Below are 113,913 nucleotides of genomic sequence, written 5' to 3' on the forward strand. Positions count from 1 at the left end.
AGGACAGCCTGCGGGTGAATAATTCTCTCTATGTCAGCTACATCGTGTGGGACGACATGCAGAATGGCGCGCGCCTCGCGGTGTCGGAATTTACCCTCGATATCGTCAATAGCCGCCTGGTTTACAAGCGCGACATCTTTATCAGTAATCCCGCCATTAAAGAGCCTTTTCTGGGCATGCAGGCGGGCGGCAAGCTGGCACTGGGGGAGAGCGACGAGATCGTCTATCTGGCGATTGGCGATTTCGGCAAACCGCAAGGCGTGCAGGATACGTCTACCTCGCTCGGCAAGCTGATGAAGATCAATACCAAGTCCGGCACGGTGAGCCTGTATGCCTCCGGCCTGCGCTCGCCTTCCGGTGGCTTGTATTTTGACCATGAAGCCGGTGATTTATGGGAAACCGAACACGGCCCGCGCGGTGGCGATGAAATCAACCTGATACGCGAAGGCTCCAACTATGGCTGGCCGCTGGTGAGCTATGGCACCATGTATGAGCGCGATGGCAATGGCGATTATTACGGCAACAGCTATAACGGCCACGAAGGCTACGAAAAGCCCATCTTTACCTTTGTGCCCTCCATAGGCGTGGGCTCCATCGCGCGCTATCCCAAGTCTGGCCGCAATGCCTACTGGGAAAACAGCTTTTTTGTCGCAGGCATGGCGACCACCACGCTGTACCACATGAAAAAAGAAGGGCACCGCCTGGTGTATGCCGAACCGGTGTTGAGCGGGTATCGCATACGCGTGGTGAAGATTGATGCCGATGGCCGCTTTTACCTCAAGACAGACCACAACCAGTTACTGATGTCGGAATAAGCCGTCGCGTCCACACGGGCGCTGCGGCGGTCAGGATCACGACGCTGGCAACAAGCGGCCGCCATCGCGCAACAGGGCTTCCATCTCTTCAAATGGCCGCGGGCGACTCAGCAGATATCCTTGCACCTCGTCGCATCCATTCTCCAGCAAAAAGGCATATTGATCTGCGGATTCCACACCTTCGGCAATCACCTGTATCTCCAGACTATGGGCCAGGGCGATGATGGAGCGCGCAATAATGGCATCGTTATACGTGGTGGTGATGTCATTGATGAAGGATTTGTCTATCTTCAGCCGATTGATGGGCAGGCGCTTGAGGTAAGACAGGCTGGAATAGCCCGTGCCAAAATCATCCAATGACAATTGCACCCCGAGGTCGCTGATCCGGTTCAAGGTGATGATGGATTCCTCGATGTTGTGCATCAGCATGCTCTCGGTAATCTCCAGCTCCAGGCATTGCGGGTCCAGGCCGGAATGCTGCAGCGTTTTTTCTATGCAGTGCACCAGATCCTTTTGTTCCAGCTGTCGCACGGAGAGATTCACCGCCACCCGGATAGGCGGGTAGCCTGCCAGCTGCAATTGGCGATTCTGATGCGCGGCGGTTTCCATGACCCAGATGCCGATTGGCACAATCAGACCATCATCCTCTGATAGCGGAATGAACTGCAGCGGCGGGATCATGCCCAGCTTGGGGTGCTGCCAGCGTATCAGGGCTTCCATGCCGATGATCTGGCTGTTGCGCATGCAGACCTGCGGCTGGTAATGCAGCACCAGTTGCTGGTTTTCCAGCGCGTGCCACAAATCGTTTTCCAGCGACAGCCGGTGGCCCAGCTCGGCATTCATTTCCTTGGCATAAAAGCGGAAATTATTGCTGCCACTGGCTTTGGCCTGATACATCGCGCTATCGGCATTCGAGAGCAGCGTATCGGCATTGCGGCCGTCATGCGGGAAGTTGGCCAGCCCGATACTGCAGGTGACGGTGAGCTGCCTGCCGGTAATGATGAACGGGTTGATGATGGTGTTGCGTATGCGTTGCACCACGGTATGGATGCTTTCATCCAGCGACTGGCTGGTGAGCAGCAGGACAAATTCATCGCCACCCAGCCGCGCCACGGTATCGCCATCGCGCAGGCAGGATTGCAGGCGCTGCCCGAGGAGGCGTATCAACTCATCGCCCGCGCTGTGGCCCATACTGTCGTTCACGCGCTTGAAGTTATCAATGTCGATAAACGCCACGCTAAACGTCCAGTTATGCCGCCGTGCTTCGCTGATGGCCTGCTGCATGCGTTCCTTCAGCAGGTTGCGGTTGGCCAGCCCGGTCAGCGTATCGTAATTCGCCTGCCGTTCCAGCGCTTCCTGATATTGCCGGATCTCGGTGATATCTTTTTGCACACCGACAAAATAGCGCGGCTCGCCGCCATGGGGGTCAGGCACCGGCGCAACATACAGCTCGTTCCAGAACAGGCTGCCATCCTTGCGGTAATTGCGCAGGATGGCATAACCGGGACAACGCTCGCGTATCGCCGTGCGTATCTTTTCCAGCTCGGGTTGTTCGCGGTCATGCCCCTGCAAAAAGCGGCAATTGCGGCCGACGGCTTCCTGCGAGGAATAGCCTGTCACCAGCTCAAACGCCCGGTTCACATAGATCAGCGGCATGGCCGATTGCGTCACATCCACGATCAGGATGGGCGTGGCACTGGCTTCAATCGCATGGTTACGCAACAGCAGCGCTTCTTCCGCCTTGCGTTGCTCGGTAATGTCGATGCCGATGCCACCGATGTGATTGAAATTGCCATCCATGTCCTGCACGGGGAAGGTGGTGAGCAGCCACAGCTTGACATCATCTGCCAGCGGAAACTGGCGGACATGCTGTATGGCTTCACCCTGGGCTAGCGTCTGTTGTTCGGCCGCGCGCATTTCCTGCGCAAGCTGGGGTGGAAACAGCATGGTGTCGTGCTTGCCTATGATCTCCTCATGCGGCAATTGCAGGGCATCCACCGTGCTGGCATTGGCAAAAATATACTGACCCTGCTGATCCTTGATGAACGCAATCGCCGGCAGATTTTGCATGAACACACGGAACAGGCGGTTGCTGTTTTCAAGCTCGCGCTCCATGCGCTTGTGCATGAGCTTTTCTTCTGCGCGCTCCAGCGCCGAGGTCACCGCACTGGGTAGTCTGCTCAGATTGTTCTTGATGATGTAATCGGCGGCGCCATTTTTCAGGGAGTGGATGGCGGTTTCTTCGCCTATGGTGCCGGAAACAAAGATGAAGGGGATTTCCGGCGCCAATTCTCGCGCAATGTGCAGCGCTGACATGCCGTCAAACTGCGGCAGGGAGTAGTCGGAAAGAATGAGTTGGGGGTGGTAATCCTGAATCTGGTCGCGAAAATCCTGCTCGGTTTCTACCCGCATGAATTCGCACGTCATCCCGGCGCGCTTCAGCTCGCGCAGCGAGAGCTCGGCATCAGTCGGACTATCCTCCACCATCAGGATACGCAACATTTGGTTCCCCCTCTTGCCCGGACTCTGTGGCCCAGGCATGTTTTCAAGCGCTTACTGGTATTGCGGGATCTTGTTCAATATTGCCCAGTAGCAACCCACTTTGGACACTTCCTCCACAAACTGGTCAAACTCCACCGGTTTGACCAGATAACTGTTCACGCCCAGCTCATAGCTTTTGACGATATCGCGTTCCTCAGCGCTGGACGTCAGCATCACCACCGGGATCATGCGTGTTTGTTCGGATTTCTTGATCTGCTGCAATACTTCGATGCCATCTACCCTGGGCATTTTCAGGTCCAGCAGTATCAGCTTGGGTGAGTGCTTGACGCGATGTTCAAATGCCCCTTGCCGGAATACATAATCCAGTGCTTCCTGCCCGTCTTTCAGCCACAGTATTTCATTGGTCAGGCCGATTTTCTTGAGGGCGCGTCGGGTCATTTCGGCGTCGGTCTCGCTATCTTCGACCAGCAGGATCTGTACTTGTTGCAAATCATCCATGATGAGGTTCCTTCCAGGGTAAGCTGAATCCAAACACACTACCTTCGCCTAAGGTACTTTTGCCCCAGACCTGACCGCCGTGCCGCACGATAATGCGCTGCACTATGGCAAGCCCCACGCCGGTTCCGGGAAATTCATCGGCGTTATGCAAACGCTGAAAGACGCCAAACAATTTGTTGTAATACCGCATGTCAAAGCCAACACCGTTATCTTCGATTTCGTAAGTCACCATGTCGCGGTTGTGGGTGGAGCGCACAATCACCCTGGGTTCCGGCTTGGTTTTGCTGTACTTCACCGCATTGGAAAGCAGGTTGATGAGCACCTGCCGGATCAAGGCCCGGTCTGCATGCACCGTCAGCAGCTGCTGCAATTCCAGCTGGGTGTTGTGCGCCATCTGATCCGCCGTCACCTCCTGCCACACTTCGTTGATGAGAGGCGACATATTGATTGGTTCTGCTTCAATCTGCTTGCGGCCCGAGCGGGCAAATTGCAGCAGGTCGTCAATCAGTTGACCCATTTTCCGGCTATTGGTGCGCACCACCGACAGCAAGCGCAGGCCTTCTGCATCCAGCTTGTCGCTATAGTCTTCCTCAAACATGCGCGAGTAACCGTCAATCGCGCGCAAGGGCGCCCGCAAGTCATGCGAGACGGAGTAGCTGAAACTCTCCAGCTCGCGGTTGGTGATTTCCAGCTGCGAAGCGGTGGCCTCGGCTTTGCGTTGTGCCTGTGCCCGGCTCCTGATTTCCTTGATCAATAGCCAGAAGCTCAAGAGCAGCATGCTGGCCGCCAGCATGTTGCCTACCAGTATCCATTCGCGGGTGGAAGTTGCCTCGTCTTCCAGGGCTTTGAGCCGCTGCCGGAGCAGGGCCTGCTCGGTGTTGAGGATGCTCATGGCCTGAATCCGGATGTCCTGCATGATCTCTTTGCCTTTATCCAGCATGCCAAGAAAGATCGGGTCTGTTGCCAGGCGTGCACTTTCGCGCTGTGTATGAATAATGGTGTGTATGGAGTTGATCTTGTCCTGTACGCGGGCATTGAATGCTGCTACCTGACGTTGCTGCACCGGGTTGTCGGCGGTTAGCATTTGCAGTTTTTTCATGTCTGCAGGCAGTTTCTGGGCGGCTTGTTCATACAGCCGGAAAAAATGCATGTCATTGGTCAGCAGGTAGCCGCGTTCGCTGGATTCGGCTTCCTTGATGTCCGCCGTGACCTTATCCAGCTGTATCAGCACGGTGTAGGTATGGTCTACCCAGCGTGAGCTGATCACAAAATGTTCGGTGCGGGTGTAGGACAGATAGGCGATACTCGCCAGCAGGATCATGGCGGCGATCATGCCGATCAGGGTGAGCAACTGCTTGATTACCGGATTCATGTCAAAACAATCTCCCTGCAATGAGGTAACGCTGTTTCTAATGCGGTAAAGCCAATTGTAAAGATTTGTTACAAGCGCCATAGTAGCCAACTTGCGGCCTGCGTGCTACCCATAAAAATAATGGCAGCAAATAGCCTGGCTACTTCCGGCACGATGGCAGGGGTACAGGCAGACCGGGGCCTCCTGCAAAACCTGCGGTATTACAGGAGGTATCGGCTGCCATCCTGAATACTGTTGGGTATGTCTTTATTTTTTAATAAAAAAATAAACGGCCTTGTGACGCAGACTTCATTTGCCAGTGCCCCCTGAATTTGGTAGATTTGCCGCATGTTGCGCCGTCCATTCAAATCCATGTCTGTTGTCATCGTGCTCTGGCTTGCCCTGTTGCAAGTTTTTGCGCCGTTCATTCATGGGCATCTGGAATTGAATGCAGAAGATCAGGGCCACGGCCTGCACATGCATGCGGTGGATATTGATGTGCCGGAGATGCATAGCGCCGCTGACCATGTCAGCATGGGCCATGCCGCCCTGCATACCGTGACCGTGGAGCATGGCCTCAAGAATGATCAGGATCTCCTGATCCAGGCGCCGATGATGGCGCTGGTGTTCCTCTTGCTGCTGGCATTGCCTGCCATTCAGCGTCTTTTCCCGCCTGTGTTTGGCAAGCATGCCCGTCGATCACAGGTTTATTCGCCTTATCTTTCCCGAGCGCCCCCTGTCGCCTGAGTTATTGCTTTGAACGCAGCGACCGCTGCGCCAGATGATAGCTTCAGGAGAATGACATGTACCAGAAACGCCTGTTTGGGCGTGCTTTCCTATGCATTTTCTGCATGGGAAGCAGCTTGGTTGCCCCTATTGTGCAGGCCGCGCCTTTGGCCGCGGATGCCGGGCATACCGAAATCCAGCATACCGATATTGTCGACCCCGATGCGGCCTTGAGCCTGCATGACGTGGTCGAAAAAGCGTATGCCCGTAACCCCACCCAGCCGATATTGGCAGCCCGCATGGCCGAAGTGCGCGCGCGCCGCACCGTGGCAACATCGTTTCTGCCACAGGCACCTGCCGTTGGCATGAGCGCGCAGAACGACGCCGTCGGCAGTGGCCGCGGTGAGCGCGACTGGCAGGCAGAGCTTGAGTTGCCAGTCTGGCTGCAGGGCCAGCGCAATGCCCGCAAACATGTGGCCGATGCTGCCGATGAAGACCTCGCTGCCAGCCGCGACAGCCTCAAGTTGCAGGTGGCAGGCTATGTGCGCGAGGCCATCTGGGACATCCGCATGAATGCCAATGCCCTGGAGCTGGCCGACCTGCGCTTGAACACCGCCATGGCGCTGGAGCACGATGTGCAGCGGCGCTTTGAGGCGGGCGAACTCGCCAAGACCGACCTCATGCTGGCGCAGAACGAGCGCATCATTGCCGAGACTGGCCGCTTGCGCGCCGAGGCCGAGCTCATGCATGCGCGGCATCGTTACATCATACTCACCGGCTTGCACACCATGCCGCAGCAGCTGGATGAAGCGCAGTCTGCGCAGGAAGATTACAGCGAGCAGCATCCCTACTACCGCGAAGCCATGTCACGGCTGGGCCTCACCCAGCAGGCGCGCGAGCTGGCCCGGCTGGAGCGGCGTGAAAATCCGCAAGTGATCCTGAATGCCCGCAGCCAGCGCGGCCCGTTTGAAAACGCCTTTAACGACAGCATAGGCCTCAAGCTGCGCATCCCGCTCGATAGCCCGGTACGCGCGGCCCCCATTGAGGCTGCCGCCGAGATGGAAGTCGGCCGCGCCCAGAGTGCCCGCGACAGCCTGATCTATCAACTCGAAACCGCCATGCACGAAGCCGAGCACAACCTCACGGTTAGCCGGGCCGAGCTGGAGATGGTCACGCGGCAGCAGGCGCTGGCCCAGGAAAACCTGCGCCTTGCCAACAAGGCATTCCAGCTCGGCGAGACCGATCTGGTCGGCCTCATGCGCATACAGGCGCTGGCCTACGAGGCCGAGCGCGCACTCACTACCCGGCGCATACAGCTGCAATGGGACATTGCCCGATATAACCAGGCGGTTGGAGTATTACCATGAAGAACACTATTAAGAACACCATGAAACAGACCATGTGGATATGCACCCTGATGCTGGGCTTGTTGCCCAGCCAGTGGGCGCAAGCGGCGGATATCGCCTTTACCGAAACACAACAAAACACGCTGGGCATCCGCGTCGCCGCCCTGGGGCGTAATACCCCCGTCAGCAGCCATCGCCTGCCTGCCGAAATCATGATTCCCATCGGGCAGGAGCGCATGGTCTCCGCCCCGCAATCCGGCCTGGTGGATACCCTGTATGTGGCCGCGGGTGAGGATGTCAAAGCCGGGCAGCCGCTGGCGCATATCAGCAGCCCCGAGCTGATCGCCCTGCAGCGCGATTACCTGCAGGCACTCACGCAATATCGCCTGGCGCAAAACAACCTCAAGCGCGATCAGGAGCTTTATCAGGATGGCATTATCGCCAAGCGCCGTTTCCAGACCACGCAAAGCGGGCAGGAAGAACTGAGCGCGCTGCTTAACCAGCGCAAGCAGGCCTTGCAGCTGGCAGGCATGGGCGCAGGTGGGATTGCCCAGCTGGAAAAGTCCGGCCGCATGACGAGTGGCATCACGCTCACCGCCCCGGCCGCCGGGCAGGTGCTGGAGCAACTCGCCGCCGTTGGCCAGCGCGTGGATCTGTCGGCGCCGATATACCGTATCGGCCGCCTGCATCCGCTCTGGCTGGAGATCAGCGCGCCTTTGGAAGTGCTGCCCTATGTCAGTGTTGGCATGCCGGTGAGCGTGCCCAAGTACGGCGCCAGCGGCAAGCTGATCCACATCGTGCGCAGCGTGAACAAGAACGACCAGACGGTGCATTTGCGCGCCACCATTACCACTGGCACAGAGAAACTGGCCCCCGGCCAGTTTGTGGAGGCGGAAATTGGCGGGCTGGGTACCAGCACGCATTTCAGCGTGCCGCGCCCGGCCATTGCCCGCCATGATGGCAAGACCTATGTGTTTGTAAAAACCGCGCAGGGCTTCCGCGCCATGCCGGTGGAAGTGGTATCCGAGCAATTTGAAGAAGTCGTCATCAATGGCGACTTCACCGGCAAGGAGCAAGTTGCCGTCAGCGGGCAAGCCGCCATCAAGGGGCGCTGGCTGGGACTGGGAGCTGAGTGATGCTGGCAGCCCTGATCCGCTTATCCCTGACCCAGCGCGTATTGATGCTGGTCCTTACCGCCATGCTCTCCTTTGCCGGGGTGCAGGCGTTTCAACAACTGCCGATTGATGCCTTTCCGGATGTCTCATCCACCCAGGTGAAGATCATCATGAAGGCGCCGGGCATGACGCCTGAAGAGGTGGAAGCCCGTATCACCGCGCCGATTGAAGTGGAAATGCTGGGCTTGCCCAGGCAGACCATGCTGCGCTCGGTGGCGAAGTACGCGCTCACCGATATCACCATCGACTTTGCCGAGGGCACCGATATCTACTGGGCGCGCCAGCAGGTCAATGAGCGGCTGAGCGCCGTGCTGCCCAATCTGCCGCCAGATGCGTCGGGTGGCGTGGCGCCCATGACCACGCCGCTGGGCGAGATGTTCATGTTCACGGTGGAAGCGCCCCATCTCAGCCTGGCAGAGCGCCGCAGTCTGCTCGACTGGGTGATACGGCCGCAGCTGCGCACGGTGCAGGGCGTGGCGGATGTGAATTCGCTGGGTGGCCTGGTGCGCAGTTTCGAGATTATTCCCGATAACTCGCGCATGTATGCGCGCGGTGTGACGCTCGATGCGCTGCAAAATGCCCTGATCGAAAACAACAACAACGACGGTGCTGGTCGCCTGAATGATGGCGAGGAATCGTTGCTGGTGCGCGCCGAAGGCCGCCTCAAGACGCTGGAAGACGTGCAGAACACCGTGATCCGCACCGAAGACGGCATTCCGGTGCGGGTGGCCGACGTCGCCGCCATCCAGCTAGGCGCATTGACCCGCTATGGCGCGGTGACCAGCAACGCCAGGGAAGAAGTGGTCGAAGGCCTGGTGCTGGGCTTGCGCGGCGCCAATGCACGCCAGGTGGTGAGCGGCATCAAGGCCAAGCTGGCCGAGATGCAGCCGACCTTGCCCAAGGGCGTCAGCATTCATGTGTTTTATGACCGCAGCAGCCTGGTCGACAGGGCGGTGTACACCGTGTCCAAGGCGCTGGTGGAAGCCATTGTGCTGGTGCTGGTGTTGCTGCTGCTGTTCCTCGGCAATCTGCGGGCCGCGCTTACCGTGGCGCTGATCCTGCCGCTGGCGGCTTTATCCACGTTTTTGCTCATGCAGGAGTTTGGCCTCTCGGCCAATCTCATGAGTCTGGGCGGGCTGTCTATCGCCATCGGCATGCTGGTGGATGCCGCCGTGGTGGTGGTGGAAAACATCGCCTCGCATCTGGCCGATAACAAGCGTGGCGCCGGCTTGCCACGTCTGCATCTCATCTACCGTGCGGTGCGCGAAGTCAGCGTGCCGGTGGCGGCGGGCGTGCTTATTATCATCACGGTATTCCTGCCATTGCTGACGCTGGAAGGGCTCGAAGGCAAGCTGTTTCGCCCGGTGGCGATGACCATTGTGTTTGCGCTTTCCGCCTCGCTGCTGCTGTCGCTGACGGTGATTCCGGTGCTGGCGTCTTTTCTGCTGCGCAAGATGCCCCACGGAGAACCCTGGGTGGTGCGCAAAGCGCTGGCGCTGTATGAGCCGGCGCTGAGGTGGGCGCTTGCTCACGGCCGAGCCCTTGTCATTGCTGCGTTTGTTGCCTTGGGGCTGACAGTGGTGGTGTATCTGCAGATAGGCAAGATTTTCATGCCGACGCTGGATGAAGGCGACATTATTGTCGGTGTGGAAAAGCTGCCCTCGATCAATTTGCAGCAAAGTCTGACCACCGACATGAATGTGCAGCGCGCCATTTTGCAGAATGTGCCGGAGGTGAAGGAAATCTATTCGCGCACCGGGGCCGATGAGCTGGGGCTGGACCCCATGGGCCTGAACCAGACCGATAACTTCCTCATCCTCAAGCCGCAATCCGAATGGCGCCAGCCGGATAAGGCTGCCCTGATCAACGACCTGCGCAAGGTCATGGAAGAGCTGCCCGGCCTGGCCTACAGCTTCACCCAGCCGATTGATATGCGCGTGAATGAAATGATCCTCGGCGTGCGCGGCGATCTCGCCATCAAGATTTTTGGCAATGATCTGGATGTGCTGGACCAGAAAGCGCAGCAACTGGTGCATATCCTGCAGGGCATCCCCGGCAGCCAGGATGTCTACACCCCGCAAAACAGCGGTGTGCAATACATGCGCATTGCCATTGATAGGCTGGCGGCAGGGCGCATGGGCTTCAACATGACCGAGATCGAATCCATCCTGCGGGCGCAGCTCGAAGGCAAGGTGCTCTCCGTGGTGCAGGAAGGCCAGCGCCGCACGCCCTTGCTGGTGCGCGGTGGCGAGAGCCTGCGCCAGTCCGCCGCTGACTTTGGCAACCTGATGCTGACATTGCCCAATGGCCGCAACATTCCGCTATCTGCCGTCGCCAAGCTGGAGCGGGTGGAAGGCCCGGTGAAGATAGACCGCCAGCGCGGCGCCCGCATGGTGATCGTCACCAGCAATGTGCGTGGTCGCGATCTGGTGGGTTTTGTGGAAGAAGCCAAAGCCCGCGTGCAAAAAGAGGTGCAGCTGCCCGAAGGCTACTCCATGACCTGGGGCGGCCAGTTTGAAAACCAGCAGCGGGCCGCCGCGCGGCTGGCGATTGTGGTGCCTGCGGCCATTGCCATGATCTTCCTCATCCTGTTCGCCACCTTCCATTCGGTGCGGCAGGCCACGCTCATTCTGTGCAATATCCCGTTTGCCATGATAGGCGGCGTGTTTGCCTTGTGGCTGTCGGGCGAGTACCTGTCGGTGCCTGCTTCGGTGGGTTTCATTGCATTGCTGGGCATTGCCGTGCTTAATGGGGTAGTGATGATGTCGTATTTCAACCAGTTGCACGCGCAAGGCCTGCCCATGCTGGAGGTAGTGACCGAAGGCGCCAAGCGTCGGCTGCGGCCGGTGCTGATGACGGCCTGCATTGCCGCCTTTGGTCTGCTGCCCTTGCTGTTTGCCACCGGCCCCGGCTCCGAGATTCAACGCCCGCTGGCGATTGTGGTGATCGGCGGCTTGTTTACCTCCACGGTGCTCACGCTCATTCTTCTGCCCATGCTTTACCAGCGCTTTGCGCATGCCAAATAAGGAAAAACAACAATGCAAGAGTCGACGACAACCATGGCTGTGCTGCAAGTAAGCGTACAGCCCGAGCACGAAGAGCAGATGGTGGATTACCTGATCCAGACGCTCCCCGGCGTGCGCTTCAGCAGCCAGATGATCAGCCTGCATGGTCAGCCCGAAGGTGGGCTTTCCCTGCGCGAGCAAGTGCTGGGCACTACGCGGCGCTGCCTCTTTAGCGTGCAGGCCGAGGCTGCCGATCTGCAAGCGCTCGCCGCCGGGCTGGGGCAGGGCGCGGTGTCTTTCCCCGTGGAATACCGCGTGTTGCCGCTGTTGCTGGCCGGGCAATACACGCCTGCTACGCAGCGCGATTAAGCTGGCAGGGTTGATGCTTACAGGCTAAGGTGTCTTATCAATGCCGTGGAGAAAAGCTTATGCCGGATATGAAACAGCGCGCCCTGGATTACCACGCATTACCCACGCCGGGCAAACTCTCGGTGGAGTCGAGCAAGCCCTGCGCCACCGCGGCTGATCTGGCGCTGGCGTATACCCCCGGCGTCGCCGAGCCGGTTAAGGCCATCTATCAGGATCCTGCCGCCGCCTACCGCTACACCAATAAAGGCAATCTGGTGGCGGTGATTACCGATGGCACCGCCGTGCTCGGCCTGGGCAATGTCGGTGCACTCGCGGGCAAGCCGGTGATGGAGGGCAAGGCGGTGTTGTTCAAGCGCTTTGCCAATATTGATGTGTTTGATATTGAAGTCACCGCACCCAGCATCGAAAGCTTTATCGAAACTGTGGTGAACATTGCCCCCACCTTTGGCGGCATCAATCTGGAAGATATCGCCGCCCCGCATTGCTTTCGCATTGAGCGCGAGCTGCGGGCCCGGCTCGATATCCCCGTGTTTCATGATGACCAGCACGGCACGGCGGCGATTATTGCCGGAGCGCTGCTGAATGCGCTGGAGCTGCAAGGCAAAACGCTACCCACGGCCCGCATTGTGTTTCTGGGTGCGGGCGCCGCTGGCATGGCAACCGCCCGGCTGCTCAAAGCCATGGGCGCGCAGGATATTGTGCTGGTGGATATCGCCGGGGTGCTGCACACCGGCCGTGACGACATCAGCGAATACGGCCGCGACCTGCTGCGCGAGACTTCAGCCCGCACGCTGGCCGATGTGATGCCGGGTGCCGATGTGTTTATCGGTGTATCCGCCGCCAATGCGCTGCCGCCAGACCTGCTCAAGCTGATGGCGCCCAGGCCCGTGGTATTTGCCCTGGCAAACCCCGACCCGGAAATTCTGCCTGCCACCGCCATGGCCGTGCGCGACGATCTGATCATGGCCACCGGCCGTTCTGATTTCCCCAACCAGGTGAATAACGCGCTGTGTTTTCCCTATCTGTTTCGCGGCGCGCTGGATGCCAAGGCACGTCAGATCACCACCGGCATGCAGGTAGCCGCCGCCCATGCGCTGGCAGCACTGGCGCGTGAAGAGGTGCCGCAGGCGGTGCTCGATGCCTATGCCATTAGCGAGCTGCACTTTGGCCGCGATTACATTATTCCCAAGCCATTTGACCCGCGATTGCTGGAGAAAGTAGCAGGCGCTGTGGCCGAGGCCGCCCGCGCCGAGATGGCTGCGGCGGTTGCGTAAGCCCGCTGATATTTGAACGGAGGCTGGATGTGATGGCAAGCAGGGCGTCTCGCCCCGATGACGCCTAGCTATTCACCAGCTTGAGCGGCGCCCGCAACATGGGCAGCTCCGGCCTGCGTGCGCTGAGGCGGAAAGCGCTCACCGTGGCAAACAGCTGATCCGATTGCTGCAACAGTGACTCCGCAGCTGCCGCCGCTTGCTCCACCAATGCCGCATTCTGCTGCGTCACGCCATCCATCTGGTTCACCGCCATGCGCGCCTGCTGTATGCCCAGGCTCTGCTCGTGCGATGAGGCGGCAATATCGTCCATATATTCACTGGCGCGCTGCACGGCGGTCATCACATCCTGCATGGTGCTGCCCGCCTGCGCGACCAGCGCGCTGCCCTGGTTGGCCTTGCTCACCGAGTCTTCAATCAGCTGGCGTATCTCGGTGGCAGCAGAGGCCGAGCGCTGCGCAAGCGAGCGCACTTCACCCGCCACCACGGCAAAGCCACGGCCTTGCTCGCCCGCGCGTGCGGCTTCCACGGCGGCATTCAGCGCCAAAATATTGGTCTGGAAAGCGATGCCATTAATCACGCCGATGATGTCCTCAATCTTCTGCGCGCTCTGGTTGATCGCCGTCATGGTCGCCACCACATCGTTCACCACAATATCGCCTTGCTTGGCGACGCTGGCAGCGGTTTTCACCAGGCCATTGGCCTCCTGCGCCCGCGCGGCGTTCTGCCGCACGGTGTCGGCCAGCTCGTCCATGTTGGAAGCCGTCTCCTCCAAGGCAGAAGCTTGCGACTCGGTGCGGGCAGATAAATCGGCATTGCCCTGCGCGATCTCCTGCGCGGCTACGTGAATAGTCTCGGCCGAGGTTTTCACCTGCAACATGGGCTGCACCAGTATCTCCAGCGTATTGTTCACGCCCTCGATAATGCGGCGGAAATCGCCCTGATGGCGGCTGGCATCGGCCCGCGTCATGATATTGCCCGCCTTGGCCGCCGCTGCCAGCATCTGTGCATCCTCATTCAGCGCTTGCAGCTTGTGGCGTATGGTGTCCATGGTGTGGTTGATGTAAGCCTGCTGGCCGGGAAAGTTTTCCAGCGGCGCATCAAAATCGCCCTCGCTGAATTGGGCCATGCAGGCCAGAGTTTTGCGGTTGATGGTGATGTGGTTTTCCAGCGTGCGGTTCATGCTCTGCATGATCAGGGCATAGTCGCCCTCAAACGCCTCCGGGTTCAGCATCTGGTCGATCTCGCCACGCGCATGTGCCGCGGCCAGCTGCGAGAGCGAGTCGATCACCGCCTTCAGGTGGGCGCGCACGCCTTCAATATTGTCGTTAATCGAGGCCAGCTGACCGGGGAAGCGCTCCAGCGGCGTATCAAAATTGCCACGGCTGAACGCCTGTATGCAGGCCAGCACCTTGTGGTTGATGGTGAGATGCTGCGCCACCATCGCATTCACACCCTCGGCCACCCGCTGAAAATCGCCCTGGTAATTCGCTGCGGGAATCCGGCTATCCATCTGCCCGGCATCGTGGTCTTGCGCCATGCGCTGCATGTCTGCCATCAGCTGGCGAATGTTGTGCCGCAGCTTTTCTATGCCGGTGTTGATCATCGCCTGCTTGCCAGGGAAGGCCGGCAGCCGCGCATCAAAATCCCCCTCGGCAAAGGCATGCACGCAGGCCATGGATTGCTGCATGAGCTGCACATAATTCAGCAGCATGCGGTTTAGCCCCTCCGCCAGCGCCTGGTATTCGCCGGTGTAAGGCGTGGTATCAATGCGCGCATCCATATCGCCCGCCTCGTGGCGGTCCGAGAGATCGCGCATATCGTGTATCAGCCGCTGCAGCGTGTACGACATATCCCGCATTGAAGCCATCAGGCTCTGCTTGTCATGCGGGGCAATGGTAATCGGCGCCGACAAATCGCCATCGGCAATGCGCCGCGCCATCTCTGCCGCCGCATGCGGCTCGCCGCCCAGCTCGCGCTCCACCGAGCGTATCACCCAATAGCCAATCAGGCTCAGCACAATCAGTAAACCCAGCGTGACAATGCCGCCTATCAGCATGGTGCGCGCAAACGCCGCCTGCGTGGCCGCCACCGCCTGCTGTGCCAGCTGGCTCTTGTAGCTGAAGAGCGCCTTCAGCGCCGCATCCACGCGGTCGGCGTATTCCATGTTATCCATGTACGATTCGCGCGCCTCAAAAAACGAGTTGTCACGCGAAAACTGCAGCGACTCATCAATGCGCGGCAGATAACGCTGCATCGCCTGCTCGGCGTTTTTCAGCAGTGCTGCATCCTGCGGGTCCGCAATCAGGCGGTGGTAATTCGCCAGCCCCGCCTTGAGTTCGGTGATGGATTGCTGAATTTCCTTATCCAGCGTGGATTTTTTGGCCGTGTCGTTATTCAGAATAAACGCCGAAATCTGCAAACGCAGATCCCCAAACAAAGCCTTCTCCCGCCCCAGTCTCTCAAGACTAGGCACCGCATTCAGATTCACCACACTCGCCCCCGCCTGCAACTTGCTCAGGTACGCATACGCCCAGCCCGCAAAGCCCGCCAGGCCGAGATAAGCCGCAAACAGCAAGATCAGCATGCGCTTGTTCACGGTGAGTTTGGGGATATTCATGATGGCGCTCCTAAGTCCCCGCGAGGGGCGGGGAGTGATTCAGATTAGGAGGCTAGTTTGTGGAGGGGGTGTTACAGGTTTGTGACAGCAGGCCAATACATCAAAAATGTGTGCTCAATTTTGGCACTACGACCCTTAGTCTGGATCAGCTTTAGAGGATGGTTGATATAAGTGATTGATATGTTATTGTTTTGTAATTGCCCTCCTGATTTTAAACATTATCATCTGAAAATCCTGTTCAGAGCCTAGAAATAATGCTCGACTCAAGGCAATTCTTTTCAGGAGATAATAAGCCGCCATTGTGATGATGATTGCCAATGAAAAGCGCACTGCTTCGTGGTTCTCACCTAAGTAAATTTTTGATTTGATCAAAACCAATTGATGCAAAAACATAATGATGATCGATGCCTGGCCTATTTGAATGAATAGCTCACGAACGTAATTTATGTGCTCTAGCCACGTGGCAATTTTAATCAGCACCACAATCATGGCGATGGCACTTAAGAATGTGATGAATGGCAGGCCGTATTGGGCGGCTTTCATGTCGTAGGTATTGTCAAAACCCGCCAGTAAAAGGCTGATAGCGGCTCCGGCAACTATAAATGCAGTCCATTCGTAAGGGATTTTATTGGGAATGCGTTTATAAACATGGCCGATAAAGAAAATAGGGGCGGCAGCCAGTACCACATTGATATTCCAAGGCAACCAGATATCATGAAAATAGGCATTTACATAACTGATGCATAGCATCCCTGCGCATAGATAATTAGCGAGCTTGGGCAGTTTAATTAGCAACCAGTTGACCAGCAATTGCGTAGCATAAAGACAGGTGACGAACCAGAAGACACTTTCGATGCCGCGCAGTGCTCTGCCTCCTAACAAGACGCCTGTGGTGATTTCTTTAAATGTTCCGAAGTAGTGGCGATTTTCGTAGATCAGGTTAATCACTGTGGGCAATATATAAATTACGCACAGGAATGTCAGGTAAGGCAATAAAAGATGGATGGCTTTTTTTCTTGCATAGCCTTTCAAATCGGTGGTGGGCTTGAAAAGATAACCACTGATAAAGAAAAAAAGTGGCATGTGAAACAGAAATATAAAGTCTGTAAGAAAAATATCCTTGGGGGTCATATGGCCGATAACGACAAACAATATGCCAATCCCTTTCAGAATATCAATCCAGTTTATCTTCATGGGAGTCTTTCATTTGATTTTACTGATCGAATGCATGTCTCCAAGATTGCTGATCAGTTAACGCTTATGATCTAAAACTTATGCCGAGGGTTAGTATTTAGCCCTCGGCATAGCAGTGAATCCATCAGGCGGGCCTGATTTACACCATAGGTGGATCCGTCTCCCGCGCAAAGCTTCTCGGGCTACCCACTAGCTGTACAAAGTTTTGCAATGCCTCTTCCAGTGCATTCACCGCCAGCAAGGTCGGGTCTGGCGAGCCATCGACCAGGGTTTCCGGGATGCCGGCGGTTTGCAATAGCTGTTGGCTGGCGCCGATGGCGAGCATGGGTTTGCAGTGGCGGTATTGGTCGCGCAGGAATTCCAGGGTTTGGCCGCTGGCGGCGAGGTTTTCGGCGACGAGCTTGCCATCGGGCAGGGCGACGGCGTCGAACAATACGCTGGGCATGGTTTCTATGCTGCCTTCGGCGTCGAGTGCTGCGCCGTTGTCTGCTTTTACCGGGCCTAGCTGCAGGCCGAGCAAGCGGGGCACGCCGCCTTCAGCGAGGATGGCGTCGTAAAGCGTTTGCACGCTGTCACCATCTACACCATCGGCCACGAGTATCGCGACGCGGCGGCCGAGCAGCATGCCATTGCCGGGGAAGTGTTGCTCGGAGAGGGCGGTGGAGGGCGGCGGCACGGGGAAGTCTGTGCTGCTGGCGAGCGGGGCGGCCTCGGGCAGGGCAATGCCTAGCCCGGCGGCGACGCCTGCGGCCAGCTCTTCATCCACATTTACCAGCAATGAGACGACGCGCTCGCGTATGGCCTGGGTTTGCACGCGGGTGAGCTCAAAGCGGAAGGCGTTGATGATGTGCTGCTGCTCGGGCGGGGATTGGCTGATCCAGAATAGCCGCGCTTGCGAATAGTGGTCGGCAAATTTTTCTGGGCGGCCGCGTACTTTGTCTTCAGTGATGGTTTCGGGGAAGCTGGTGAAGCCTTGCATGCCAGCCTGGAATGGGCAGCCGCCCGCCAGGGAGTTGGGCTCATAGGCGACACGGCCACGCGGGATGGACTGGCGGTGCATGCCATCGCGCTGGTTGTTGTGCACGGGCTTGAGCGGGGCGTTAATGGGCAGCTCGTGAAAGTTGACGCCACCGAGGCGGCTGATCTGCGTATCCAGATAAGAGTGGATGCGGCCTTGCAGCAGGGGGTCGTTGCTGAAGTCGATGCCGGGGATGATGTGGGCGGTGCAAAACGCCACTTGCTCGGTTTCGGCAAAGAAGTTGTCGGGGTTGCGGTTCAGCACCATCTTGCCGATGGGGGTGACGGGCACCATTTCTTCGGGGATGAGCTTGGTCGGGTCCAGCACGTCAAAGCTGAATTCCTCGGCCTGGGCTTCGGTGAATACCTGCACGCCCAGCTCCCACTCGGGGTAGGCGCCTGCTTCGATGGCTTCCCACAAATCGCGGCGGTGAAAGTCGGGGTCGGCGCCGCCCAGTTTCACGGCTTCATCCCACACCAGCGAGTGCACGCCAGCGACGGGCGTCCAGTGAAACTTGCAGAACACGGATTCGTTTTTGTCATTCACCAGACGGAAGGTGTGCACGCCAAAGCCCTGCATCATGCGGTAGCTGCGCGGAATGGCGCGGTCGGACATTTGCCACAGCAGCATGTGGGTGGATTCGGGCATCAGCGAAACAAAATCCCAATAGGTATCGTGCGCGCTGGAGGCCTGCGGCATGCCAAAGTGCGGCTCGGGTTTCACCGCGTGGACCAGGTCGGGGAATTTCATTGCATCCTGGATGAAAAACACCGGGATGTTGTTGCCGACCAGATCCCAATTGCCTGCGTCGGTATAAAACTTGACGGCAAAGCCGCGCACATCGCGCGCGGTATCCATGGAGCCACGCTCGCCCGCCACGGTGGAGAAGCGCACAAACACCGGCGTCTGCTTGCCCGCCTCGTTAAACGGCGCGGCTTTGGTGAGGTCGGTGAGTGGTTTGTAATTCTCAAAATAGCCATGGGCAGCGGAGCCACGCGCGTGCACTACGCGCTCGGGGATGCGCTCATGGTCAAAATGCGTGAGCTTCTCACGCAGGATAAAGTCTTCCATCGCCGTCGGTCCGCGCAGACCGATCTTCAGCGAATCCTGATTACTGGCGATATTCACACCCTGATTGGTGGTCAGCATCTGCCCGGCGGAATCTACCCGCACCCGGTCCAGATCGCCCTTCATGCGGTTTTCACCGGCAGGTGCTTTGCCTTCGCCAGTCTTGGGCGATGCTACCGTTTCATTCACCGTGCTGCTGGTAGCCGCAGGCGAATCCGGCAAACTGAATGCCCCGGTGTAAGGGCAACGCGCCGCCTCGCCATACTCATCGGCCTTGGATGGGTTGTGCGGAATCGAAGCCGACAGCTGATCCGTACCCGCGACTTTTTCCACCAGCTTGGCTGGCCCAGCGGCCTTGGGGGTATCCGGCGGCGTGTGCGTGGAAGGGCCCGACACCGTGCCCTGCGCTGCCCCCGTACCAATCGAATTCTTAGCCTTACGTTGAGACGCCATGACAGTTCCTTATGAAGTTGGGAATGCGTTGCCGCAAGAGACCCCGAGCATAGGCGGAACCATCATGCCCTTTCATCGGTAAAGTCCTTAAAGGGGTGTAGGAGGATTTGGTGATGGGTGCGAAAGGTGCGCAGACGGGGGAGAAAGGGGATGCTTGAATGCCTGAGCCGAACGTTATCGGCCAATAGCAGGCGCTCGCAAATGGTGTTAGATTGGACGAATGATCATATTGTGCTGTATGCGTTTTGATTTAATCAGCAAACATAATTAACCTACCCAGTTCAACAATTCTAGAAATCGATTTAAACCAATTCAGGAGAATCCATGGAATCCAACCCAAGAGAGCATTTGGAATTTGTCAGAAACTCAGAAATATCAGATGAGATTTATGACGCTTATTCTTATGAAAATATCGTTGGGAAACTGGTCTATGTCCACGCCACCGATAGCTTTCATTACCATGATTACACCGTGACACCTAACCAATCCCTGGATTTGGCCTCTGCAAATTTGGAAGTTTGTGAAGAAAAAGTGGCGGACTATTACTTAGCGAAGGAATAGCCAGACGCATTGATCTGTCTGAAACCTGCCGGGAAAAGTCAGATGAAAAGTCGGGCGTTTAAACGTGGCCTGATAAGCTAATTCATTGCGAGGCAACAACATGCCAGAAATGACAAAAGGCTAGCATAAGCTAGCCTTTTGTTTGTTTGGTGCGCCCGAAGAGATTCGAACTCCTGACCCCTTGGTTCGTAGCCAAGTACTCTATCCAGCTGAGCTACGGGCGCGTGAGGCGTGCATTATACAAGAAGCAGGATTTTATTCCAGTAAAACTTGATGATGTGCCTTTGAAACTTTGGCGGAGAGCGAGGGATTCGAACCCTCGATACAGGTTTAAGCCCGTATGCTTCCTTAGCAGGGAAGTGCCTTCGACCACTCGGCCAGCTCTCCGCACGAGGGCGTAACAATACTTGATTACGCCCCAAAAATCAACGCTCGTGGCGCTTATCTTTTTAAGCTTCTTCCAGATCAAATGCTTTATGCAGAACGCGGACGGCGAGCTCCATGTATTTTTCGTCAATGACGACGGCGATTTTGATTTCGCTGGTGGAAATCATCTGGATATTGATTCCTTCTTCGGCCAGGGTGCGGAACATCTGGCTGGCGATGCCGACGTGCGAACGCATGCCAACACCAACTACCGATACCTTGGCAATTTTGTCGTCACCCACGATTTCGCGGGCGTTGATGTGCGCTTGTACGCCGCGCAGGATGTCCAGGGCCTTGCTCAGCTCGTTTTTATGAACGGTGAAGGTGAAGTCGGTGGTGCCATCGGCGCTGACGTTCTGGATGATCATGTCGATGTCGATATTGGCATCGGCGATGGGGCCGAGGATCTGGTAGGCGATGCCTGGGCGGTCGGGCACGCCGAGCACGGTCACTTTGGCTTCGTCGCGGTTGAAGGCGATGCCGGAGATGATAGGTTGTTCCATGTTGTCATTTTCCTCAAACGTAATCAGGGTGCCGTCGCCTTCTTCTTCAAAGCTGGACAGCACGCGTAACTTGACCTTGTATTTGCCTGCAAACTCGACCGAGCGAATCTGCAATACCTTGGAGCCCTGGCTGGCGAGTTCCAGCATTTCTTCAAAGGTGATGGATTTGAGCCGGCGGGCTTCGGGGACCACGCGCGGGTCGGTGGTGTAGACGCCATCTACATCGGTGTAGATCTGGCATTCATCGGCCTTGAGCGCAGCGGCAATCGCTACGCCGGTGGTGTCTGAACCGCCACGGCCCAGGGTGGTGATGTTGCCTTGCTCGTCCACGCCCTGGAAGCCAGCAACGACCACGACATAACCTGCATTCAGGTCAGCGCGGATGCGGGATTCATCAATATTCAGGATGCGCGCTTTGGTAAAGGCGCTGTCGGTCACAATGCGCACCTGGCTGCCGGTGTAGCTCTTGGCCTTGAGGCCCAGGTCCATCAGCGCCATGGCGGTGAGGCCGATGGTGACTTGCTCGCCGGTAGAGACCATCACATCCAGCTCGCGTGGGTCTGGTGTGGGCATGATTTCCTTGGCCAGAGCAATCAGGCGATTGGTTTCGCCAGACATGGCCGAAACCACGACCACGACCTGATGACCAAGCGCTTTGTAGCGGGCCACGCGGCTCGCCAGGTTCTTGATCCGCTCTGGGTTGGCGACTGAAGTGCCGCCGTATTTTTGTACGATAAGTGCCATGTGTCTTGTAGCCTAATTAATTAAACTGCAGATGCGCGCCTTTACCGACAGGGCGTGAAGCCTTGTCGATGCGGGAGCTTAATTCAACTTTGCTTTTACCCAGCCTTCAACGCTGCTGAGCGCTTGTGGCAATTGGCTGGCGTCGGTGCCGCCTGCCATTGCCATGTCGGGTTTGCCGCCGCCTTTACCGCCTACTTGCCCGGCGACGAAGTTGACCAGTTCGCCCGCTTTTAGTTTGGCGATCAAGTCAGGCGTTACGCCCGCTGCCAGGCTGACCTTGCCGTCGTTGGCGCTTGCCAGCACGATGGCAGCCGATTTCAGCTTGTCTTTCAGCTTGTCCATTGTCTCGCGCAAGGTGTTGGCGTCTGCGCCTTCCAGCGTGGCTGCCAGCACCTTGATGCCGCCGAGATCCACTGCCTGATTCACCAGATCATCCCCTTGCGAAGAGGCGAGCTTGGATTTGAGACGGGCGAGTTCTTTTTCCAGGGTTTTGACGTTGTCCATCAGCTGGCCCAATTTGGCCGGGACTTCGCTGGCGGGGGCTTTCAGCTCTGCGGCGATCTGACCCAGCAAGGCTTGCTGCTGCTGCATGAGCTTCAGCGCATTTTCGCCCGTGGTGGCCTCCACGCGACGCACGCCTGCGGCCACGCCGCTTTCGCCGGTGATCTTGAACAGGCCGATATCGCCAGTGCGGCTGACATGGGTGCCGCCGCACAGCTCGCGCGAGCTGCCGATATCCAGCACGCGCACTTCATCGCCGTACTTTTCGCCGAACAGCATCATGGCGCCGGTTTTCTGTGCATCCTCAATACCCATCACGCGGGCCTGGGTGGCTTCATTGGCCAGAATTTCGGCATTGACCAGCGCTTCGACCTGGCGGATTTCGTCTTCCGTCATCGGTGCAGTGTGCACGAAGTCAAAGCGGGTTTTTTCGCTATCCACCAGCGAGCCTTTTTGCTGCACGTGGCCGCCCAAAACTTCACGCAGCGCTTTGTGCATGAGGTGGGTGGCGGAGTGGTTGCGCATGGTGGCAGCGCGGGCGCGGGTATTAACGCGGGCTTTCAGGCTGTCGCCTTTGCTGATTTTGCCGGTGGTGACCACGCCATGGTGGCCGAACACGCTGGCTTGTACTTTCTGGGTATCTTCTACGGTAAAGATGCCATCGCTGGCGCGTAGCTCGCCGCTATCGCCCACCTGGCCGCCGGATTCAGCGTAGAACGGTGTGTTGTCCAGCACGACCACGCCAACTTCGCCTTCGCTCAGGCTGTCAACGGCCGCGCCGTCTTTGTACAGCGCCAGCACCAGTGCATCGCTTTCCAGCTTTTCGTAGCCATGGAACTGGGTGGCGGCACCATCGTATTCCAGATTGGCGGACATCTTGAACTTGCCAGCGGCACGTGCCTGATCTTTCTGGCGCGCCATGGCGGCGTCAAAGGCGGCGGCATCCACGGTAACCTCGCGCTCGCGACAAACGTCAGCGGTCAGGTCCAGCGGGAAGCCATAGGTGTCGTGCAGCTTGAAGGCGGTTTCGCCATTGAAGGTCTTGCCACCCTTGGCGGCGATGTCAGCCAGTTCGGTTTCCAGAATCGCCATGCCGTTTTCGATGGTTTCAAAGAAGCGGTCTTCTTCCTGCTTCAGGGTGTCCATCACGCGGGTCTGGTTGCTCACCAGCTCGGGGTAGGCTTCGCCCATTTCGATCACGAGGTCGGGTACCAGCTTGTAGAAGAAGGCAGCCCGCACCCCCAGCTTGTAGCCGTGGCGAATGGCGCGGCGGATGATGCGGCGCAGCACGTAACCGCGGCCTTCATTGCCGGGGATGACACCATCGGCAATCAGGAAGCTGCAGGCGCGGATATGGTCGGCTAATACCTTGAGCGAGGGGCTTTCCAGGTCGGTCGTTTTGGTTTCGCGGGCGGCGGCCTTGATCAGTGCCTGGAAGAGATCAATTTCGTAATTGGCATGCACGCCTTGCAGCACGGCGGAGATACGCTCCAGCCCCATGCCGGTATCCACCGATGGCTTGGGCAAGGGATGCATCACGCCTTGTTCATCGCGGTTAAACTGCATGAACACGTTGTTCCAGATTTCGATGAAGCGGTCGCCGTCTTCTTCCGGGCTGCCGGGAGGGCCGCCCCAGATGTGCGCGCCGTGATCGTAGAAAATCTCGGTACAGGGGCCACAGGGACCAGTGTCGCCCATCATCCAGAAGTTGTCGGAGGCATAGCGCGCGCCTTTGTTATCGCCAATGCGGATAACCTTGTCGGCAGGCACGCCCATTTCTTTGGTCCAGATGTCATAGGCTTCGTCGTCTTCGGCGTAGACCGTAACCAGCAGTTTTTCCTTGGGCAGCTTGTAGACTTCGGTCAACAGTTCCCAGGCATAGGTAATGGCATCGCGCTTGAAGTAATCGCCAAAGCTGAAGTTGCCCAGCATTTCAAAGAAGGTATGGTGGCGGGCGGTGTAGCCGACGTTTTCCAGGTCATTGTGCTTGCCACCTGCGCGTACGCACTTCTGGCTGCTGGCTGCGCGGGTATAGGGGCGCTTGTCAAAACCCAGGAACACATCCTTGAACTGGTTCATGCCCGCATTGGTAAACAGCAGGGTAGGGTCGCCATGCGGTACCAGTGAACTGGATGCCACGACCTGATGCCCCTTGGACGCGAAAAAGTCCAAAAACTGCTGACGTATTTCTTTGCTCTTCATGTTGTGCCTTATGCTTGGCAGCGCAGTGCGCTACCTGTCTTCACTGTCTGTTGTTTCGACCTGATTACCTGCGTTGATCACCCGCTTGATCATGTCCATGCTGAAACCGCGGCTCTGCATGAACCTGGCCTGCTTCGCCCATTCTTCGCGGCTGGCTGGCGGCTGCGCAAATTTCTTGCGATAAATCTGCAGCGCATGGCTGAATTCATCCTGCTTTACCTGCTGCATGGCTTCGGCAATCAGCGTGTCATCCACGCCTTTTTGCTTGAGCTCATGCGCAATGCGCATGCTGCCAAACTTCTGCTGGCGCGCGTGTACCACCTGCTCGGTAAAGCGTTGCTCGGATAACCAGCCACGCTGTTTGAAGTCCTGCAGCAGTTGATCCACGTGCTCTTCCAGCTCATCGTCTGGTATTGCGGGCTGCTCAGGGACATCGGCCTGCGCTACTACATCGGCGTCCGCTGCAAAATCTTCAGCATCTTGCCGGGGGAAACGTCTACTGCCAGGCTGCTGCGGTTTGCGCATCAGCTTGCGCTTCAGTTCCAGCGCTGTATGTTCGCGCCTGGCCAGCAAGGCCAGGGCGCGCTCACGCAGCGCGCTTATGGCTTTACTCTTCGCCGTCGTCATCCGGGGCGACGGTCATGGCGGCACCGGCCAGATTGGAATTGGCGCGGATTTTGGCGTCAATTTCATTGGCAATGTCAGCATGCTCGCGCAGGTATTCGCGGGCATTATCCTTGCCCTGACCAATCTTTTCGCCCTTGTAGCTGTACCAGGCACCGGATTTTTCAACCAGTTTCAGGTTAACGCCCATCTCGATGATTTCGCCTTCGCGCGAAATGCCCTCGCCGTACAGAATATCGAACTCAGCCTGCTTGAATGGAGGCGCAACTTTGTTCTTGACCACTTTGACGCGGGTTTCGGAGCCAATTACTTCGTCACCCTTCTTGATCGCGCCAGTGCGGCGGATATCCAGGCGAACCGATGCGTAAAACTTCAGGGCGTTACCACCGGTGGTGGTTTCGGGGTTGCCGAACATCACACCGATCTTCATGCGGATCTGGTTGATGAAAATCACCAGGGTATTGGTGCGCTTGATGTTGGCAGTCAGCTTGCGCAGCGCTTGCGACATCAGGCGGGCTTGCAGACCCATGTGGGAGTCGCCCATTTCGCCTTCGATTTCGGCTTTGGGTGTCAGTGCAGCCACCGAGTCCACCACCACGATATCCACCGAGCCTGAGCGCACCAGCATGTCGGCGATTTCCAGGGCTTGCTCGCCAGTGTCTGGTTGCGAGATCAGAAGGTCAGAAACGTTAACGCCGAGCTTTTGGGCATATTGTGGGTCGAGTGCGTGTTCGGCATCGATAAAGGCTGCGGTGCCGCCCATTTTTTGCATTTGAGCGATGACAGACAGTGTCAGTGTGGTTTTGCCGGAAGATTCCGGACCGTAAATTTCAATGATGCGGCCGCGAGGCAAGCCGCCAATGCCCAGCGCGATGTCGAGGCCGAGCGAGCCGGTCGATACGGCCTGAATGTCGGCTGCGACATCCGTATCGCCCATGCGCATGATAGAACCTTTGCCGAATTGCTTCTCGATTTGCGAGAGGGCCGCGGCGAGCGCTTTGCTTTTGTTTTCGTCCATGAATCTGCCTTTGTTGGTGTGCCTGATAAAGCCTGTAATTATTTCATAATTCACTACTTAAGGTAAGCAAAGACGCGCATTGCTGTCGCCTTTCCGCTCTTCTGGCTCAAGATAAATGACATGCGTCACTGCCAGCGAACCTCATGCGCAGATTGCGGTCATAGGTACACAACGGTAGGTATAAAAAAATTAAAGTATCGCGTTTTAATGCTGTAAACAGAATTCGGGGCAAACACGTTTTAAGCATGACTTCCACACCATGGAAGTGATGAGGAGATGAACATGAGATTATTCAAACGCTTGCTGCTGGGGCTGACGCTGTCACTGGCTAGCATGGGTGCTGCCCACGCCCACGATTCTTTCAGTATTGGCCTCAACATTGGTGGGCCAGGTTATTACGGCCCGCCGCCCGGGGCTTATTACGCACCCCCTCCAGTGATTTATCGTGCGCCGCCAGTGGTGTATTTTGGCGCACCACCTCCTGTGTACTACCGGCCATATGAGCCTCGGATTTATTACCGGGAATACGATGGTGGCCGCTACCACCATCATGACCGTGGTCGGCATGGTGGCTGGCGCTAAAAAGGGCGGTCTTCGCCCATAAGGTAAAAAAGCGATTGCCTGAAAAGCAGTCGCTTTTTTTATGCCTGATCCTCAGCTGCTTTTAAGCTTGCATGGGTTGCTTGAGCAGCTGTAACAGACCTTCGAAAACAGCTTGCACGGCTTGTGCCCGGATTTGCTGGCGATTGCCACTGAAATGACGGGTAGTGCTGACAATATTACCCGGTGTGGCCCAGGCAAAGCACACCATGCCCACCGGCTTGGCCTGCGTGCCGCCGCCGGGACCGGCAATGCCGGTAATCGCCGCTGCGATATGGGCACGACCGCGATGTAACGCACCGTGGGCCATTTCAATCGCCGTCTGTTCGCTTACCGCGCCATAAGTTTCCAGAGTCGCCGGATTAACCCCCAGCATGCTGATTTTTGCCGCGTTGCTGTAAGTGATGTGCGCGCTCTCAAACCAGGTTGAGCTGCCTGGGATTTCGGTGATCAGGCTGGCGGCCATGCCGCCTGTACAGGACTCCGCCAGCGACAGCAGCAAGCCTTGCTGCTGCAGGGTGTTGCCCAGGCTGCGTGTCAGCTCCAGTAATTCAGTTTTATCCATAAGCCGCCTTGCAAAAAGGCAATGGCATACCCTGCTGCCAGCAAGTCATCCAGCATGACTCCCAGGCCGCCCTTGATATGCCGATCGCTCAGGTTGATGGGGAAGGGTTTCCAGATATCGAATAGACGAAACAGCAGGAAAGCGGCGAGCCATGCCTGCCAGCTGAGTGGCGTGAATTCCAGCACCAGCATGAAAGCCACAATCTCATCCCACACAATGCTGCCATGGTCAGAGGCGCCAAGTGCCTTGCCCGCGATGCCGCAGATATAGATGCCGAGCAGAAACATGCCGGCGAGAACGAGGTAGTGCAGTGGCTCGGCCAGTTGCATCAGGCCGATAAAGCATGGGATGCCAACCAGAGTGCCCCAGGTGCCCGGCGCCTTGCGAGGCAGGCCGCTGCCAAAACCCAGCGCCAGCAAGTGCGCTGGGTGTCGCAGCAGAAAGTGACGGTCTGGCCAGTGGATCAATCTTGGTTCCTGAATGAGGTGCATGATTGGTCATCATAGCGCATTCATCTCAGGTGCTGCCAACCCTGCTCAGCAATATGACATACGCGGCCTTATGCCATAGGGCGTCTTCGCAAAGCCACTATTGCTCCAATCAGCATCATCAGCCATGTACTGAGCTCAGGTACCGCGCTGATGGGTTTGAGCAGAAACAATTCGGATTGCCCTGTAAGCGTGTTGTTCATGATCCCGACTATCCACCCCAGCTCATTGATGTCTGTCGCTTTGCTGAGTATCCAGCCACTCGCCAGAATGGCCGGGTCTACCAGCAGGTTAAGGTCCAGCACCTGACCGGCATGAAAAGAGACCGCACGATCATTCGAATCGCCTACCGCGATCCCGGCTTCATTGATTTTATAGGCATTGCTGTAGTCCGAGCCACCCAAGGCACCTAGATCCAGCATGTTGCCGTTCTCCCATAAGGTGGCATGCAATCCGGCTTCGTATTCCGCCTGGCCGATGACCTGTCCGGCGTTATTGATGTCATTGGCTATACTCTGCCAATACGCCACAATATTGTTATCGACATCCGTAATAACCCGATTGTCCAAGAGTTGCATGCCAGAAGCAGACCACGATATTGCCTGGGTCGCGGGGATCTGTTCATGCGTAATGGCTTGGCCAACCGCAACCCCCATATCGTTAAGACCGTGCAGTGTTGCTCTTCCATAATAGGTGGCAGACCCTAATGTGATGCCTTCTGCCAAGGGGTAGGCAAACTCGTGGTTTTCTCCATACCCGACCCAGTGTCCATGGTTGTTGATGTCCGTCAGGGTGCTTCCCCGAGCTGCGCCATCGTCAATGCCAGTGGGAGTGGTGCCATTCCAGACCACCGCACCCATATACATGCCCGTGGTAGTTGATGAGCCTACGGTTTGCCCGAGATTATTAATGCCAGTGACGTAGGCATAGCCAGGTCCGGAGTCAAATGAGCCAATTGGGTTAAGGTAGCTCCAATTGCCTGACGCACTGCGAACACCATTGCTGACGGCGATTTCCCCCAGGTCGTTGATATATGGGGTGCCGTAGGGATTGATTAAGCTGGCGTTGTAAATCGAGGTGAGGTTGTAACTTGGTGCAGCCTGCAGATTGCTGACGGACGCCAGCAGTCCAATAAGGCCTAGTGCAATTCCAGAAATCACTTTCATGATAAGTCTCCCCGGATAACGCAAGAAACTGATCGTATGCCTGTCTGAAATTTACGGGTATAGCCCTAATGCACTAATCTTGCTCTAAAAGAATATATCAAACACAAGGTGTTGATTTGTTATGGAAATGGAGTCATGCGAAGTGATCAAAGCCTGCTTTTTTGATCTCCAGACGCGTGTTGTCTGCATCGTAAACATCCACACCTGCCTGCGCTCTCGTCTGGCCAATCACGCCCAGGCTCAAGCCTAGCTGCCTGCCTAGCGTGGCAATCTGTTCACGCTTGGCGGATGGCGCGGTAAAGCAGAGCTCATAATCATCACCGCCGCCGAGCACAAAGGATTGCACCGCGTTGTCTGCAATATGCTGGCGGGTGATGGGTGAGAGGGGAATATCGGCAAACCGGATATCCGCCCCCAGCTGCGATGCTTGCAGAATATGGCCGAGATCGGCCAGCAAACCATCGGAAATATCAATGGCGCTGTGAGCTAGCTGGCGCAATGCCAGCCCGAGTGCTGCGCGAGGCTGTGGTTGATGTAGCGCCACGCTGCATTCGGCCAGCGCATCGGCTGTCAGCGGGTAGTGGCCTTGCATGGCGGCGAGTGCCAATGCGGCAGTGCCGAGTGGGCCTGAGACCCAGATGTCATCGCCTGCCTTGGCGCCGCTACGGGTAAGGGCCTGCTGCTGCGGTACGATACCCATGATTTGTACGCTGATGGTGAGCGGGCCGCGCGTGGTGTCACCGCCTATCAGCGATACGCCAAAACGGTCTGCGCAATCAAAAAAGCCGCGACTGAATTCAGCCAGCCAGGCCTCCTTGATCTCTGGCAGGGCGATAGCCAGCGTGGCCCAGCGGGCTTCCGCCCCCATGGCGGCCATGTCCGAGATGTTGACGGCCAGCGATTTCCAGCCTATGCCGTAAGGGGCGGCATCTGCAAAGAAATGCGTGCCCGCGACCAGCATGTCGGCGGATATGGCGAGTTGATGGCCTAAAGGCACGGCGATCAGGGCGGCATCGTCGCCTATGCCCAGCTCGGTGTGCAACTGTGGGCGCGTAAAGTAGCGGGCGATCAGGTCGAATTCAGGTGTCATGCAGCGGGTGTTCAGGCTTGCGGTTTGATGGCGGATTTGGGGCGAAACGCCTTGACGATGCTTTCTCTGGTTTCGATATACGGCGCACCGATCAGGTCCAGGCAATAAGGCACGGCGGCAAAAATGCCGGGCACCACGGTCTTGCCATCGGCGTCTTTCAGGCCTTCCAGAGTTTCCTGTATGGCTTTGGGCTGGCCGGGCAGGTTGATGATCAGACTCTGCTTGCGGATAACGGCTACCTGGCGCGAAAGAATGGCGGTGGGCACAAAATGCAGGCTGATTTGCCGCATCTGCTCGCCGAAGCCCGGCATTTCCTTGTCGGCGATAGCCAGGGTGGCTTCAGGCGTCACATCGCGCAGCGCCGGGCCAGTGCCGCCGGTGGTGAGCACCAGGTCGCAGCCTTCATGGTCGACCAGATCGCGCAGGGTTGCTTCAATCTCGGCTTGCTCATCGGGGATGATGCGTGCCACCGCCTGCCAAGGGGTAAGGAGTACATTGTCCAGCCATGCCTTGAGACTGGGGATGCCTTTGTCTTCATACACGCCAGCGGAGGCGCGATCACTCACGGAAACTAAGCCGACAGTAAGGAATTGTTCTGACATAGTGGTTGTCTACGCAATCGTAATAACAAAATCAAGAATGCCATTATCATAACATCAGCCGACATGTGCTTTCGGCTGAACCTCCGAGGAGAGTCACCATGCATTACATCACGAGCCTGTTGCTAGCCGTTGCGCTGGTGGGCTGTGCCAGCCAGAAGCCGCAACCGGTGCCGGTGGATAATACCCGTGCCAGCAATGGCAACCCCTATACCGAGACCTATGTCAGCCATCCGCAGCCCGCGACGCTGCTGGCACCAGATCCGAATGGCCCCAAGCTCTACCTGGGCGATAAAAAAGAGGACGATTACAAGCGCATGCTGGAGCAGGGCTATGACATGCTGGGCTATTCCAGCTTTGAATCCGGTGACGTGGCGCCAGAGCTGGCGACCCAGCAGGCCAAGCAGGTGAAGGCGGATCTGGTGCTGGTTTATACCCAGCTGACTGGCAGCACGCCTGCCAGCATGAAGTTGCAGCAATTGCGCCAGCAGGCTGCAGCCCAAAAAGCAGCAGCTGCAGAACCGAAAGCGGCAGGCGATGCCCCCGCGCCCGTGGACGAAGCCAAGCAGCGCTATCATTACTTTGCCTCGTACTGGGTAAAGCTGGCCCCGCCATTAATCGGTGTGCATGTGAATGGCCCGGTGGCGCCAGATCAGCCTGGTTTGCCGGTGGTGGCGGTAGTGAAGCAGTCGCCTGCTGACAAGGCCGGGCTGGTGGATGGTGATGTGCTGACCCGTCTGGGGGAAGTCAACCTCGACAAGCCGGAGTCCCTGACCCGCGCCGCCAGGCAGTATGCTGGTAAAACCGTCGAGGTGGATTTCCGCCGCAGCGGCAGCCCGGGCAAAGCCATGATCACCCTGAATCAGCGTCCCCAGTAGTGTTTTCCGTCCGGCACATCCGCTGTGTGCCGGACGTGTTTCGCTTTTTATTCCCATTGGCAGGCACGTTCGTGCATGCTTACAATCCAGCTAACCCCATAACAAAAGCAATAAGCCATGATGGATAAAATCCTCCACGACTACCTGCAACACAAAAGCGAGCCTGTGCGTCTGCTGGCCGATCTGGTGGATCAGATACGGCCGGCACGTGGCGACCACCGCGACCATGCTGCGCATGCCATCCAGGCGCTATGTCATGTGCTGAATCGCGAACCTGTGCTTGCCCAGGCCTTGCATGAAGCCGTGCTGGGCTTGCTGGGCGGCCGTCGCCCGGTCTCGCTGTATGTGGATGCGGGCATTCAGCCCAGCAGCGGATTTTTTACTGAAATGTTCCGGCGCGTGGGCCATAAATTATTGCCGGAAGCCGTAGACCCGCAATATGTGAAAGATGTTTTCGGGCAGATTTTCCGGCGCCGGCAGGATGAGCTGTGGGTCATTGCCGTGCCCGACGAGGTCTGGCTGCAACTGCTGGAAGCCATGCGGTTTGACGAAGCGGATACGCGCCTGCTGGAAGCCTGCAAACGCGGCCTGCTAGATGCCGTGCAGGTACTGTCCTATCGCCTGTCAGCCTCTGGCCTGGAGCCTGAGCTGATACGCAGTCATCCTGAGCTGGAAAACCATGCCTCGCCCTTTATCATCCAGAATGTGGAGCTGGGCAATTTTCTTGAAGCGCCCGAGGATGACAAAAACGACATACGGCATATTCTGGTCATGCTGGATCAGTGCGGTGAAGTGATCGGCAAGATACGACGCAATAGTTCGCAAACCGGGACCAGCATTCATCTGACCTTTTTGCTGCAACGCATGACGCAGCAGATACGCCGCCTGGAGCGCCTGTTACGCATTATTGCCAGCCAGCGCGCCGGGGAGAGCGCGAACCTTGAGTTTGTGCATCTGTTGAAAGAGCTGGTCTCTGCCGAGTGCCACAAAAATGATGTGCGCAAGCACTGGCGCGAGAACATGGAGCTGCTGGCCCTGCGCGTGACCGAAAATGCCAGCCGCACCGGCGAGCATTACATCACCAACAATCGCCGCGAATACTATGGCCTGATGCGCTCGGCCATGGGGGCGGGCATTATCATCGCTTTTATGGCGATGCTGAAGATCATCACCGCGGGCAAACATTATGCCCCGCTGACCGAGGCCATCCTGTTCAGCCTCAATTACGGGCTGGGCTTTGTCATCATTCATATCCTGCACTTTACGGTGGCGACCAAGCAGCCCGCGATGACCGCCGCCGCTATTGCCGCCAGTATTGATGCCAGTGATGGCAAGAGCCGGGAGATGGATAATCTGGTGAATATCATCGCGCAAACCATACGCAGCCAGACCATTGCCATTATCGGCAATGTGTCACTCGCCGTGCCGGTGGCGATGCTGATTGGCTGGGCGATCTATACCCTCACCGGCAGTCATTTTATTCCGCCGGAGAAAGCGCACAAATTGCTGGCGGATATTCACCCCTGGCACAGCGGCGCGCTGATTTACGCCGGTATCGCCGGGGTTTGCCTGTTCCTCTCTGGGCTGATTGCGGGCTATCACGACAATCTTGCGATCTATAACAAGATCCCGCAACGCCTGAAAGCCCTCGGCTGGTTGCGGGTGTTGCTGGGGCCTGCGCGATTGGAACGCGTGGCGAAGTATGTGGAAAACAACCTGGGGGCGCTGGCGGGTAACTTTTACTTCGGTTGCCTGTTGGGCGGCATGTCAGGTCTGGGCGTCTTGCTGGGCCTGCCGATTGATATCCGGCATATTGCCTTTTCATCCGCGTTTGTCGGCTTCTCGTTTACCGCCCTCGATTTCAATATTACCTGGCAACTGGCTGTCATTGCCGCCGTGAGCGTGTTGCTGATCGGCACGGTCAATCTGCTGGTGAGTTTCAGTCTGGCGCTGTATGTGGCGATGAAGTCGCGCAAGGTGAGCTTTGTGCAATGGCGCCGCTTTCTGGTGACCTTGCTCAAGCGCTTGAACAATGAGCCCGGCAAGTTTTTCCTGCCACCGCCAAGGAGTGAGCCGGAGACGGAATCTGGTCATGGGCATTAAGGCCATGTAAAAAAGCCCGCTGGTTCAAGCGGGCTTTTTTTATGCGGCGATGTGGAGCCTGGGTATGCTGGCTCGTCACTCTTCCGCTTCGTCTTCGGGTTCTTCCTCAGGCGCTGCGCCGGGCGCGGTGACTTCACGCAGCAGTTTGAAGAGTTCGCGACTGCTTTTCGGCGGTTTGTTAGCCGCGGCTTCACGGCGGGCATTGCGTATCAGCGTGCGCAACTGCTGGATATCCACCGCCGGGAAATGCGACATGAAGTCTTGCAGCGCGGCTTCTTCTTCGATCAGGCGAGTGCGCCAGCGCTCAAGCTGGTGAAAGTAGGCAGTTTCGGCGTTGTGCTTGCCCTCCCAGCGTTGCAGCTGGTCGATGATGGGGGCGGTATCCACATTGCGCATCAGGCGGCCGATGTATTGCATCTGGCGACGGATCGCGCCATTGGCGGTAATGCGCTTGGCTTCCCGTATCGCATCATTCAGCGCTTCTGGCAGGTCCAGCTTGGCCAGTCTTTCCTTGGGCAGGCCGACCAGCGTCACGCCCAGATCCTGCAGTGCATCCATGGCCGCTTTGCGCTTGGTCTTGCTGAGCGGGCTGTCTTCGATATCCGCCTCGGCGGCGTTGTTTGTCTCATTAGGTTTCATGCTGGGGTATGATAGCAGTTTTTCCCCAAGAGACTTAATGTGAGCGTAACCCACGTTGCCCCAACCACCGGATTCAGTCATACGCTGGATGATCTGCGCGAGATGAGCGCGCGCGTATTGGCACTGGCCAAAAGCGCTGGCGCCAGTGCCGCTGAGGCTGAAGTCAGTTTTGGTGTCGGGCAGAATGTGTCCGTACGCATGGGTGAGACGGAAACCATTGAGTACAACCGCGATAAAGGCATGTCGGTCACCGTGTATTTTGGCCAGCAAAAAGGCCATGCCAGTACCTCGGACCTGAATCCGCAAGCTTTGCAGGATACCGTGGCGGCAGCCTGCAATATCGCCCGCTACACCGCTAAAGACGAGTTTTGTGGTCTGGCTGACGCGGCGCTGATGGCGCGCGACGTGCCGGATCTGGATTTGCATCATCCCTGGACGATTTCGGTGGATGATGCCGTGCGTTTGGCTACCGAATGTGAAGATGCGGCGCGCGCGGTGGATAAGCGTATTACCAATTCGGAAGGCGCTTCTGTCTCTACCTATGAAGGCCTGTTTTCCTATGCCAATAGCCATGGATTTTCCGGTGGCTACCTGAGTTCACGGCACAGCATCAGTTGCTCGGTGATCGCCGAAGAAGCCGATGCCATGCAGCGTGATTACTGGTACAGCACGGCCCGCAACGCAGATTGGCTCGATAGCCCGAAAAACATTGGCCAACTGGCAGGGGAACGCACCGTGCGTCGCCTGGGCTGCCGCCGCATCAAGACCGCCCAGGTGCCGGTGCTGTTTGATGCCTCGCTGGCATCCGGCCTGATTTCACATCTGATCAGTGCTGTTTCTGGCGGCAGTCTGTATCGCAAGTCATCGTTTCTGCTGGATTCTCTCGGCAAGCCGGTGATGTCATCCATTGTGAATATCAGCGAGCAGCCGCATATTCGCGGCGCACTCGCCAGTGCCCCGTTTGATAACGAAGGCGTTGCCACAAAGTCCCGCATGCTGGTGGAAAACGGTGTGCTGCAGGGCTATGTGCTTTCCAGTTATTCCGCGCGCAAATTAGGCATGCAAACCACAGGTAATGCCGGTGGCAACCATAATCTGCTGGTGAGCCAGCAAGGCAAGCCTGCCGAAGATCTGAATGGTTTGCTGCGTCAAATGGGTACCGGTTTGCTGGTGACCGAACTGCTGGGGCACGGCATCAATATGGTGACCGGTGATTACTCACGTGGCGCTGCCGGTTTCTGGGTGGAGAATGGTGTGATTGTTCACCCGGTAGAAGAAATCACCATTGCCGGCAATCTGCGCGATATGTTCATGCAGATTGTGGCCATTGGTAATGATGTGCTGGTGCAGGGCTCCAAGCAGGTTGGCTCTATCCTGATTGAGCAGATGACGGTGGCGGGGGATTAAGCGCAGGGTGCCTGCCCGCAAGCAGGGAAGCAAGTATCCAGATAAACAAAAAGCCCGGCATGCCGGGCTTTTTGCTGGGTCAGATCAGGTCTGACTTATTTCTTGTCGCCATTCACGTTAGGCTGTGGCAGATCATCATCGTCGTCATCGGTTGCGGTGACGTGATCATTGATCTGGTTGGCACGACGTTGCAGGTAGGCATCACGCATGAAGGCGTATGGGTCCAGTGCTGCATCGTCCAGCAAGTCACTCGCTGGCAGATATTGTGAACGCTTGTCGATCAGGTTCAGCAGACGAGCCTGGTTACGTGTGCGTGGATTGTCTACGTAGCTGATCGGATCAAAGGCCACGGTGTCGACGACCAGACCGCCAGTGTCGCGCAGTGTGCTTGGGCCGAGGAAAGGCAGCACCAGATAGGCGCCATTGCCTACACCCCAGTAACCCAAGGTTTGACCGAAGTCTTCAGGGTGACGCTCAATACCGTCTTTGGATGCTACATCAATCAGACCAGCAATACCGAAGGTGCTGTTGATGACGAAGCGGCCAGCTTCGCTCATGGCATTATCAATCTTGAACTGCAACAGATTGTTGATCACGGATACAAAGGTACCCAGGTTGTTGAAGAAGTTGCTTACGCCAGAGCGCACGGGAGATGGCATCACGGCCTTGTATGCCCCTGCGATTGGCTTGATGACGGCTTTGTCAGCGGTGTCATTGAATTTGTAAACGCCACGATTGAGGCCTTCGAGCGGGTCTTTGTTGGCTTGCGAGGCACAGCCTGATAACAGGGAGGCCAAGACGAGGCTGGCAATGACGGCATATGATTTGGTGCGCATGCGTTGTTCCAAACTGTATGATTGATATTATTGCGTTGGACGACCGGCCCAGGCCGGAAACCACATCGGACTTTAACCGACGGCCTGTGCATTGTCCACTTTTTTGCTGTGCTTCACCAGAGATTCAGTTGCGAAAATCTGACACTGGTGACGAGAATGGTCACTGCACGCCGGGTGATGCTTTTTGCTGGTGAGTGCCGCTCATGATTGTCTATTCAAGGAACCTTGTCGCATGTCATTGATGACCATACAACACTACCTGACGCGCGCCCAGCAGCAGCATGCCGGGGCGACCGGTGAACTGACGCTGATACTTAACGATATTGTCACCAGCTGCAAACGCGTGGCACAGGCGGTCAATCAAGGCGCCTTGCTGGGCACCATGGGTGACCTCGGCAGCCAGAATGTACAGGGTGAAGTACAAAAGGCGCTGGATGTGATTTCCAACACGATTTTCCTGGAAAGTAATCAGGCAAGTGGATTGCTGGCTGGCATGGCCTCCGAAGAGATGGACGATCCATACCTGATGCCGGAGGGAGTGCATGGCCGATATTTATTGCTGTTTGATCCCCTGGATGGCTCATCCAATGTGAACGTCAATATTTCAGTGGGCTCCATTTTTTCGGTATTGCGTTGCCCGGAAGGCGTCGTCCAGCCGCAACTGGCAGACTTTTTGCAGCCCGGTGTGCAGCAGGTATGCGCGGGCTATGCCTTGTATGGTTCTTCTACCATGCTGGTGATCACGACGGGGAGTGGGGTGGATGGGTTTACGCTGGATCATGGCACGGGCGAATTCATGCTGACGCATCCGCAAATGCGGATACCTGATGATAGCCGCGAATTTGCGATCAATATGTCCAACCAGCGGCACTGGCCGCCCGCCATCAAGCGCTATGTAGATGAGTGCGTGCAGGGTGCCAGCGGGCCACGCGGTGTGGATTTCAATATGCGCTGGGTGGCCTCCATGGTGGCCGAGGTCCACCGTATTCTGTTGCGCGGCGGTATTTTCATGTACCCCATGGATAATAAAAATGCCGCACAGGGCGGCAGGTTACGGTTGCTTTATGAAGCCAACCCCATGGCGATGCTGGTGGAGCAGGCTGGTGGCTTGGCCAGCACAGGCAGCCAGCGTTTACTGGAGCTTGTGCCGCATGCCTTGCACCAGCGCGTGTCGGTGATTCTGGGCTCGCGCAATGAGGTTGAGCGTGTGCAGGATTATTTCAGCGCCGAGTAACAAAAGCACCGGCGCACGATTTAGTGCTCGGTCTCGTCGTCGTAATCATCCTCGACTTCTTCGTCGTCTTCATCATCATCTAGCAGAGGTTGAATGTCATCCAGATAAAGGCCGCTGCCGCCGTTATAGCTTTCGACTTCTTTGTCGGTAAATTGCAGCACCTCGGTGGCGACATGTTCAGAGAATACCTGTTCAATGTTTTCGAACAGCTCTTCCACAAACTCGCTGAAGGTGGTGTCGGTATCGTTGACTTCATAGGCGTTATCAAAGGCTTGCTGCACCAGTTCGGTAAAACGGTCGGCAATGGCTTCAATGGCGGCTTGATTGTGTGACATAAAGACTCCTGTAGGTTTACGAATGTTGTCTGAATGACTATGGAAAGCGCGCTTTGTTCAGAAGCTTTTGACGCAGCCCATGCTAACATGCGGCATCATCCCGGCACAGGAGTTGTTGTGTGAGCGAAATACTCTCTGCTACCAGCCGTCATGCCACGCAGGTAAGGCGCAAGGTGTTCATGACCGGCCTGCTAGGTGCCCTGGCGGGTTTGTTGTTCGGACTCGATATCGGGGTGATTTCCGGTGCGCTGCCGTTTATTGCCCGCGAGTTTGATGTGCCTGATCAGGTACAAGAGTGGATCGTCAGTTCCATGATGTTTGGCGCCGCCTTCGGCGCATTGGCAGCGGGCTGGTTATCCTATCGACTTGGGCGCAAATATTCCCTGTTGCTGGGCGCATTGCTGTTTGTGGTGGGCTCGTTGTTATGCGCGCTCGCCTGGGGGCCGGTGCCCCTGATACTGGCGCGCGTGCTGCTGGGGCTGGCGGTGGGTATCGCCTCGTTTACCGCGCCTTTGTATTTGTCCGAAATCGCGCCCGGCAAAGTGCGCGGTTCCATGATCTCGCTTTATCAATTAATGATCACGCTCGGCATTCTGCTGGCCTTTCTTTCCAATACCCTCTTCAGTTACAGCGGCGCATGGCGCTGGATGCTGGGCATTATTGCCATCCCGGCCGTGATTCTCTTTTTCGGGGTTTTATTGCTGCCGCGTAGTCCGCGCTGGCTCATGTTGCGCGGGCGTGAAGCGCATGCCCGCCGTATCTTGCAGCAGTTGCGCGTCAATGACACCGAGGTTGAACACGAGCTGGATGAAATCCGCCAGCAGCTCGCGCAAAAACAGCAGGGCTGGGGCTTGTTCTTTGCCAATCGGCACGTGCGCCGGGCCGTGTATCTCGGCATGCTGTTGCAGATCATGCAGCAACTGACCGGCATGAATGTGGTCATGTACTACGCGCCGCGCATTTTTGACCTGGCGGGTTTTAACGATCCGGTGGCCCAGATGTGGGGCACGGTGATTGTGGGGCTGACCAATGTGCTGGCCACTTTTATTGCCATTGCGCTGGTGGACCGCTGGGGCCGCAAACCGGTGCTTTATGTCGGCTTTTTGACCATGGGCCTGGGCATAGGCGTGCTGGGCCTGCTGATGCATATCGGCATTGATAGTCAGGCGCAGCAGATGGCGGCGGTGGCGATGCTGCTGATCTTTATCACTGGCTTTGCCATGTCTGCCGGTCCCCTGGTCTGGGTATTGTGTTCCGAGATACAGCCCTTGCGCGGCCGTGATTTTGGTATTGCCGTGTCCACCTTCACCAACTGGATTGCCAATATGGTGGTTGGTGCGACTTTCCTGACCATGCTGAATGTGCTGGGCAGTGCCCATACCTTCTGGTTCTACGCCGGATGCAATCTGCTGTTTATTTTGCTGACCCTGCTGCTGGTGCCGGAAACGCGTGGCGTATCGCTGGAGCGCATCGAGCGCAATCTCTTCAGTGGCAAGGCCTTGCGCTCGCTGGGCGATTAACGCTCAGGCGCTTGGGTGGCAGAGGCGTTTTTGTAAAGAGCCAGCGCTTTTTCGCGCTGCACGCTGTGCTCTACCACAGGCGCCGGATAATCTTTGCCGATGACCAAGCCCAGACTCTGCTGGCGCAAGGGTGGCATCAACCACGGCGCGTGAATTTCCTTCTCATGGCAGGCTGCCAATTCCGGTACATATTTGCGGATGAATTTGCCCTGCGCATCAAATTTTTCGGATTGCGTGACGGGGTTGAAAATGCGGAACCAGGGCTGGGCATCGCAGCCGGTCGAGGCCGCCCACTGCCAGCCGCCATTATTCGCAGCAAGATCAAAGTCAATCAATCGTTCGGCAAAATAACGTTCGCCCCAGCGCCAGTCGATCAGCAGATCCTTGACCAGAAAGCTGGCGGTGACCATACGCAGACGATTGTGCATATAGCCGGTCTGGTTGAGCTGGCGCATGGCGGCATCCACTAGCGGATAACCGGTGCGGCCTTCGCACCAGGCATCGAACAGTGCCTGCTGGTTGGGGAAGGCAATCGCATCAAATTCCAGCTTGAAAGCCCGGCCAGCGGCTACCTGTGGATGGTGATGCAATACCTGGAAGTAAAAATCACGCCAGATCAGTTCATTCAGCCAGGTTTCTGCCCCCGCATTGTGTTGTTGCCAGGCGGTGCGCGCCAGATGGCGGATGGACACCGTACCAAAGCGCAAATGCACCGATAGATAAGACGGGCCTTTGACCGCAGGAAAATCCCGCGCGTCCTTGTAGCGGGCCATGCGCTCCTGAAATTCCGCAAACAGCTGCTGGCCGCCGGACATGCCGGTGGGTAATTTCATCTCCCCCAGATTGGTGCGGGCAAAGCCCATGGATTCCAGGATCGGCATCTCCGTTTTGTCAGCAGCGGCCAGGTGCTGACGATAGCGATCTACCGGATAGGCTTGCAGATAAAAGTCATTGAGCTTTTTCAGGTGTGAATTTTTGTAGGGGGTGAATACGCCATAAGGTTTGCCTGCCTGCGTCAGCACTTCATCCTGCTCAAAAATCACCTGATCCTTGTACTGATGAAACGCAATATCGTGGCTGGCGAGCTTGGCTGCTACCTCGACATCGCGCGCGACGGCATCAGGCTCATAGTCGCGATTGCTGTAAACCGCGCTGGCCTTGAGTTTAACGGCCAGTGCCGGGATGGCTTCTTTGGCACAGGCATGCAGCACAATAAGATCCCCACCTTGTGATCGCAGTGCCTGTTGCAACTCACGCACGCTTTCCCAGACAAACTCAACCCGGCGGTCGGCGCGGTCTGGCAGGGCATCCAGAATGTCGGTATCAAACACAAAGGCGCAATAGACATGCGTATGCGCTTTCAGGGCATGGAAGAGCGCGGCATGGTCAAAGTCGCGCAAGTCGCGGCGAAACCAGACCAAGGCGTAGGACGAGGTTGTCATAAGGAGAGTGCCCGCTATTCGCGGTGGTAAGGATGATGCTGAATGACTGTCCAGGCGCGATAAAGTTGCTCGGCCAGCAATACGCGCACCATGCCATGAGGCAGGGTGAGCTTGGACAAGCCCCACAACCAGTCGGCACGTGATTTGACGCTGGCATGCAAACCGTCGGCGCCGCCAATGACCAGGGCAATATCCCGCCCGCTGGTCAGCCAGGTTTCCATGCGCGCAGCCAGCTGCACCGTGGTCACTTCCTGCCCGCGCTCATCGAGGGCGATCAGATAGTCCTTGCCCGCCGCTTCCAGAATGCGCTTGGCTTCCGCTTCCTGCACTACCTCGGCATTTTTGCCAGAGGCGCGTTTGTCCGGCTTGATTTCAACAATCTCGACAATTGCTTCGCGCGGCATGCGCTTCAGGTATTCACTGCAGGCTGTTTCAACCCAGTCGGGCATTTTGTGGCCGACCGAGAGAATACGCAGTTTCAAGGGGAAAGACTCAGGCGTTGCTGGCCTGGGAGGCGGAACGACGGCTCTCGGTTTCGCCCCAGAGCTGTTCCAGATTGTAGTAGGCGCGGGCGGTCGGGATCATGATGTGAACGACGATATCGTCCAGATCAACCAGCACCCATTCGCCTTCTTTTTCGCCTTCGGTACCGCGCAGTGGCACGCCTTTTTCGCGCAGCTTTTCACGCACGTTATCGGCAATCGCTTTGGCCTGACGCGTGGAATTGGCGCTGGCGACGATCATGTAGTTGGTCATGGAGGTCAGCTTGCGCACGTCCATCACGGTGATATCAAAGGCTTTGATATCTTCCAGCGCGTCGATGACGGCCAGTTTCATTGCTTCTAGTTCTAACATTCAGGCGGCCTGTGAAGATACTTGTACGGGGATTGCCTGACGCTGGTCCTTGATGCGGTTTTGCGCATCAACATACACCAGCTGGGGCTTGAATTTTTCCAGCTCAACTTCGCTGTACGTGGCATAGGTCGCAATGATCAGCAAATCGCCAGGGCTTGCCTTGCGTGCAGCTGCGCCATTGACCGAGATCACGCCCGAGTTGCGCTCGGCACGAATGGCATAGGTGGTGAAGCGCTCGCCATTGTTGACGTTGTAAATGTCGATCTGCTGGTACTCGCGAATATCGGCGGCGTCGAGCAATGCCTCGTCAATCGCACAGGAGCCCTCATAGTCCAGCTCCGAGTGCGTCACGCGCACACGGTGCAATTTGGATTTGAGCATGGTTCTTTGCATGGTTGGTCTGGGTTTGTTCAATTCGGCCGATCATTATAAGGTAAACAACACGCTGAATAAACGAAGTTTTTAGCGCGGCGCCGACAAACGCGGCCTTTCCCCTCATGATCGCCGCATCATGAATGGCGCGGATGCCGCCTTGCAGGAGGGCTAGGGCTTGCTGCCCAGTTTTTCAGACAGGCCTGCGGATTGCGCGGATATAAATTTTTCCACGCGCCTGGTATAGGGGTTTTCCAGGCCTAGTTGACCATTGATCTCGCCATGGTTGAGATTCTGCTCCAGCACCTCAACGCGCACCCCGAGTTCCTGCGCCCGGCGCTGATAGCCATAGGCCTGTTCGCAGGGGTTGTCCCGGCGCTGGGTGGAGCATACGGCGAGCAGGGGAAGTGACTGCTGGGTGAGCTGCTGCAGCGGGGATGTGGCACGCCAGTAGTTGGCGTCCTTGCCAAAGGCCTGGTCATAAAAACGTGGGTGACGGCGCTGCATGATGGTGGGGACATCCAGTGCGGCGCTATCCAGTGAGATGGTCGCCAGCCAGGGTTTGGCACCGAAGGCGGTAGCGATGGACGGCTGGGATGAAAGCAGGCTCACCAGGTGCGCACCGGCGGAGTGCCCCATCAGGATGAGCTGGCCGGAATCACCTTTCCAGCCGGGCGCTTTTTGCTGGATCACCGAGAGGGCGAGGGCGACATCTTCGGCCTGTGCCAGGGGCGCAGTGTCTGGCAGCATGCGGTAGTTGAGCGAGACGAGGATGATGCCTTTGGGAACCCAGCGGGCTATTTTATTCGTGACTACCTTGCTGTGGGTTTTGTCGCCTATGCGCCAGGCGCCGCCGTGCACCATGACAATGATCGGGGCTTGAGCAGTGGGCGCCTGCGCGGATGGCGGCGGCAGATACACATCCATTTTTTGCAGCTTGTCCGGGCCGTAGGCAATGTCGGCCAGTAGCTTTACGCCTGCAGGAAGCGCTGTGCTGCTGTCCGCGGCATCTTCCTCTTCCATCTCGCTGCTGCGGGCATCGGCGCGCTTGTTGATCAGGTCGCGCAGGGGGCCTGCCTCCGCCATATGGCTGAGCAAGAGCAGACTGCTTAAAACCAATGCCAGCAAACGCATGGTGAGCTCCCGGGTGAGAGGGTTAGCGCGACCAGCCCGCTTTGGCAGCGGCTGGTTGCGATACATCAAGCCTGGTGGCTTGCGTCAAATTCCAGATTGTCGATCAGCCGCGTTTTGCCCAGGCGGGCCGCGGCCAGCGCGACCAGCTGGGTATCCTTGGCGGTAGCAGGCTGCAGGGTAGATGCAGCACGCACCTCAATATAATCAACGATCCAGCCGAGCTGCGTCAAATACTGGCGCGTCTGTTCGCAGATGGCTGGGTAATCATGGTTGCCTTTCTGGATCGCCTGCTTCACCAGCTGCAGAGCGGCATGCAGGCGCTTGGCTTCTTGCCGTTGCGCCGGGCTGAGGTAGCCATTGCGTGAGCTCATGGCCAGGCCATCGGCCTCGCGCACGGTTTCGCCGCCGATGATGCTGATTGGCAGATTGAATTGCTGCACCAGCTCGCGAATGACGCTGAGCTGCTGGTAATCCTTTTTACCGAATATGGCGACTTGCGGCTGTACCAGGTTAAAGAGCTTCATCACCACGGTGGCGACACCGGAAAAATGGCCGGGGCGGCTGGCACCACAGAGGCTGTCGGCGATAGGCGGGGCGCTGATGGTCATGGTTTGCGCGGTGGGGTACATCTCGCTGACCGAGGGCGCGAACACCACATCGGCCCCAGCCGCTTGCAGACGGGCGCAATCCTGCTCCAGCGTGCGCGGGTAGTTATCCAGGTCTTCGTTGGGGCCAAACTGCAGCGGATTGACGAAAATACTGACGACCACACAGTCGCCATGTTGGCGCGCCAGATTGACCAGATGGATGTGCCCATCATGCAGATTGCCCATGGTGGGCACAAAGCTGATGCGGGTTTCGCCAGCGAGGCGGGCGCGGAGTTCGGTAACGCTGTGTAGGATGTCCATAAACGCTCGATGGAGAATGGCCAGGCTTAGTAAGCGTGGGCCACGGAGGGGAATTCGCCGGATTTGACCGCCTGCACGTAACGGCTAACGGCTTCCTGAATGCTGGTGCTTTCCTGCAGAAAATTGCGCACGAAACGCGGCGATTTGAAGCTGGCCGGGTCTTTGTCAGCCGGTCCGGTGTAAATGCCCAGCAGATCCTGAATCACCAGCACCTGCCCGCTACAGTCGACACCCGCGCCTATGCCGATGGTGGGCGCGGCAATGCGACGCGTGATCTCGGCAGCCAGCGCGGCGGGCACCATTTCCATCAATACCAGGCATACACCTGCTGCGCTCATGGCTTCGGCATCCGCCGTGATCTGGCTGGCGCTATCCTCGGTTTTGCCTTGAATCTTGTAGCCACCCAGCTGCTTGACCGATTGCGGGGTGAAGCCCAGATGCGCACACACCGGTATGCCATGCGCGACCAGATGGCGGGCTGTCGCCACCATGTGGCCGCCGCCTTCGATCTTGACGATATGGGCGCCAGCAGCGATCAATTGATGCGCGTTATCAAGCGCTTCCTCGGGGCTAGCTTCATAGCTGCCATATGGCATGTCGGTCATGATCAGGGTGTGGCGGCTACCGGCAGCTACGCTGCGGGTGTGGTAGACCATATCCTGCATGCTCACGCTCAGGGTATCGGTGGCGCCTTGCAATACCATGCCCAGTGAATCGCCGACCAGCAGCACATCCACCCCAGCGGCTTCCATCAGCTTGGCAAAGCTCGCGTCATAGCAGGTCAGCATAGCGATTTTTTCGCCGCGCGCTGCCATGGTCTGTAAATCGTGTACGGTCACGCCTATTCCAGGTTGGGGTTGAAAAACTCGCGACGGCCGCGCATCTGCAAGGTGCGCTCGATCAGCAGGTCCAGCGCGCCTTCGCGCTTGGTGATGTCGAGATTTTCATTATTGACGATGAGCACGGGCGCGGCATCGTACTGGTGGAAAAATTCGCTGTAGGCATCGGCCAGCCGCTTCAGGTATTCGCGCGGAATCTCCTGCTCATAGCTGATATTGCGCTGGTTGACGCGTTCGGCCAGCGCATCGACGGGGGTTTGCAAGTAGATCACCAGATCAGGCGTCGATACCTGCACTTGCAGGTGCTGGTAGATCTGGCGATAGAGCGCAAACTCTTCGTCATCCAGGTTCATGCGGGCAAACAGCGGGTCTTTTTCCAGAAAGAAATCGGCGATGGTGGCTTTGCCAAAGAGGTCGCGCTGGCTCAGGTCGCGGATTTGCTCGCAACGCTGAAATAGAAAGAATAGCTGCGTAGGCAAGGCGTAGCGTGGCGCATCCAGATAAAACCGCGGCAGGAAGGGATTGCTCTCGGCATTTTCCAACAGCAAATTGACGGAGAATTTATCTGCCAGCTTGCGCGCAAGCGTGGTTTTGCCGCTGCCTATCGGGCCTTCGATGACGATATAGGGAAATTTGTCGATCAAACTCATGGTGCTAACCTTCAGCCTTTACTTTGATAACGCCCTGATCGCCGCAAGCTTTAGCCAGCTCGCTGGCCGTGCCGTATTGCCCGATTCTGAGCTCAGGCGCAATCTCGGCCAGCGGCAGCATGACAAAGCCACGTTCATGCATGCGCGGATGCGGCAGCGTCAGCTCGGTGGTCTGCATCTGCACATCTTCATATAGCAGCAGATCGAGGTCCAGCACGCGCGGCGCATTGGGGAAAGGCCGCTCGCGTCCGTACAGGTTTTCCAGTGCCAGCAGGGCGCGCAGCAGGGCAATCGGCGTCAGCGTGGTGTTTACCTCGGCAACCGCGTTGATGAAATCAGGCTGGTTGTCGTAACCCACAGGCGCGGTGCGATAAAGCGATGAAGGGCGAACCACCTGCGTCTCCGGCAAGGTGTTCAGCGCGGTTAGCGCCGAACTCACCTGCGTTTGCGGATCCTTGAGGTTGCTGCCCAGTGCTACAAAGGCGCGACTCATGCCGCTTCAGGTTTGGCCGCCGGTTTTTTGCGTGAACGGCGGCGACGTTTCTTGGGTTCGGCGGTGGCGGGCTGCAGCATGGCGCTGCGCTGTTCGCCATCGGTATTGGCAAAGTCAGTCCACCATTGGCCCAGTTCCATGGGCAACTCGCCTGACTCGCAGCGCAACAGCAGGAAGTCATAAGCGGCACGGTAACGTGGATGCTCCAGCAATGCGTAGGGACGCTTGCCCGAACGTTGCTCAAAGCGCGGCTGCATGCCCCAGATTTCCTTCATGGTGGTGCTGTAGCGCTTGTGTATGGCGAGTTTCTCCGCCTGAATGTCGCACACCTCATGCATGGCGAGATGCAGCGCAGGAATAGGGCGCTCGCCATTGTCCTGATATTGCTGCCAGGCGGTGAGAACCTCATGCCAGAGCAGTGTGGCAAACAGGAAGCTGGGCGACACTGGCTTGTCCTGCAGCACGCGCTCATCGGTATTTTTCAGTGCCAGGGTGACAAAGCGCTCGCCCATGGGCTGTTCCAGTACGACATCGAGCAGCGGCAGCAAGCCATGATGCAGCCCATGCTGACGCAAGGCCTTGACGCTTTCCATGGCATGGCCGGAAAGGAACAGCTTGAGCATTTCATCAAACAGGCGCGAAGCAGGGACTTCCTGCAGTTCGTCAGCCAATTTGGGGATAGGCGCTTCGGTGGCTTTATCCAGCTTGAGGCCGAGCTTGGCCGACAGGCGGATAGCGCGCAGCATGCGCACCGGGTCTTCGCGGTAGCGCGTGACCGGGTCACCTATCATGCGCAGGATGCCTGCCTGGATATCTTCGTAACCTTGGTGAAAGTCCAGCACATCTTCGCTGGATGGATCGTAATACAAGGCGTTGGCGGTAAAGTCGCGCCGCAGGGCATCGTCTTCCTGGCTGCCGAATACGTTATCGCGCAGAATGCGGCCGCTGTCGGCAATCTTGGCATCGCCATCGTCATTCAGGTGGCTGCCGCGGAAGGTGGATACTTCCACCGTTTCATCGCCAAACAGGACATGCACGAGGCGAAAGCGCCGACCAATGATGCGCGAGCGACGGAACACGCGGTTTACCTGCTCGGGCGTGGCATTGGTCGCGACATCAAAATCCTTGGGGCGCTTTTTCAGCAGCAGATCGCGCACGGCGCCGCCGACGATGAATGCCTCAAACCCGGCTTTTTGCAGGCCTTCGGTGGTTTTGATAGCCCCTGTACTCAGCAGTTTGCGGTTGATTTTATGCGTCTTGACCGGAATGCGATTGACGGAACCGCTGGTTTTAGCGGTACGCGTGCCAGCTTTTGGGGAAGAAGGTGAGCCTTTAAAAACGCGTTGCAGCAGTTTTCTGATCATTATGAAGTTTAGCCTGAGGTCCAGAAGCGCTAAATGATGCGATTATAGCCTAAGGTGTTGCGGATATGTTGGCAGCGCAGGCGAATTCCTGCGCGCCGACATGGCCGGAAGGAAGACGGTCAGGAGAGTTTGCTGCTGACCCACATGCCGCCCAGCATGGCAGCGGTGAAAATCAGGGGCTGGGTGTAATCGCTCAGCAGGCTGGCAATGGCTGGGCCGGGGCAGTAGCCAGCCAGCCCCCAGCCAATACCGAACAGCAGACTGCCGCCCAAGAGCTTTTTATCAATATCCTGATTCGTAGGCAGCTGCATGGTATTGCCTAATAAGCTGGTTTTGCGCGATTTGGCATAAGCAAAGGCAAACACGCCGACCAGGATGGCACCGCCCATCACCAGGCCGAGCGAAGGGTCCCAATGGCCGAAAATATCCAGAAAGCCGATGACCTTGGCTGGGTTGGTCATGCCGGAAATGATGAGGCCCAGTCCGAAGATCAGGCCGGAAACAAACGCGGTCAATAAGCGCATGGTGGTTGTCCAGTCAGGGAAGCTTATGCCAGCAGGTGGCGAACGACAGACACAGTGACGATGCCTGCCAGCATGAAGGTAATGGTCGCCGCCAGGGAGCGCAATGACAGCCGCGAAAGGCCGCATACGCCATGCCCGCTGGTGCAGCCCGAAGCCAGGCGTGTGCCTATGCCGACCAGCAAGCCGGCGATGATGAGGCGGGCATGTCCAGCTTCTATCTGGGCTTCCGGCAGTGGGGCTGCCAGGCTATAAAACCATGGCGCCAACACCAGGCCCAATACAAATAGCAGGGACCAGGTGCTTTCCTTGCCCCAGCCTTGCAGCAGGCGGCCCAATATGCCGCTTACCCCGGCAATGCGGCCGTTGAGGAGGATCAGCATGGCGGCGGCCACGCCAATCAGCAAGCCGCCAACAAAGGCGGGGACAGGGGTGAAGTTTGCCCAGGCTATCATGAGGGTTCCTAAATAAAGGGACGGCGGATGGCGGCTATTCTAGGCCAAAGCACGCCATCTGTCCGCACACCTTGTTCATGCTTTTTACAGTGCCCAGCTGTAAGCAACGCCCAGTGAATCCTGGTACATCTTGAGGTTGACGTCGCCACCCCCAAACGCGGCAGGGATGGAGCCGCTACCCTTGATCTCGTTTTCAAAGGCATGGGTATAGCTGAATGACAGCTCGCTGCTATTGGCAAATTTCCAGGTGGCACCGAGGGAGACATGGTCTTCCACCACTGCCGGGGCCAGCGTATTGAACAAGGTCTGGCTGCTGGGGATGGGTTGATTGACATGGTTATACCCGGCGCGCAGGGTCAGTTGTTCGCTGTAGGCATACAGCGCACCCAGCTTGAAGACGGTGGCATCTTTCCAGCCAAAGCCTGCGCCGTTATCCGTGCCTAGTTGCGCGGTAAAGAAGTTGGCGATGCTGGCGCCGACCGCATCGACCTCGCTATAACGTATGCGCTGGATGTCGCCCGCCAGCGTGAGCGCAGGGGTGGCCTTGACGGCAATGCCCACGCCAAAGTTGGCGGGAATATCAAAATCGCCCTGTTCGGCAAACAGGCCTTTGTAGCGATCAAACCTGGTCATGTAGGTGCGTGTCTGGTAATGCGCACCCAGGGTCACCTGGTCGTTGATCTTGCCTTGCCAGCCAAGATGCAGGCCTGCGCCGTAGGAGCTGTCTGCGCCTTTATTGGTGACATGGTCCGGCGATGATGAAAAGGAGCTATTGGCAAAGCTTTGCAGGCCCTTGGCTTCAAAACGCTGATATGCCAGATTGAGGCCGATGCCCACGGATTGGGTCGGACTCAGTTTCCAGGCAATGGTGGGCGTGACGAAGGCCTGAATGAAGTTGACCCCTACCCGGCTGCCGGTGTTGTTAAACAGGGGAAAGCCATTTTTGTAGTCGGTGTTCATGCCGCCATTGCCATACAGGGCGACACCGACGGTGGTGGTGTCACTCAGCTGCTTGCTGTAACCAAACTCCGGGATCAGAAAGTTCTTGGTGTCATTACCGTCGTACTTGCCATTGATGGGAGATGGGCTGCCCTCGATTTCAGCATCGCGTACCGGTCTGAACCAGGTGGCGCCGATGTCCAGGCGATTGCCAATGGCTGCTAGGCCTGCCGGGTTGGCGGCGATGCTCAAGGTGTCTTGCGGCAATGCAATGCCGACGCCGCCCGCGCCTTGTGCCTTGACGCCATAGCCATGGGAAAAATAGCCATCGGTGGCGTGGGCCTGGAGGGGAATGGCTGTGCCCAGAGCCAGCCATAGTAAAGAAGACGAAGAGGCAGACAATGCCTGGAATACCGGATGTGATTTGCTCATGATGATTCCCTGTTGATTGGTGTTATGTGCGGTCGGCTTTGATAGCGCGACTCGAAAAAAAAGAGGCTAGTACTTGCGTACTAGCCTCCAGTGGTCTGGTTGGCCTGGGATTCAGGTCAGGTGTTTAGCTGGTGTGTTTAATTGGGCACATCCAGAAACACGCGGACATTGCGCGGCTGGATATACACCGCTTCACCTTGTTGCAGTGCCAGCTCGCGGAAACGTTCGCGCGTCAGCTCGGCTTCGACGATGCTCTGGTTGTCCTGGCGCTGCAGCTCGATGCGCACCAGTGGGCCGATGGCATTGATATAGTTGACCACGGCGCTGAATGCGGGCTGGGTGCCGCGCTCGCGCAGCACTTCAATATCATGTGGGCGAACAAAGGCATGGGCAGGCGTGTTGTCGGTCTCGTGATGGTCGTCGATATCCAGTGCGAGCGTGTCGATATGCGCCTTGCCGGCATGCACACGGCCATGGAACTGGTTGACGTTGCCCAGGAACTTGTAGACGAAAGGCGAAGCCGGTTTGTCATACACTTCCTGCGGGCTGCCGATCTGCTCGATATTGCCCTGGTTCATGACCACGATACGGTCGGCAACTTCCAGCGCCTCTTCCTGGTCGTGGGTCACAAATACGCTGGTGATGTGCAGTTCGTCATGCAGGCGACGCAACCAGCGACGCAAGTCTTTACGCACCTTGGCATCCAGCGCGCCAAATGGCTCATCCAGCAGCAGTACCTTGGGCTCCACTGCCAGTGCGCGCGCCAGCGCAATACGCTGACGCTGACCGCCAGAGAGCTGCGGTGGATAGCGGCCAGCCAGCCAGTCCAGCTGTACCAGCTCAAGCAGTGCATGCACGCGACGGTGGATTTCTGCCTCGGATGGGCGTGTTTTGCGTGGACGTACGCGCAGGCCGAAGGCCACGTTTTCAAACACGGTCATGTGGCGGAACAGGGCGTAATGCTGGAAAACAAAGCCCACTTCACGTTCGCGCACATCGCGGCTGGTAGCGTCATTGCCATGAAACAGAATGCTGCCTTCATCGGCGGCTTCCAGACCGGCAATAATGCGCAGCAATGTGGTTTTGCCGCAACCGGACGGGCCGAGCAAGGCCACAAGTTCACCCGTAGGAACATCCAGGTTGATGTTGTTCAGGGCATTGAATTTGCCGAAGCGTTTATGGATATTGCGAATTGCGATGCTCATTGCGGCCTCTTTTATTCTTCAGAAGATTGTTCGGTAGTGCGTGCACTGCGGGCGGACTGCCATTCGATGAAGGTTTTCAGGGCGAGGGTGACCAGCGCCAGGAAAGCCAGCAGCGATGCCACGGCAAAAGCGGCAGCGTAGTTGTATTCGTTATAGAGAATCTCGACATGCAGCGGCATGGTGTTGGTCAGGCCGCGGATATGGCCAGAGACCACCGACACCGCGCCAAACTCGCCCATGGCTCGGGCATTGGTCAGGATGACGCCGTACAGCAGGCCCCATTTGATATTGGGCAGGGTCACGCGCCAGAGGATCTGCCAGCCGGAGGCACCCAGGACCAGGGCGGCTTCTTCTTCTTCCTTGCCTTGCGCCTGCATCAGCGGAATCAGCTCGCGCGCCACAAACGGGAAGGTGACGAAAACGGTGGCCAGCACAATGCCGGGGATGGCAAAAATCACTTTGTAATCATGATCGATCAGCCATTCGCCAAACCAGCCTTGCAAGCCAAAGATCAGTACATAGATCAGACCGGCAATCACCGGTGATACGGCAAACGGCAGATCAATCAGCGTGATCAGCACGCTTTTGCCCTTGAAATCGAATTTGGCAATGGCCCAGGCGGCTGCCACACCGAATACCAGATTCAGGGGGACAGAAATGACCGCAGCGATCACGGTGAGCTTGATGGCGGACAGTGCATCGGGCTCGACCAGGGCCGCGATATAGGTTTCAAAGCCCTTGCGCAGGGCTTCGGTAAATACCGCTGCCAGCGGAATGAACAGGAACAGGCTGAGGAACGCCAGTGCAATGGCGATCAATGACCAGCGTATCCACGCCGGTTCAGAGGTGGCGCGGCTGCGGGCAACCTTGGCCTGGTAATGACCGAGATGAGAAACAGTAGATGACATGCGTGCTTGCCTTTGACTTGGTATGTGTTATTCGGCGGATTTGGCGTTACGCTGGCTGCTCCACCATTGCAGGCCATTGATGGCCAGCAACAGGATGAAGGAGATCACCAGCATGACCACGGCAATCGCGGTGGCACCGGTGTAGTCGTATTGCTCAAGCTTGGTGATGATGATCAACGGCGTGATTTCAGACACCATGGGCATATTGCCGGCGATGAAAATCACCGAGCCGTATTCGCCAACGGCGCGGGCGAAGGCCAATGCAAACCCGGTAAGCAGCGCAGGCCATATGGCAGGCAGAATCACCTTGCGGAAGGTTTGCCAACGGTTGGCGCCCAGGCTGGCGGCGGCCTCTTCGGTTTCCGCTTCCAGATCTTCCAGCACGGGTTGCACCGTGCGCACCACAAACGGCAGGCCAATAAAGGTGAGGGCGACGACTACACCCAATGGGGTGAAGGCGACCTTGATGCCATGCGGTTCCAGCAATGAACCTATCCAGCCGTTGCCTGCATAGATCGCTGTCAGCGCAATGCCAGCGACGGCTGTCGGCAGTGCGAAGGGCAGATCGACCAAAGCATCCACCAGGCGTTTGCCGGGGAAGGTGTAGCGCACCAGCACCCAGGCAGTCAGCAGGCCGAATATCGCATTGATGAAGGCGCCGATCAAGGAAGCGCCAAACGTCAGCTTATAGGAAGCCAGCACGCGTGGCGCCGTGACGGTGGTCCAGAATTCGGCAAAGCTGAGTTCGGTGGTTTTAAGGAAGGCTGCTCCCAGCGGGATCAGCACGATCAGGCTCAAATAGAGGATGGTGTACCCGAGGGAGAGGTTGAATCCAGGTAGAACGTGGTGTCTTTTCGCCATTTTTATCGTCGTTGTCTTTGCAATAAGTTTTGCTTTGAATCGGTCGCCAATGTAACAAATCGGCTTATATAATAAAAATACTATGTTTTTATATTGATATAACTAGAATGCGGTAAAAAACGACCGGGGCATGCTTGGCATGCACACCGGTCCAGAGGAGGAGATGTTAATGGTAAAAACGGGCATCAAGCGGCGACGCGAATGGTGGGCTTGAATACCGACACAGGTTGCAGTTCCTTTGCCGTGACTGGCTTGCCCAGGAAGTAACCTTGCAACAGGCTGGCGCCCGATTCAATGGCAATATCAAATTGCGTCTGCGTTTCGATACCCTGAATCACTGGTTGCGCGCCCAGGTCGCTGATGATACCGAGCAGTTTGGGGATGATCTTGCGTACGCGTGGGTTGCGTTCCGCTTCCTGTATCAGCTGGATATCCAGTTTCACGAAATCAGGGGAGAGCGTCCACAAGCGATCCAGATTGGAATGCTTGCTGCCAAAGCCATCAATCGCGATCTTGTAGCCGCGATCGCGGTAGTTTTCCACGGCTTCTACCAGAGGCTTTTCCTGGTCAACCGCACTTTCCTGGATCTCAATCACCACGCGGTTGGTCGGCACCGAATTGCTGTGCAGAATGCGCTCAAACACCTTGCCATGGGCATTTACACTCGCCAGCAGCTTGGTATGCACATTGAGGAACAACAGACCGTTTTCTGCATGCAGCTGGCGGAAATTCAGCACGTGCAAGGTACGGCTGACGCGGTCAAACTTCACCAGCTTGCCTGATTGCTCGGCGTAGTAAAACGCAAAGTGCGGGCTGACTTCCTGTACGCCACCCAGAGAAGGGCGCAGGAAAGCTTCGTGGCCAAACAGGTCGCCTGCTTCACTGTCGTAAATCGGCTGGAAAGCCGTATGCAACTGAATACCCAGGAAGGTATTGCTGAACTCGCCGCGTGACAGCTCATCCAGGCCATAGTCGTCCAGGTCCAGATGCAGCGATTCGCGCAGTTGGGATTTCAGGGTCTCAAGATAACTCAGATCTTGTGGGGGAATACTCATAGTGATGCTCCTTCATTTTGCGTAAATTTGGTCAAAGATGCCGCCATCTGCAAAATGCGTTTTCTGTGCTTTGGCCCAGCCGCCAAATACGTCTTCTACCGTAAAGAGGTCTATCGCCTTGAAGTCGGCCTTATGCTTGGCAGCCACGCTCTCCAGCTTGGGGCGCAGGTAGTGGCGCGCTGCGATTTCCTGACCCTCTTCTGAATAGAGGTAATTCAGGTATGCCTCAGAAACTGCACGGGTATTGCGCTTGTTGACGACTTTGTCGACGACGCTTACCGGATTTTCAGCGAGGATGCTGGATGACGGATACACCACATCAAATTGATCATTACCCAACTCCTTCTTGATCAGGAACACTTCATTTTCAAAGGTCAGCAAGACATCACCAATGCCACGTTGCACAAAGGTCGTGGTGGCGCCACGGCCGCCGGTGTCCAGCACTGGCACGTTACGGAACAGTTTGCCGACAAAGTCCTTGGCTTTGGTTTCGTCTGCGCCATTACGCACGGCGTATCCCCAGGCGGCAAGGTAGCTGTAACGACCATTGCCTGAGGTTTTGGGGTTGGGCACCACCACGGCAATGCCAGGTTTCACCAGGTCATTCCAGTCCTGAATTTTCTTGGGGTTACCCTTGCGCACCAGAAATACCGTGGTGGAGGCCGTTGGGGAGCTGTTATAAGGCAGGCGTTTTTGCCAGTCCTTGGGGATCAGCTTGCCGCGCTCGTACAGAATATCAATGTCATTGCTCTGGTTCATGGTGATGACGTCCGCATCCAGGCCATCGGCCACGGCGCGCGCCTGCTTGCTGGAGCCACCATGAGATTGGTTGATGGTTACCGTCTCACCGGTTTTTTGCTTCCAGTAGCTGGCAAATGCCGGGTTGAAATCCTTATAGAATTCGCGCGTCACATCATAAGAGACATTGAGCAGTGTAGTGTCAGCCCAGGCAGATTGGGAAAACAGCAGGGCGATGAGGGCGATGCGCTTGAACATGCGGACTCCGTGAATGTTGTATTTGGAATGGACGCCATCATAATCAGTCATTGTAATAATGTAAAAGAATATAAAAATATATTTATATTCATAAAATTTATTATAAGCCGTTCAATTTGTCATGAAACAATGCATTTTTTAGCGTAGCTTTACTTCTATAAACCTTGCGGTTTTTTAAATAACTAAATAGAATTAGCTTATAACTGATTGTTATAGCCAGTTGCTGACCGGACAACCGGAAGCCAGTGCGCCTCATGCCGAGGCCGCTGGCTTTTTTGCTTTTTAGGGCCGCCAATTTGGGAATAACGAGATGACCGATGCAGTGGATTTGACAGTTGCCCCAGCGGGTGCTGATTGGGATATTGCCAGTATTGTGGACGCACTTCGCACGGTGCGGCTGAATGCGCTGGAGCATCGCAAGCGCAGGCAAAACCCGCCAAAACTGCCTTCGCGCAAAGCGCTGGAGGCTATTGTCGATGGCCTGGCCGCCGCCTTGTTCCCCAACCGTCTCGGCTTGCCCGATTTGAAAGAAGACGGTCTCGATTATTTTGTCGGCCACACCCTGGATGTCGCATTAAAGGACCTGCACACGCAAATTCGGCTGGAGCTGGCATTTGCGTCTACTCTTGAGTCTGACAAGACGGATGAGGAAGCGCCTTCAGCGCGTGCCATCGTCAGTCAGTTTGCTGCCGCGCTTCCCGGCATTCGCCAAGCCCTGGATACCGATATTCTTGCCGCGTATGAGGGCGATCCCGCAGCGCGCAGTGTCGATGAGGTGCTCGTATGCTATCCCGGCATCACCGCCATCACTCACCATCGTCTTGCCCATCAGCTCTACAAACTGGGTGTACCACTCGTCGCGCGCATGATTGCCGAGATTGCCCATTCACGTACTGGCATTGACATTCATCCTGGCGCCACGATTGGCGACAGTTTCTTCGTGGATCATGGCACCGGAGTGGTAATCGGTGAGACCACCATCATTGGCAATCACGTACGGCTTTATCAGGCTGTTACTTTGGGCGCAAAGCGCTTTCCTGCGGATGAAAGTGGTGTGCTTACCAAAGGCAATGCACGCCATCCAATTGTGGAAGATGACGTCGTCGTTTATGCCGGCGCGACGATACTGGGCCGCATCACCATCGGACGCGGTTCCTCCATCGGTGGCAATGTCTGGCTGACCCACAGCGTGCCACCAGGCAGCAATATCACCCAGGCGCAAATGCGCAGCGGTGTGCTGCCTCTGCCAGAAGGCCAGATGGCCGCCAATGCCATTCCAGGCGCCAATCCCTCTGGGCCTGCCCAATACGGCTAGGCCTGTTATACCCCTTGAAACACTAAACCACACTAGACAGGAGATTTAAATGGCAGATATTCATGAAGGACAAACCGCACTTGGAGATGTAGCGGCCCGTACGCTAGCCAATGCAACCAAAACGGTGCCCATGCTCAGCACGATTACACCGCGCTGGCTGGTGCATTTGCTGCAATGGGTGCCTGTAGAAGCTGGTATCTATCGCGTTAACAAGGCCAAGAATCCGAATGCGATTGAAGTGGATTGTTCCAACAAGGATGAGCGCGAGTTGCCCGCCACCTTTGTTGACTACGAAGAATGGGGCCGTGAGTATGTGCTGAACGCCGTGAATACCGTGGTCGATGTACACACCCGCGTATCCGATCTGTACAGCAGCCCGCACAACCAGATTCGCGAACAGTTGCGCCTGACCATTGAAACAGTCAAAGAGCGTCAGGAAAGCGAACTGATCAACAATGCCGAGTATGGCTTGTTGAACAATGTGGCTGACTCGCAAAAGGTGAAGTCCCGTACTGGCGCTCCAACACCAGATGACCTCGACGAGCTGATCAGCAAGGTATGGAAAGAGCCAGCCTTCTTCCTGGCCCATCCACAAGCAATTGCGGCTTTTGGTCGTGAGTGCACACGTCGTGGCGTGCCTCCACCTACCGTGGCGATGTTTGGCTCGCAGTTCCTGACATGGCGTGGTATTCCGCTGATTCCTTGCGACAAGCTGAAGGTCACCAAGGGCAAAACCAATATTCTGCTGTTGCGCACCGGTGAAAGCCGTCAGGGCGTGGTGGGTCTCTATCAGCCTAATCTGCCGGGTCAGCAAAGCATGGGCCTGTCGGTGCGCTTCATGGGGATCAACCACAAGGCGATTGCTTCCTACCTCGTGTCCCTGTATTGCTCGGTTGCTGTTCTGACCGATGATGCGATTGCCGTGCTGGAGAATGTCAGCGTGGACAACTACTATGACTACAAGTAACTTCAACGATCTTTCGGCCTTTGAGCCGGAAGCCATTCTGGCAGCGTTGCCGGGGGAGCATCCCCGCATGGCGGCGGGCCTGGCAGTTGGCCGGGCCGCATCAGAGTCTGGGCATCTGGATGTGAGCGAACTGGCACGTATTGCCAATGAGCTTTACGCCGAGGGTTTTCCCGCAGGAGCGCCCTTTGGCAGTACGCCAGATGTGTACACCACCACTGCTTTGCCCGATAGCTCAGGCCAGGCAGCTGGGATTCGTACCGGCTCACCAGGCCCTGCTGCTCCAGTGACTTCGCATCCACATGCCTCTTCGGTCGGACTCGAAAGCATTCAGTTAACGTATCCATCCTTGCTGCCGCCGCAGCTGGATATCGCCAGTGCAGCGGCGACAGCGAGTGCTGGGCAATATCAACCTGCACTGGGCGTGCCATTTGGCGGTGATCTGGAGATCAGTCGTTTGCTGGGCAGCGTTGAGATTCCCTATGCGAGCGATCTGCAGGGCTTGCTGTCACCGTCGAGCACGCCTGCATCAGCGGCGAGCGCGCAGCCTGCGGTCAGTCCGTATTACTTTTTGCAGGGTGCATCGGTCAATTCGCTGAATCCCGGCGTGCAGCAGGGCGGCGCTTTTGCACCTTCGGCGCATCCTCCCTTTGATGCGAATCTGGTTCGCAAGGATTTTCCGATTCTGCGTGAGCAGGTGAATGGCCGTCCACTCATCTGGCTGGACAACGCGGCGACCACGCAAAAGCCACAAGTCGTTATCGACCGCCTGGCGTATTTTTACCAGCATGAAAACTCCAATATTCACCGGGCCGCGCATGCGTTGGCTGCGCGCGCTACCGATGCGTATGAGGAGGCGCGCGAAACAGTGCGTCGCTTCATCAACGCACCTTCGGTCAATAATGTGGTGTTTGTGCGCGGGACGACCGAAGCGATTAATCTGGTGGCCAAAACCTGGGGCAAGAAACACCTGCGCGAGGGAGATGAGATCCTGATTTCGCATCTGGAGCACCATGCCAATATCGTGCCCTGGCAGCAGTTATGTCAGGAAACCGGTGCCAGGCTGCGTGTGGCCCCCGTGGATGATAGTGGCCAGGTATTGCTTGATGAATACCAGAAGTTGCTGACTTCACGTACCAAGCTGGTGTCATTTACCCAGGTTTCCAATGCACTGGGTACCGTTACGCCCGCGCGTGAAATGATTCAGATGGCGCATGCCGCTGGCGCAAAAGTCCTGCTGGATGGTGCGCAGTCTGTGTCGCACATGCGTAGCGATGTGACGGCCCTCGATTGTGACTTTTTTGTGTTCTCTGGTCACAAGGTGTTTGGCCCGACGGGCATTGGTGCGCTCTATGGCAAGGCGGATGTACTGGCCGAGATGCCCGCATGGCAAGGTGGCGGCAATATGATTCAGGATGTCACCTTTGAAAAAACCGTGTATCACGAAGCGCCCGCCAAGTTTGAAGCTGGCACGGGCAATATCGCCGATGCGGTGGGCATGGGGGCGGCGCTGCAATATGTAGAGCGTCTGGGTATCGACAACATTGCACGGTATGAGCATGACTTGCTGGTGTATGCCACGGCCGCCATGTGCAAGGTGCCGGGCTTGCGCCTGATTGGTACCGCCCGTGAAAAGGCCAGCGTGTTGTCCTTCAGTTTGCCTGGGTATAAGAGTGAGGAAGTCGGTGCCGCCTTGAACGAAGAGGGCATTGCCGTGCGCTCCGGGCATCATTGCGCTCAGCCTATCCTGCGTCGCTTCGGTGTGGAAACGACGGTGCGACCATCGCTGGCGTTTTACAACACCGCACAGGAAGTCGATGTGATGGTGGATGTATTGCAAAAGCTGGCGCGTACCCGCTAAGCAAGCCTCCCCAGCTGTGCTACTCAAGTAGCAAAACAAATCAAGCAGCAAAACAAAAAGCCGGTGGCGTATTGCCATCGGCTTTTTTTATTTGCTTAATTTAAACGCTGAGATTTATATCTTGGCGATGGAAACTTCGGTGGCTTTGATCAGCGCCAGCACTTCCGTTCCCACTTGCAGATTCAACTCGGTAACTGAACGGGTGGTAATCACCGACGTGACAATGCCGCCAGCCGTTTCTATATCCACTTCGGATAATACTGGTCCAGTGAGAATCTCAACAATGCGTCCCCGTAGCTGGTTGCGCACATTAATGGCTTTGATGGTCATGGGAGCCTCCTTTGCTGCAGTAAAAGACAGTTCTGGGGTATTGCGCTGGGGGTGATCAGGCTGCGATGGCCCAGTGATGTTTGCCGGATGGACATTCGCCCTCCGACAGGTTGTCCAGATTTAGCTTTTCCAATCTGGCCTGCAGAGCAGCGGGACCATTCGGCGTGTAGACAATCCGCACGCCGCGTTTGGCTGCCGTCTGCTTGATTTTGTGGGTAAAGGTGTGGCTGATCCAGTTGGTGACCAGCACAATGAGTTCTGTGTTGTGTGGGATGGTTTTCTTGCCATCGCCGACTTTGCGCCCAGACCAATGGTCGATGCGGGTAATGCCGTGCTGGGCTAGTACTTGTTTAATGCCGTCTATCTGGTCGCCGCCTACTATCAATGCTGTACTCATGGTGAGAGTCTCCTGTTGAAAGGGGCCACCGAATTTTGTCCGGAAGGCCCCTGATGTTGGAAGTGTGTTTACTTCAGGTAAATCTGGTCAAACGTACCGCCGTCAGAAAAGTGCGTTTTCTGCGCTTTTTGCCAACCACCGAATTCACTATCCACCGTTACCAGATTCAGTTTGGGGAAGTTCTTTTCGTACTTCTTGGCTACGGATTCCAGGGTAGGACGGTAGTAGTTCTTGGCCGCAATTTCCTGACCTTCTTCGGTATACAGGTATTGCAGGTAAGCTTCAGCTACTGCACGGGTACCACGCTTGTTGACTACCTTGTCGACCACTGTGACAGGTGGTTCAGCCAGGATGGACAGCGAAGGCACCACGATTTCGAACTTGTCCGGACCGAGTTCCTTTTGTGCCAGGAAGGCTTCGTTTTCCCAGGCCAGCAGGACATCGCCGATGCCTCGTTCAACAAAGGTGGTGGTGGCACCACGTGCACCGGAATCCAGTACCGGCACGTTCTTCAGGATTTTGCCAATGAACTCGCGGGTCTTGGTTTCGTCGTTGTTAAACTTGCGCTGACCATAGGCCCATGCTGCCAGGTAGTTCCAGCGTGCGCCGCCAGAAGTCTTGGGGTTGGGGGTCACGACCGAGATGCCAGGGCGTGCAATGTCATCCCAATCCTTGATGTTTTTCGGATTACCCTTGCGCACCAGGAATACGATGGTGGAGGTGTAAGGCGAGCTGTTGTGTGGCAGGCGTTTTTGCCAATCCTTGGGGATTAGCTTGCCTTTCTCGTACAGCGCATCAATGTCATACGCCAGTGCCAGGGTAGCAACGTCAGCTTCCAGGCCGTCGATGATGGCACGACCTTGTTTGCCAGAGCCGCCATGGGAGGCCTTGATGGTGACGTTGTCACCGGTCTTGGCTTTCCAGTATTTGGCGAATGCGGCGTTGAAGTCCTGATACAGTTCGCGGGTTGGGTCGTAGGACACATTCAGCAGGCTGACATCGGCCGCCGATGCCGCCAGCGGTGCCGCCAGGGCAAGCGCTACTGCAGCGCTACGCAAATGTTGAATAATCGTTTTCATTGATATTTTCCTGTCTCTCAAGTTGTCTGGTTAAAACTGGAACTGCAAACGGCTAAACAGAATGCGCTCGTCTTCACGGTCGCGGATGTTGGCAAAGGTACCAGCACCGCCGTCAAACTTGGTCTGCTCATAGTTGGTTGCCAGACGTACCCACTGGTTGAGGTACCAGTTCACACCAATACCCCAGGTTTTTGCTTCCTTGGCGCTGGTGGTTGGGTTGGCAAAACGGGCAGCCACGCCAGATGCGGCTGTACCGAATGCGCTGCTGTCGATGCTGTTTTCCTGGTAGCGGGCCACCAGCTCCCATGCGCCCCAGCCATCCTTGCCGGTTTCAAATGGGTTCTTCGGCTTGACGCTCTTGAAGGAAGCATCTTCGCCGGTCAGTACCCACGAGGCTGCGATCTGCCAGGCATCATTCTTCAGGGTGTCATGCACAGTATCTGCGGCATTGCGAACTTCCTGGGAAGTGCGGGCGTATTCGGCAATCACACCGAATGGGCCGTAGTAGTAGTAAGCCTGTGGCGAAACACGTACGCGACTACCATCACCCACGGTACCGGTGTTGTAGGTAAAGAAGTTGAGCTGCTGGGATGGAGCCTTGTAGCTGGGCAATGCGCCTGTGGCAGAGTTTGTGTAGGTGCCGGCAATACCGAAGCCCAGACCTTCCAGCACACTATCGCTACCCTTGAATGGGGTAGTGAAAATGCGGGCGGTATAGTCTTTGTCATTGTCAGTGTCGATGCGTGTGTTTTCTTCGCCACCATCCACGGTGCCATTGAAAACGCCTACTGCGTAGCTCACTTTGCTATCCAGTACATCGCCATAAATCGAGGCGCCCAGGCCGCGGTTAGGCAGGAAGTTGTTGCTGACATAACTGCGCTCGATGAACTTGATGTCGCCGCCGCCTTGCAAGCGCTCCAAGCCTACGAACGGCTTGAATTTACCAGCGCGGATTTTGAATGCTGGGTCGAAACGGGCATCGACATAGGCATCAATCACGCGCGAGTTATTGCTGGATGGAGTTGTGGCATTGTTATTCAATGTTTCACCAAACTCAGGGGTAAAGCGGAAATCATATTTGCCAAACAAGGTGCCCTGGAATGTGGGGCGGATACGGCGAGCGGTAAAGCCGTCATCGGCATTTGCGGTATGGTCAGGCTTGTCAAAATGACGGTAATCCAGCTGAATCAAGCCCTTCAGGCTGTATTCAAACTGACCATCGGCAGACTTGATACCGAAGCCATTAGGGCCAGCATTCACTACCGGCGTTTCTTTCTTTTTAGCGGTTGCTTCTTCTGCAGCGATTTCATTTTTACGCTCCAGGACTTTGATCTTTTGATCAAGGTCCAGAATAGTTTGACGCAATGCTTCGATTTCTGGATCGGCAGCGAATGCACTGTGCGTGGCCAGTAAAAGCCCGCTAGCGAGCAGTGCGGAAGTGATCTTGTTGATTTTGAATTGCATGATGAGCCCCTGTAAATTTATTGCTTCCGGCGGTCCGGTCAGGTCATCGATATTTTTAAACTAGATTGCGGCCGCTGCGGTTGCAGTAGGCTTGGACTTTTGCTGTTCATTGCCGAAGCGGACTTTTTCGCGACGCTCGATTTGAGTGACGCGACCATCGTGTACCGTGATCTCTACAGCGCCAAAGCGCAATTGCTCCACGGCACGCAGGATTTCCTGTACGACCTCGGAAGAGAGTGAGGTATTGAACGGTTGGGACATGGCACGTTGCTCCAGCAATATGAATCGAATGCTGCGCACTTTACCAAGCTAATTTAATAATAAAAAATAATTTGTTTTTATAATTTTATAATTTAAAAGAATATTAAACTCAAAATAAAAGCCCAACAGATCTGTTGGGCTTGGCTCTCAATTTTAGTGCTTGATAGGGTATTTATTGGCGGCTGTCGTTCTGCCATAAAACATCAGCGACACCTTGCACCTTGTTGAGGTAGCGGCAGAGTACGAAAAGCAAGTCTGACAGCCGATTCAAATAGCTGCGCGCGACGGGTGTCACTTGTTCGGTGCGAGAAAGCTCCACCACCTCGCGTTCTGCCCGGCGGCAGACCGTGCGCGCCAGATGGCAATACGCGGCAGCGCGCGATCCCCCGGGAAGAATGAATTCCTTGAGTGGACTCAGATGTTCATTAAGCGCGTCCAGTGTGTGCTCCAGATCATCTACACGCTCAGCCTTGACCATGCTGTGGCCAGGGATGCAGAGTTCGCCGCCCAGATCGAACAGGTCATGCTGGATGCGCGTCAGGTGCGAGGCGGTGTCCGCGGGTAGTGACTCTGTCAGCAAGATGCCTATGATGGCATTCAGCTCGTCTACCGTGCCCATGGCATTTACCCGAAGGCTGTCTTTGGCAATGCGTGAGCCATCGCCCAAGCCTGTATCGCCTTCATCGCCGGTACGTGTGTAGATTTTACTAAGTCGATTGCCCATGATGATCTCCTGAAGAAGGCTGAATTGTAGTACGCGGCTGAATGACTGTGTCACGCCTTTGCAAGTTCAGCTACACTGGCGCGATTCATTATTTTTTCACGACTTATTTTACTGTGGTCGCTACCTTATCTTCCGCCGGCCAGGATTCCCCGGTTGGTGTCTTTGATTCCGGCGTTGGCGGTTTGTCGGTGCTTGCCCATATTCGCCAGGCGCTACCGCAGGAGTCGCTGATCTATGCTGCCGACTCCATGCATGCGCCTTATGGCAGCAAATCGCAGGCATTTATTATTGATCGTGCCATCCAGTTGTCGGACTTTCTCATTTCGCGTGGCGCCAAGGCCTTGGTGGTGGCATGCAATACGGCCACGGCTGCGGCCATCAGCGAGCTAAGAAGCCGTTATGCGATCCCGATTATTGGCATGGAGCCCGCGGTTAAGCCAGCTGCTGCTGCCACACGCTCGGGCGTGATCGGCGTGCTTGCGACCAGTGGTACGTTGCAGAGCGCGCAGTTTGCTGCCTTGCTTGAGAGCTACGGCCGTCAGGTGCGGGTGGAAACGCAGGCGTGTGTTGGCCTGGTAGAGTGTATTGAGCGTGGGGAATTGCAAACGGCTGCTACACGGCAATTACTGGAAAAGTATATCCAGCCTTTGCTTGAGGCTGGTGCAGATACCCTGGTGCTTGGGTGTACTCATTATCCTTTTGTGCGACCGTTGATTGAGGAGCTTGCCGGGCCGGAGGTGGCCATTATCGATACCGGAGCGGCAGTCGCGCGGCAGTTGAAGTACCGTCTGCAAGAAGCAGACCTGCTCAAAGATGACTCTTACAAGATGCCTGGCGTAACGGAGTTCTGGAGTAACGCAGATGGGTTATCAGCGCAGTCAGTGACCAGTCTGTTGTGGGGCACACCCTTTGAAGTGATGCCCTTGCCAGCTTAAGTACTGGCCAACATTGTTTTAGTGATGGTGGGCGACAGCTTCGCCCGCTTTCAGCCTGTACTTGGTGCCGCAATAGGGGCACATGGCTTGACCGCTAGCGGTGATGTCAAGAAATACGCGGGGATGGGAACACCATAACGAAACTTCCTTGGTCGGGCAGTGCAGCGGCAGGTCGCTGGCTGTGACTTCAATCTCTTTTGCTTCGTATGCCATGATGTTCCCTTTGTTGCTTTAAACGATGGTGAGCCAGTCCATGTGCTTGGCTGATTTTCCGGTAACCACATCAAAATACATCTTCTGCAGTTGCTCGGTAACCGGGCCGCGTTTGCCCAAGCCAATGGCGCGATTATCCAGCTCGCGAATCGGCGTGACTTCAGCGGCGGTGCCAGTGAAGAACGCTTCGTCAGCGGAGTAGACTTCGTCGCGGGTAATGCGCTTCTCAATTACGGTGTAACCAAGCTCGGCAGCCAGTTGCACGATGGTGTCACGCGTAATGCCTTCCAGCGCACTGGTCAGATCTGGCGTGTAAATCTTGCCATTACGTACGATGAAAATGTTCTCGCCGGAACCTTCGGCAACAAAACCATCCACGTCCAGCAACAGGGCTTCGTCATAGCCGTCAGCGGCGGCTTCCTGATGCGCCAGGATGGAGTTCATGTAGTTGCCATTTGCCTTGGCTTTACACATGGTGATGTTCACATGGTGACGCGAAAAGGACGAGGTCTTGACGCGAATGCCACGCTCAAGGGCTTCTTCACCCATGTAGGCGCCCCATTTCCATGCGGCAACGATCAGGTGTGTAGACAGTGTCTTGGCCGAAATGCCCATGGCTTCAGCACCGTAAAATGCCATCGGGCGCATGTAGGCTGACTCAAGATTATTTTCGCGCACAGCGGCTTTTTGCGCTTCCACAACAGTCGCTTTGTCGAAAGGCATTTTCATGCCCAGAATATGCGCGGAACGAAACAGGCGATCCGTATGTTCTTTCAGGCGGAAAATGGCCGTGCCTTTATCGGTTTTGTATGCGCGCACGCCTTCAAAAACCCCCATCCCATAATGCAATGTGTGGGTTAAAACATGCGTGGTTGCCTCACGCCATGGCACCATTTTGCCGTCATACCAAATTAGACCATCACGGTCAGCCATCGACATCTTCAGTTCTCCATCAATACTAAAGCTATTAAAAGCATCATTGTAATCGCAAGCCCTTGTATTTGAATAGCGGAAATCGGCGCTATGTAGCGGTGTAGCCAAAGATTGACTGATCGGGAATGTGGTGTCTGCCGCTCGAACAGCTAAAGCCGAGCATTATGGTCAAGTATAAACCACTTTTAAAATATGGTTAATACGTGTAAAGTTTAATCCATGTTCTTTTTATGGTCATTTCAAGAGGGGATTATCATGCATAAAAAAATTCTGGTTTCTTTGCTGGCTTTACTGACACCCGTGGCTGCGATGGCCGAGGCGGGTGACTGGGTTGTACGCGCCCGTGCGGTGAATGTCAGCCCAAACGAAGATAGCAAGCTGGGCCGTACTGTAAACGGTATCGGCTTGGGCAATATCATGAGCCCAGGCGCCAAGCTTGAGGTTGATAGCAATACGATTCCTGAACTGGACATCTCTTACTACTTCACCAAGCATATTGCTGCCGAACTGATCCTAGCACTGGGTACACGCCACGATGTGAGTGTTCATGGGGATTCTGCTGGCGTAATTGGCAACCAGAAGCTGGGCTCGGTTAACTTGTTGCCGCCAACTTTGACCGTGCAATGGCACTTCCGGCCTGATCAGACATTTGATCCTTATGTCGGTGCTGGCTTGAATTACACCGCCATGCTGGATCGCAATCTGCAGTTTTCTTCGGGTGCTACCGACGGCACCAAGATCAAGATTGATCGCGATAGCGTAGGGGCAGCGTTGCAGGCGGGCTTTGATATCAACCTGGAAGGTGGCTGGCTGATCAATGCCGATGTCAAATACCTCTGGATTGATACGGATGTGAAAATGCGGAACGGCAATCAGTGGACCAAAATTGACAGTCTCGACATCAACCCATGGGTGGTCGGCATTGGCTTCGGCAAGAAGTTCTAATATAAAAAAACTTCACGCATGACATCAGCGGGGCGGGTGTTGCCTTTAAGTGACGCCCGTCACGATTTGCAAAAGCCTGACGCAAGGGGCCCTATGGGCAAATCTGCACAAGTCTGGAATATGAATGTGTGAAAACTCATGTAGTAAAAAGGGTTTTTATGTTGTTCTGTAAAGCTGTTACAGAATATAATCGCAACTCTTTACTTTAGCGGTTTTTGATCGGGAGACGTAGTAATGGCAACGGCGAGCGTCGCAACTTCTGGCGTCAATGTGAGTGCAGTGAGCGAACAATATAACTACGATGTTATTCGCAAATTCACCATCATGACGTTGGTATGGGGTGCGATAGGTATGTTTGTCGGGGTGTATATCGCCTCGGAACTGGCTTATCCCTTCCTCAATTTTGATATTCCTTACATTACCTTTGGTCGCTTGCGTCCTGTACACACAGGTGCTGTGATTTTCGGCTTTGGCGGTAGCGCGCTGTTTGCTACGTCTTACTATGTGGTTCAGCGTACCTGTCAGGCGCGCCTGTTCAGCGATGGCATGGCGAGCTTTACGTTCTGGGGCTGGCAAGCGATTATCGTCTGTGCTGCACTGGGTAACGTTCTGGGCTATAGCCAGGGCCGTGAATATGCGGAAATGGAATGGCCGATCGACTTGATGATTGAAGTTGTCTGGGTAACCTACCTGATCATCTTCGTTGGCACCCTGATGAAGCGCAAGCAACCTCATATCTACGTTGCCAACTGGTTCTACCTCGCCTTCATCCTGGCAACTGCCTTGCTGCATACCTTTAACAACCTGGCCGTGCCTATCAGCCTGTTCTCCATGAAGTCCTACAGCCTGTTCTCTGGCGCGCAGGATGCCATGACGCAGTGGTGGTACGGTCACAATGCCGTGGGCTTCTTCCTGACGGCTGCTTTCCTTGGCATGATGTACTACTTCGTGCCCAAGCAGGCCGGTCGCCCTGTTTACTCATACCGTCTGTCAGTGCTGCACTTCTGGGCAATCATCTTCCTGTACATGTGGGCCGGTGCGCACCACTTGCACTGGACGGCGATTCCTGACTGGACATCCACGCTGGCTGCCACGTTCTCCATCATGCTGTTGCTGCCATCCTGGGGCGGTATGATCAACGGTATCCTGACGCTGTCCGGTGCCTGGGACAAGCTGCGTACTGACCCTGTGATGCGATTCCTGATTGTGGCGCTGTCGTTCTACGGCATGTCCACCTTCGAAGGTCCGATGATGTCCCTGAAGGATGTAAACGCCCTGTCGCACTACACTGACTGGACCATTGGTCACGTGCACTCCGGTGCTCTGGGCTGGGTAGCCATGATTTCTTTCGGTTCGCTGTACCACCTGGCACCACGCCTGTGGAACACGCCTATGTATAGCCAAAAGCTGATCAACGTTCACTTCTGGCTGGCGACCATCGGTATTCTTCTGTACATCGTTGCCATGTGGATTTCCGGCATCATGCAAGGTCTGATGTGGCGTGCGTTTGATGATTTCGGCAACCTCCAGTATTCCTTCGTGGAATCTGTTGCGGCAGCCCATCCTTTCTATGTCATGCGTGCATTGGGTGGTGCGTTCTTCCTGAGCGGTATGTTGTTGATGTGCTACAACATGTACAAAACCATCCGCAAAGGCAGTACCGAGCAGCAGGTTGAGATCAGCCCAGTGGCTGCTTAATACGGAATAGAGGGTATTGGAGTCAAAATGAAACACGATAATATTGAGCGCAACCTAGGCATCCTGCTGGTACTGACTATGCTGGCTATCAGTGCTGGCGGCCTGGTTGAGATTGTTCCCCTGTTTTTTATCAAGGAAACGGTTGAGAAGGTAGAGGGTGTTCGTCCTTATAGTCCTCTTGAACTGCGTGGCCGCGATATCTATGTGCGTGAAGGCTGCTATTTGTGCCACTCGCAAATGATTCGCCCATTCCGCGATGAAGCGCTGCGTTATGGCCATTATTCGCTGGCTGCAGAGTCCAAGTACGATCACCCGTTCCAATGGGGTTCCAAGCGTACGGGTCCAGATCTGGCCCGCGTTGGCGGCAAGTATTCGAATGACTGGCAAACCCAGCACTTGAATGCGCCTCGCTCGCTGGTGCCACAGTCGGTGATGCCTAACTATCCATGGCTGCTGAAGACCGATCTCGATTACTCCGATATCGAGTTGCGCATGAAAGCCTTGCGTACGACTGGCGTGCCTTACTCTCTCACCCAGGCCGAATACGACCGTAATGTGAAGGAGTTTGGTGAAGACGTTGCCAAGAGCCTGCATATTCCTGATGCTGAAAAGAATCTGGTAGCGCAGGCCCAGCTGGGTAACTACGACACGGATCCTGGCAAGTTGAGTGAAATGGATGCCCTGGTGTCTTACCTTCAGGTGCTGGGTACCATGGTCGACTTCAAGAAATACGACGACGATTACTTCGTTAAATTCCGTTAATAGACTGCAAGAGGCTTCATGATGGAATGGTTGATGTGGTTTACCAAGTTTGAGAATACCAAGCCGGTTTCATTGGTTATTTTCTTTGTCCTGTTCTGCGGGGTCATGGTCTACCTTTACGGTAGCCGTTCCCGCGGCGAGAAGCTGGAAAACTTCAAGAACATTCCTCTGCAAGACGATTAGATTTAATTAGGACGAATCATGAGTCAGGACAAAATCAAGACACCGACCACCACAGGACACGTGTGGGACGACGATCTTCAGGAGCTTACCAATCCATTGCCTAACTGGTGGGTATGGGGTTTCTACATTACGTTTGTATTCACCATTGTGTATTGGCTGTTTTACCCAGCCTGGCCGATTGGTCATACCTACACCAAGGGTATCCCTGGCTGGAACAGCATTACCTACACGGCTACAACAGTGGATGGCAAGGAAGTAGAGAAAACCACGCACTGGAACATGCGCTCCAAGTTCATGCATGAAATGAATGAACAGCAAGCCGAGCAAAAGAAATGGTTCGACAAGGTAGCGGGTGCTTCTTATGAAGACGTATCCAAGGATGCTGACCTGATGCAGTTCGTTAACTCGGCCGGTAAGACCCTGTTTTCGGACAACTGCGCACCATGTCACCAATCTGGTGGTCAGGGTAAAGTCGGATTCTCGCCTAACCTGACCGATGACCACTGGCAATATGGTGGTACCTATGACCAGATTCACACCACGATTGTGGGTGGTCGCCGCGGTTATATGCCTCCTTTCAAGGAAGTCTTGAATGATCAGCAGATCACCCAGTTGGCTAACTATGTATTGAGCCTGTCTGGCGAACCGCATGATGAAACGGCTGCCGCTGCTGGTGCCAATATTTTCAAGGGCGACTCGGCTGCTTGTTACTACTGCCATGGAGCTGATGCCAAGGGTCGTATCGAGCTGGGTTCTGCCAACCTGACCGACAAGATCTGGTTATGGGCCGATGTGCCTGCAGCCAAGGATGCAGCGGCCAAGCTGGATGCCGTTAAGCATGTGATTTCCGGTGGTCTGGACCGTGGTGTAATGCCTAACTGGGATCACCGCCTGAAGCCTGAGCAGATCAAACTGTTGACCGTGTACGTGCACGATAGTCTGGGTGGCGGTAAGTAATACGTTTTACTCCAAGTACCATCTGAACGATGCAACTTAATCAAAGGCTCACGCCCTAATGTGGGCCTTTGTCGTTTTTTAGCGGTAATTCTCAAAGCGAGTCAGAAACAGCCATGGAAGCAAGCAAAGCTAGTCAATCTGCCCTTTACGCCAAGCACATTCCCATTTTCACGCGCTCGGTAAAAGGCAAATACCGCAACTTCAAGACCGCGGTCATGATCGTGGCGTATAGCGTTTATTTCATGCTGCCGTGGATGCCCTGGGAGCGCGCCAGTTCTCCCAGTCAGGCCTTGCTGTTTGACCTGAGCACCCGCCGGTTTTTTATTTTTGACCTGATCGTTTACCCGCAGGATATCTTCTGGCTGGCGATGTTATTGTTCATCGCGGCTGCCTTGCTGTTTTTTGCCACTGGCCTGATAGGCCGTGCCTGGTGCGGTTACTTCTGTTTTCAGACCTTGTGGACTGATCTTTTCATCATGGTTGAAAAGGCCATTCAGGGTGAGCGTCCGGCACGCTTGCGTTTATACAAGCAGCCCTGGAATGCAGAAAAAATCCTCAAGATAGGCTCATCGCATTTCCTGATGCTGCTGATTTCCTTCTGGACGGCATTCACCTTTGCCGCTTACTTCAATTACGCTCCGGATTTTCTGGTCAACCTGTTTACGGGGCATGCCGCAGACGCCGCCTATATCACGGTCGCAGCCTTAACAGTGACGACCTATGTGGCTGCTGGCCTGTTACGTGAAAATATCTGTACGCTGGCTTGCCCGTATGCGCGCTTCCAGGGCGTGATGTATGAGCCCGATACCCTTGCTGTCAGTTACGACGCCAAACGTGGCGAAGGCTTGGCAGGGCGTACGCTGCCGATTGCGGGCTTGAAAACCCGCGAAGAGCGCCAGGCCAAAGGCCATGGCGATTGCATTGATTGTGGCTTCTGCGTGCAGGTGTGCCCCACAGGCATTGATATCCGTAATGGCTTGCAATACCAGTGTATTTCCTGCGGCCTGTGTATTGATGCCTGCAACAACATCATGGATTCCGTTGGCTATCCGAGAGGTCTGATTCGTTATGACTCCGAGAAAAACCTGGCAGATGCAACGCCACATGCTCCGCGTCTGGAGTGGAAACGCCTGAAAGTGCTGGGCTATGCCGTTGCGATCGTGGTGATGACGGGAACGCTTTTTTACAATATCGGCACCCGTACCAATGTCGAAGTGTCTGTACAACAGGTACGGCAACCCATGTTCATCATGTTGTCGGATGGCAGTTTCCGTAACCGCTATCAGATTCATATCGTCAACAAGACCGAGCACGACGAGACATACAAGATCAGTGTCAGCGGAATACCGGCAGATGCGCTGGATATGGGGAATATTCCCCAAGTGCATGTGCGTGCGGGCAAGGATTTGACGGTGAACGCCAAGGTCAATCTTGAGCATGAGCTGGCCGAGCGGACCAAGACATTTAACTTTGTCGTTCAGCCGCAGACGGCCGGTGCTGAAACCATCACTCTTCCTACCAACTTCAACAGTAAGTGAGTTAATCCGTGAATTTGTTTGTCTTGCCGCAGGTGTCCATGACGGAAACCCTGTTTGGCGGGTTGCTACTGGCGGCCCTGTTGTTTTTTGTCAGTCGACGCCTGGGCTTGCCCAATTTCTGGGCGGGCATTCTGAGTGGTGCTTTGCCATTTTTGCTGTATCTGGCCTATAGCCAGCAGCACTGGACTGGCGGAGATGTACTGGCAATCCACTTTGCGGTTTATCTGGCGAATGCGGGGCTACTGATGGTGTTCGGTGGCATGCAGCAGAAAAAGCAGAAGCTGCACTGGGCGCCGCGACTCATCATCGGGTTTTTTATTGGCCTGGTGGTGCTGAATGCCGTGTTGTTATCCATTTCCAGCCGTGGCTTGCCGGATAGCATCAGCAACCTGTTCTTGCCGCACCCGGCCAATGAAACGGTGCATACCGCCTTTCCTGGCCTCATTCCGCATGATCGCAACAAACTTTACGAGCCGCATCTCGCCAGACTTGAGCAGCAGCGTCATCTCGGCTGGAAGATTGGCATTGAGGGCTGGGATACCATGAGAAGCAAGACTCCCTCGACCATTACTCTCAAGCTTGATGATGCCCAAGGCGCTGGCATTGCCGGTGCGGAAGTGACGATGGGCTTGTGGCGGATGGCCAATAGCCGTGATGATCAGAAGTTTACCCTGTCCGAAGTGAGCCCCGGCGTTTATCAGACCACGATGACATTGAATGACTCTGGCCGATGGATACTGGATCTCTATATCCAGCATGGTGAAGATACCTACATCAAGCAGCAAACCCTTTACATCGATGGCGATTAAGCTGCGCGTATGACGGACGTGGTGGATTGCTATCATTGCGGCTTGCCCGTGATGACGGGCGAGCGTTATGCGCTTGATATATTGGGCGCGCGCCGTCGCCTCTGTTGTCACGGTTGCCAGGCGGTGGCGAGTTCGATTGTCGATAATGGACTGGAAGATTATTACCGTTATCGCACCGAACTTCCCAAAACTGCCGAAGAACTGGTTCCCGATGAGCTGCGCAAGCTCGCCCTGTATGATCATCCCGATGTGCAGAAAAGCTTTGTCCATGAGGCAGGCTCTTTAAAAGAAGCGGCTCTCATCATCGAGGGCATTACCTGCGCGGCCTGTATCTGGCTGAATGAGCGCCATCTGCAGCAATTGCCCGGTGTGCAAAGTGTCTCTTTCAACTACGCATCGCAGCGCGCCCGCATCAGCTGGGATGACAGCAAGATTCATCTGAGCGAAATCCTCTCCGAAATCCGCAAGCTGGGCTATCACGCACATCCTTTCAGTGCCCAGCAGCAGGACGAAGTCCGTCAGCAGCAGAGAAAACGGGATTTTCGCCGTTTGGCGGTTGCGGGTCTGTCTGCCGGGCAGGTCATGATGATCGCCGTGGCCTTGTATGCCGGACCTGCACAGGGGCTGGAGCCTGCTACTGCCCAGATTCTGCGGTGGTTCAGTCTGCTGATGAGCGTGCCGGCCATGACCTATGCCGCGTGGCCATTCTATCGCGCTGCCTGGCGCAGTATTGCCAATCGCAGCCCAGGCATGGATGTGCCGATTGTACTGGGGCTGTTGACCGGGTTTGCTGGCAGCATATGGGCCACTTTGCAGGGGCATGGCGTTGTGTATTACGACACCCTGACCATGCTGATTTTCTTTCTGTTATCCACGCGCTATCTGGAACGCAATGCGCGGCTGAAATCCATAGAGGCGGCAGAAAATCTGCTCAGGCTGGCGCCTGCCATGGCGACGCGTTTGCGCGGGCAGGAGCAGGAAATCGTGCCGGTGGTGGAACTGAAAACCGGAGACCATATACTGGCGCGTCCGGGAGAGTCGGTGGCAGCCGATGGCGTGGTGATTGAAGGTGAAAGCAGTGCGGACGAATCTTTGCTGAGTGGTGAAAGCAAGCCGGTTCACAAAACGATGGGTCATACCGTTTACGCGGGTAGCATCAATTATGAGAGCCCGCTCGTCATTGAAGTGACTGGTGTGGGCGAAAACACCATGCTGGCAGGTATTTCCCGCTTGCTGGATCGTGCCCAGGCTGAAAAACCTAGGCTAGCGCATGTAGCCGATCGTGTTGCCGCCTACTTTACAACGGCGCTGCTGCTGGCGGTTATTCTGATTGCCTGGATCTGGTGGCGTATCGACCCTGAGCGTACGCTGGATATCGTGCTGGCGGTGTTGGTGGTGAGCTGCCCTTGCGCGCTTTCACTGGCGGCCCCCGCGGCATTTGCCGCCGCTGGCTCGCATCTGGTGAGTCGCGGGGTTTTGTTCACGCGTGGACATGCGCTGGAAACCCTGGCCCGCGCCACGCATTTTGTCTTCGACAAAACAGGCACGCTGACCATGGGCAAGCCCGTGCTGGTGCATACTCAGTGCTATGCCGATATGGACTCGCAAACTTGCCTGCGCATCGCCGCCAGTCTGGAGAAAAGTTCTGAGCACCCCTTGGCGCGCAGTTTTATTGAGGCGATTCAGGCGCAACCCTTATTCACGGTGACTGACAATGCCAATATTCCCGGGCAGGGTGTGGTGGGTGAGATTGAGGGAGAGCGTTACAGCTTGGGTAATGTGCGCCTTAATCCTGCCGCGGCAGGCATACAACTGCCACTGGATGAATATCCCGCAGGGGCTTCGGTTGTCTGGCTGAGTGGCAGTCGTCAATTGCTGGCCGCCTTTGTACTGGCGGATCAGCCACGTCCTGAGGCGGATCTGCTGATACAGCGCCTGCTCAATCAACGCCTGCGGGTGTCGATATTCAGCGGGGATGCCAAGGCCTCGGTGGATTATTTTGCCGATGAAATGGGCGTGACAGACCGGCGCGCTGAAATGTCGCCGCAAATGAAATTGCAAGCTCTGCAGGCATTGCAGGAGCAAGGCGAGGTGGTGGTCATGGTGGGCGATGGCATTAACGATGCGCCTGTGCTGGCCGGAGCGCAGGTTTCGATCGCCATGGGCAGCGGTACCCAAATGGCCAGAGCCAGCGGAGATATTGTGCTGCTGACAGAACACATGCCGGAAATTGAGCATGCCTTGCAAACCAGTCGGTTCGGCATACAGATCATTCGCCAGAATTTTGCCTGGGCTCTGGCCTACAACCTGGTCGCGTTGCCCTTTGCGGCCAGTGGGTTGCTATCGCCATGGATGGCTGCGATTGGCATGTCCATCAGCTCGCTCATCGTGGTGATCAATGCCTTACGCCTGCGGTAGCTTTGTTAAGGATATGCTTGTTTTATCAGGCGCTTGTCCGGAATTCATCAGGACCCCATCCCTTGCCTGATCTTAGCAGGAATGATTGCTATTGGTGTTATTGTTACAAAATCCATTTATAAACAATAGGATAGTGAATTTTTCCGAGTGCTTTTTTAAGCTTTTTACGTTATCATCCACCCCAATGTCATGCTTTGCATGATGCAAATTTGGAATGGAGGCTGGTATGAAAGGTGATAAAAAAATAGTCGGGATACTGAATGACTTGCTCGCGGGCGAGTTGACTGCGGTCGATCAGTATCTGATTCACGGCGAGATGTATGCGGATTTTGGTTTGCAGCAACTGGCGGATAAAAGCTTGCATGAATCCGAGCATGAGCGCTCCCATGCGCGCGCCATCATTCAGCGCATCCTCTTTCTCGAAGGCAAGCCCAATCTCGAAAAGCGTGACCCGCTGAACATCGGCAAGTCTATTCCCGACATGCTCAAATCCGATCTGGCTCTTGAATACCATGTGGTGGGCTCGCTGAAAAAGGCGATGGCAGAGTGCGAAAAAGCACAGGATTATGTCACGCGCGACATGCTGCTGACCCAACTCGACGATACCGAAATGGACCATGCGTACTGGCTTGAACAGCAATTGCGCCTGATCAATCTGGTCGGTCTGGAAAACTACCTGCAAAGCCAGATGAAGTCATCTGGTGCGGTTTGAGCGTGAAGGAGTAAAAGATGAAGGGTGACAAGAAAGTCGTTGAAATACTGAACAAGGTGCTCAAGAACGAGCTTACCTCCATCAATCAGTATTTCCTGCATGCTCGCATGTTTCGCAACTGGGGTCTGGAAAAGCTGAATGACTACCAGTACAAGCAGTCCATCCGCGTAATGAAGGAAGCCGACAAGGTGATTGAGCGCGTGCTGTTCCTGGAAGGCCTGCCCAACTTGCAGAATCTCGGCAAATTGCTCATTGGCGAAGACGTGGTGGAATGTCTGAACGGTGACCTCAAGTACGAAAAGGACATTCAGCGCCCACTGCTGATTGAAGCGATCGCCCTGTGCGAAGAGGTGCAGGATTATGTCAGCCGCGATTTGCTGCAGGATCTGCTGGAGCACTGCGAGGAAGCGATTGACTGGCTGGAAACCCAGCAAACCCTGATTGCGGATGTCAGCTTGCCGAATTACCTGCAGGCGCATATCGAATCCGATTAATCCGGTCGATGTCGCAGAATAAAAAACCGCAGCCCGTCTGCGGTTTTTTATTGCCCAAATATGTCAGTTACTTGGAACTATATTGACACGCTTTGCTCTATGAATGATAATGGTTCTCAATTTATTTTAACTGATATATAGTCGGCCTAAAATTATATGTATGTATGTGTTTGTCGTGCGGTAACTGAGCGTCAAATTTTTCAAGCAGCCCGTGCCGGGGCAAAAAATCTCAAAGACTTGAAGCGCGAACTGGGCGTTGCTGCCGAGTGCGGCCGTTGTGCGAGCTGCGCCAAGGATTGCCTGCGCGAGGCACATCAAGAGGCCGCGACTGTCGCCAAGATCATTCCTTTGCATGCGCCGGGCTTGGGCTACGCTTAACCTAGCATATCGAGATCTCGTCTTTCGACGGATTACATTACCTTTTTCCATGCAAAACGCCAGCTTCAAGCTGGCGTTTTGCATTCGGCTTCTGAGCCTGTCAAAAATTAAAGCAGGTGCTCCAGTAACTCAGGTCCAAACACTTCCCTGTGCAGGCGATCAGCGCTCACACCTGCATGCAGCAGATACTGGCGTTGCTGCTGCATGAATCCGGCCGGCCCGCACAAGTAAAACTCGCCATCCGTCAGGAACGGCTGCCACGCCGCAGTGGGGCGCACTTCATCGCCTGAAGACAAGGCATTTCCCATTTGGTAAAAGCGCTCGACGATTAAACCGGGCAGTTTGCGTTTTGCCGTCTCTAGTTCGTCTTGCAAAATATGCTGTTCTGTACCGCGATTGCCATGACAGAACAATATCTGGCGCGTGCTGCCGAGGTCGCGCAAGGTATTCAGAATAGAGAGCATAGGGGTGATGCCTATACCTGCTGACAGCAATGCAATAGGCTTTGCGGAAGACAAATCCACCTTAAGGTCGCCAAAGGCTTTGCTGGCGTTAATGAAATCACCTTCCTTGATATGCGTGTGCAGCCAGTTGGATACTGTACCCTCCGGTTTTCCAGTATGTTCGGTCTCGCGTTTTACGCTGATACGCCACCATGGCTGTTGCGGCGAATCCGACAGACTGTATTGGCGCAACTGACGCTTATCCTCATCCAATTGAGCTTCTACCGTGATGTATTGGCCAGGCAAGAATGCTCCGGGGCTCCTGCCATCTTCGGTTTGCAAGTAATAAGACACGATGTCAGCACTTTCCTGCACGCGTCTCACCACCTTGAGTCGGGTGAGTGCACCTGCCTCCGCGCCACTCTGGGCGTAGAGTTTCTTTTCCTCATCAATCAGCAGATTGGCCAGCAGCCAATACGCCTCTCCCCAGGCATCGATCAGCGCGGGAGTGGCGGCATCCCCGAGCACGGTTTTGATAGCGCCCAGCAGGTGTTCGCCAACAATAGGGTAATGTTCAGGCGTTAATCCCACCGCGGCATGCTTGTGCACAATACGGCTCACAACGGGGGCAAGGGCATCGGCATTATCGATATTGGCGGCGTAGGCAAAGACGGCGGCAGCGAGCGATTGCTGCTGCGAGCCATTAGCCTGATTTCCCATATTGAACAGATTGGTTAACTCGGGATGTGCGGCAAACATGCTGCGGTAAAACGTCGTGGTTATGGCAAGGCCATGCTCGCGAAGTACCGGTACGCTGGCGTCAATATAGGGTCTGGCGGTCGCTGAAAGCATCATCACTCCTTATGTTGTATTTAAAATGAAACAATATGGCTATAAAAAAACCGGGATATCCCGGGGTGCTGGTCCATGTACTTATGCCGTCATGGTTTGAAGGTGTTTCTGTTGCAGCCGTACGATAATTTCACTGGTATGTTTGGGGGTGACGTCCGCCAGTGTGTAGGTGTCCAGATGCCGGTAAAAGACATCCAGGCTTTCATCCAGCACACCCTTCAGGCCGCAACTGCCGGCCAAAGGGCAGGCTGGCTGAGCACAATCCACCAGGGATTGTTTTCCTTCCAGGGTGCGCACTACCAATCCCAACGACAGGCTGGCGGGATCCATGCCCAGGCGCAAACCGCCTCCTGGGCCCCGGGTTGCCTGTATCCAGCCGGTCTTGTTGAGGAAAGTCACGACTTTGATAAGGTGGTTGCGCGGCACATTCAACTGCTGGGCCAGCTCGGTAATGGAAACCATGCGCGTATGCGTGCTCTGTGACACATACATGAGTGCTCGCAAGCCAAGATCGGTGAATTTAGTCAGTTGCATGAGCGGCATCATAATATTGTTGCTTTTAAATTGCAACAATTGAATGCCAAGGTATTAATCGATGCGGTGCAGTTGCCGCGAAAGCTGCCGTAACTCAGCTTCGGCATCGCGGTAGCTGGGGAACAACCGTGCGACAATTGCCCAGAAACGGGCAGAGTGGTTCATTTCCTTGAGATGCGCCAATTCATGGGCAATTACATACTGGATAATATGCGGCGGCGCTTGAATTAAGCGCCAGTTCAGCCGGATTTCACCTTTGGAATTGCAACTTCCCCAGCGACTGCGTGCGCTGGACAAGGCAATCGGCGGCATGGGCAGGCCCAGTTTCTGCACCAGCAATTCTGTACGGCGGGTGAAATCGACCAGTGCCTGCTGTTTATACCACTGAGTGACACGGCGCTTAATCATGCTGGTATCGCTGATGTCCGTGAGGCGGACGTCCATGCGGCTGCCATCGCAACTGATCGCACGATTGCGGCTATCTACGGCAAGGTAAAGCGGCAGGCTGTTGCCCAGCAGCCATAGCGTTTCGCCGTTTTGCCAGCTCAGGGCGGGGACTTTGGCGGCGGCTTGCTGCTGAACTTTTTGCTGTATCCAGTCACGTTTGCTGTAAAGCAGGGCTTCAAGTTCGCGCAGGCTGAGTCGCTGCGGAATAGAGACAACCAGGCCCTGCTCGCTGATACGGAGCCCGATGGAGCGCCGCTTGCTGCTGCGCTTCAGTTCATATGGCAAGCGAGTGCCATCCGCCAATGCAAGTTCAGGCATTGCTGGCAGGCAGCTCCGTCATGGCGGATTCTATCCAGGCTTCTACGCGCTGGTTCAGCTCGTCAGGTTTCAAGCCTGCACTGGCAATGGCCGGGCCAATGTGAACAGTAATGGTGCCAGGCTTCTTGAGAAAGGAGTTCTTGGGCCACAGCGTGCCCGCATTGTGCGCAACAGGTACTACATTGCTTTGCGTATGCGTCGCCAGCCAGGCCCCGCCTATATGGTATTTGCCTTTGGTGCCCGGGGCCATGCGCGTGCCCTCGGGGAAAATCACTACCCAGAAGCCTTTTTTGAGCCTGTCCTTGCCCTGGGCTACCATTTGTTTGAGCGCTTCGCGACCGGCCGAGCGGTTGATGGCAATCGGTGACGTCATGGCAAGGCCCCAGCCGAAGAACGGAATCCACAACAGCTCGCGTTTCAGCACCCAGACCTGCGGGGGGAATATCTGCTGAAAGGCCAGCGTTTCCCACGCTGACTGGTGCTTGGCAAGAATGATACTGGGGGTAGTGGGGATGTTTTCCTGACCGATGATGCGATAACGGATGCCACAAGTAACGCGCAGCCACCAGAGCATGCTGCGAGCCCAGCCAGAGATGATCTGATAGCGCCAGATGGGCGGCAATGGGAAGGTCAGGATGGCAATGAAGGCATAGATGGGCGTCAGCAGCCACATGCCCAGGGTATAGAGTAAGGAGCGCAGAACGAGCATTTATTTGTCTTCAGCGATGATGCGTTGAACCGCCTCGGCCAAGTCCGCGCAAATCCAGGTGTTTTCGGGCAGACCGCCGGCTTGCAATGTAGCTTCCCCCTTGCCAGTGCGAACCAGAATGGGTTGGCAGCCGCATGCCACACCGGCTTGCAGGTCACGCAGGGAGTCGCCCACGCAGGCCACACCTTTCAGATCCATGCCAAAGCGACGGCCGATTTCCTCCAGCATGCCCGCTTTGGGCTTGCGGCAATCGCACTTGGCTTCCGCCGCATGCGGGCAATAAAACAAGGCATCAATGCGGCCGCCCAGCTGGCTAAGGCTGCGGTGCATTTTGTCGTGAATGGCATTGAGGGTGGCCATATCAAACAAGCCACGCCCAATGCCGGACTGGTTGGTGGCCAGTGCGACGCGGAATCCGCTCTGGTTCAGCAGCGCAATGGCTTCCAGGCTGCCCGCAATGGGAATCCACTCATTGGGGCTTTTGATGAAGTGAGGGGAGTCATGATTGATGACGCCATCGCGGTCCAGGATCACCAGCTTCATGATCAGCCTGCCAGTCTGGACAGGTCGGCGACGCGGTTCATGGCCTGGTGCAAGCTGGCCAGCAAGCCAAGGCGATTGGCTTTCAGCGCAGGGTCTTCTGCATTCACCATCACACCATCAAAAAACGCGTCTACAGGTGTTCTCAATGCGGCCAATGCCTGTAGCGATGACCGATAATCCCCGGCGGCAAAGGCGGCATCCGCCTGCGGCGTCACGCTGGCCAATGCTTGTGCCAAGGCCTGCTCGGCAGGCTCGACCAGCAGCGCCTGATTGATGCTGGCTTGTACATCACCTTCGGCTTTTTTCAGGATATTGCCGACGCGCTTGTTGGCGGCTGCCAGGCTCTCGGCTTCCGGCAAAGCGGCAAACGCTTTCACCGCTTCCAGGCGCTTTGCAATGTCTGCCAGTTGCTGCGGCTCAAGCGCCAGCACCGCATCCACTTCCTGGGCGCTGTAGCCTTGCTCGCGCAAGCTGCCAGAGAGACGGTCGTAAATAAAGCTGCGCAATGCGGTAGATGCATTTTCCACATCAGCGGCAAAGCAGCCAAAGGTGGTGTTCAGCAGGGTGTCCAGTGTCAGTGGCAGGCTGTTTTCAATCAACAGGCGCACCACGCCGAGCGCATGGCGACGCAAGGCAAAGGGATCTTTATCCCCGCTCGGAATCTGGCCGATGCCAAACATGCCGCACAGCGTTTCCAGTTTGTCCGCCAGTGCCACCACCACGCCTACCTGATTGCGCGGCAATTCATCGCCAGCGAAACGCGGCTTGTAATGGTCTTCAATGGCGTAGGCAACATTATTGTCCAGCCCTTCATGCTGCGCATAGTAGCGCCCCATGATGCCTTGCAACTCAGGGAATTCACCCACCATGTCTGTTACCAGATCGGCCTTGGCGAGGCGCGCAGCCTGCGCGGCCTTGCTTGCCAGTGTGTCACCGCCCAGTTGTTGGCCGATGGCGCTGGCAATGCTGGCAACGCGGGTAGTGCGCTGGCCTTGTGAGCCCAGCTTGTTGTGATAAACCACTTTATCCAGCGAAGCCAGACGGCTTTCCAGGGTTTTCTTGCGATCCTGGTCAAAGAAGAATTTGGCATCGGCCAGGCGTGGACGCACCACGCGCTCATTGCCGCCGATAACGGCGCTGGCATCATCCGGCGAAATATTCGACACGATCAGGAATTTGTTGCTCAGCTGACCATCTGCACTCAGCAGCGGGAAGTACTTCTGGTTGGCTTTCATGGTCAGAATCAGGCATTCCTGCGGTACTTGCAGGAATTCGTCTTCAAACTGGCCGAGCAAGACATTGGGGCGCTCTACCAGTGCGGTCACCTCATCCAGCAAGGCTTCATCCTGGATGGGGGTTAACTGGGGACCGGCCTTGGCGGCAGCGGCCGTCAGCTGGCGAACGATCTCGGCGCGACGCTCAGCAAAGCTGGCAATCACGGCGCCCTCAGTGTGCAGTTGCTCGGCGTAGTGGTCTGCATGACGCAGCGTCACCGGGCTGACCTTGGCTTCAAAGCGGTGGCCTTGCGTGGTGTTGCCAGACTGCAAGCCCAGCGCGCTGACCGGGATGACCTCATTGCCATGCAGCGCTACCAGACCATGGGCGGGGCGCACAAAATTCACACTGGTCCAGCCATCTTGCAACTGGTAGGTCATTACCTTGGGGATAGGCAGCTTGGCAAGTGCTTCGTCCAGCGCTTTTTGCAGGCCTTCGCTCAGCGTGGCGCCAGCGGCGGTGCCTTCCAGAAACAGAATGTCAGCCTTGCCATCATGCTCACGCTTGAGCTGGCTGACAGCGGATTCATCCGCGCCCAGCGCGGTCAGTTTTTTCAGCAGCGCGGGCGTCGCCTTGCCATTTGCATCCAGACCTACCGTGGCAGGCATCAGCTTGTGCGATAGGGATTTATCCGCAGCCTTGGCGACGACGTCGCTGATATGTGCCGCCAGACGACGCGGCGATGCATAGGCGGTGACCTGCGATGTCTCGCTGGTCAGGCCCTGCGATTTCAGCACCTCTAACAGGGTGCTGGAGAATGCCTCGCCCAGTTTGTTAAGGGCCTTGGGTGGGAGTTCTTCTACAAACAATTCAACTAACAGATTCTGCTTCATGCGGCGGCCTTCTTATCCAACTGTGCCAATACTTCATCTGCCCATGCTTTTGGGGCCATAGGGAAGCCAAGGCGGGCGCGGCTATCGAGGTAGCTCGCGGCAACTGAACGGGCGAGATTGCGAATGCGGCCGATATAGGCGGCGCGCTCCGTGACCGAAATCGCCCCGCGCGCATCCAGCAAGTTAAAGGTATGAGCGGCTTTCAGCACTTGCTCGTAGGCAGGCAGCGCCAATTGATGTTCCATCAGGTGTTGCGCCTGTTTTTCGTGGGCATTGAACGCGGTGAACAGGAAATCAGCATCGCTGTGCTCAAAGTTATAAGTCGATTGCTCGACTTCGTTTTGCTTGAATACGTCGCCGTAAGACAAATCGCGGGCACCGTGCAGGCCCTTGGCATATACCAGGTCATACACGTTTTCCACGCCTTGCAGATACATGGCGAGGCGCTCCAGACCATAGGTGATTTCACCAGTGATCGGTTTGCAGTTGATGCCGCCAACTTGCTGGAAGTAGGTGAACTGTGTCACCTCCATCCCATTCAGCCAGACTTCCCAGCCCAGGCCCCAGGCGCCCAGTGTCGGGTTTTCCCAGTCATCTTCCACAAAACGGATGTCGTTTTTCTTCAGATCGAAACCGAGGGCTTCCAGCGAGCCCAGGTAAAGCTCCAGAATATTGTCAGGCGCAGGTTTGAGCACCACTTGAAACTGGTAGTAATGCTGCAGACGGTTCGGGTTCTCACCGTAGCGGCCATCCTTGGGGCGGCGGCTGGGCTGAACATAGGCGGCTTTCCAGGGCTCGGGGCCCAGCGCGCGCAGGAAGGTGGCGGTGTGCGAGGTGCCTGCACCGACTTCCATGTCGTAAGGTTGCAGCAAGGCACAGCCCTGGGCATCCCAGTATTGCTGCAGCTTGAGAATAATCTGTTGAAATGTCAGCATATTTCCATTTCTGAATCTTGGTGAATGATCCGGCAGCCAGCGGGCTGCCAGTCAGTGTTGGCCGGGCCGATTTTCATGGTGTTTTAACGGCTTGCATGCAAGGCAAATAACCGCTAATTCTACTTGGTTTTACGGCCCCACAAAAGAGCGAGACTGCCCGCCAGCAGGATGAGCAAGGGCCAGTTGCCAAAGCGCACATAAGGCGTAGTGCCCACGTAAGCTTGCGCCTCACCTTCAAGTGTTGTGGCGATAAAGTGCGGCGCATGTGCCAGCACTTCGCCCTTGGGGTTGATAATGGCGGTGGCGCCGGTATTGGTACTGCGCAGCATCATGCGTGCCGTTTCTATTGCCCGCATCTGCGAGAACTGCAAATGCTGGTAGGCCGCAATCGATTCGCCATACCAGGCGTCATTGCTGGTATTCACCAGCACGCTGGCCTGTGGCAGCTGGCGGATGATTTCTTCACCAAACACATCTTCGTAGCAGATATTGACGGCCACGCGCTGACCGGCGACCTGCATGGGTTGCTGATCCAGCCCGCCGCGGGCGACATCCGCCAGTGGCATATTGAGCCAGTCGCGGTAGATCCAGCCAAATACCTGCTTCAGGGGAATGAACTCGCCAAATGGCACCAGGTGCGATTTGCGGTAAAACTGGGTATCGGCACTGCCTACGCTCATCATGCTGTTGTAGTACTGCTCGTGCTCGTATTCCACCACCCCGATGAGAATATCGCCGCCATTGGTCTGGGCATGTTGTTTCAGGCCATCAAGGTAGTTTTGCGGGACTTGCTGCAGCAAAACGGATAAGGCGGTTTCCGGCAGGATGATGAGTCTGGCTTGGCTCGCCAGTGCCATATCGTAATACTGGCGCATGCTGCGCAGCACTTCCTCTTCATTCCACTTTTTATCCTGCGATACATTGCCTTGCAGCAAGGCGACACTGACCGGCTCGCCCTCAGGCTGACTCCATTCGATCTGTTTCAAGGCCCAGCCGCAGCCTATCAGTACGGCCATCAGAACGACGCCCATGCGCCTGCGGGCCGGATGCAAGTACACGCTAACCAGCAGGCTGGCAAGCAGCGCTACCACCAGCGATACGCCATACGCGCCGATAATCGGCGCATAACCTGCCAGCGGACTGTCGGGTACTTGCGTGTAACCTATGCTCAGCCAGGGAAAGCCGGTGAATATCCAGCTTCTGACCCATTCTGAAAGTGCCCATAGCAAGGGCAGCGCAATCAGCATTTGGTGCGCAGGTCGACTGCGGGCGAGAGCGGCGACGATTGCCGGGAAAAGTGCCAGGAACGCACAAAGCAGGAAAGTAGCCAGCCCGGCCATCCAGAATGGCATGCCGCCAAAATCGTGCAGGCTGATGTAAATCCAGTAAATGCCAGCGCCAAATAATCCCAGGCCGTAGGTGAATCCCAGCCATGCAGCTTCTCGACGACGTGCCGTGGTGGTCACCAGATAGAAAAATCCGGCAAGCGACAATACGCCAGCCGGATAAACATAAAAGGGAGCAAAGCCGCTGACCGCGATTGCGCCCAGCAGGGCGGCCAGCAGATGTCTGGCCCATAAGGACTTGAATAAGGTAGGCAAAGTCGTGAGTGCAGAGAGATGAAATTGGCTGCCAGTATACCTGATGGCAGACGGCTCCACTGGCAGCCGGAGGCTGAATTATCTGGCGCCGTCTGGTTGACAGGCCACCGCAGCAGCCCCTATATTCGAGTCAAAGCGCAGTTAACAACATCCCTTTTCATATTCACAACAGGAGAAATCACGCATGGCCCTTTTGACAGAATTCAAGAAATTTGCCCTGCGCGGCAATGTAATGGATCTCGCGGTGGGTGTGATCATCGGCGCCGCCTTTGGCAAGATCGTGGACTCGCTGGTGGGCGACCTGATCATGCCAGTGGTGGGCATGTTGGTTGGCAAGCTCGATTTTTCCAATATGTACATCCAGTTATCCGATGCCCCGGCGGGCGTGCCGCAAACCTATGCCGCCCTTAAGGCGGCGGGTGTGCCTTTGCTGGCGTATGGTAATTTCCTCACCGTGGCCCTTAACTTTGTGATTCTGGCGTTTGTGATTTTCCTGCTGGTCAAGCAAATGAACCGCTTCCGCGATCAATTGACGCCAGAAGCACCACCCACACCAGAAGACGTGCTGCTGTTGCGTGAAATTCGTGATTCGCTGAAAAAATAGGCGTCCTGGCGGCGGGTGATTGTTACGACACCCTTGCCATATCCCCATAAACAACAAGCCCCGCAATGCGGGGCTTGTTGTTTGTCATACAGTACGACTTGGAATCAGCGATGAATCCGCCAAAGTTTTCCCGGCGTTCAGATATCCGAATCCGTCGATCTGCCTGGGGCCGGTGCAGGTGAAGCATCTGGGCTGCTCTCGCCATCATGGTTCATGAAGACCACCATGACGACCTTGTCATCCACGATATCCAGTTCAGTGGTCTTGTAATAAGCACCCTTTTCATCGGTATTCAGATAGTGGTAGTGCCACACGGAGGCGATCACCTTGCCATCAGGGTTGGTGATGTCGTCGCGTTTGCTGGGCTCGCCAAACTGTTCCACGATTTTCGATTTATCAATACCCGAGATGCCGGCGACGAACTCTTTTTCCGAAACCGCAATATCGCCGGTGGCTGAATTCGGGGCTTTAGCGTTTGGTACTTGAATATTTGGCGCCTGTGCAGCGCCTGCAATCGATTGCCCGGCAATACCCAGCATCAGTGCCAGTAACAAGGTTTTCATGATGTATCCCCTTAAAAATGTGGTACAGCTTCAAAGGGTATGAGATGTTTTTTTACGCTTGGTTCCATGCATCAATTCCAAGCTTATTCAATAGCTTGGCCTACTCGATTGCACTCTCGGGTTTTGCCTGAATCTCTACCAGCATGGAATGCAGGCGGCGGCTGTCTGCGCGCAAGACGGTGATGTGCAAACCATCAAAGCTGATCTGTTCGCCACGCTTGGGCAGATGGGCAAACTTGCTGACGACCAGACCGCCGATGGTGGAGAATTCTTCGTCGCTGAACTGGGTGCCCAGTGCTTCATTAAAGTCGGCGATTTCGGTCAGCGCCTTGATGCGATAGCGGCCCTGCGCATCGCGAATGATATTGTCCTCGGTTTCATCAAAGTCGTATTCGTCCTCAATGTCGCCGACGATCTGTTCCAGCACGTCTTCAATGGTGACCATGCCTGCCACACCGCCGTACTCATCCACGACGATGGCGATATGGTTGCGATTGCTGCGAAACTCTTTCAGCAGCACATTCAGGCGCTTGGATTCGGGAATGAAAACCGCGGGGCGCAGCATGTCGCGTACATCAAAATCTTCGCCAGCGTAATAACGCAGCAAATCCTTGGCGAGCAGAATGCCGATCACATGGTTCTTGTCGTCATCAATGACCGGAAAGCGCGAGTGCGCGGCTTCAATCACGAAGGGAATAAACTTCTCGGGCGCATCGGTGATGTCAATGACATCCATCTGCGAGCGGGGAATCATGATGTCACGTACCTGCATTTCGGACACTTGCAGCACGCCTTCAATCATGGAAAGGGCATCGGCATCCAGCAGGTTTTTTTCGTAGGCAGAGTGTAGCTGCTCGATCAGTTGTTCACGGTCTTCCGGTTCGCGCAGCAAAAAGTTGCTGATCAGTTCCAGCCATCGTGGTTTGTCGGTTTCGGCCATCTTAGGCGATTGCTTTCTTGGTCAATTCTGTTTTTTCGGCGGCGTAAGGGTCACTGTAGCCGAGTTTTGTGACGATTTCTGTTTCCAGGCCTTCCATCAGCTCGGCCTGCGGCTCGGTTTCATGGTCGTAGCCATGCAGGTGTAGCACGCCATGTACGGTCAAATGGGCGTAGTGCGCTTCAACCGGTTTGCCTTGTTCTGCGGCTTCGCGGGCAACCACTGGTGCGCACAAAATAATATCGCCCATCAGGTGGGGCTCTTCCGTCAGCGGAAAGGTCAGCACGTTGGTGGCGTAATCCTTGCCGCGATAATCGCGGTTGAGCGCGCGGCCTTCTTCTTCATCCACAATTCTTAAAGCAAGTTCCGTGTCAACGCGCAGGGTGGCACGCGCCCATTTGCGAAACAGCTTGTCGGTGGGGATATTGGTAGCCTCGCTAGCCACCTGCACATCCATTGCCAGTCTAGGCATCGGAGCGGCCTCGCCTGTCCGTGTCATGCGGCTGGGCATGGCGCTCGCTATCAAAGGTTTCGTAGGCATTGATGATCTTCTGCACCAGCGGATGGCGCACCACATCCTCAGACAGGAAGTGGGTAAAGGCGATGCCACGCACGTCTTTCAGCACCTGCTTGGCTTCCACCAGGCCGCTCTTCTGGCCGCGCCCAAGGTCGATCTGGGTCACGTCGCCGGTGATCACCGCTTTGGTGCCAAAGCCGATGCGGGTGAGGAACATCTTCATTTGTTCCGGCGTGGTGTTCTGCGCTTCATCCAGAATGATAAAGCTCTGGTTCAGCGTGCGGCCGCGCATGTAAGCCAGTGGCGCGACTTCAATGGCGCCGCGTTCAAACATCTTGTTCACGGTGTCGTAGCCTGCCAGGTCGTACAAGGCGTCATACAGTGGTCGCAGGTAAGGGTCGACTTTCTGCGCCAGATCGCCTGGCAAAAAGCCCAGTCGCTCGCCCGCTTCCACGGCCGGACGCACCAGTACGATGCGCTTCACCCTGTCGCGGGTCATGGCATCAATCGCGCTGGCCACCGCCAGATAGGTTTTGCCCGTACCCGCCGGGCCAATGCCAAAGGTAATGTCAAAGTCCTGAATCTGTTGCAGATAACTGACCTGGCGCGGCGTGCGGCCATGCAGATCCTGACGGCGTGTCATCAGTACCGGCATTTCCTTTTGTACATCTTCTGGCTTCATGCGGTCGATCTCGACCAGCCCCAGCTGTATCTCTTCCAGGCTCACGGGTTTGCTGGCGCGATCATAAAAGTTTTCGATCAGCTGCGCGGCAATGCGCACATTGGTTTGCTCGCCGGAGAAGCGGAAATGCGCGCCGCGGCGTGCGATGCCAACATCCAGGGCATCTTCGATCTGCTTGAGGTTTTCATCCAGCGCGCCACACAGGTTGGCAAGACGCAGATTGTCTTCGGGACTAAGGGTAATTTCCATTATGGGGTAACCGCCCAATGGGCAATAAGTGCATCAGTTAAAAGGGCAGAGAGGCGCTTAAGCAAGGCATTCTCCACGCAAGGTGTGCGGCATGGCCTGGGTGATTTTTACATGGACAAACTGATTAATCAGCTTGGCGTCACCGGGGAAATTGACGATACGGTTGTTATCGGTGCGGCCAGCCAGTTCGCCAGTGTCTTTTTTGGACAGGCTTTCGACCAGCACACGCTGCACGCTGCCGACCATGGATTCGCTCACGGCTTTGCCTTGGGCTTCATTCAGTTCCTGCAGGCGGCTGAGGCGCTCCAGCTTGGTTTCCTCGCTGGTGTCATCCGGCAGATAGGAGGCGGGCGTACCGGGACGTGCGCTGTAGGTAAAGCTGTAGCTGAAGTCAAACCCTACATCCTGCATGAGCTTGAGCGTGGCGGCGAAGTCCTGCTCTGATTCGCCCGGAAACCCCACGATGAAGTCGGAGGTGATGCAGATATCCGGACGCGCACGGCGCAACTTGCGGATGATGGATTTGTACTGCAGCGCGGTGTAATTGCGCTTCATGCCCATCAGCACGCGGTCGGATCCGGCCTGCACCGGCAGGTGCAGATGCGAAACCAGCTTGGGAATGCGCGCGAAGCAGTCAATCAGGGCTTCGCTCATTTCATTGGGGTGCGAGGTGGTAAAGCGTATGCGCTCGATTTGCGGGATTTCGGCAATGTAGTCAATCAGCATGGCGAGGTCCGCCGCCGTGCCATCGGCACTGGTGCTGCGGTAGGCATTGACGTTCTGGCCCAGCAGGGTGATTTCCTTGACGCCTTGTTCCGCCAGCTGGATGGCCTCGACCAGAATATCTTCAAATGGGCGCGAGAATTCCTCACCGCGGGTATATGGCACTACGCAGAAGCTGCAATACTTGTTGCAGCCCTCCATGATGGAAAGAAACGCGGCTGCCCCTTCCACACGTGGCGGTGGCAGATGGTCAAACTTTTCGATTTCGGGGAAGCTGATATCCACTTGCGACAGTCCGCTGCTACGGCGGTTGGCAATCAGTTCCGGCAGGCGATGCAGGGTTTGCGGGCCGAAGACCACATCGACATAAGGCGCGCGGTCGACAATATGCTGGCCTTCCTGGCTGGCGACGCAGCCGCCGACACCGATGACCAGATTCGGGTTTTTTTCCTTGAGCGGAATGAAACGACCCAGGTGGCTGAACACTTTTTCCTGGGCTTTTTCGCGCACGGAGCAGGTGTTCAGCAGGATGACGTCTGCGTCTTCCGGATTATCGGTGGGTTGCATGCCATCGGCCGCATTTAGCATGTCGGCCATGCGCGACGAGTCATACTCGTTCATCTGGCAGCCGAATGTCTTGATGAAAACTTTTTTTGGCGTGTTCATGATTGCGTGTACAACCGCAAGTCAGAGGATGTGCACATGGCCGGCACAAGGGGGGAGAGCTGGAGGTTTCGGTGCAAAATATCTTAAAAAAACAGTACGCTAAGGCTTAATTGTAGCCCAGCCCAAGGCTAAATGCCAATCAAGGTCATGGCGGCAGGCATACACTCAGCTGTTCAGATGGCTGTGTGCCTGTGGGCGTGCTGTCGGGGCAGCGTTTTTCTTGCGGTAAACCACGGCCTGGCCGTCTGGCGTCATCAGGCTGCCCAGGTGGATGCCATACAGGGACTGCAAGGCGGGCAGTGCGTGCAGATCGGCTTTTACCTGGCTTTCCAGTTGACCATTGTTGACTAGCAACAGGCGATCAAACGCATGCAGGGCCTGGTTGATGTCATGCAGGATAGCGAGCAGGGCATGCCCGCGGGCTTCAGCATAGCTTTGCATGCTTTCCAGCAGTTCACCTTGCAAGCCGGGGTCTAGCGCCGCCAGTGGTTCATCCATCATCACCAGCCCTTGTTCTATATCCCATAGTTGCGCAAATATCCGGGCGAGGTGAATGCGGGCCTGCTCGCCGCCGGATAGTTGATCCATCTTGCGTCCCGCCAGATGGGCGGCATGCGCCAGTTGCATGGCGTTGTGCACAATGGTCGTCAGGTGCGGGTCAATCTCCAGTGCCGCACGACCCAGAGACACCACCAGCTCGGTCTGCATGCCAAAGGCGACATGGGTGGTTTGCGCCAGCACAGCGCGCCGACGGCTCATCTCGCGCAGGCTGTAATGGCGGATATCGCGTCCCAGCAGGCTGATGTGGCCGCCTGAATGATGAAGCTCGCGCGATGCCAGCTTGAGCAGGGTGGATTTGCCGGCGCCGCTGGGGCCCAGCACCGCTACACGCTCGCCTGCATGCAAGGTCAGGGTATAAGGGCCAAAGTGATGGCGCCCCAGGCGCAGGCTGGCTGCTTCCATGACCAGGAGTGGCTGGTTGATCAGGTTGATGGTAGCTGGGTTCATCCTATCCGTTCACGTGTTTGATTAAGCAGCATCAGAAAAAATGGCCCGCCAAGCAGGGCGGTAAAGATGCCCACCGGAATTTCAGCAGGTGTTGCCAGTGTCCTTGCCAGCGTATCGGCGATCAGCAATAGCAATCCGCCAAACACGATGGACAAGGGTAAAACCCGTCGCTGGTCTGAACCATGCAAAGTGCGTACCAGATGCGGCGCGATCAGGCTGATAAAGCTGATCATGCCGCACCAGGCCACCGTGGCGCCTACCAGCAACGCGACGATCAAAATGGTACGGGCGCGCAATGTTTCCACTTCTACTCCCACATGCGCTGCCGCCGCTTCTCCCAGCGCCAGTGCGTTCATGGCGCGGGCCAGCCTGCGGATCTGCCATGTGGCCAGCAGCAACATGAGTAGCGCCACACCGACGATGGCCCAGCCCGCGCCAGCCAGTGAACCCAGGGTCCAGAAGCTCAGGCTGCGCAGCTGTTCATCCGTGGATAAATAGGTGCACAGCCCCAGCACCGCTACCGCGATCGCATTCAGGGCAATCCCCGTCAGCAGTAGTCCGGCGATGGAGCCTGGCGTAATCCAGCGCGCCACGCGATCCAGCGTAAAACAGACCAGCAATGCGCCAACAAACGCCGCCAGCGGCAATAACCACGGCCGCAGGCCCGTCGGCCATGTCCAAGGCAAACTGTCCGCAAAAACAATCGTCAAGGCGGCAGCACATGCGGCGCCACTATTCACGCCCAGCAAACCGGGGTCTGCCAGAGGGTTGCGAAACAGGCCCTGTGCCAGCGCACCCGCTACCCCCAGCATGCCGCCCGCCAACAGGGCGAGCAGGGTTCTTGGCAGGCGAAGTTCCCACAGGACATAGCTATTGCCCGTGTTTTCGCCATGCAAGGGAGTCAGCCAATCGCGCCAGCTTATGGGCACAGCGCCTATGGAACTTGCCATGGCAAGCGCCAAGAGGGTGATGGCGAGCAGTAATACAACAGGCCATTGGTTACCCCATTTTGAGCGTGGGGCAAAGCGAAAGGGAGTGCGCATTTCTCAGGCCCGGATCAATCTTTCGGCCCTGTGCCATGCCCGCGCAGGACTAACAGTTGTGCAGCTTGCATCGATTTTCGCTCTATGTTCGTCATGCATATGCATAGAAAAGTTCAGCATCTGTGGCGGGGGTGTGGCCCATGGAGAGCAGGCATGCTCGGTATCTGGGTGGCATAAGTCGCTATTTTGATGTGGTATTTCTGACAAATTCTGGCGGTGTAACTTTTGGATACCGCAGATGAAATATGCATGATTGAAAGCGCCAGTTTTCACCTTATCCTGCCTGCATGGCAGATTGCAGGGAGCGGTCCAGCTCTTTCAGCGCCAGCGGCAAGCGCGGACCAAAGCCGAGCAGCAGCATGGTTTCCATGCTGACGATGCGCTGCTTGCGCCCTGCAGGTGTTTGCGCCAGGCCAGGCAGCTTGAGAATCGCAGCTTTGCTGCCCGCCGCTTTCAGCCCCAGGTCGGTCAGCAGGATGATGTCGGGTTGCGCCGCGATCACCGCTTCCGGCGTCAGAGGCTTGAATCCGGTGAAACCCTGCATGGCATTCCTGGCACCGGCATAGCGCAGCATGGCATCTGCGCTGGTTTCCTGCCCGGCCACCATGATTTGCGACATGGAATGCGAAAGAATAAACAGCACGCGAGGCGACGCCGCTGAATGCGCCTCCACACTTGTGCGCACCCCCTGCCACTCATTGCGCAGGCGCGCTTGCAGCTCACTCGCTTCCGCTACGCGACCCGTGAGTTCGCCCACTTTTTGTATGCGCTGCAGCAAGCCTTCGAATTGATGGTTGGCGGCGAGGATATGCACCGCAATGCCTGCATTTTCCAGCTGCCGCAATACGCTGGATGGCCCGGCATCTTCGGTTGCCAATACCATGGACGGTGCAAGCGCCAGAATACCCTCGGCAGACAGGGTGCGCGCATAACCCACGCTGGGCAGCGCCTGTGCCGCTGGCGGATAAAGCGAGGTGGTGTCTACGCCCGCCAGTTCGGCCGAAGCGCCCAAGGCATAGACAATTTCAGTGAGAGCGCCGCCTACGCATACCAGGCGTCGGTTGGCGGCATACGCCGGCTGCGGTAGCCAGCCGATCGCGGGGAGCACCCCCAGCGCCAGCCACTGTTTCAAGTGTTCCCGCCGGGAGGGCATGGCTGGTTGGTGCGCGATGCTCATGCCGTGCAGGCCTCGGTAATATCGGCAATCAAGGCGCGCCAGGATTCCAGCTCGGGCTTGCCGGGTTTGCGCTCCCCAAACAGCATGGCGATATTTTCGCCTTGCGCATCAAACAATTCGAGCGAGGTGACGATGCCGTCCTCTGTGGTTTTTTTTACCACCCAGGCGTTGGCGATCAGATCCTGCCGCAAATGCAGATTAAAGCCTTCGTCGAGCACATTGATCCAGGGGCCCATCAGCTTGATATTGCTGACCGGGCCGCTATGAATCTGAATGATGCCGGGGTTGCCGACAAACACCATGATGGCCACATTTTCGGCGGCGGCCGCCTGCAAAAGGCGGGTGATGACATCGGGTGTCACGGGGATTGAAAAGCGGGGATCCGCAAGTCGCAAGCCTTGCGTGCGAGTCACCTTGTATTGCTTGAGCAGCCCGAAAAATTCATGCGTGTCCCGCATGGCGGCCCAGTCACGGCGGAATCCGGCAATGTCGATTTCGCTGTCATCCACGGCTGCAGGCGGTAGGCGGGGTGTTTCCACCACCATGTCACCGGATTGATCCTCAGCCCGGAATTGTGCGAGCAGGGATTGGTAAGCCGCCTGCTGACTGGTGGGTTTCAAAAAGATTTTATGCAGCGCAGTACCGGTACTATCAAAAAACTGCAGGCTTTGTTGCAAGCCTTTGCTGGTGTGTTCTTCTACCGCAAAGCCATGGCGCCACTGCTGATAAAACAAGCGCAGGTCTATGCTGCCTGCCAGAACCAGTCCCACTGGGCCCTGATGGCTTACCTTGCGATAAACACCGGATTTTTCATGTACGCAGCTCTCATTGCGGGTCAGCGCCATGACTTCACCCAAGGGTTCAATCGCGGCAATGATCGCGGGGAATTCCGGTCGCAGCCGGGTGGCGTGCATGTCACTATCCGAGCCTATGGCATCCATTCCGCAATGCGCGGCAATCAATTCCCCTTCGCTGATTTCGAGAGTGGCGGCAATTTCTCTGTGGCGTAAGCTGCTTTCGCGCCGCATGCGGCTAAAAGCTTCAATGATGGCGTCCTGCCTGGCGTGCATGGTGTCCTCCGATGAGTCACGGGCTGGCAAGCGCTGGCTGGTGCGAGTATGGCGAGCGATAGTGGCTGCGCCATGGGTTGATGATGCAGGATTATATAATGAGAATGGTTCTTATTACAACAATGCAGCATGGGTGACTTCGCGCGCTAACAAGCCACCCATGCATGTCCTCATGAATGTCTATCCAAGAGCTTTCAAGACGCTTGTGCAGGCCATCTTCTGCAGCGGTAACGGCAAACGCGCAAGAAAAATTGGAACGAGGGAGAATGGCCGCAGTGTAAAATGGCGAGATGGACGCACTCCCAATTTTCATGAATATCCGGCAACAGCGCTGCGTAGTGATAGGCGGCGGAGAGGTTGCCGCCCGCAAGGTGCTTATGCTGCGCAAGGCGGGCGCTGCCGTTGAGGTCTACTCCCCTGAGCTGTATCCTGAATTGCAGACCCTGGCTGAACAGGGCGATATTCTGCACATAGCGGATACGTTTCAACCGCCGCAGCTGGATGGTGCCCGCCTGGTGGTGGCTGCCACCGATGATGAAGACGTCAATCAGGCGGTCTCGCAGGAGGCGCAAGCGCGCAATATTCCGGTCAATGTAGTGGATGCGCCAGCCTTGTGTACCTTCACCATGCCATCGATTGTCGACCGCTCTCCTATTGTGATTGCGATCTCCAGCGGCGGTGCAGCGCCGGTATTGGCCCGCAGCATACGCAGCAAGATCGAAACCATGGTGCCAGCGACATATGGCCGGCTGGCGACGCTCGCCGCGCGCTTTCGCGAGCGGGTGAAGCAGCATTTTCCTACCACCCAGCAACGAAGGATGTTCTGGGAGGAGGTTCTGCAAGGCCCCATCGGTGAACAAGTGCTGGCCGGACAGGAACTCGCAGCCGAGGCTGCGCTGGTGCAAAAGCTAGAACAACCTGCCCGTGCTCCGCGAGGCGAGGTTTATCTGGTCGGTGGGGGCCCTGGCGATCCCGATTTGCTGACGTTTCGGGCGTTGCGCCTGATGCAGCAGGCGGATGTATGCGTGTATGACAAACTGGTGAGCCCGGAAGTCATGGAACTGGTGCGGCGCGACGCCGAACTGGTGTATGTGGGCAAAGCGCGTGATCAGCACACCCTCCCGCAGGAGGAGATCAACGAATTATTGGTACGACTGGCGCAAGAAGGTAAGCGCGTCTTGCGCCTCAAGGGCGGCGATCCCTTTATCTTTGGGCGCGGTGGGGAGGAGATTGAAACCCTGATGGCGCATGGCATTCCATTTCAGGTGGTGCCTGGGGTAACGGCGGCTTCTGGCGTGGCGAGTTATGCCGGTATCCCGCTGACACACCGTGACTTTGCCCAGACCTGCATCTTTACCACCGGACACCTGAAGGACGGTACGGTGGACCTAGACTGGCCGGCACTGGTGCGGCCGCAGCAAACAGTCGTCATTTACATGGGCCTGGCTGCCCTGCCCGAGATATGCCAGCAGCTCATCGCCCATGGCCTTTCCGCAGATACTCCCGCCGCGGTTGTACAGCACGGTACCTTGCCAAGTCAGCGGGTGGTGACAGAAAGTTTGCAGAATCTGGCAGCAAAGGTGGCGGAGGCGCATTTGAAGTCGCCATCCTTGATCGTCATTGGTGGTGTGGTTGGTTTGCGCAGCAAGCTGGCGTGGTTTGAAGGCAGGGCTGACTGAAGTCTGATAGCTGCAGGCGATTGGCAGAGGTGCGTTAATCGCCTTGCATGCGTTTTACGAAGTTAATTTGCCACGTTCTTGACGATAGGCAATATCAGGCGCGCTTCCAGACCGCCTTCCTGGCGGTTGATCAATTCCAGGTGACCTTTGTGCAGGCGGGCGATGCGGTCTGCAATCGCCAGGCCCAGGCCGCTGCCACTCTCATTGCCACGTGCGGTATCCAGACGTTCAAAAGGTCGCAGCAGGCGGCTGATCTGCGATGGAGGAATGCCAGGGCCATTGTCCAGTACGCTCAGTATAATGGTGCCAGCGGTGATTCTGGTCTCCACTGAGACTTCACTGCTGCCATACTTGAAGGCGTTATCAATCAGGTTGCCCAATAGCCGGTGCATGGCAAGGGGACGCAGCGGTATCAGATGTGTGGGTGCCAGTCGCAAGATCATGCGGCGGCCAGCGCGTGTGTGGCGATCGTAAATCGACTTCAGCAGGGCATTGATATCGATCATCTGCGTCGGTTCGCCCTCCACTCCACGCACAAAATCCAGGAACTGGTGGATGATGTTATCCATGTCCGTGATGTCCTGGATCATGCCATTTTTCAGGCTGTCGCCCAGTTCATTCGGCAGCATTTCCACTGACAGGCGCAAACGAGCCAGCGGCGTGCGCAAATCATGCGAAACCCCAGCCAGCAGCAGGGTACGTTCGGAATCCAGCCGGGCCAGGGCCTCCATCATGTCGTTAAAGGCATGGTTCACATCGCTCAGTTCATCCAGGCCATCTTCTGGCAACTTCGGCGGTTGCTCGCCTTTACGCAGACGGTCTGCCGAACGAATAAGCAGGCTGAGCGGCCGATTGATGCGGGCAGCCAGCAAATAGGCCCCCGCCAGTGACAGCAGGATGACCAGCGCGCCCCAGCCCAGCCATTGCCATGGGAAGGGTCTATCCACCTGTATGCGCGGAATAACCACCCAGTAATCGTCCTGCCCAATGGTGAAGCTCACCCACAGGCCTGGGATGCCGAAGTGATTCACCGCCACAATGGTTTCATTGCCCAGCTTTTCCTTGATCTTGGCGGCTATCAGCGCAATTACCGGATCATCCGGCAGTTTTTCGATCTCTTCCAGCAGGTCGGCGGCGTAAATACGTACCCCTTCTTTACCGGATAGCTCGGATAAAAGCGCCAGGCGGCGGTTTTCATGAGCAGCAAGCAGCGATGCACGCGTGAAATTCACGACGGTTACCGCTTGCAGCGCAACCGCTGTGGCGCGTGGTTTGCGCTCGAAGTAATCGAAGATTTTGAGTGAAGCGTACTGGCCGATCACCAGCAGAATGGCAATCAGTAGCATGGCCCTGGCGAGCAGGGTGCGCGGGAATAATCTCAATTGAAATGCAAACAGTCGTGACAAGCAGCGATCAAGGCACGGCCCTGATTAATGCTTGATGGTTTCGCCGTCGGGGATGAATACATAGCCAAAGCCCCACATGGTTTGCAGATAGCGGGGGTGTGTAGGATCTGCTTCAATCAGGCGGCGCAGGCGCGAGACTTGTACGTCAATGCTGCGGTCAAATACATCCAGCTCGCGGCCACGCGCCAGCTGCATGAGACGATCGCGCGACAAGGGTTGGCGCGGGTGATCAACAAACACTTTCAGCAATGCGTATTCGCCGCTGGTAATCGTGATCTGCTCGCCATTTTTGAGCAGGCTGCGGGTGGAAGGGTCAAACACGAATTCGCCAAAGCTGATGGTTTCGGTGCTATTGGCTGGTGCGCCGGGCACAGGACGCTCATTGCGCCGCATGACGGCATTGATACGCGCCAGCAACTCGCGCGGGTTGAAAGGCTTGGGCAAGTAATCATCCGCACCCATTTCCAGCCCGATAATTCGATCTACCTCATCACCTCGGGCGGTCAGCATGATGATGGGCATGGTGCTGCCTGCGGCTCGCAAACGGCGGCAAATGGCCAGGCCGTCTTCGCTGGGCAGCATCAGATCAAGCACCAGCAAATCAATATGTTCGCTACTTAATACGGTATTCATCTCGGTTGAATCAGAGACGGTTTTTACGCTGAAGCCTTGTTCGCTGAGGTAGCGTTGCAGTAGCTCACGCATGCGCAAATCATCGTCAACCATCAGGATTTTTTTTGGATTGGTCTGCATGGCGTTCATAGCAATATGTGGTCTAATGTGGCGAGATTTATTATGTTGAATATTATACGGTTAGGTAGTTGCTGTTGGGGAATATAAATGTGGCGATTGTCACAAATTGTTACATTCAGACGGCACAGTGAAACACTCGATTTACATTCCTGCTTCATTATAATCACGGCTGCAGTGCCAAATAATAATATGCGGAATTCTCAAGCGCACCAACACTCGAAGCAATATGGTTTGCGGAATCAGGCGAGGAGCTATCAAGGCTCCCCCAAGAAGTGGAGAAATGGAACAATGAACGTAGTTGATTTCAATCTTTGTCGGGCGTCTGACTGTCGCTCCTGTCTGGCCTGATTTTCCATCCTATGATGTCTCTTTCATCGGTTTCCCGGTTTGGATGCATGCACGTTGCGATTGCGGCCTGTCTGGTGATTGGCGCTATGGATGTGTTGTACGCCGCTCCCAAGGATGCAAACGATAACGCTGACGATGATGGCCCCAAACCATCCCTGGTCGTGGCCCCCGATAGCAGTGCCCCTGCCAAATCTTTAAACGGCAACATCAGCATTGAAGAAAACATGCGTTTGCGCCGCGATCTCTATGAGTATTCCCGTGCCGTAGATCCCGCCCATATTCAGATTGAAGAACGTCGTCGCGTGATGCATCAACGTCTGCAGGCAAGGTTTGACCAAGCGGACAAGGATAACGATGGCGCCATTTCCCGTATCGAGGCATTTGAGTTGCTGCCACAGATCGCACGTCATTTCAGCCAGGTAGACGCCAATAATGATGGCGTGATTACCATGGAAGAACTGGAGTCTGCGCAGGCAAAAGCCATTGAACGCCAGCAACGTCCTATCCCGGTGGTCAGAGAAGAAGCACAGGTATTGCCCTCCCCGAAGGTAAAGGAAAAAGGCGCCATGGTGAATAGCAGAAAGCGCGCCTTGTAATCCTCATTTCATCTCCCGAATTTTAAATGCCATTTAAATATATGAATTTAAATGGCATTTTTTGTTGGCATTATCCTTGCATACAGTCAGTCAGCAGTACCTGGATAAAGTGGTTTTGTTCAGGATTGATTGATAGTGTAATAAGGAGAATTAATATGGTCGCTACTAGACAATTGGTAATTAGTACATTGCTTATCGGTGTGCTCACCGCCTGCTCAGGCATGAGTACCAAGCAAAAGAACGCTGCTGTCGGGGCTGGTATTGGTGGCGTAGCAGGTGCTGTGCTCACGGGTGGAAGTGCCCTTGGGACAGTGGGCGGCGCCGCCATCGGTGGTGTCATTGGACATGGTGTGGATAGCGCAACAAGCAAGAAGAAATAGGCTGTCGTTTTTTCACATACCCTATCTCATTGACGTGTATGCGTATTTTGATGAGATATAAAACACTGTCGTGAATTGGCGACAAGCAGGGCGGCTGATGTGATGCATCAGCCGCTTTTTTATGTCATCTTGCATGGCAAGGCAATGAACTCTTGCCTTCAACAACTCTCTTTCATCTGTAACCTCGCCATGTGATGGGAATGCTATGACGATAGAAGTGAATATAGCGACCGGCTTTTCGCAGATCAAAGCGCAAGAATGGGATGGCCTGACCGATGGTTCCCCTTTGCTCAGTCACCGTTTTTTCAGCGCCCTGGAAGATACGCTCTGTGTAGGCGAGGGCACAGGCTGGCAATCTTATCCCGTGACGGTGCATGAGCAGGGCAAACTGATAGGCGCTGCGCCGCTTTATCTCAAGCAGCATTCATACGGCGAGTATGTGTTTGACTGGGCCTGGGCCAATGCCTATGAGCAGAATGGCCTTAATTACTATCCCAAATTGCTGGTGGCGATTCCGTTCACGCCCATCAGCGGTCCGCGGCTGCTGAGCCAGCGGCAGGAGGTGCAGCGACTGCTTGCGCGCATAGTGCAGCAGCAGATGGAGCAGAATGCCTTGTCCTCCAGTCATATTCTGTTTCCCGATGCTGCCTCGGCAGAGGCTTTGCAAGCGGAAGGCTGGATGCAGCGCGATGGCGTGCAGTTCCGCTGGGAAAATGACGGGTTTCGCGATTTTCCCGAGTTTATTGCTCAGCTTTCGCATGACAAACGCAAAAAAATCAAACAGGAGCGTAAAAAAATCCTCAGTGCCGGCGTGGTGTGCCGACGCTTGCAAGGCCGGGATATCCAGCCTGCCGATTGGGATTTTTTCTATCAGTGTTACGTCAATACCTACCACGAGCATCGCTCATCGCCTTACCTGACGCGTGCATTTTTTGAGCAGATCGGCCATACCCTGCCTGAACACCTGCTGCTGATCATTGCGGAGCTGGATGGTAAGCCCATTGCCTCGGCGCTTAACCTGTATGACGACGACACGCTGTACGGACGCTATTGGGGGGCGCTGAGCTACATACCCGGCTTGCACTTCGAGCTTTGCTACTATCAGGCGCAAGAGTTCTGCCTGGAGCACAACATCCGGTTTTTTGAGGGCGGCGCGCAGGGGGAACACAAGCTGGCGCGGGGTTTCATGCCACGGCCTACCTGTTCGTTCCACCGCATTGCCAATCCCGAGTTTGAATCTGCGATTCGCCGCTTTGTTGCCATGGAAGCCAGCAATATGCAGCAATATCAGGATGAACTGGAAGAGCGCGCGCCTTATCGCGCCAATTAGGGCGATTGAGCAAGCACGCGACGCTTGACTTTGTGTACGTTCGTACATTATGGTAACGCGTATGGGAAACGACATTGACTACCTGGGGCGCATCCAGGACTACTACGCCGAGCATAAAACGCTGCCATCCTATTCGGTGATTGCGGACATGCTGGGGTTCAAATCAAAAAATGCGGTGACTGCGCTGGTCGCCCGCTTCAAGCTGCAAGGCTTTCTTGATGCCACGGCCGACCGGCGACTCAAGCCCGGCAAGCGCTTTTTCGAGCGTATCTTGGCTGAGAGTACCGTGCAGGCCGGTTTTCCTTCCGCCGCCAGTGGCGATCGCCACGACACCCTCAGCATCGATGACTATCTGATCGAGCGCCCCTCACAAACCGTGCTGATTACGGTCAAGGGCGACTCCATGATTGATGCTGGCATCGTGCCGGATGATGTGGTGATTGTGGAAAAGCGGCAGGTGGCCAATGTGGGCGATATTGTGGTGGCGATTGTGGACAACGAATTTACCCTGAAAACCCTGGGGCGCGAAAAAGGCCAGTTTGTATTGCTGCCCGCCAATAAAGCGTATCCGGTGATTCGTCCGCAAGGCAATCTGGAGATCTTTGGCGTTGTCGTAGGCCAGTTCCGTAAATACGATTAAAGCGGCGCTCCGAGTTGTATTCCGGCGCTATCAAAGCGCCGATTCAAAAAAGCCTGGTCAGACCTGACCAGGCTTTTTGTTGCCTAGGGCCATGCATAACACCTGATGGGAGGCGGCATTGCGGTCGTTGCCAGCCTGCTGGCTACTCCACAATTTCTGTGGATAACTACGCGGATGAATACTGGATAGTGTGCTTAAGTGTCTGGGCGGGCATGGGTATCTCCAGAGTGCTCGAAACGCATGCGTTTGCACGATTCACCCCATCAGGCGCCTGGGGGGCGGCTTCTCCAATCCACGTTACCGTTTGTGCTTTTCGCAGTCCGCCTCGGCAAAGCGTGCCATGAGCGCATCCAGAAAAACACGGGTGCGAGCTGGCATCAGTCGTCGGCCAGGAAAAACGGCCCATGCCGTGACACTGGGCAAATGCCAGTCCTCAAGGATACGTACCAGCTCACCTGCCTTGACGTAAGGCTCGGCAAACGGCTCACCCAGCATGGCAATGCCCAGGCCCGAAATCGCCATGCGTACCAGAATGGCTGGCGAATTGGCGGATACTTTGCCAATGGGCGTGCCTTGCCATTGGGCTTGGTCACGTTTGAGTTGCCATAGCATGGGTTCGCCGCGTCGGGTGAGTAGATGCAGCGCATCATGTTCCATCAGCGCTTCTGGTTCGTGCGGTGTGCCGCGTTTTTTGAGATAAGCCGGTGCGGCATAGAGCCCGGTTTCAAAGGTGGCGATGCGCCGTGCCGCAAGCGATGTGTCGTCTGGCAGATCGCCCATGCGAATCGCCAGGTCAAAGTTTTCACCGATCAGATCCACCCGCCGTGGCGAGATATCCATCTCCAGAGAAATCGCCGGATAGCGCATGGCAAACTCGGCAAGCAAGGCTTGCAGGATATTGATCCCAAAATCGCCCGGCATCGACAGTCGCAGGCGACCGCTAGGTTCTACCTGCCGGTGTTGCGTCAATGCCAGCGTGGCTTCTACCTCCGCCGTTACCTGATGCGCATGCGCCAACACGGCATTGCCAAAGTCGGTCACCGTCAGCTTGCGCGTGGTTCTCAGCAGCAGGCGCTCGCCCAGTTGCGTCTCCAGAGCCGCCATGCGGCGCGACAGGGTAGATTTCGGAATATGCAGCCGGTCCGCCGCGCGGCTGAAGCTTCCTTCATCCACCACGCGGGCAAACAAGAGCAAGTCATTGGCTTCCAGCTTCATTTTATATTTCCATTGATGGAACAATAATATCCATTTTAACGACTTAATCAATTATTTGGGAATATGTAAAGTGTCTCCATCGTCATTTCAACTTAAGCAAGGAGATCATCATGAATATTCTGCAAGTGAATTCCAGCGCCCGTACGGTCGGTTCCCACTCCACGCATCTGGCTAATGCCCTTGTGGAGCGCCTGCTTGCCCAGCATGCCGATGCCACATTGACGGTGCGCGACCTAGGCCGCAACCCACATCCAAACCTGGACGAAAAAGCCCTGCAGGCCTTATTTACGCCAGCTGACCAGCGCAATGCCGAGCAGGCTGCGCGTGTCGCGCTGGATGATGTGCTGATCAGCGAAATTCAGGCTGCCGATGTCATAGTCTTGGGCGTACCCATGTATAACCTGGGGGTGTCAGTGCAACTCAAGAACTGGATTGATGCCATCTCGCGTGCACAGGTAACGTTTCAATATACCGCCAACGGGCCCGAAGGCTTGCTGACCGGCAAGAAGGTATATGTGGTGCTGGCACGCGGTGGTATTTATCGCAACACGCCTGCCGATACCCAAACGCCATACCTGAAAATTGTGCTGGGTTTTCTGGGCATGCATGATGTCGAGTTCATCCATGCCGAAGGCTTGGCCATGGGCCCTGACGCGGAAAAAGCCGCGCTGGATACAGCCTATCGCCAACTGGAAGAACTGGTGCCTGCCTAAGGCATATTTAATCGTATAAAAAGGAGAGCAACCATGAGCACAAGACCTGACGTTGCATTGCAAAACGAAGTCGTGACACAGCCAAGAGCGATTGAACAGATCGTCATCGGCCAAGCCACGTCGGATGGCGCCGGGGTCAAGCTGACACGCGTGCTGACGCAACACCTGCAACGCCGGCTTGACCCTTTCCTGATGCTGGATGCCTTTGGCACCGATCAGCCGGAAGATTACATTGGCGGCTTTCCTGATCACCCCCACCGCGGGTTTGAAACCGTGACCTACATGCTGCAAGGCCGCATGCGCCATCGCGACAGTGCCGGTAATGAAGGTCTGCTCGCCCCTGGCGGTGTGCAATGGATGACCGCGGGCAAAGGCGTCATTCACTCCGAGTTGCCCGAGCAGGAAGAAGGCGCCATGGAAGGCTTCCAGCTTTGGCTCAATCTGCCCGCCAAGGACAAAATGGTGGACCCCGCCTACCGGGATATTCAAACGGACGAGATTCCGGAGTTCACCACGGCCGATGGCGTCACGGTGCGAGTGATTGCTGGCGAAAGCCACGGCGTTGCCGGTGCCATCCAGCGTGGTACCACCGAGCCGCTCTACCTGGATGTGCATTTGCCAGCAGGCACACGCTTTACCCAGCAGATACCTGCCGAGTTCAATGCCCTGGTGTATGTGTATCGCGGTGAAGCGCTCATTGGCGAACGTCAGGTGCCACAGCAGCGCATGGCGATACTCAAGACCACGAACGACAGCGATGGCGTTGTCATTACGGCATCTGAAGCGACGCGTCTGTTATTGATCGCCGGTCGTCCGCTCAAGGAGCCCATTGCGCAATATGGCCCCTTCGTGATGAACACTCAGGAGCAGATTTTTGAGGCGATTCACGATTACCGCGAAGGCCGCCTGGCATAAGAAATACGCTGGGTTTATCCATCGTGTTAGCACTGCCTGACTCAGCCTCACCTGGGTGAGTCAGGCCATTTTCAGAAGCATTCGGTTTTTATTTTTTACTTTTAAAGGGAGTTTTATCATGCAAGCACTACATCGTCACGGTCCATTGATCGGCCGCATCCTCATCGCGCTGATCTTCATTCTCTCCGGCTTCTCCAAGATCGGCGGCTTTGCTGCCACCTCCGGCTACATCGCCAGCAAAGGCCTGCCGCTGCCAGATCTGGTCACCATCCTCACCATCATCATTGAACTGGGTGGCGGCTTGCTGATCGTCGTCGGCTACCGTGCACGTCTGGCCGCCGCCGCCTTGTTCCTGTTCACCCTGGCCGCCGCATTCCTGTTCCATGATTTCTGGGCAGCAAGCCCAGACATGGCGCAAAACCAGATGATCCATTTCATGAAAAACATTTCCATGGCCGGTGGCCTGCTGTTTGTGCTGGTGCATGGCAGCGGCCCGCACAGTGTAAAAGCTGACTAATCCTTTAGTCTTCAGCCAAACAAAAAGCCCGCCCATCATTGGCGGGCTTTTTTATTATCGGTGTTGAAAGGACTGCGCCCGGCGTCATTTCTACCCTTAAGGGCAATTTCCTGATTTCGCAATCCTGTGCATGATCGAACCCGCCTTTAGCCACGGATTCCCTGTCATGCTGCCCTCGCTGTTATCCTCCCGTCGCCTGCTTACCCTGCAATGTCCCGCGCTCCATCAGATCCTGCCCGATGGGCTGGAGCCTGTCCGTCTTGCCGGGGGAGAGGGCATCAACACCCTGTTTGACTACCAGCTCACGGTACGTAGCCGTCTGGGGGAAATCGGCAGTGATCTCGACTTCGGTCCGCTGATGGGGCAAGTATTGACCTGCGGCATCAGCCTCGAAGGCCACGGCCAGTTCCTGCCCGGTGCGCTGGGCGATCTCGGCATGGCGAATCAGGGGGCAGGCACACGGTATGTCAGTGGACTCATCACTGACATACGCCATGTGGCGGAAGACAGCCGCCATGCGCTCTATGTCATCACGCTACGCCCCTGGCTCCACCTGGCGACGCTGACCACCGACTGCAAGGTGTTTCAGGACCAGACCGTGGTCGAGATCACCGAAGCCGTACTGGCGGACTATCCCTATGCGCTGGAGAAGCGGCTGATCGAGACCTATCCCGCCCGGGACTACAGCGTGCAGTACAACGAATCCGACTTTGCCTTCCTCACCCGGTTGTGGCGGGAGTGGGGCATCAGCTTTCATTTCCGCCATGACGACGAGCGCCATACTCTGGTACTGGCCGATCACAATGGCGCCTATACGCCATTCCAGCCCGATGACCCGGCCAGTGGCTATCACACCATTGCCTACTACCCGCCAGACCATAAGACCGATGCAGAGTACCTGCACCACTTCAGCGATGCCGAGCAACTGACCTCAGGCAGCTATGCCAGCCGCGATTACGACTACACCCGTCCCCGGGCCGAGCTTGCCGCACGTAATGCCCAGCCGCGTAATACCGCCCATGGCGATAACGAGGTCTACCAATGGCGCACCGACCATGGCAGTGACTACAGCCAGCCCAATGCCGGCATGGACCGCGAAGCCAACCAGACCGAGCCGCAAGGTGAGCTCTTGGCCCGGCTGCGCATGGAAGCCCTGCGCCAGCCCGGTCACCGGGTGGCAGGCGAAGGCCATATCCGTGGCGTCGTGCCTGGCCATACCTTTACCCTCAAAGAGCACCCAAGAGCAAAGGCCAATCAGGAGTACCTGATCCTCAGCACGACCTTGTTGATTGAGAATGTGAGTGAAGAGACCGTTGGCAAGACCGTCGGAAAGACAGGAGGAAATGGAAGCCACGGCAGTGGCGCTGGGCTCAGCGCCATCCAGTCCGCCATCGTCGATAGCATCAGTGGCGCGCTGACAGGCGAACTCACCGGCACCTGGCGCATGGAGACCCACTTCAGCGGCCAGCCCACCCGCGAAGTGCTGCGTCCCGAGGTGCTGCTGCCGCATGCCCCCGGCCACAAGCCACGTACCCATGGCCCCGAGACCGCCCTCGTCACCGGCCCTACGGGCGACACCGCCGAGAGCAATCTCTACACCGACCAGTACGGTCGCATCAAGGTGCAGTTCCCCTGGGACCGCTATGGGCTGAAGAACCAGCACAGCAGTTGCTGGGTACGGGTATCGCAAGCCTGGGCAGGCAACCAGCTGGGCGCCATGCACCTGCCACGCATAGGCGAAGAAGTGCTGATTGACTTCCTCGGCGGTGATCCTGACTTGCCGGTATGTACCGGCCGTCTCTACAACCAGCTCAACCTGCCGCCGTGGCAGCTCCCGGCCCAGCAAGCCTTGAGCGGTATCCGCTCGCGCGAGCTCATCCCCGGTGGGGGCAATGGCGCAGCTGGCCGCAGCAATCACCTCATCCTCGATGACACCGATGGCAAGATCCAGCTACAACTCAAGAGCGACCATGACAGCTCCTCCTTAAGCCTGGGACATATCACCCGTATCGACGGCAATGCCGGACGGCTGGATTACCGGGGCGAAGGCCTGGAACTCCGCACCGATGGGCATGGGGCCATCCGCGCCAGACAAGGCCTTATCCTCACCACTGAAGCGAGAAGAGAAGCGCAGAACCACCTCACCGACCTCAGCGAAACCACAGCAAGACTAGAACAGGCACAAGCCCAGCATGCCGACTTGGGTCAGCTCGCCAGCCAGCACCAGGCACAGGACAACGACGACCAGCCCAGGGTGAGCGAACGACTGCAGGGGCAGAATGACGGTATTACCGGCAACAACAGCAGCAATACCAGCAATACCAGCAATACCAGCAATACCAGCAATACCAGCAATACAAACACCAACGACACCGCCTTCCCCGAACTGCAGCAACCGCACCTCGTCATGGCAAGCCCATCCGGCATTGCCAGCACCACCCCCGGCAGCACCCATCAGCACAGTGGCGAAGATCATGCCATTACCACGGGCAGCAATGTCAGCTTGAGTGCGAACCGCAGTTTGATAGGCAGCTTTAAAGAGGCGATCAAATTATTTGCCTACAACGGCGGGCTACGCCTGATTGCCGCAGGCATGAATATCGAATTCAAAGCCCTGCAACGCAATATCCGGCTTTTTTCCAAACTCAACATCACCTACCACGCCAACCGCATCCACCTCACCGCCGACAAAGAGATCGTGATCAACGGCGGTGGCAGCAGCACGCACTGGACTGCCGCCAGCATTGAGAGCGCCACCCTGGGCAAATGGTCTGTGTATTCCGCATCGCAAGCCATGCCACAGGCCAAGACCCAGCCGGTGGTCATGCCCGATTTACCGCTTATGCCGGAAACGGACAAATTTAGCCTTCGACTGGATACATCCCCACTGCAACACTTTGCCTACTTCCCAGAGGATTTGCGCATGGGCAGTTACCTGACGGCTAGAAATGCTGCTGAGCTGCGAGGACGCATGCCATTGCTTCAACTTAACAACGCTTTTGTATTCAACCAGAGTCCTGGAGTGGTCGAGGCATTCGTCAAATCCGATGAAGGCTGGGCGAATGAAATTGCCTTTCAGCAAGATGATGAAGAAAGTGAGAATGTATAACGATGTCTCAAACACACACTGTCGCTAAAGGGGAGACCTTATCCTCAATCGCCAGGCACTACGGAAAAACACCTGGTGAGCTGGCTGAAATCAATGCCTTGCCTAATCCAGATAAACTTAAAACGGGCCAGCTTCTTTACCTCAGTAAAGAGGAAGCCAACGCCGTGCAAGTTTTGCTGCTTGATGCCCTTCGCTATCCCATCGAGGGGCTGACATGCCATCTTAAATTCGACGACAAAGTTATCGTTGCCAAGACGGACGCTCGTGGCATGCTGCCTAAAATAATCACGGCAAACATCGCGTCTGCTGTTGAGGTCTGGGTTGAAAACAAGGCCAGCGCATTAAAAAAAATAGGCAGCACCGTCTCGGGGCTTGGGCATCAGTGGTTTACGCTGATTTCGCCCGGTATCAAGTTAATGGCCGAACTGGCCGTCCATGATGAGGGGCAAGCGCAGAAAAAGATCACCCCCGCCAATAGTGCGCAAAAACTGCATCATGGAAAAGCCGAAGGGCAAGCCATCCAACCCGGGCACCCTGTTAAAAAGCGCAAGAGCCAAGCACACAATACCGAAGTGCTTGAGATGGAAGTCCCTCAAGGCCTGATCGACCTGTTTAAACACTATCGGGATGAGCCTGTCACGGAAAAAAGCTGGCAAGACGAAGCCGATACTCTCTTATGCGATCCCAAAGTACTAAAGGCTATTCACCATGTCGAATCTAGTGGTTCAGGCTTCAGCCAGATGCAATTAAAAGATGGCACACGCCTGCCTAAAATTTTGTTTGAGCGTCATCTGTTTCATCGCCTTACCTGTGGCAATGGCCCCTTGCCCAATAGCAAAAAACACAAGCGCCATGGTATCGGTGTGCCGGGCTGCCAATCCCCGCATGATCAAGACCCCGATATTTGCTGGCCCAGCGGCTACATTCTGAGCAGAAAAAAACTGGGCGAAGAAAATGCCCGCATGCCGGATGGCGTAGTCGAGCAAAGCGACCTGTATGGCAATGAACGGGCCAACTATTTCAAATTGCTGAAAGCCTATCGCCTCAACCCGGAGGCTGCCCTAAAGGCCTGCTCCTGGGGTGCATTTCAGATATTGGGGATGAATTATGAGGTCGCGGGGAAATACAAAAATGTGGAATTGTTTGTGAGCGACATCTGCAGTTCCGAGCGCATGCAGCTACAAATCCTACGGCAGTTCATCGACCTCAATCCGGCTTTGCGCCGGGCGGTGCAGGATAAAGATTGGGACAAAATTGCTCTCCATTACAACGGACCGAAATATGCCGAAAATCATTATCAAATTAAATTGAAAGAAGCCTATGAAAAACTTTAATTTTTTAGTTGCCCTAGTTGTTTTTGGGCTACTGGGTATAGCTCATGCTGAAGATGTATTGCAGGTGCAAACAGATGAACAATTTTCCCAATTTCTAAATCAAAAGGGACTTTATTCTGAAGATAAAACATTAGAACGATATTTTTATCTTCGGGATCATGTCATATCTCCAGATGCACGTAAAAATGATGCTATCCCCGAGTCTATTTCAACTTATCCATTTGAAGAAAGCATTCGCTTTTCTTTAAATGGACATATGTACTCGATGTTTGCTAACAGCTTCATGCACAAGACCAGACCCGACGAAGTCTGCTCACGGCAAAAGGGACGCGATATGGGGCTGCCGCGTTACCAATGCGCCGAAGGACAGTGGGTACACTACGACTGCCACTTTTACTTCGTCAACGACGATAGTCAGATCAAGGCGGTGCATATCGCCAAGCTCTCAATCCCTGAGTCCAGCCGCCCGCCGTTTTGCCAGACGGTATTGGGCGTAGGGGCTGCCAATAAAACAGCGCCTGCCTTGATGGTCACTGTGCAGTATTTCAATACCGAATCCCCTGTTGCCAAAACCGCCTCACAACTGGGCTCCAACTGGCTACGCAGCACGCTGCTGTTCAGGCTGCAAGAGAAAGATGGTGAGCTGGTGGTAACACAAGACGATAGTTGCCTGGGCAACCCAAACAAATTTGAGACGATCCCCGATGCGCGCAAGGCATTTAAGCAGCGAGGATGCAAATAGCGCACCCCGTGGCTTGTTCGCGTAAAGCGACCTGTATGGCAATGAACGGGCCAACTATTTCAAATTGCTGAAAGCCTATCGACTCAACCCGGAGGCCGCCCTAAAGGCCTGCTCCTGGGGTGCATTTCAGATATTGGGGATGAATTATGCGATTGCGGGGGATTATGACAATGCGCAGTTGTTTGTGAGAGATATGTGCACATCAGAGGCAAAGCAATTAACAATTCTCCGGCAGTTTATTGATAAAAATTCTCGCCTGCGCAAGGCCGTGCAAGATAAAGACTGGGACAAAATCGCCTATCACTACAACGGTCCCAAGTATGCCGAAAATCACTATCAGATCAAATTGAAAGAAGCCTATGAAAAGCTATAAAACTTCGCTATGCATCATTGCTATGATGTTTTACCCCATCCTCACTATGGCAGATGGCTTGCTGCAAATAATGCCCGATAATGAAACCGGCCTGTTTTGGGATAAATTTGGATCATCCCCCGACCCTAAATATGAAAGCCGACTAGACATGCTGAGGGAGGAAACAGTTAAGCCGTATGTAAATAAAAACAACGCGATTTTTCCGGCATTCCCCGGTGAAGTCGAACTTTGGTCTGGTAGCGCAAGTGTGCGTTTTTCTCTTAACGGGCATATGTACTCCATGTTTTCTAACACCTTTATGCACAAGTCCAGACCTGACGAGCAATGCACGCCGGTCTTTCTTCAACCGATGGGCAGACCTACCTATATGTGCAAGCAAGGTCAGCCTGATCGGAGTGAATGCCACTTTTACTTCGTCAACGATGATAGCCAGATCAAGGCGGTGCATATCGCCAAGCTCTCAATCCCCGAATCCAGCCGCCCGCCGTTTTGCCAGACGGTATTGGGCGTAGGGGCTGCCAATAAAACAGCGCCTGCCTTGATGGTCACTGTGCAGTATTTCAATACCGAATCCCCTGTTGCCAAAACCGCCTCACAACTGGGTTCAAACTGGTTGCGCAGCACGCTGCTGTTGAGGCTGCAAGAGAAGGTTGGTGAGCTGGTGGTAACACAGGACGATAGTTGCCTGGGCAACCCGAACAAATTTGAGACGATCCCCGATGCGCGCAAGGCGTTTAAGCAGCGAGGGTGCAAATAGCATGGCCGGTGGCCTGCTGTTTGTGCTGGTGCATGGCAGCGGCCCGCACAGTGTAAAAGCTGACTAATCCTTTAGTCTTTCAGCCAAACAAAAAGCCCGCTCAATGAGCGGGCTTTTTCTCATCAGCACGATGCTGACTCTTACTGCATGGCCGTATGCAGCTGGCCTTGTTGCTGCAGCATGCTGATGACGTCGGCGTTGTGCATGAGGACGTCGTGTTTGCTGTCGCAGGTTTTGCTGTTGAGTTCATACGAGACCAGCAGGGTGCAGAAGAGGTCGTCGTGGCTGAAGGGGTGATCCTGATAGGGTTTGAGGTCGCTTAATTTGTAGTCAAAGTGCTTGCCCATCCACACGATGGCGGGGATGTGGGTTTGCTCTTGCGGGGCGATCATGTAGGGCGCGGCGTGCAGGTAGATGCCGTGTTCGCCTAGCGATTCGCCGTGGTCGCTCACGTACAGCATGGCGGTGGCGTGGGTTTCGTTGTATTGCTTGAGAAAATCCACCACATGCGCCAGAAAGTAATCGGTATATAGAATGGCGTTGTCGTAGGCGTTGTCCAGCTCCTGCTGCGTGCACTGGCTGAGTTCGTTGCTTTTGCAGGCGGGTTTGAATCGTTCAAACTCGGGCGGGTAGCGGCGGTAGTATTCGGGGCCGTGGTTGCCCATCTGGTGCAGCACGATGAGGATATCCTTGTTTTTGTGGCTGTCGATGTATTTGTCCAGCCCGCCCAGCATGCCGATGTCGCGACATTCGGTGTCGCAAACTTTGTTCAGCGTGGGGCTTTTGAAGTTTTCGTAGGTCATGCGTGTGGCCACGCCTTTGGAGTCGGAATTGTTGTCACGCCACAGAATCTGCACGCCATGCTCAAACAGCACATCCAGCGCATTTTCATAATGCAGGGCTTTTTCGCGGTCAAAATCCTTGCGGCCCAATGCTGAAAACATGCAGGGCACGGATTCGCCCGTGGAGGTGCCGCAAGAGGTGACATTGCGCAGGCTCAGCACGTCGCGCTTGGCTAGCTCGGGGTTGGTGTCACGCGGGTAGCCATTCAATGAAAAGCGATCAGCACGCGCGGTTTCGCCTACCACCAGAATAATCAGCTCATGCCGCGATGGCGTGCCTATCATCACCGCATCGGGTGCGGTGGCTGTCAGCTTGGTAATCGCGGATGACTTTAACTTTTCGCGCGCATACCCAAACAGTGAGTAGATGGGGTAAATCGGGTTGGAATAGGCGCGGGTGATTTTATGCTCACGAATAAACGAGGCGTAATGCGCGGTAAACGGCGCCACGACCAACACCATGCCAATGATGAGCAGCAGCGTAAGCGAAAGCTTGGACTTGAATTCTGCCTTGAAGCCCCGGCCGTCTGGCCAGTAGCGAATAATCAGCCATGCGGGCAACACGCCCAGCAACAAGGTGCGCAGCACCAGCCCCCAACTCAGCAGCCCGGCAAACTCCTGCGTATCGGTATGAACAATATTGTCGATCATCACGGTATCGACCACTACACCGTAGGTATCCATGTAATACGCCGCTTGCGATGCCACCAGCACCAGCAAGGCCAGCAGCCAGCGTGCGCCGCGGGTATGCGCGACCAGCAGCAGAAACAGCGCGGTGGCAAACGTGAAAAACAAGGCCAGGGAGATCAGGAACGGCACATTGCCGAGGCTGGGCGGATACACCTCCAGCAGGCGTTGAAACAGGCTGATATTGGCGGTTGCCATCAGAAACAGGGCAACCAGCAGGGTTTTACGGTTACAAGTAGAAAACATGGGACTCTTTAAATGGGTGGTGAACATGCCCGGCTAGCGCTGGGCTTCACTACTACGTGGCACGATTCGTACCAGTACCGCTTTAAAGAGTAGGGTGGGGTGCCAAGATTTTATAGTTTAAAAATCAATGGCTTGATGAGGTGTGTGTGGCGGTGTTGGAAGAGGCTATCTGCTTACCCTGCAAATACATTCACACCCTGTTTTTACAGCCTGCATATTTTGGTAAAGATGGCGGCGGAAACCCCTGGCGCTATCGGAAGCGGTGGTTATGCATCATCCATTGCTGCTTGAAGGCATCCTGCGTTTTTTGCAGGTTTTCCTGCTGACGAAAATCCCAGGGCGCGGTGGGGTTGGCATCGGCCCACAGGCCGCGCTTTTCATCACGGGCGGCATGTTCGGCGGCGGCATAACTTACACGGTCTGCCTCGGTCTGCTCCCGGGCAAAATGCTTGTAATGCCACGCCAGGCCCAGCGTAAGCTGGCGCAGATTGCAGTCCGTGCCATCCACCCACACCTTGCCCAGCAGTCGGCCATATTGGTCCGTCTCCTGGCTCTCTATCATCGCTTCTTTGCCGCGCGCGCACTCGGCCAGTGCCTGCTTGGCCTTGTTGCCAAAGGCCTGTGCTTGTTCCGGTGCATCAATGCCCTGCAAGCGCACTTTATATTTCAGATTGTCCGAAGTTTTCACGGTGAGCGTATCGCCATCGGCGATATACACCACCTTGCCACTGACATCGGCATGCGCGGTCAGCGCCAGGCAACACAGCCATGGCAATACAAAACGGATAGGGGGAAGGGCAAACATCAGGTCAGGCGGCGAATCACGTAAGCGTTATCCGCCAGTGTAAACCCCAGCCTGGGGTAATAGTCCATCGCATCCGGCGCGGATAGCAAAATGAGCGATACCTGATCGCCTGTTTTTTCTCGCGTCAGCCGCACCAGTTCCTCGCCTATGCCCTGGCGCTGATACGCCGCATCCACCGCCAGATCAGACAAATAGCAGCAATAGCTGAAATCCGTCAGCGCACGGCTTACGCCTATGAGGGTGTCACCATCCCATGCAGAAAACACCAGATTCGCATGCGTAAACATCGCCGCTATGCGCGCCAAGTCATCTACTGGCCGCTTAATGCCCGACGCCTTGAACACCCGCGCCACATCGGCAGGGTTTAGCGGATGGTTTTCACGGTAGCGAATCATGTATCTTGGGTTTATTTCTGGGCCGACTGGCAAGCATGGTCATGGCAATTCTGCCCGCACACATAGTCACCGGCGGATTCGGCATTCAGTTCCTTCAGCTTGGCCAGCGAGGCTTCGCGGCAGGCTTGCAGCGAGGGGAATTGCCCCAGAGCG

General features: G+C 55.9%; 111 protein-coding genes and 2 tRNA genes (2 of these 113 cut by a window edge). 43 read left to right on the forward strand and 70 right to left on the reverse strand.

Annotation, left to right across the window (positions count from 1 at the left end):
• Positions 1-815, forward strand: partial view of a PQQ-dependent sugar dehydrogenase gene (locus tag ACWWD9_RS03515; protein WP_455867739.1) — the 3' portion only. The gene continues 418 nt to the left of window position 1, outside the view; only the last 815 of its 1,233 coding nucleotides appear in the window; its start codon lies off the left edge, out of view; it ends in the stop codon at positions 813-815.
• A gap of 36 nt (positions 816-851) precedes the next feature.
• Here the strand turns inward: ACWWD9_RS03515 and ACWWD9_RS03520 are convergent, their stop codons facing one another.
• Genes ACWWD9_RS03520 through ACWWD9_RS03530 form a run of 3 tightly spaced genes read right to left on the reverse strand, consistent with a single transcriptional unit; the run spans position 852 to position 5,187 of the window.
• Entirely contained in the window at positions 852-3,317 is a 2,466-nt protein-coding gene (locus ACWWD9_RS03520) for an EAL domain-containing protein (RefSeq protein WP_455867740.1), read from the reverse strand.
• A 51-nt stretch (positions 3,318-3,368) separates the two neighbouring features.
• Positions 3,369-3,815 carry a response regulator gene (locus ACWWD9_RS03525; protein ID WP_013442933.1) on the reverse strand — a complete coding sequence of 149 codons (447 nt, stop codon included), beginning with the start codon at positions 3,813-3,815 and terminating at the stop codon, positions 3,369-3,371.
• Positions 3,808-5,187: a sensor histidine kinase gene (locus ACWWD9_RS03530; RefSeq protein ID WP_455867741.1), complete on the reverse strand. Its 1,380-nt coding sequence runs from the start codon at positions 5,185-5,187 to the stop codon at positions 3,808-3,810. Before ACWWD9_RS03530 ends, ACWWD9_RS03525 begins: the two co-directional genes overlap by 8 nt.
• A 327-nt stretch (positions 5,188-5,514) precedes the next feature.
• Between ACWWD9_RS03530 and ACWWD9_RS03535 the strand changes: the two genes are divergently transcribed.
• Genes ACWWD9_RS03535 through ACWWD9_RS03560 form a run of 6 tightly spaced genes read left to right on the forward strand, consistent with a single transcriptional unit; the run spans position 5,515 to position 13,061 of the window.
• Positions 5,515-5,913 (forward strand): hypothetical protein, encoded by a 399-nt coding sequence (locus ACWWD9_RS03535; protein WP_455867742.1) that lies wholly within the window; start codon positions 5,515-5,517, stop codon positions 5,911-5,913.
• A gap of 56 nt (positions 5,914-5,969) precedes the next feature.
• The gene (locus ACWWD9_RS03540; protein WP_455867743.1) at positions 5,970-7,259 is read left to right on the forward strand and encodes a TolC family protein; all 1,290 of its coding nucleotides are present in this window, start codon (positions 5,970-5,972) and stop codon (positions 7,257-7,259) included.
• Complete coding sequence (locus ACWWD9_RS03545; RefSeq protein ID WP_455867744.1) at positions 7,256-8,374, forward strand: efflux RND transporter periplasmic adaptor subunit; 1,119 nt, start codon at positions 7,256-7,258, stop codon at positions 8,372-8,374. Before ACWWD9_RS03540 ends, ACWWD9_RS03545 begins: the two co-directional genes overlap by 4 nt.
• On the forward strand, positions 8,374-11,439 hold the full coding sequence (locus ACWWD9_RS03550) for an efflux RND transporter permease subunit (protein WP_455867745.1): 3,066 nt from the start codon (positions 8,374-8,376) through the stop codon (positions 11,437-11,439). The genes ACWWD9_RS03545 and ACWWD9_RS03550 overlap by 1 nt, the downstream gene beginning before the upstream one ends.
• A gap of 12 nt (positions 11,440-11,451) precedes the next feature.
• Entirely contained in the window at positions 11,452-11,787 is a 336-nt protein-coding gene (locus ACWWD9_RS03555) for a DUF3240 family protein (protein WP_455867746.1), read from the forward strand.
• Between the two features lie 59 nt (positions 11,788-11,846).
• Positions 11,847-13,061 carry a malic enzyme-like NAD(P)-binding protein gene (locus ACWWD9_RS03560; RefSeq protein ID WP_455867747.1) on the forward strand — a complete coding sequence of 405 codons (1,215 nt, stop codon included), beginning with the start codon at positions 11,847-11,849 and terminating at the stop codon, positions 13,059-13,061.
• Between the two features lie 64 nt (positions 13,062-13,125).
• Here the strand turns inward: ACWWD9_RS03560 and ACWWD9_RS03565 are convergent, their stop codons facing one another.
• The 3 genes from ACWWD9_RS03565 to ACWWD9_RS03575 all read right to left on the reverse strand — a co-directional run bounded on the left by ACWWD9_RS03565 (position 13,126) and on the right by ACWWD9_RS03575 (position 19,411).
• A complete protein-coding gene (locus ACWWD9_RS03565) occupies positions 13,126-15,678 on the reverse strand; it encodes a methyl-accepting chemotaxis protein (RefSeq protein WP_455867748.1) in 2,553 nt (850 codons plus the stop codon).
• Positions 15,679-15,861: 183 nt separating this feature from the next.
• On the reverse strand, positions 15,862-16,872 hold the full coding sequence (locus ACWWD9_RS03570) for an acyltransferase family protein (protein WP_455867749.1): 1,011 nt from the start codon (positions 16,870-16,872) through the stop codon (positions 15,862-15,864).
• Positions 16,873-17,011: 139 nt separating this feature from the next.
• Positions 17,012-19,411, reverse strand: a complete 2,400-nt coding sequence (locus tag ACWWD9_RS03575; protein ID WP_455867750.1) for a catalase — start codon at positions 19,409-19,411, stop codon at positions 17,012-17,014.
• Between the two features lie 324 nt (positions 19,412-19,735).
• Between ACWWD9_RS03575 and ACWWD9_RS03580 the strand changes: the two genes are divergently transcribed.
• Entirely contained in the window at positions 19,736-19,972 is a 237-nt protein-coding gene (locus ACWWD9_RS03580; RefSeq protein WP_455867751.1) for a hypothetical protein, read from the forward strand.
• A 147-nt stretch (positions 19,973-20,119) separates the two neighbouring features.
• On the opposite strand, the gene ACWWD9_RS03585 is transcribed toward ACWWD9_RS03580, so the two are convergent.
• The 6 genes from ACWWD9_RS03585 to recA form a co-directional block, all read right to left on the reverse strand.
• Positions 20,120-20,196, reverse strand: a tRNA-Arg gene (locus ACWWD9_RS03585).
• Positions 20,197-20,265: 69 nt separating this feature from the next.
• Positions 20,266-20,359 (reverse strand) — tRNA-Ser (locus tag ACWWD9_RS03590).
• 62 nt (positions 20,360-20,421) lie between these two features.
• Complete coding sequence (locus tag ACWWD9_RS03595) at positions 20,422-21,645, reverse strand: aspartate kinase (RefSeq protein WP_013442915.1); 1,224 nt, start codon at positions 21,643-21,645, stop codon at positions 20,422-20,424.
• A 78-nt stretch (positions 21,646-21,723) separates the two neighbouring features.
• Positions 21,724-24,348: an alanine--tRNA ligase gene (alaS, locus tag ACWWD9_RS03600; RefSeq protein ID WP_455867752.1), complete on the reverse strand. Its 2,625-nt coding sequence runs from the start codon at positions 24,346-24,348 to the stop codon at positions 21,724-21,726.
• 30 nt (positions 24,349-24,378) lie between these two features.
• Positions 24,379-24,975, reverse strand: coding sequence for a regulatory protein RecX (locus tag ACWWD9_RS03605; protein WP_455867753.1), 597 nt, complete (start codon positions 24,973-24,975; stop codon positions 24,379-24,381).
• On the reverse strand, positions 24,956-25,990 hold the full coding sequence (gene recA / locus ACWWD9_RS03610) for a recombinase RecA (RefSeq protein WP_013442912.1): 1,035 nt from the start codon (positions 25,988-25,990) through the stop codon (positions 24,956-24,958). The genes ACWWD9_RS03605 and recA overlap by 20 nt, the downstream gene beginning before the upstream one ends.
• A 282-nt stretch (positions 25,991-26,272) precedes the next feature.
• Between recA and ACWWD9_RS03615 the strand changes: the two genes are divergently transcribed.
• Complete coding sequence (locus tag ACWWD9_RS03615) at positions 26,273-26,572, forward strand: hypothetical protein (RefSeq protein ID WP_455867754.1); 300 nt, start codon at positions 26,273-26,275, stop codon at positions 26,570-26,572.
• 82 nt (positions 26,573-26,654) lie between these two features.
• Here ACWWD9_RS03615 and ACWWD9_RS03620 read toward each other — a convergent pair whose 3' ends face one another.
• From ACWWD9_RS03620 to mog, 5 genes are all read right to left on the reverse strand, one after another.
• A complete protein-coding gene (locus ACWWD9_RS03620) occupies positions 26,655-27,155 on the reverse strand; it encodes a CinA family protein (RefSeq protein ID WP_015830755.1) in 501 nt (166 codons plus the stop codon).
• Positions 27,128-27,646, reverse strand: a complete 519-nt coding sequence (locus ACWWD9_RS03625) for a phosphatidylglycerophosphatase A family protein (protein ID WP_455867755.1) — start codon at positions 27,644-27,646, stop codon at positions 27,128-27,130. Before ACWWD9_RS03625 ends, ACWWD9_RS03620 begins: the two co-directional genes overlap by 28 nt.
• Before the next feature lie 68 nt (positions 27,647-27,714).
• The gene (locus ACWWD9_RS03630) at positions 27,715-28,809 is read right to left on the reverse strand and encodes a hypothetical protein (RefSeq protein ID WP_455867756.1); all 1,095 of its coding nucleotides are present in this window, start codon (positions 28,807-28,809) and stop codon (positions 27,715-27,717) included.
• Between the two features lie 133 nt (positions 28,810-28,942).
• A complete protein-coding gene (thiL, locus tag ACWWD9_RS03635; protein ID WP_455867757.1) occupies positions 28,943-29,899 on the reverse strand; it encodes a thiamine-phosphate kinase in 957 nt (318 codons plus the stop codon).
• 11 nt (positions 29,900-29,910) lie between these two features.
• Positions 29,911-30,501 (reverse strand): molybdopterin adenylyltransferase, encoded by a 591-nt coding sequence (mog, locus tag ACWWD9_RS03640; RefSeq protein ID WP_455867758.1) that lies wholly within the window; start codon positions 30,499-30,501, stop codon positions 29,911-29,913.
• Positions 30,502-30,599: 98 nt separating this feature from the next.
• Here mog and ACWWD9_RS03645 point away from each other — a divergent pair, with 98 nt between their 5' ends.
• Complete coding sequence (locus ACWWD9_RS03645) at positions 30,600-31,376, forward strand: PDZ domain-containing protein (protein ID WP_015830750.1); 777 nt, start codon at positions 30,600-30,602, stop codon at positions 31,374-31,376.
• A 117-nt stretch (positions 31,377-31,493) separates the two neighbouring features.
• The gene (locus tag ACWWD9_RS03650; RefSeq protein ID WP_455867759.1) at positions 31,494-33,479 is read left to right on the forward strand and encodes a site-specific recombinase; all 1,986 of its coding nucleotides are present in this window, start codon (positions 31,494-31,496) and stop codon (positions 33,477-33,479) included.
• A gap of 75 nt (positions 33,480-33,554) precedes the next feature.
• Here the strand turns inward: ACWWD9_RS03650 and yjgA are convergent, their stop codons facing one another.
• Positions 33,555-34,118 carry a ribosome biogenesis factor YjgA gene (gene yjgA / locus ACWWD9_RS03655; protein WP_013442903.1) on the reverse strand — a complete coding sequence of 188 codons (564 nt, stop codon included), beginning with the start codon at positions 34,116-34,118 and terminating at the stop codon, positions 33,555-33,557.
• Between the two features lie 39 nt (positions 34,119-34,157).
• Here yjgA and pmbA point away from each other — a divergent pair, with 39 nt between their 5' ends.
• Positions 34,158-35,525, forward strand: coding sequence for a metalloprotease PmbA (pmbA, locus tag ACWWD9_RS03660; RefSeq protein ID WP_455867760.1), 1,368 nt, complete (start codon positions 34,158-34,160; stop codon positions 35,523-35,525).
• 95 nt (positions 35,526-35,620) lie between these two features.
• Here pmbA and ACWWD9_RS03665 read toward each other — a convergent pair whose 3' ends face one another.
• On the reverse strand, positions 35,621-36,361 hold the full coding sequence (locus ACWWD9_RS03665) for an MlaA family lipoprotein (RefSeq protein ID WP_013442901.1): 741 nt from the start codon (positions 36,359-36,361) through the stop codon (positions 35,621-35,623).
• A gap of 232 nt (positions 36,362-36,593) precedes the next feature.
• On the opposite strand from ACWWD9_RS03665, the gene ACWWD9_RS03670 reads away from it, so the two are divergent.
• On the forward strand, positions 36,594-37,595 hold the full coding sequence (locus ACWWD9_RS03670; protein ID WP_455867761.1) for a class 1 fructose-bisphosphatase: 1,002 nt from the start codon (positions 36,594-36,596) through the stop codon (positions 37,593-37,595).
• Between the two features lie 20 nt (positions 37,596-37,615).
• Here the strand turns inward: ACWWD9_RS03670 and ACWWD9_RS03675 are convergent, their stop codons facing one another.
• The gene (locus ACWWD9_RS03675; RefSeq protein ID WP_013442899.1) at positions 37,616-37,930 is read right to left on the reverse strand and encodes a hypothetical protein; all 315 of its coding nucleotides are present in this window, start codon (positions 37,928-37,930) and stop codon (positions 37,616-37,618) included.
• A gap of 119 nt (positions 37,931-38,049) precedes the next feature.
• Here ACWWD9_RS03675 and ACWWD9_RS03680 point away from each other — a divergent pair, with 119 nt between their 5' ends.
• Positions 38,050-39,450 (forward strand): sugar porter family MFS transporter, encoded by a 1,401-nt coding sequence (locus ACWWD9_RS03680; protein WP_455867762.1) that lies wholly within the window; start codon positions 38,050-38,052, stop codon positions 39,448-39,450.
• Here ACWWD9_RS03680 and ACWWD9_RS03685 read toward each other — a convergent pair.
• The 18 genes from ACWWD9_RS03685 to ACWWD9_RS03770 form a co-directional block, all read right to left on the reverse strand.
• The gene (locus tag ACWWD9_RS03685; RefSeq protein ID WP_455867763.1) at positions 39,447-40,892 is read right to left on the reverse strand and encodes a cryptochrome/photolyase family protein; all 1,446 of its coding nucleotides are present in this window, start codon (positions 40,890-40,892) and stop codon (positions 39,447-39,449) included. The genes ACWWD9_RS03680 and ACWWD9_RS03685 overlap by 4 nt on opposite strands.
• Positions 40,893-40,906: 14 nt before the next feature.
• Positions 40,907-41,374: a 23S rRNA (pseudouridine(1915)-N(3))-methyltransferase RlmH gene (gene rlmH, locus ACWWD9_RS03690; protein WP_455867764.1), complete on the reverse strand. Its 468-nt coding sequence runs from the start codon at positions 41,372-41,374 to the stop codon at positions 40,907-40,909.
• A 10-nt stretch (positions 41,375-41,384) separates the two neighbouring features.
• Positions 41,385-41,747, reverse strand: coding sequence for a ribosome silencing factor (gene rsfS / locus ACWWD9_RS03695; RefSeq protein WP_455867765.1), 363 nt, complete (start codon positions 41,745-41,747; stop codon positions 41,385-41,387).
• Positions 41,748-42,140, reverse strand: coding sequence for an aspartate 1-decarboxylase (gene panD, locus ACWWD9_RS03700; protein WP_015830742.1), 393 nt, complete (start codon positions 42,138-42,140; stop codon positions 41,748-41,750).
• Between the two features lie 150 nt (positions 42,141-42,290).
• Positions 42,291-43,253, reverse strand: a complete 963-nt coding sequence (locus ACWWD9_RS03705; protein WP_455867766.1) for an alpha/beta hydrolase — start codon at positions 43,251-43,253, stop codon at positions 42,291-42,293.
• A 65-nt stretch (positions 43,254-43,318) separates the two neighbouring features.
• Positions 43,319-44,161: a pantoate--beta-alanine ligase gene (panC, locus tag ACWWD9_RS03710; RefSeq protein WP_013442892.1), complete on the reverse strand. Its 843-nt coding sequence runs from the start codon at positions 44,159-44,161 to the stop codon at positions 43,319-43,321.
• 26 nt (positions 44,162-44,187) lie between these two features.
• Positions 44,188-45,000 carry a 3-methyl-2-oxobutanoate hydroxymethyltransferase gene (gene panB, locus ACWWD9_RS03715; protein ID WP_455867767.1) on the reverse strand — a complete coding sequence of 271 codons (813 nt, stop codon included), beginning with the start codon at positions 44,998-45,000 and terminating at the stop codon, positions 44,188-44,190.
• A 2-nt stretch (positions 45,001-45,002) separates the two neighbouring features.
• Entirely contained in the window at positions 45,003-45,650 is a 648-nt protein-coding gene (locus tag ACWWD9_RS03720) for a deoxynucleoside kinase (protein WP_013442890.1), read from the reverse strand.
• 4 nt (positions 45,651-45,654) lie between these two features.
• The gene (gene folK, locus ACWWD9_RS03725; protein WP_455867768.1) at positions 45,655-46,143 is read right to left on the reverse strand and encodes a 2-amino-4-hydroxy-6-hydroxymethyldihydropteridine diphosphokinase; all 489 of its coding nucleotides are present in this window, start codon (positions 46,141-46,143) and stop codon (positions 45,655-45,657) included.
• A complete protein-coding gene (gene pcnB, locus ACWWD9_RS03730; protein WP_455867769.1) occupies positions 46,140-47,507 on the reverse strand; it encodes a polynucleotide adenylyltransferase PcnB in 1,368 nt (455 codons plus the stop codon). The genes folK and pcnB overlap by 4 nt, the downstream gene beginning before the upstream one ends.
• 119 nt (positions 47,508-47,626) lie before the next feature.
• Positions 47,627-48,031 carry a DUF6691 family protein gene (locus tag ACWWD9_RS03735; protein WP_455867770.1) on the reverse strand — a complete coding sequence of 135 codons (405 nt, stop codon included), beginning with the start codon at positions 48,029-48,031 and terminating at the stop codon, positions 47,627-47,629.
• 23 nt (positions 48,032-48,054) lie between these two features.
• A complete protein-coding gene (locus ACWWD9_RS03740) occupies positions 48,055-48,483 on the reverse strand; it encodes a YeeE/YedE family protein (RefSeq protein WP_455867771.1) in 429 nt (142 codons plus the stop codon).
• An 84-nt stretch (positions 48,484-48,567) separates the two neighbouring features.
• The gene (locus ACWWD9_RS03745; RefSeq protein WP_455867772.1) at positions 48,568-49,854 is read right to left on the reverse strand and encodes an OmpP1/FadL family transporter; all 1,287 of its coding nucleotides are present in this window, start codon (positions 49,852-49,854) and stop codon (positions 48,568-48,570) included.
• 137 nt (positions 49,855-49,991) lie between these two features.
• On the reverse strand, positions 49,992-51,059 hold the full coding sequence (locus tag ACWWD9_RS03750; RefSeq protein WP_013442884.1) for a sulfate/molybdate ABC transporter ATP-binding protein: 1,068 nt from the start codon (positions 51,057-51,059) through the stop codon (positions 49,992-49,994).
• A gap of 11 nt (positions 51,060-51,070) precedes the next feature.
• Entirely contained in the window at positions 51,071-51,967 is an 897-nt protein-coding gene (gene cysW, locus ACWWD9_RS03755) for a sulfate ABC transporter permease subunit CysW (RefSeq protein WP_013442883.1), read from the reverse strand.
• A 27-nt stretch (positions 51,968-51,994) separates the two neighbouring features.
• Entirely contained in the window at positions 51,995-52,828 is an 834-nt protein-coding gene (gene cysT / locus ACWWD9_RS03760) for a sulfate ABC transporter permease subunit CysT (protein WP_015830730.1), read from the reverse strand.
• A gap of 185 nt (positions 52,829-53,013) precedes the next feature.
• Positions 53,014-53,883, reverse strand: coding sequence for an EAL domain-containing protein (locus tag ACWWD9_RS03765; protein WP_013442881.1), 870 nt, complete (start codon positions 53,881-53,883; stop codon positions 53,014-53,016).
• Between the two features lie 12 nt (positions 53,884-53,895).
• A complete protein-coding gene (locus ACWWD9_RS03770; protein WP_013442880.1) occupies positions 53,896-54,879 on the reverse strand; it encodes a sulfate ABC transporter substrate-binding protein in 984 nt (327 codons plus the stop codon).
• A 310-nt stretch (positions 54,880-55,189) separates the two neighbouring features.
• Between ACWWD9_RS03770 and epsC the strand changes: the two genes are divergently transcribed.
• From epsC to ACWWD9_RS03785, 3 genes are read left to right on the forward strand one after another with little or no spacing between them, the layout of a single operon-like run.
• Positions 55,190-56,194 (forward strand): serine O-acetyltransferase EpsC, encoded by a 1,005-nt coding sequence (gene epsC, locus ACWWD9_RS03775; protein WP_455867773.1) that lies wholly within the window; start codon positions 55,190-55,192, stop codon positions 56,192-56,194.
• A 49-nt stretch (positions 56,195-56,243) separates the two neighbouring features.
• Positions 56,244-57,161: a family 2A encapsulin nanocompartment shell protein gene (locus ACWWD9_RS03780; RefSeq protein ID WP_013442878.1), complete on the forward strand. Its 918-nt coding sequence runs from the start codon at positions 56,244-56,246 to the stop codon at positions 57,159-57,161.
• Positions 57,148-59,019: a family 2A encapsulin nanocompartment cargo protein cysteine desulfurase gene (locus ACWWD9_RS03785; protein ID WP_455867774.1), complete on the forward strand. Its 1,872-nt coding sequence runs from the start codon at positions 57,148-57,150 to the stop codon at positions 59,017-59,019. Before ACWWD9_RS03780 ends, ACWWD9_RS03785 begins: the two co-directional genes overlap by 14 nt.
• A 114-nt stretch (positions 59,020-59,133) precedes the next feature.
• Here the strand turns inward: ACWWD9_RS03785 and ACWWD9_RS03790 are convergent, their stop codons facing one another.
• The 6 genes from ACWWD9_RS03790 to ACWWD9_RS03815 all read right to left on the reverse strand — a co-directional run bounded on the left by ACWWD9_RS03790 (position 59,134) and on the right by ACWWD9_RS03815 (position 63,274).
• Complete coding sequence (locus ACWWD9_RS03790) at positions 59,134-59,349, reverse strand: TOBE domain-containing protein (protein ID WP_013442876.1); 216 nt, start codon at positions 59,347-59,349, stop codon at positions 59,134-59,136.
• 55 nt (positions 59,350-59,404) lie between these two features.
• Entirely contained in the window at positions 59,405-59,746 is a 342-nt protein-coding gene (locus tag ACWWD9_RS03795; protein ID WP_013442875.1) for a DUF2325 domain-containing protein, read from the reverse strand.
• Between the two features lie 68 nt (positions 59,747-59,814).
• Positions 59,815-60,825 (reverse strand): sulfate ABC transporter substrate-binding protein, encoded by a 1,011-nt coding sequence (locus tag ACWWD9_RS03800; RefSeq protein WP_013442874.1) that lies wholly within the window; start codon positions 60,823-60,825, stop codon positions 59,815-59,817.
• Between the two features lie 30 nt (positions 60,826-60,855).
• Positions 60,856-62,289 (reverse strand): OprO/OprP family phosphate-selective porin, encoded by a 1,434-nt coding sequence (locus tag ACWWD9_RS03805; protein ID WP_455867775.1) that lies wholly within the window; start codon positions 62,287-62,289, stop codon positions 60,856-60,858.
• Between the two features lie 60 nt (positions 62,290-62,349).
• The gene (locus ACWWD9_RS03810; protein WP_013442872.1) at positions 62,350-62,550 is read right to left on the reverse strand and encodes a YezD family protein; all 201 of its coding nucleotides are present in this window, start codon (positions 62,548-62,550) and stop codon (positions 62,350-62,352) included.
• Positions 62,551-62,722: 172 nt separating this feature from the next.
• Positions 62,723-63,274 carry a cob(I)yrinic acid a,c-diamide adenosyltransferase gene (locus tag ACWWD9_RS03815; protein WP_455867776.1) on the reverse strand — a complete coding sequence of 184 codons (552 nt, stop codon included), beginning with the start codon at positions 63,272-63,274 and terminating at the stop codon, positions 62,723-62,725.
• A gap of 113 nt (positions 63,275-63,387) precedes the next feature.
• On the opposite strand from ACWWD9_RS03815, the gene murI reads away from it, so the two are divergent.
• Positions 63,388-64,209 (forward strand): glutamate racemase, encoded by an 822-nt coding sequence (gene murI / locus ACWWD9_RS03820; RefSeq protein ID WP_455867777.1) that lies wholly within the window; start codon positions 63,388-63,390, stop codon positions 64,207-64,209.
• Positions 64,210-64,227: 18 nt separating this feature from the next.
• Here murI and ACWWD9_RS03825 read toward each other — a convergent pair whose 3' ends face one another.
• The gene (locus tag ACWWD9_RS03825) at positions 64,228-64,422 is read right to left on the reverse strand and encodes a zinc-finger domain-containing protein (RefSeq protein WP_013442869.1); all 195 of its coding nucleotides are present in this window, start codon (positions 64,420-64,422) and stop codon (positions 64,228-64,230) included.
• A gap of 18 nt (positions 64,423-64,440) precedes the next feature.
• Entirely contained in the window at positions 64,441-65,361 is a 921-nt protein-coding gene (locus ACWWD9_RS03830) for a branched-chain amino acid transaminase (RefSeq protein ID WP_013442868.1), read from the reverse strand.
• A 249-nt stretch (positions 65,362-65,610) separates the two neighbouring features.
• Between ACWWD9_RS03830 and ACWWD9_RS03835 the strand changes: the two genes are divergently transcribed.
• The 11 genes from ACWWD9_RS03835 (at position 65,611) to ACWWD9_RS03885 (ending at position 76,249) form a co-directional block, all read left to right on the forward strand.
• The gene (locus tag ACWWD9_RS03835; protein WP_159355199.1) at positions 65,611-66,300 is read left to right on the forward strand and encodes an OmpW/AlkL family protein; all 690 of its coding nucleotides are present in this window, start codon (positions 65,611-65,613) and stop codon (positions 66,298-66,300) included.
• 234 nt (positions 66,301-66,534) lie between these two features.
• Positions 66,535-67,998, forward strand: a complete 1,464-nt coding sequence (gene ccoN / locus ACWWD9_RS03840) for a cytochrome-c oxidase, cbb3-type subunit I (RefSeq protein ID WP_013442866.1) — start codon at positions 66,535-66,537, stop codon at positions 67,996-67,998.
• Between the two features lie 27 nt (positions 67,999-68,025).
• Positions 68,026-68,760, forward strand: coding sequence for a cytochrome-c oxidase, cbb3-type subunit II (gene ccoO, locus ACWWD9_RS03845; RefSeq protein WP_013442865.1), 735 nt, complete (start codon positions 68,026-68,028; stop codon positions 68,758-68,760).
• Positions 68,761-68,781: 21 nt separating this feature from the next.
• On the forward strand, positions 68,782-68,943 hold the full coding sequence (locus tag ACWWD9_RS03850) for a cbb3-type cytochrome c oxidase subunit 3 (protein ID WP_015830719.1): 162 nt from the start codon (positions 68,782-68,784) through the stop codon (positions 68,941-68,943).
• Positions 68,944-68,961: 18 nt separating this feature from the next.
• Positions 68,962-69,900: a cytochrome-c oxidase, cbb3-type subunit III gene (gene ccoP / locus ACWWD9_RS03855; RefSeq protein WP_013442863.1), complete on the forward strand. Its 939-nt coding sequence runs from the start codon at positions 68,962-68,964 to the stop codon at positions 69,898-69,900.
• Positions 69,901-70,013: 113 nt separating this feature from the next.
• Positions 70,014-71,438 carry a cytochrome c oxidase accessory protein CcoG gene (gene ccoG, locus ACWWD9_RS03860; RefSeq protein ID WP_455867778.1) on the forward strand — a complete coding sequence of 475 codons (1,425 nt, stop codon included), beginning with the start codon at positions 70,014-70,016 and terminating at the stop codon, positions 71,436-71,438.
• An 8-nt stretch (positions 71,439-71,446) separates the two neighbouring features.
• Entirely contained in the window at positions 71,447-72,247 is an 801-nt protein-coding gene (locus ACWWD9_RS03865) for a FixH family protein (RefSeq protein ID WP_244948194.1), read from the forward strand.
• A gap of 9 nt (positions 72,248-72,256) precedes the next feature.
• Positions 72,257-74,665 (forward strand): heavy metal translocating P-type ATPase, encoded by a 2,409-nt coding sequence (locus ACWWD9_RS03870; RefSeq protein WP_455867779.1) that lies wholly within the window; start codon positions 72,257-72,259, stop codon positions 74,663-74,665.
• Positions 74,666-74,891: 226 nt separating this feature from the next.
• Positions 74,892-75,377, forward strand: a complete 486-nt coding sequence (gene bfr, locus ACWWD9_RS03875; RefSeq protein ID WP_013442859.1) for a bacterioferritin — start codon at positions 74,892-74,894, stop codon at positions 75,375-75,377.
• A gap of 17 nt (positions 75,378-75,394) precedes the next feature.
• A complete protein-coding gene (gene bfr, locus ACWWD9_RS03880; RefSeq protein WP_013442858.1) occupies positions 75,395-75,871 on the forward strand; it encodes a bacterioferritin in 477 nt (158 codons plus the stop codon).
• A 156-nt stretch (positions 75,872-76,027) separates the two neighbouring features.
• Positions 76,028-76,249: a (2Fe-2S)-binding protein gene (locus ACWWD9_RS03885; protein WP_159355202.1), complete on the forward strand. Its 222-nt coding sequence runs from the start codon at positions 76,028-76,030 to the stop codon at positions 76,247-76,249.
• 107 nt (positions 76,250-76,356) lie between these two features.
• On the opposite strand, the gene ACWWD9_RS03890 is transcribed toward ACWWD9_RS03885, so the two are convergent.
• From ACWWD9_RS03890 to lnt, 8 genes are all read right to left on the reverse strand, one after another.
• On the reverse strand, positions 76,357-77,544 hold the full coding sequence (locus ACWWD9_RS03890; RefSeq protein ID WP_455868131.1) for a globin domain-containing protein: 1,188 nt from the start codon (positions 77,542-77,544) through the stop codon (positions 76,357-76,359).
• A gap of 81 nt (positions 77,545-77,625) precedes the next feature.
• Entirely contained in the window at positions 77,626-78,078 is a 453-nt protein-coding gene (locus ACWWD9_RS03895; RefSeq protein ID WP_202943908.1) for an Rrf2 family transcriptional regulator, read from the reverse strand.
• Positions 78,079-78,132: 54 nt separating this feature from the next.
• Positions 78,133-78,843, reverse strand: a complete 711-nt coding sequence (locus ACWWD9_RS03900; RefSeq protein WP_455867780.1) for a M48 family metallopeptidase — start codon at positions 78,841-78,843, stop codon at positions 78,133-78,135.
• The gene (locus tag ACWWD9_RS03905) at positions 78,836-79,552 is read right to left on the reverse strand and encodes a lysophospholipid acyltransferase family protein (RefSeq protein WP_013442853.1); all 717 of its coding nucleotides are present in this window, start codon (positions 79,550-79,552) and stop codon (positions 78,836-78,838) included. Before ACWWD9_RS03905 ends, ACWWD9_RS03900 begins: the two co-directional genes overlap by 8 nt.
• Positions 79,553-80,095: a D-glycero-beta-D-manno-heptose 1,7-bisphosphate 7-phosphatase gene (gene gmhB / locus ACWWD9_RS03910; RefSeq protein ID WP_015830712.1), complete on the reverse strand. Its 543-nt coding sequence runs from the start codon at positions 80,093-80,095 to the stop codon at positions 79,553-79,555.
• Positions 80,096-80,097: 2 nt separating this feature from the next.
• Complete coding sequence (glyS, locus tag ACWWD9_RS03915; protein ID WP_455867781.1) at positions 80,098-82,203, reverse strand: glycine--tRNA ligase subunit beta; 2,106 nt, start codon at positions 82,201-82,203, stop codon at positions 80,098-80,100.
• Positions 82,200-83,138, reverse strand: coding sequence for a glycine--tRNA ligase subunit alpha (gene glyQ / locus ACWWD9_RS03920; RefSeq protein ID WP_013442850.1), 939 nt, complete (start codon positions 83,136-83,138; stop codon positions 82,200-82,202). Before glyQ ends, glyS begins: the two co-directional genes overlap by 4 nt.
• Before the next feature lie 119 nt (positions 83,139-83,257).
• The gene (gene lnt / locus ACWWD9_RS03925; RefSeq protein ID WP_455867782.1) at positions 83,258-84,739 is read right to left on the reverse strand and encodes an apolipoprotein N-acyltransferase; all 1,482 of its coding nucleotides are present in this window, start codon (positions 84,737-84,739) and stop codon (positions 83,258-83,260) included.
• Positions 84,740-84,923: 184 nt separating this feature from the next.
• Between lnt and mscL the strand changes: the two genes are divergently transcribed.
• Positions 84,924-85,343, forward strand: a complete 420-nt coding sequence (gene mscL / locus ACWWD9_RS03930; RefSeq protein ID WP_013442848.1) for a large conductance mechanosensitive channel protein MscL — start codon at positions 84,924-84,926, stop codon at positions 85,341-85,343.
• A gap of 137 nt (positions 85,344-85,480) precedes the next feature.
• On the opposite strand, the gene ACWWD9_RS03935 is transcribed toward mscL, so the two are convergent.
• The 9 genes from ACWWD9_RS03935 to ACWWD9_RS03975 form a co-directional block, all read right to left on the reverse strand.
• Positions 85,481-85,906, reverse strand: coding sequence for a hypothetical protein (locus ACWWD9_RS03935; RefSeq protein WP_013442847.1), 426 nt, complete (start codon positions 85,904-85,906; stop codon positions 85,481-85,483).
• A gap of 100 nt (positions 85,907-86,006) precedes the next feature.
• Positions 86,007-86,846, reverse strand: a complete 840-nt coding sequence (locus ACWWD9_RS03940) for an HlyC/CorC family transporter (RefSeq protein ID WP_013442846.1) — start codon at positions 86,844-86,846, stop codon at positions 86,007-86,009.
• Between the two features lies 1 nt (position 86,847).
• On the reverse strand, positions 86,848-87,315 hold the full coding sequence (gene ybeY, locus ACWWD9_RS03945) for an rRNA maturation RNase YbeY (RefSeq protein WP_455867783.1): 468 nt from the start codon (positions 87,313-87,315) through the stop codon (positions 86,848-86,850).
• The gene (locus tag ACWWD9_RS03950; protein ID WP_041370157.1) at positions 87,308-88,291 is read right to left on the reverse strand and encodes a PhoH family protein; all 984 of its coding nucleotides are present in this window, start codon (positions 88,289-88,291) and stop codon (positions 87,308-87,310) included. The genes ybeY and ACWWD9_RS03950 overlap by 8 nt, the downstream gene beginning before the upstream one ends.
• Before the next feature lie 57 nt (positions 88,292-88,348).
• Positions 88,349-89,680 carry a tRNA (N6-isopentenyl adenosine(37)-C2)-methylthiotransferase MiaB gene (miaB, locus tag ACWWD9_RS03955; RefSeq protein ID WP_013442843.1) on the reverse strand — a complete coding sequence of 444 codons (1,332 nt, stop codon included), beginning with the start codon at positions 89,678-89,680 and terminating at the stop codon, positions 88,349-88,351.
• A 165-nt stretch (positions 89,681-89,845) separates the two neighbouring features.
• Entirely contained in the window at positions 89,846-90,688 is an 843-nt protein-coding gene (locus ACWWD9_RS03960) for an ATP-binding cassette domain-containing protein (RefSeq protein ID WP_455867784.1), read from the reverse strand.
• A complete protein-coding gene (locus ACWWD9_RS03965; RefSeq protein WP_455867785.1) occupies positions 90,685-91,731 on the reverse strand; it encodes a FecCD family ABC transporter permease in 1,047 nt (348 codons plus the stop codon). The genes ACWWD9_RS03960 and ACWWD9_RS03965 overlap by 4 nt, the downstream gene beginning before the upstream one ends.
• A gap of 274 nt (positions 91,732-92,005) precedes the next feature.
• Positions 92,006-92,908, reverse strand: a complete 903-nt coding sequence (locus tag ACWWD9_RS03970; RefSeq protein WP_455867786.1) for a heme/hemin ABC transporter substrate-binding protein — start codon at positions 92,906-92,908, stop codon at positions 92,006-92,008.
• A complete protein-coding gene (locus ACWWD9_RS03975; RefSeq protein WP_455867787.1) occupies positions 92,905-93,978 on the reverse strand; it encodes a hemin-degrading factor in 1,074 nt (357 codons plus the stop codon). Before ACWWD9_RS03975 ends, ACWWD9_RS03970 begins: the two co-directional genes overlap by 4 nt.
• Positions 93,979-94,268: 290 nt before the next feature.
• Between ACWWD9_RS03975 and cysG the strand changes: the two genes are divergently transcribed.
• Positions 94,269-95,657 carry a siroheme synthase CysG gene (gene cysG, locus ACWWD9_RS03980; RefSeq protein ID WP_455867788.1) on the forward strand — a complete coding sequence of 463 codons (1,389 nt, stop codon included), beginning with the start codon at positions 94,269-94,271 and terminating at the stop codon, positions 95,655-95,657.
• A 62-nt stretch (positions 95,658-95,719) separates the two neighbouring features.
• Here cysG and ACWWD9_RS03985 read toward each other — a convergent pair whose 3' ends face one another.
• Positions 95,720-97,039, reverse strand: coding sequence for an ATP-binding protein (locus tag ACWWD9_RS03985; RefSeq protein ID WP_015830699.1), 1,320 nt, complete (start codon positions 97,037-97,039; stop codon positions 95,720-95,722).
• 48 nt (positions 97,040-97,087) lie between these two features.
• Complete coding sequence (ompR, locus tag ACWWD9_RS03990; protein WP_041362827.1) at positions 97,088-97,816, reverse strand: osmolarity response regulator transcription factor OmpR; 729 nt, start codon at positions 97,814-97,816, stop codon at positions 97,088-97,090.
• Positions 97,817-98,211: 395 nt separating this feature from the next.
• Here ompR and ACWWD9_RS03995 point away from each other — a divergent pair, with 395 nt between their 5' ends.
• The 4 genes from ACWWD9_RS03995 to ACWWD9_RS04010 all read left to right on the forward strand — a co-directional run bounded on the left by ACWWD9_RS03995 (position 98,212) and on the right by ACWWD9_RS04010 (position 101,110).
• Positions 98,212-98,760, forward strand: a complete 549-nt coding sequence (locus tag ACWWD9_RS03995) for an EF-hand domain-containing protein (RefSeq protein ID WP_015830698.1) — start codon at positions 98,212-98,214, stop codon at positions 98,758-98,760.
• A gap of 155 nt (positions 98,761-98,915) precedes the next feature.
• Positions 98,916-99,140, forward strand: coding sequence for a glycine zipper 2TM domain-containing protein (locus ACWWD9_RS04000; RefSeq protein ID WP_013442833.1), 225 nt, complete (start codon positions 98,916-98,918; stop codon positions 99,138-99,140).
• Positions 99,141-99,345: 205 nt separating this feature from the next.
• A complete protein-coding gene (locus tag ACWWD9_RS04005; RefSeq protein ID WP_455867789.1) occupies positions 99,346-100,470 on the forward strand; it encodes a GNAT family N-acetyltransferase in 1,125 nt (374 codons plus the stop codon).
• Between the two features lie 61 nt (positions 100,471-100,531).
• Complete coding sequence (locus tag ACWWD9_RS04010) at positions 100,532-101,110, forward strand: LexA family protein (RefSeq protein WP_013442831.1); 579 nt, start codon at positions 100,532-100,534, stop codon at positions 101,108-101,110.
• 297 nt (positions 101,111-101,407) lie between these two features.
• On the opposite strand, the gene ACWWD9_RS04015 is transcribed toward ACWWD9_RS04010, so the two are convergent.
• Positions 101,408-102,325, reverse strand: coding sequence for a LysR family transcriptional regulator (locus tag ACWWD9_RS04015; protein WP_013442830.1), 918 nt, complete (start codon positions 102,323-102,325; stop codon positions 101,408-101,410).
• A gap of 110 nt (positions 102,326-102,435) precedes the next feature.
• On the opposite strand from ACWWD9_RS04015, the gene ACWWD9_RS04020 reads away from it, so the two are divergent.
• The 8 genes from ACWWD9_RS04020 to ACWWD9_RS04055 all read left to right on the forward strand — a co-directional run bounded on the left by ACWWD9_RS04020 (position 102,436) and on the right by ACWWD9_RS04055 (position 110,785).
• Complete coding sequence (locus tag ACWWD9_RS04020) at positions 102,436-103,038, forward strand: FMN-dependent NADH-azoreductase (protein WP_013442829.1); 603 nt, start codon at positions 102,436-102,438, stop codon at positions 103,036-103,038.
• A gap of 33 nt (positions 103,039-103,071) precedes the next feature.
• Entirely contained in the window at positions 103,072-103,953 is an 882-nt protein-coding gene (locus tag ACWWD9_RS04025) for a pirin family protein (protein ID WP_455867790.1), read from the forward strand.
• A 118-nt stretch (positions 103,954-104,071) separates the two neighbouring features.
• Positions 104,072-104,470 (forward strand): DoxX family protein, encoded by a 399-nt coding sequence (locus ACWWD9_RS04030; RefSeq protein WP_013442827.1) that lies wholly within the window; start codon positions 104,072-104,074, stop codon positions 104,468-104,470.
• A gap of 166 nt (positions 104,471-104,636) precedes the next feature.
• Positions 104,637-107,579: a type VI secretion system Vgr family protein gene (locus ACWWD9_RS04035; protein WP_455867791.1), complete on the forward strand. Its 2,943-nt coding sequence runs from the start codon at positions 104,637-104,639 to the stop codon at positions 107,577-107,579.
• Positions 107,580-107,581: 2 nt separating this feature from the next.
• Positions 107,582-108,913: a LysM peptidoglycan-binding domain-containing protein gene (locus ACWWD9_RS04040; RefSeq protein ID WP_455867792.1), complete on the forward strand. Its 1,332-nt coding sequence runs from the start codon at positions 107,582-107,584 to the stop codon at positions 108,911-108,913.
• Positions 108,900-109,655: a hypothetical protein gene (locus ACWWD9_RS04045; protein WP_455867793.1), complete on the forward strand. Its 756-nt coding sequence runs from the start codon at positions 108,900-108,902 to the stop codon at positions 109,653-109,655. The genes ACWWD9_RS04040 and ACWWD9_RS04045 overlap by 14 nt, the downstream gene beginning before the upstream one ends.
• A gap of 64 nt (positions 109,656-109,719) precedes the next feature.
• Positions 109,720-110,028, forward strand: a complete 309-nt coding sequence (locus ACWWD9_RS04050; protein ID WP_455867794.1) for an N-acetylmuramidase domain-containing protein — start codon at positions 109,720-109,722, stop codon at positions 110,026-110,028.
• The gene (locus ACWWD9_RS04055; protein WP_455867795.1) at positions 110,015-110,785 is read left to right on the forward strand and encodes a hypothetical protein; all 771 of its coding nucleotides are present in this window, start codon (positions 110,015-110,017) and stop codon (positions 110,783-110,785) included. The genes ACWWD9_RS04050 and ACWWD9_RS04055 overlap by 14 nt, the downstream gene beginning before the upstream one ends.
• Positions 110,786-110,925: 140 nt before the next feature.
• On the opposite strand, the gene ACWWD9_RS04060 is transcribed toward ACWWD9_RS04055, so the two are convergent.
• From ACWWD9_RS04060 to ACWWD9_RS04075, 4 genes are all read right to left on the reverse strand, one after another.
• Complete coding sequence (locus ACWWD9_RS04060; protein WP_455867796.1) at positions 110,926-112,560, reverse strand: phosphoethanolamine transferase; 1,635 nt, start codon at positions 112,558-112,560, stop codon at positions 110,926-110,928.
• 250 nt (positions 112,561-112,810) lie between these two features.
• Positions 112,811-113,365 (reverse strand): thermonuclease family protein, encoded by a 555-nt coding sequence (locus tag ACWWD9_RS04065; RefSeq protein WP_159355228.1) that lies wholly within the window; start codon positions 113,363-113,365, stop codon positions 112,811-112,813.
• Positions 113,365-113,760, reverse strand: a complete 396-nt coding sequence (locus tag ACWWD9_RS04070; RefSeq protein WP_455867797.1) for a GNAT family N-acetyltransferase — start codon at positions 113,758-113,760, stop codon at positions 113,365-113,367. Before ACWWD9_RS04070 ends, ACWWD9_RS04065 begins: the two co-directional genes overlap by 1 nt.
• An 11-nt stretch (positions 113,761-113,771) precedes the next feature.
• On the reverse strand, positions 113,772-113,913 hold the 3' portion of the coding sequence (locus tag ACWWD9_RS04075; RefSeq protein WP_015830684.1) for a hypothetical protein. It continues 128 nt past the right edge of the window; 142 of the gene's 270 nt are visible here — the last part of the coding sequence; its start codon lies beyond the right edge, outside the window — the gene reads right to left on this strand; the stop codon is at positions 113,772-113,774.

The organism is Methylovorus sp. SPW-M1, from assembly GCF_053848825.1.

Coding starts and splice junctions, on each gene's coding strand:
- ACWWD9_RS03520 (WP_455867740.1), bottom strand. CDS start 3,317: ATGTTGCGTATCCTGATGGTGGAGGATAGTCCGACTGATGCCGAGCTC.
- ACWWD9_RS03525 (WP_013442933.1), bottom strand. CDS start 3,815: ATGGATGATTTGCAACAAGTACAGATCCTGCTGGTCGAAGATAGCGAG.
- ACWWD9_RS03530 (WP_455867741.1), bottom strand. CDS start 5,187: ATGAATCCGGTAATCAAGCAGTTGCTCACCCTGATCGGCATGATCGCC.
- ACWWD9_RS03535 (WP_455867742.1), top strand. CDS start 5,515: ATGTTGCGCCGTCCATTCAAATCCATGTCTGTTGTCATCGTGCTCTGG.
- ACWWD9_RS03540 (WP_455867743.1), top strand. CDS start 5,970: ATGTACCAGAAACGCCTGTTTGGGCGTGCTTTCCTATGCATTTTCTGC.
- ACWWD9_RS03545 (WP_455867744.1), top strand. CDS start 7,256: ATGAAGAACACTATTAAGAACACCATGAAACAGACCATGTGGATATGC.
- ACWWD9_RS03550 (WP_455867745.1), top strand. CDS start 8,374: ATGCTGGCAGCCCTGATCCGCTTATCCCTGACCCAGCGCGTATTGATG.
- ACWWD9_RS03555 (WP_455867746.1), top strand. CDS start 11,452: ATGCAAGAGTCGACGACAACCATGGCTGTGCTGCAAGTAAGCGTACAG.
- ACWWD9_RS03560 (WP_455867747.1), top strand. CDS start 11,847: ATGCCGGATATGAAACAGCGCGCCCTGGATTACCACGCATTACCCACG.
- ACWWD9_RS03565 (WP_455867748.1), bottom strand. CDS start 15,678: ATGAATATCCCCAAACTCACCGTGAACAAGCGCATGCTGATCTTGCTG.
- ACWWD9_RS03570 (WP_455867749.1), bottom strand. CDS start 16,872: ATGAAGATAAACTGGATTGATATTCTGAAAGGGATTGGCATATTGTTT.
- ACWWD9_RS03575 (WP_455867750.1), bottom strand. CDS start 19,411: ATGGCGTCTCAACGTAAGGCTAAGAATTCGATTGGTACGGGGGCAGCG.
- ACWWD9_RS03580 (WP_455867751.1), top strand. CDS start 19,736: ATGGAATCCAACCCAAGAGAGCATTTGGAATTTGTCAGAAACTCAGAA.
- ACWWD9_RS03595 (WP_013442915.1), bottom strand. CDS start 21,645: ATGGCACTTATCGTACAAAAATACGGCGGCACTTCAGTCGCCAACCCA.
- alaS (WP_455867752.1), bottom strand. CDS start 24,348: ATGAAGAGCAAAGAAATACGTCAGCAGTTTTTGGACTTTTTCGCGTCC.
- ACWWD9_RS03605 (WP_455867753.1), bottom strand. CDS start 24,975: ATGACGACGGCGAAGAGTAAAGCCATAAGCGCGCTGCGTGAGCGCGCC.
- recA (WP_013442912.1), bottom strand. CDS start 25,990: ATGGACGAAAACAAAAGCAAAGCGCTCGCCGCGGCCCTCTCGCAAATC.
- ACWWD9_RS03615 (WP_455867754.1), top strand. CDS start 26,273: ATGAGATTATTCAAACGCTTGCTGCTGGGGCTGACGCTGTCACTGGCT.
- ACWWD9_RS03620 (WP_015830755.1), bottom strand. CDS start 27,155: ATGGATAAAACTGAATTACTGGAGCTGACACGCAGCCTGGGCAACACC.
- ACWWD9_RS03625 (WP_455867755.1), bottom strand. CDS start 27,646: ATGCACCTCATTCAGGAACCAAGATTGATCCACTGGCCAGACCGTCAC.
- ACWWD9_RS03630 (WP_455867756.1), bottom strand. CDS start 28,809: ATGAAAGTGATTTCTGGAATTGCACTAGGCCTTATTGGACTGCTGGCG.
- thiL (WP_455867757.1), bottom strand. CDS start 29,899: ATGACACCTGAATTCGACCTGATCGCCCGCTACTTTACGCGCCCACAG.
- mog (WP_455867758.1), bottom strand. CDS start 30,501: ATGTCAGAACAATTCCTTACTGTCGGCTTAGTTTCCGTGAGTGATCGC.
- ACWWD9_RS03645 (WP_015830750.1), top strand. CDS start 30,600: ATGCATTACATCACGAGCCTGTTGCTAGCCGTTGCGCTGGTGGGCTGT.
- ACWWD9_RS03650 (WP_455867759.1), top strand. CDS start 31,494: ATGATGGATAAAATCCTCCACGACTACCTGCAACACAAAAGCGAGCCT.
- yjgA (WP_013442903.1), bottom strand. CDS start 34,118: ATGAAACCTAATGAGACAAACAACGCCGCCGAGGCGGATATCGAAGAC.
- ACWWD9_RS03665 (WP_013442901.1), bottom strand. CDS start 36,361: ATGCGCACCAAATCATATGCCGTCATTGCCAGCCTCGTCTTGGCCTCC.
- ACWWD9_RS03670 (WP_455867761.1), top strand. CDS start 36,594: ATGTCATTGATGACCATACAACACTACCTGACGCGCGCCCAGCAGCAG.
- ACWWD9_RS03675 (WP_013442899.1), bottom strand. CDS start 37,930: ATGTCACACAATCAAGCCGCCATTGAAGCCATTGCCGACCGTTTTACC.
- ACWWD9_RS03685 (WP_455867763.1), bottom strand. CDS start 40,892: ATGACAACCTCGTCCTACGCCTTGGTCTGGTTTCGCCGCGACTTGCGC.
- rsfS (WP_455867765.1), bottom strand. CDS start 41,747: ATGTTAGAACTAGAAGCAATGAAACTGGCCGTCATCGACGCGCTGGAA.
- panD (WP_015830742.1), bottom strand. CDS start 42,140: ATGCAAAGAACCATGCTCAAATCCAAATTGCACCGTGTGCGCGTGACG.
- ACWWD9_RS03705 (WP_455867766.1), bottom strand. CDS start 43,253: ATGCGTTTGCTGGCATTGGTTTTAAGCAGTCTGCTCTTGCTCAGCCAT.
- panC (WP_013442892.1), bottom strand. CDS start 44,161: ATGGACATCCTACACAGCGTTACCGAACTCCGCGCCCGCCTCGCTGGC.
- ACWWD9_RS03720 (WP_013442890.1), bottom strand. CDS start 45,650: ATGAGTTTGATCGACAAATTTCCCTATATCGTCATCGAAGGCCCGATA.
- folK (WP_455867768.1), bottom strand. CDS start 46,143: ATGAGTCGCGCCTTTGTAGCACTGGGCAGCAACCTCAAGGATCCGCAA.
- pcnB (WP_455867769.1), bottom strand. CDS start 47,507: ATGATCAGAAAACTGCTGCAACGCGTTTTTAAAGGCTCACCTTCTTCC.
- ACWWD9_RS03735 (WP_455867770.1), bottom strand. CDS start 48,031: ATGCGCTTATTGACCGCGTTTGTTTCCGGCCTGATCTTCGGACTGGGC.
- ACWWD9_RS03740 (WP_455867771.1), bottom strand. CDS start 48,483: ATGATAGCCTGGGCAAACTTCACCCCTGTCCCCGCCTTTGTTGGCGGC.
- ACWWD9_RS03745 (WP_455867772.1), bottom strand. CDS start 49,854: ATGAGCAAATCACATCCGGTATTCCAGGCATTGTCTGCCTCTTCGTCT.
- ACWWD9_RS03750 (WP_013442884.1), bottom strand. CDS start 51,059: ATGAGCATCGCAATTCGCAATATCCATAAACGCTTCGGCAAATTCAAT.
- cysW (WP_013442883.1), bottom strand. CDS start 51,967: ATGTCATCTACTGTTTCTCATCTCGGTCATTACCAGGCCAAGGTTGCC.
- cysT (WP_015830730.1), bottom strand. CDS start 52,828: ATGGCGAAAAGACACCACGTTCTACCTGGATTCAACCTCTCCCTCGGG.
- ACWWD9_RS03765 (WP_013442881.1), bottom strand. CDS start 53,883: ATGAGTATTCCCCCACAAGATCTGAGTTATCTTGAGACCCTGAAATCC.
- ACWWD9_RS03770 (WP_013442880.1), bottom strand. CDS start 54,879: ATGTTCAAGCGCATCGCCCTCATCGCCCTGCTGTTTTCCCAATCTGCC.
- epsC (WP_455867773.1), top strand. CDS start 55,190: ATGACCGATGCAGTGGATTTGACAGTTGCCCCAGCGGGTGCTGATTGG.
- ACWWD9_RS03780 (WP_013442878.1), top strand. CDS start 56,244: ATGGCAGATATTCATGAAGGACAAACCGCACTTGGAGATGTAGCGGCC.
- ACWWD9_RS03785 (WP_455867774.1), top strand. CDS start 57,148: ATGACTACAAGTAACTTCAACGATCTTTCGGCCTTTGAGCCGGAAGCC.
- ACWWD9_RS03790 (WP_013442876.1), bottom strand. CDS start 59,349: ATGACCATCAAAGCCATTAATGTGCGCAACCAGCTACGGGGACGCATT.
- ACWWD9_RS03795 (WP_013442875.1), bottom strand. CDS start 59,746: ATGAGTACAGCATTGATAGTAGGCGGCGACCAGATAGACGGCATTAAA.
- ACWWD9_RS03800 (WP_013442874.1), bottom strand. CDS start 60,825: ATGAAAACGATTATTCAACATTTGCGTAGCGCTGCAGTAGCGCTTGCC.
- ACWWD9_RS03805 (WP_455867775.1), bottom strand. CDS start 62,289: ATGCAATTCAAAATCAACAAGATCACTTCCGCACTGCTCGCTAGCGGG.
- ACWWD9_RS03810 (WP_013442872.1), bottom strand. CDS start 62,550: ATGTCCCAACCGTTCAATACCTCACTCTCTTCCGAGGTCGTACAGGAA.
- ACWWD9_RS03815 (WP_455867776.1), bottom strand. CDS start 63,274: ATGGGCAATCGACTTAGTAAAATCTACACACGTACCGGCGATGAAGGC.
- ACWWD9_RS03825 (WP_013442869.1), bottom strand. CDS start 64,422: ATGGCATACGAAGCAAAAGAGATTGAAGTCACAGCCAGCGACCTGCCG.
- ACWWD9_RS03830 (WP_013442868.1), bottom strand. CDS start 65,361: ATGTCGATGGCTGACCGTGATGGTCTAATTTGGTATGACGGCAAAATG.
- ACWWD9_RS03835 (WP_159355199.1), top strand. CDS start 65,611: ATGCATAAAAAAATTCTGGTTTCTTTGCTGGCTTTACTGACACCCGTG.
- ccoN (WP_013442866.1), top strand. CDS start 66,535: ATGGCAACGGCGAGCGTCGCAACTTCTGGCGTCAATGTGAGTGCAGTG.
- ccoO (WP_013442865.1), top strand. CDS start 68,026: ATGAAACACGATAATATTGAGCGCAACCTAGGCATCCTGCTGGTACTG.
- ACWWD9_RS03850 (WP_015830719.1), top strand. CDS start 68,782: ATGGAATGGTTGATGTGGTTTACCAAGTTTGAGAATACCAAGCCGGTT.
- ccoP (WP_013442863.1), top strand. CDS start 68,962: ATGAGTCAGGACAAAATCAAGACACCGACCACCACAGGACACGTGTGG.
- ccoG (WP_455867778.1), top strand. CDS start 70,014: ATGGAAGCAAGCAAAGCTAGTCAATCTGCCCTTTACGCCAAGCACATT.
- ACWWD9_RS03870 (WP_455867779.1), top strand. CDS start 72,257: ATGACGGACGTGGTGGATTGCTATCATTGCGGCTTGCCCGTGATGACG.
- bfr (WP_013442859.1), top strand. CDS start 74,892: ATGAAAGGTGATAAAAAAATAGTCGGGATACTGAATGACTTGCTCGCG.
- bfr (WP_013442858.1), top strand. CDS start 75,395: ATGAAGGGTGACAAGAAAGTCGTTGAAATACTGAACAAGGTGCTCAAG.
- ACWWD9_RS03885 (WP_159355202.1), top strand. CDS start 76,028: ATGTATGTATGTGTTTGTCGTGCGGTAACTGAGCGTCAAATTTTTCAA.
- ACWWD9_RS03890 (WP_455868131.1), bottom strand. CDS start 77,544: ATGCTTTCAGCGACCGCCAGACCCTATATTGACGCCAGCGTACCGGTA.
- ACWWD9_RS03895 (WP_202943908.1), bottom strand. CDS start 78,078: ATGCAACTGACTAAATTCACCGATCTTGGCTTGCGAGCACTCATGTAT.
- ACWWD9_RS03900 (WP_455867780.1), bottom strand. CDS start 78,843: ATGCCTGAACTTGCATTGGCGGATGGCACTCGCTTGCCATATGAACTG.
- ACWWD9_RS03905 (WP_013442853.1), bottom strand. CDS start 79,552: ATGCTCGTTCTGCGCTCCTTACTCTATACCCTGGGCATGTGGCTGCTG.
- gmhB (WP_015830712.1), bottom strand. CDS start 80,095: ATGAAGCTGGTGATCCTGGACCGCGATGGCGTCATCAATCATGACTCC.
- glyS (WP_455867781.1), bottom strand. CDS start 82,203: ATGAAGCAGAATCTGTTAGTTGAATTGTTTGTAGAAGAACTCCCACCC.
- glyQ (WP_013442850.1), bottom strand. CDS start 83,138: ATGCTGACATTTCAACAGATTATTCTCAAGCTGCAGCAATACTGGGAT.
- mscL (WP_013442848.1), top strand. CDS start 84,924: ATGGCCCTTTTGACAGAATTCAAGAAATTTGCCCTGCGCGGCAATGTA.
- ACWWD9_RS03935 (WP_013442847.1), bottom strand. CDS start 85,906: ATGAAAACCTTGTTACTGGCACTGATGCTGGGTATTGCCGGGCAATCG.
- ACWWD9_RS03940 (WP_013442846.1), bottom strand. CDS start 86,846: ATGGCCGAAACCGACAAACCACGATGGCTGGAACTGATCAGCAACTTT.
- ybeY (WP_455867783.1), bottom strand. CDS start 87,315: ATGCCTAGACTGGCAATGGATGTGCAGGTGGCTAGCGAGGCTACCAAT.
- ACWWD9_RS03950 (WP_041370157.1), bottom strand. CDS start 88,291: ATGGAAATTACCCTTAGTCCCGAAGACAATCTGCGTCTTGCCAACCTG.
- miaB (WP_013442843.1), bottom strand. CDS start 89,680: ATGAACACGCCAAAAAAAGTTTTCATCAAGACATTCGGCTGCCAGATG.
- ACWWD9_RS03960 (WP_455867784.1), bottom strand. CDS start 90,688: ATGAACCCAGCTACCATCAACCTGATCAACCAGCCACTCCTGGTCATG.
- ACWWD9_RS03965 (WP_455867785.1), bottom strand. CDS start 91,731: ATGCGCACTCCCTTTCGCTTTGCCCCACGCTCAAAATGGGGTAACCAA.
- ACWWD9_RS03970 (WP_455867786.1), bottom strand. CDS start 92,908: ATGAGCATCGCGCACCAACCAGCCATGCCCTCCCGGCGGGAACACTTG.
- ACWWD9_RS03975 (WP_455867787.1), bottom strand. CDS start 93,978: ATGCACGCCAGGCAGGACGCCATCATTGAAGCTTTTAGCCGCATGCGG.
- cysG (WP_455867788.1), top strand. CDS start 94,269: ATGGACGCACTCCCAATTTTCATGAATATCCGGCAACAGCGCTGCGTA.
- ompR (WP_041362827.1), bottom strand. CDS start 97,816: ATGCAGACCAATCCAAAAAAAATCCTGATGGTTGACGATGATTTGCGC.
- ACWWD9_RS03995 (WP_015830698.1), top strand. CDS start 98,212: ATGCACGTTGCGATTGCGGCCTGTCTGGTGATTGGCGCTATGGATGTG.
- ACWWD9_RS04000 (WP_013442833.1), top strand. CDS start 98,916: ATGGTCGCTACTAGACAATTGGTAATTAGTACATTGCTTATCGGTGTG.
- ACWWD9_RS04005 (WP_455867789.1), top strand. CDS start 99,346: ATGACGATAGAAGTGAATATAGCGACCGGCTTTTCGCAGATCAAAGCG.
- ACWWD9_RS04010 (WP_013442831.1), top strand. CDS start 100,532: ATGGGAAACGACATTGACTACCTGGGGCGCATCCAGGACTACTACGCC.
- ACWWD9_RS04015 (WP_013442830.1), bottom strand. CDS start 102,325: ATGAAGCTGGAAGCCAATGACTTGCTCTTGTTTGCCCGCGTGGTGGAT.
- ACWWD9_RS04020 (WP_013442829.1), top strand. CDS start 102,436: ATGAATATTCTGCAAGTGAATTCCAGCGCCCGTACGGTCGGTTCCCAC.
- ACWWD9_RS04025 (WP_455867790.1), top strand. CDS start 103,072: ATGAGCACAAGACCTGACGTTGCATTGCAAAACGAAGTCGTGACACAG.
- ACWWD9_RS04030 (WP_013442827.1), top strand. CDS start 104,072: ATGCAAGCACTACATCGTCACGGTCCATTGATCGGCCGCATCCTCATC.
- ACWWD9_RS04035 (WP_455867791.1), top strand. CDS start 104,637: ATGCTGCCCTCGCTGTTATCCTCCCGTCGCCTGCTTACCCTGCAATGT.
- ACWWD9_RS04040 (WP_455867792.1), top strand. CDS start 107,582: ATGTCTCAAACACACACTGTCGCTAAAGGGGAGACCTTATCCTCAATC.
- ACWWD9_RS04045 (WP_455867793.1), top strand. CDS start 108,900: ATGAAAAACTTTAATTTTTTAGTTGCCCTAGTTGTTTTTGGGCTACTG.
- ACWWD9_RS04055 (WP_455867795.1), top strand. CDS start 110,015: ATGAAAAGCTATAAAACTTCGCTATGCATCATTGCTATGATGTTTTAC.
- ACWWD9_RS04060 (WP_455867796.1), bottom strand. CDS start 112,560: ATGTTTTCTACTTGTAACCGTAAAACCCTGCTGGTTGCCCTGTTTCTG.
- ACWWD9_RS04065 (WP_159355228.1), bottom strand. CDS start 113,365: ATGTTTGCCCTTCCCCCTATCCGTTTTGTATTGCCATGGCTGTGTTGC.
- ACWWD9_RS04070 (WP_455867797.1), bottom strand. CDS start 113,760: ATGATTCGCTACCGTGAAAACCATCCGCTAAACCCTGCCGATGTGGCG.